At 64.5% G+C, this 110,691-nt stretch carries 111 protein-coding genes, 2 pseudogenes and 1 riboswitch (1 of these 114 cut by a window edge); of the genes and pseudogenes, 55 read left to right on the top strand and 58 right to left on the bottom strand.

Going from position 1 to position 110,691, the window contains the following annotated elements; all coding sequences use genetic code 11:
* The 10 genes from NKJ80_RS06090 to NKJ80_RS06045 all read right to left on the bottom strand — a co-directional run.
* Positions 1 to 1,603 carry the 5' portion of an amidase gene (locus tag NKJ80_RS06090; RefSeq protein WP_352497246.1) on the bottom strand. 404 nt of this gene lie to the left of the window's left edge, so the window shows 1,603 of its 2,007 coding nt (coding positions 1-1,603); its start codon is at positions 1,601 to 1,603; its stop codon lies beyond the left edge, outside the window.
* 99 nt (positions 1,604 to 1,702) lie between these two features.
* On the bottom strand, positions 1,703 to 3,733 hold the full coding sequence (locus NKJ80_RS06085) for an SEL1-like repeat protein (RefSeq protein ID WP_352497245.1): 2,031 nt from the start codon (positions 3,731 to 3,733) through the stop codon (positions 1,703 to 1,705).
* An 80-nt stretch (positions 3,734 to 3,813) separates the two neighbouring features.
* A complete protein-coding gene (locus tag NKJ80_RS06080; protein WP_352497244.1) occupies positions 3,814 to 5,421 on the bottom strand; it encodes a WD40 repeat domain-containing protein in 1,608 nt (535 codons plus the stop codon).
* 106 nt (positions 5,422 to 5,527) lie between these two features.
* Positions 5,528 to 6,298: an exodeoxyribonuclease III gene (locus tag NKJ80_RS06075; RefSeq protein WP_023703074.1), complete on the bottom strand. Its 771-nt coding sequence runs from the start codon at positions 6,296 to 6,298 to the stop codon at positions 5,528 to 5,530.
* A 7-nt stretch (positions 6,299 to 6,305) separates the two neighbouring features.
* Positions 6,306 to 6,953 carry an alpha/beta hydrolase family protein gene (locus tag NKJ80_RS06070; protein ID WP_023712537.1) on the bottom strand — a complete coding sequence of 216 codons (648 nt, stop codon included), beginning with the start codon at positions 6,951 to 6,953 and terminating at the stop codon, positions 6,306 to 6,308.
* A complete protein-coding gene (locus tag NKJ80_RS06065; protein WP_352497243.1) occupies positions 6,943 to 7,305 on the bottom strand; it encodes a hypothetical protein in 363 nt (120 codons plus the stop codon). Before NKJ80_RS06065 ends, NKJ80_RS06070 begins: the two co-directional genes overlap by 11 nt.
* 7 nt (positions 7,306 to 7,312) lie before the next feature.
* The gene (locus NKJ80_RS06060; RefSeq protein ID WP_023712535.1) at positions 7,313 to 8,440 is read right to left on the bottom strand and encodes a tetratricopeptide repeat protein; all 1,128 of its coding nucleotides are present in this window, start codon (positions 8,438 to 8,440) and stop codon (positions 7,313 to 7,315) included.
* Entirely contained in the window at positions 8,437 to 9,342 is a 906-nt protein-coding gene (ku, locus tag NKJ80_RS06055) for a non-homologous end joining protein Ku (protein ID WP_023712534.1), read from the bottom strand. Before ku ends, NKJ80_RS06060 begins: the two co-directional genes overlap by 4 nt.
* 448 nt (positions 9,343 to 9,790) lie before the next feature.
* Entirely contained in the window at positions 9,791 to 12,283 is a 2,493-nt protein-coding gene (ligD, locus tag NKJ80_RS06050; RefSeq protein ID WP_352497242.1) for a DNA ligase D, read from the bottom strand.
* Between the two features lie 113 nt (positions 12,284 to 12,396).
* The gene (locus tag NKJ80_RS06045) at positions 12,397 to 12,621 is read right to left on the bottom strand and encodes a hypothetical protein (protein ID WP_023699154.1); all 225 of its coding nucleotides are present in this window, start codon (positions 12,619 to 12,621) and stop codon (positions 12,397 to 12,399) included.
* Between the two features lie 44 nt (positions 12,622 to 12,665).
* On the opposite strand from NKJ80_RS06045, the gene NKJ80_RS06040 reads away from it, so the two are divergent.
* From NKJ80_RS06040 to NKJ80_RS06015, 6 genes and pseudogenes are all read left to right on the top strand, one after another.
* Positions 12,666 to 13,022, top strand: a complete 357-nt coding sequence (locus NKJ80_RS06040; protein ID WP_155921580.1) for a hypothetical protein — start codon at positions 12,666 to 12,668, stop codon at positions 13,020 to 13,022.
* Positions 13,019 to 14,025 (top strand): annotated as a pseudogene (locus NKJ80_RS06035) (aldo/keto reductase). The gene NKJ80_RS06040 and the pseudogene NKJ80_RS06035 overlap by 4 nt, the downstream one beginning before the upstream one ends.
* A gap of 408 nt (positions 14,026 to 14,433) precedes the next feature.
* Positions 14,434 to 15,381, top strand: coding sequence for a substrate-binding domain-containing protein (locus tag NKJ80_RS06030; protein WP_023673481.1), 948 nt, complete (start codon positions 14,434 to 14,436; stop codon positions 15,379 to 15,381).
* Positions 15,382 to 15,552: 171 nt separating this feature from the next.
* Positions 15,553 to 17,181 (top strand): sugar ABC transporter ATP-binding protein, encoded by a 1,629-nt coding sequence (locus NKJ80_RS06025; protein WP_502902185.1) that lies wholly within the window; start codon positions 15,553 to 15,555, stop codon positions 17,179 to 17,181.
* Complete coding sequence (locus NKJ80_RS06020) at positions 17,181 to 18,197, top strand: ABC transporter permease (protein ID WP_352497240.1); 1,017 nt, start codon at positions 17,181 to 17,183, stop codon at positions 18,195 to 18,197. The genes NKJ80_RS06025 and NKJ80_RS06020 overlap by 1 nt, the downstream gene beginning before the upstream one ends.
* A 10-nt stretch (positions 18,198 to 18,207) precedes the next feature.
* On the top strand, positions 18,208 to 18,705 hold the full coding sequence (locus tag NKJ80_RS06015) for a GNAT family N-acetyltransferase (protein WP_023735430.1): 498 nt from the start codon (positions 18,208 to 18,210) through the stop codon (positions 18,703 to 18,705).
* 65 nt (positions 18,706 to 18,770) lie between these two features.
* Here NKJ80_RS06015 and NKJ80_RS06010 read toward each other — a convergent pair whose 3' ends face one another.
* Both NKJ80_RS06010 and NKJ80_RS06005 read right to left on the bottom strand, forming a co-directional pair.
* Positions 18,771 to 19,004: a hypothetical protein gene (locus NKJ80_RS06010; RefSeq protein ID WP_084624981.1), complete on the bottom strand. Its 234-nt coding sequence runs from the start codon at positions 19,002 to 19,004 to the stop codon at positions 18,771 to 18,773.
* 149 nt (positions 19,005 to 19,153) lie between these two features.
* Positions 19,154 to 19,783 (bottom strand): glutathione S-transferase family protein, encoded by a 630-nt coding sequence (locus NKJ80_RS06005; RefSeq protein ID WP_352497239.1) that lies wholly within the window; start codon positions 19,781 to 19,783, stop codon positions 19,154 to 19,156.
* Between the two features lie 209 nt (positions 19,784 to 19,992).
* Between NKJ80_RS06005 and NKJ80_RS06000 the strand changes: the two genes are divergently transcribed.
* The 7 genes from NKJ80_RS06000 to NKJ80_RS05970 all read left to right on the top strand — a co-directional run bounded on the left by NKJ80_RS06000 (position 19,993) and on the right by NKJ80_RS05970 (position 27,486).
* Positions 19,993 to 20,979, top strand: a complete 987-nt coding sequence (locus tag NKJ80_RS06000; RefSeq protein WP_352497238.1) for a tagatose kinase — start codon at positions 19,993 to 19,995, stop codon at positions 20,977 to 20,979.
* Positions 20,976 to 22,253, top strand: coding sequence for a D-tagatose-bisphosphate aldolase, class II, non-catalytic subunit (locus NKJ80_RS05995; protein ID WP_352497237.1), 1,278 nt, complete (start codon positions 20,976 to 20,978; stop codon positions 22,251 to 22,253). The genes NKJ80_RS06000 and NKJ80_RS05995 overlap by 4 nt, the downstream gene beginning before the upstream one ends.
* Positions 22,254 to 22,305: 52 nt before the next feature.
* Entirely contained in the window at positions 22,306 to 22,896 is a 591-nt protein-coding gene (locus NKJ80_RS05990; protein ID WP_023673473.1) for a DUF922 domain-containing Zn-dependent protease, read from the top strand.
* Positions 22,897 to 23,090: 194 nt separating this feature from the next.
* Positions 23,091 to 24,176 carry an ABC transporter ATP-binding protein gene (locus NKJ80_RS05985; protein ID WP_352497236.1) on the top strand — a complete coding sequence of 362 codons (1,086 nt, stop codon included), beginning with the start codon at positions 23,091 to 23,093 and terminating at the stop codon, positions 24,174 to 24,176.
* Positions 24,177 to 24,215: 39 nt separating this feature from the next.
* Positions 24,216 to 25,541, top strand: coding sequence for an ABC transporter substrate-binding protein (locus NKJ80_RS05980; RefSeq protein ID WP_023693796.1), 1,326 nt, complete (start codon positions 24,216 to 24,218; stop codon positions 25,539 to 25,541).
* A gap of 141 nt (positions 25,542 to 25,682) precedes the next feature.
* Positions 25,683 to 26,582 (top strand): carbohydrate ABC transporter permease, encoded by a 900-nt coding sequence (locus NKJ80_RS05975; protein WP_444849008.1) that lies wholly within the window; start codon positions 25,683 to 25,685, stop codon positions 26,580 to 26,582.
* 1 nt (position 26,583) lies between these two features.
* On the top strand, positions 26,584 to 27,486 hold the full coding sequence (locus NKJ80_RS05970) for a carbohydrate ABC transporter permease (protein ID WP_023673469.1): 903 nt from the start codon (positions 26,584 to 26,586) through the stop codon (positions 27,484 to 27,486).
* Positions 27,487 to 27,517: 31 nt separating this feature from the next.
* On the opposite strand, the gene NKJ80_RS05965 is transcribed toward NKJ80_RS05970, so the two are convergent.
* Positions 27,518 to 28,222 (bottom strand): SDR family oxidoreductase, encoded by a 705-nt coding sequence (locus NKJ80_RS05965; RefSeq protein WP_023715144.1) that lies wholly within the window; start codon positions 28,220 to 28,222, stop codon positions 27,518 to 27,520.
* Between the two features lie 117 nt (positions 28,223 to 28,339).
* On the opposite strand from NKJ80_RS05965, the gene gcvA reads away from it, so the two are divergent.
* Positions 28,340 to 29,239, top strand: coding sequence for a transcriptional regulator GcvA (gene gcvA, locus NKJ80_RS05960; RefSeq protein ID WP_352497235.1), 900 nt, complete (start codon positions 28,340 to 28,342; stop codon positions 29,237 to 29,239).
* A 58-nt stretch (positions 29,240 to 29,297) separates the two neighbouring features.
* On the opposite strand, the gene NKJ80_RS05955 is transcribed toward gcvA, so the two are convergent.
* The gene (locus tag NKJ80_RS05955; RefSeq protein ID WP_352497234.1) at positions 29,298 to 30,401 is read right to left on the bottom strand and encodes a flavin-containing monooxygenase; all 1,104 of its coding nucleotides are present in this window, start codon (positions 30,399 to 30,401) and stop codon (positions 29,298 to 29,300) included.
* A 170-nt stretch (positions 30,402 to 30,571) separates the two neighbouring features.
* Between NKJ80_RS05955 and NKJ80_RS05950 the strand changes: the two genes are divergently transcribed.
* The gene (locus NKJ80_RS05950) at positions 30,572 to 30,820 is read left to right on the top strand and encodes an FAD-dependent oxidoreductase (protein WP_245274447.1); all 249 of its coding nucleotides are present in this window, start codon (positions 30,572 to 30,574) and stop codon (positions 30,818 to 30,820) included.
* Positions 30,821 to 30,857: 37 nt separating this feature from the next.
* Here NKJ80_RS05950 and NKJ80_RS05945 read toward each other — a convergent pair whose 3' ends face one another.
* Positions 30,858 to 31,274: a winged helix-turn-helix transcriptional regulator gene (locus NKJ80_RS05945; protein WP_023673465.1), complete on the bottom strand. Its 417-nt coding sequence runs from the start codon at positions 31,272 to 31,274 to the stop codon at positions 30,858 to 30,860.
* 137 nt (positions 31,275 to 31,411) lie between these two features.
* Between NKJ80_RS05945 and NKJ80_RS05940 the strand changes: the two genes are divergently transcribed.
* Positions 31,412 to 31,999, top strand: a complete 588-nt coding sequence (locus NKJ80_RS05940; protein WP_352497233.1) for a dihydrofolate reductase family protein — start codon at positions 31,412 to 31,414, stop codon at positions 31,997 to 31,999.
* A 95-nt stretch (positions 32,000 to 32,094) separates the two neighbouring features.
* Here the strand turns inward: NKJ80_RS05940 and NKJ80_RS05935 are convergent, their stop codons facing one another.
* Positions 32,095 to 32,523: a VOC family protein gene (locus tag NKJ80_RS05935; protein WP_155922514.1), complete on the bottom strand. Its 429-nt coding sequence runs from the start codon at positions 32,521 to 32,523 to the stop codon at positions 32,095 to 32,097.
* Between the two features lie 245 nt (positions 32,524 to 32,768).
* Here NKJ80_RS05935 and NKJ80_RS05930 point away from each other — a divergent pair, with 245 nt between their 5' ends.
* On the top strand, positions 32,769 to 33,977 hold the full coding sequence (locus NKJ80_RS05930; RefSeq protein WP_023735437.1) for an MFS transporter: 1,209 nt from the start codon (positions 32,769 to 32,771) through the stop codon (positions 33,975 to 33,977).
* 30 nt (positions 33,978 to 34,007) lie between these two features.
* Here the strand turns inward: NKJ80_RS05930 and NKJ80_RS05925 are convergent, their stop codons facing one another.
* Positions 34,008 to 36,302 carry a cation:proton antiporter domain-containing protein gene (locus NKJ80_RS05925; protein ID WP_352497232.1) on the bottom strand — a complete coding sequence of 765 codons (2,295 nt, stop codon included), beginning with the start codon at positions 36,300 to 36,302 and terminating at the stop codon, positions 34,008 to 34,010.
* 238 nt (positions 36,303 to 36,540) lie between these two features.
* On the opposite strand from NKJ80_RS05925, the gene NKJ80_RS05920 reads away from it, so the two are divergent.
* Complete coding sequence (locus tag NKJ80_RS05920) at positions 36,541 to 37,272, top strand: DUF2270 domain-containing protein (RefSeq protein WP_023673885.1); 732 nt, start codon at positions 36,541 to 36,543, stop codon at positions 37,270 to 37,272.
* A 37-nt stretch (positions 37,273 to 37,309) separates the two neighbouring features.
* Here NKJ80_RS05920 and NKJ80_RS05915 read toward each other — a convergent pair whose 3' ends face one another.
* Positions 37,310 to 37,654 (bottom strand): PQ-loop domain-containing transporter, encoded by a 345-nt coding sequence (locus tag NKJ80_RS05915; RefSeq protein WP_023673886.1) that lies wholly within the window; start codon positions 37,652 to 37,654, stop codon positions 37,310 to 37,312.
* Between the two features lie 284 nt (positions 37,655 to 37,938).
* Here NKJ80_RS05915 and NKJ80_RS05905 point away from each other — a divergent pair, with 284 nt between their 5' ends.
* Positions 37,939 to 38,244, top strand: a complete 306-nt coding sequence (locus tag NKJ80_RS05905) for a hypothetical protein (protein WP_023689804.1) — start codon at positions 37,939 to 37,941, stop codon at positions 38,242 to 38,244.
* A gap of 52 nt (positions 38,245 to 38,296) precedes the next feature.
* On the opposite strand, the gene NKJ80_RS05900 is transcribed toward NKJ80_RS05905, so the two are convergent.
* Positions 38,297 to 38,929, bottom strand: a complete 633-nt coding sequence (locus tag NKJ80_RS05900) for a Vgb family protein (RefSeq protein WP_023730380.1) — start codon at positions 38,927 to 38,929, stop codon at positions 38,297 to 38,299.
* Positions 38,930 to 38,958: 29 nt separating this feature from the next.
* Positions 38,959 to 40,179 carry a hypothetical protein gene (locus NKJ80_RS05895; protein ID WP_023685490.1) on the bottom strand — a complete coding sequence of 407 codons (1,221 nt, stop codon included), beginning with the start codon at positions 40,177 to 40,179 and terminating at the stop codon, positions 38,959 to 38,961.
* A 388-nt stretch (positions 40,180 to 40,567) separates the two neighbouring features.
* Between NKJ80_RS05895 and NKJ80_RS05890 the strand changes: the two genes are divergently transcribed.
* From NKJ80_RS05890 to NKJ80_RS05880, 3 genes are all read left to right on the top strand, one after another.
* Complete coding sequence (locus NKJ80_RS05890; RefSeq protein ID WP_023685489.1) at positions 40,568 to 41,320, top strand: DUF899 domain-containing protein; 753 nt, start codon at positions 40,568 to 40,570, stop codon at positions 41,318 to 41,320.
* Between the two features lie 86 nt (positions 41,321 to 41,406).
* Positions 41,407 to 41,679: a hypothetical protein gene (locus NKJ80_RS05885; protein ID WP_023685488.1), complete on the top strand. Its 273-nt coding sequence runs from the start codon at positions 41,407 to 41,409 to the stop codon at positions 41,677 to 41,679.
* A gap of 48 nt (positions 41,680 to 41,727) precedes the next feature.
* Positions 41,728 to 42,732: a zinc-dependent alcohol dehydrogenase family protein gene (locus NKJ80_RS05880; protein ID WP_023689800.1), complete on the top strand. Its 1,005-nt coding sequence runs from the start codon at positions 41,728 to 41,730 to the stop codon at positions 42,730 to 42,732.
* An 18-nt stretch (positions 42,733 to 42,750) separates the two neighbouring features.
* Here the strand turns inward: NKJ80_RS05880 and NKJ80_RS05875 are convergent, their stop codons facing one another.
* The 3 genes from NKJ80_RS05875 to NKJ80_RS05865 all read right to left on the bottom strand — a co-directional run bounded on the left by NKJ80_RS05875 (position 42,751) and on the right by NKJ80_RS05865 (position 46,645).
* On the bottom strand, positions 42,751 to 44,613 hold the full coding sequence (locus NKJ80_RS05875; RefSeq protein WP_352497231.1) for an ATP-binding cassette domain-containing protein: 1,863 nt from the start codon (positions 44,611 to 44,613) through the stop codon (positions 42,751 to 42,753).
* Between the two features lie 72 nt (positions 44,614 to 44,685).
* Positions 44,686 to 45,831 carry a sugar ABC transporter substrate-binding protein gene (locus NKJ80_RS05870; protein WP_032893929.1) on the bottom strand — a complete coding sequence of 382 codons (1,146 nt, stop codon included), beginning with the start codon at positions 45,829 to 45,831 and terminating at the stop codon, positions 44,686 to 44,688.
* A gap of 157 nt (positions 45,832 to 45,988) precedes the next feature.
* Positions 45,989 to 46,645: an SGNH/GDSL hydrolase family protein gene (locus NKJ80_RS05865; RefSeq protein ID WP_023828777.1), complete on the bottom strand. Its 657-nt coding sequence runs from the start codon at positions 46,643 to 46,645 to the stop codon at positions 45,989 to 45,991.
* A gap of 166 nt (positions 46,646 to 46,811) precedes the next feature.
* Between NKJ80_RS05865 and NKJ80_RS05860 the strand changes: the two genes are divergently transcribed.
* The 3 genes from NKJ80_RS05860 (at position 46,812) to NKJ80_RS05850 (ending at position 51,161) form a co-directional block, all read left to right on the top strand.
* Complete coding sequence (locus NKJ80_RS05860) at positions 46,812 to 48,047, top strand: ROK family protein (RefSeq protein WP_352497230.1); 1,236 nt, start codon at positions 46,812 to 46,814, stop codon at positions 48,045 to 48,047.
* 244 nt (positions 48,048 to 48,291) lie between these two features.
* Positions 48,292 to 50,841: a caspase family protein gene (locus NKJ80_RS05855; RefSeq protein ID WP_352497229.1), complete on the top strand. Its 2,550-nt coding sequence runs from the start codon at positions 48,292 to 48,294 to the stop codon at positions 50,839 to 50,841.
* A gap of 14 nt (positions 50,842 to 50,855) precedes the next feature.
* Positions 50,856 to 51,161, top strand: coding sequence for a hypothetical protein (locus NKJ80_RS05850; protein ID WP_023703064.1), 306 nt, complete (start codon positions 50,856 to 50,858; stop codon positions 51,159 to 51,161).
* Between the two features lie 24 nt (positions 51,162 to 51,185).
* On the opposite strand, the gene NKJ80_RS05845 is transcribed toward NKJ80_RS05850, so the two are convergent.
* Positions 51,186 to 51,548 carry a hypothetical protein gene (locus NKJ80_RS05845; protein WP_023672522.1) on the bottom strand — a complete coding sequence of 121 codons (363 nt, stop codon included), beginning with the start codon at positions 51,546 to 51,548 and terminating at the stop codon, positions 51,186 to 51,188.
* Between the two features lie 134 nt (positions 51,549 to 51,682).
* On the opposite strand from NKJ80_RS05845, the gene NKJ80_RS05840 reads away from it, so the two are divergent.
* Positions 51,683 to 53,779, top strand: a complete 2,097-nt coding sequence (locus tag NKJ80_RS05840) for an alpha/beta fold hydrolase (protein WP_031205196.1) — start codon at positions 51,683 to 51,685, stop codon at positions 53,777 to 53,779.
* 9 nt (positions 53,780 to 53,788) lie between these two features.
* Here the strand turns inward: NKJ80_RS05840 and NKJ80_RS05835 are convergent, their stop codons facing one another.
* Positions 53,789 to 54,427 carry a TetR/AcrR family transcriptional regulator gene (locus NKJ80_RS05835; RefSeq protein WP_352497228.1) on the bottom strand — a complete coding sequence of 213 codons (639 nt, stop codon included), beginning with the start codon at positions 54,425 to 54,427 and terminating at the stop codon, positions 53,789 to 53,791.
* 437 nt (positions 54,428 to 54,864) lie between these two features.
* Here NKJ80_RS05835 and NKJ80_RS05830 point away from each other — a divergent pair, with 437 nt between their 5' ends.
* The 3 genes from NKJ80_RS05830 to NKJ80_RS05820 are packed head-to-tail and all read left to right on the top strand — an operon-like array spanning position 54,865 to position 58,636.
* On the top strand, positions 54,865 to 55,359 hold the full coding sequence (locus tag NKJ80_RS05830) for a (2Fe-2S)-binding protein (RefSeq protein ID WP_023712507.1): 495 nt from the start codon (positions 54,865 to 54,867) through the stop codon (positions 55,357 to 55,359).
* Positions 55,356 to 56,339 carry an FAD binding domain-containing protein gene (locus NKJ80_RS05825; RefSeq protein ID WP_352497227.1) on the top strand — a complete coding sequence of 328 codons (984 nt, stop codon included), beginning with the start codon at positions 55,356 to 55,358 and terminating at the stop codon, positions 56,337 to 56,339. The genes NKJ80_RS05830 and NKJ80_RS05825 overlap by 4 nt, the downstream gene beginning before the upstream one ends.
* Positions 56,336 to 58,636, top strand: a complete 2,301-nt coding sequence (locus NKJ80_RS05820) for a xanthine dehydrogenase family protein molybdopterin-binding subunit (RefSeq protein ID WP_352497226.1) — start codon at positions 56,336 to 56,338, stop codon at positions 58,634 to 58,636. Before NKJ80_RS05825 ends, NKJ80_RS05820 begins: the two co-directional genes overlap by 4 nt.
* 184 nt (positions 58,637 to 58,820) lie before the next feature.
* Here the strand turns inward: NKJ80_RS05820 and NKJ80_RS05815 are convergent, their stop codons facing one another.
* On the bottom strand, positions 58,821 to 59,831 hold the full coding sequence (locus NKJ80_RS05815; protein ID WP_352497225.1) for a zinc-dependent alcohol dehydrogenase family protein: 1,011 nt from the start codon (positions 59,829 to 59,831) through the stop codon (positions 58,821 to 58,823).
* Positions 59,832 to 59,937: 106 nt separating this feature from the next.
* Between NKJ80_RS05815 and NKJ80_RS05810 the strand changes: the two genes are divergently transcribed.
* Both NKJ80_RS05810 and NKJ80_RS05805 read left to right on the top strand, forming a co-directional pair.
* Positions 59,938 to 60,885 (top strand): LysR family transcriptional regulator, encoded by a 948-nt coding sequence (locus tag NKJ80_RS05810; RefSeq protein ID WP_023688979.1) that lies wholly within the window; start codon positions 59,938 to 59,940, stop codon positions 60,883 to 60,885.
* A gap of 95 nt (positions 60,886 to 60,980) precedes the next feature.
* Positions 60,981 to 61,481: a hypothetical protein gene (locus NKJ80_RS05805; protein WP_023713519.1), complete on the top strand. Its 501-nt coding sequence runs from the start codon at positions 60,981 to 60,983 to the stop codon at positions 61,479 to 61,481.
* Between the two features lie 140 nt (positions 61,482 to 61,621).
* Here NKJ80_RS05805 and NKJ80_RS05800 read toward each other — a convergent pair whose 3' ends face one another.
* The 3 genes from NKJ80_RS05800 to NKJ80_RS05790 are packed head-to-tail and all read right to left on the bottom strand — an operon-like array spanning position 61,622 to position 64,382.
* Positions 61,622 to 62,512, bottom strand: a complete 891-nt coding sequence (locus tag NKJ80_RS05800) for a ribokinase (RefSeq protein ID WP_023824452.1) — start codon at positions 62,510 to 62,512, stop codon at positions 61,622 to 61,624.
* Complete coding sequence (locus tag NKJ80_RS05795) at positions 62,509 to 63,384, bottom strand: MurR/RpiR family transcriptional regulator (RefSeq protein ID WP_352497224.1); 876 nt, start codon at positions 63,382 to 63,384, stop codon at positions 62,509 to 62,511. The genes NKJ80_RS05800 and NKJ80_RS05795 overlap by 4 nt, the downstream gene beginning before the upstream one ends.
* The gene (locus tag NKJ80_RS05790) at positions 63,381 to 64,382 is read right to left on the bottom strand and encodes a sugar phosphate isomerase/epimerase family protein (protein WP_023805590.1); all 1,002 of its coding nucleotides are present in this window, start codon (positions 64,380 to 64,382) and stop codon (positions 63,381 to 63,383) included. The genes NKJ80_RS05795 and NKJ80_RS05790 overlap by 4 nt, the downstream gene beginning before the upstream one ends.
* Before the next feature lie 238 nt (positions 64,383 to 64,620).
* On the opposite strand from NKJ80_RS05790, the gene NKJ80_RS05785 reads away from it, so the two are divergent.
* Genes NKJ80_RS05785 through NKJ80_RS05760 form a run of 6 tightly spaced genes read left to right on the top strand, consistent with a single transcriptional unit; the run spans position 64,621 to position 70,507 of the window.
* Positions 64,621 to 65,223 carry a CDP-alcohol phosphatidyltransferase family protein gene (locus tag NKJ80_RS05785; protein WP_352497223.1) on the top strand — a complete coding sequence of 201 codons (603 nt, stop codon included), beginning with the start codon at positions 64,621 to 64,623 and terminating at the stop codon, positions 65,221 to 65,223.
* A gap of 41 nt (positions 65,224 to 65,264) precedes the next feature.
* Positions 65,265 to 67,046: a bifunctional alpha/beta hydrolase/class I SAM-dependent methyltransferase gene (locus NKJ80_RS05780; RefSeq protein WP_488505401.1), complete on the top strand. Its 1,782-nt coding sequence runs from the start codon at positions 65,265 to 65,267 to the stop codon at positions 67,044 to 67,046.
* Positions 67,047 to 67,050: 4 nt separating this feature from the next.
* Positions 67,051 to 68,421, top strand: coding sequence for a phosphatase PAP2/dual specificity phosphatase family protein (locus tag NKJ80_RS05775; RefSeq protein WP_352497221.1), 1,371 nt, complete (start codon positions 67,051 to 67,053; stop codon positions 68,419 to 68,421).
* Positions 68,422 to 68,431: 10 nt separating this feature from the next.
* Positions 68,432 to 68,866, top strand: a complete 435-nt coding sequence (locus tag NKJ80_RS05770) for a hypothetical protein (RefSeq protein WP_023693832.1) — start codon at positions 68,432 to 68,434, stop codon at positions 68,864 to 68,866.
* 3 nt (positions 68,867 to 68,869) lie between these two features.
* Entirely contained in the window at positions 68,870 to 69,538 is a 669-nt protein-coding gene (locus NKJ80_RS05765; protein WP_023672504.1) for a lysophospholipid acyltransferase family protein, read from the top strand.
* Positions 69,539 to 69,577: 39 nt separating this feature from the next.
* The gene (locus NKJ80_RS05760; protein ID WP_352497343.1) at positions 69,578 to 70,507 is read left to right on the top strand and encodes a phosphatidate cytidylyltransferase; all 930 of its coding nucleotides are present in this window, start codon (positions 69,578 to 69,580) and stop codon (positions 70,505 to 70,507) included.
* Between the two features lie 10 nt (positions 70,508 to 70,517).
* Here the strand turns inward: NKJ80_RS05760 and NKJ80_RS05755 are convergent, their stop codons facing one another.
* The 6 genes from NKJ80_RS05755 to NKJ80_RS05730 form a co-directional block, all read right to left on the bottom strand.
* The gene (locus NKJ80_RS05755; protein ID WP_352497220.1) at positions 70,518 to 72,125 is read right to left on the bottom strand and encodes an FGGY-family carbohydrate kinase; all 1,608 of its coding nucleotides are present in this window, start codon (positions 72,123 to 72,125) and stop codon (positions 70,518 to 70,520) included.
* A 112-nt stretch (positions 72,126 to 72,237) separates the two neighbouring features.
* Positions 72,238 to 72,966 (bottom strand): SDR family oxidoreductase, encoded by a 729-nt coding sequence (locus tag NKJ80_RS05750; protein ID WP_023672501.1) that lies wholly within the window; start codon positions 72,964 to 72,966, stop codon positions 72,238 to 72,240.
* A gap of 28 nt (positions 72,967 to 72,994) precedes the next feature.
* On the bottom strand, positions 72,995 to 74,254 hold the full coding sequence (locus NKJ80_RS05745; protein WP_023672500.1) for a sugar ABC transporter permease: 1,260 nt from the start codon (positions 74,252 to 74,254) through the stop codon (positions 72,995 to 72,997).
* Positions 74,251 to 75,075, bottom strand: coding sequence for an ATP-binding cassette domain-containing protein (locus NKJ80_RS05740; protein WP_023715131.1), 825 nt, complete (start codon positions 75,073 to 75,075; stop codon positions 74,251 to 74,253). Before NKJ80_RS05740 ends, NKJ80_RS05745 begins: the two co-directional genes overlap by 4 nt.
* Positions 75,076 to 75,227: 152 nt before the next feature.
* Positions 75,228 to 76,292: an ABC transporter substrate-binding protein gene (locus NKJ80_RS05735; protein WP_023672498.1), complete on the bottom strand. Its 1,065-nt coding sequence runs from the start codon at positions 76,290 to 76,292 to the stop codon at positions 75,228 to 75,230.
* Positions 76,293 to 76,520: 228 nt separating this feature from the next.
* Entirely contained in the window at positions 76,521 to 77,405 is an 885-nt protein-coding gene (locus NKJ80_RS05730; RefSeq protein ID WP_023672497.1) for an AraC family transcriptional regulator, read from the bottom strand.
* 309 nt (positions 77,406 to 77,714) lie between these two features.
* On the opposite strand from NKJ80_RS05730, the gene NKJ80_RS05725 reads away from it, so the two are divergent.
* The 4 genes from NKJ80_RS05725 (at position 77,715) to NKJ80_RS05710 (ending at position 81,590) form a co-directional block, all read left to right on the top strand.
* Positions 77,715 to 78,755 (top strand): maleylacetate reductase, encoded by a 1,041-nt coding sequence (locus tag NKJ80_RS05725; protein ID WP_352497219.1) that lies wholly within the window; start codon positions 77,715 to 77,717, stop codon positions 78,753 to 78,755.
* A 321-nt stretch (positions 78,756 to 79,076) separates the two neighbouring features.
* Entirely contained in the window at positions 79,077 to 79,958 is an 882-nt protein-coding gene (locus NKJ80_RS05720; protein WP_023712495.1) for a metal ABC transporter solute-binding protein, Zn/Mn family, read from the top strand.
* Positions 79,959 to 79,984: 26 nt separating this feature from the next.
* Complete coding sequence (locus NKJ80_RS05715; RefSeq protein WP_023685455.1) at positions 79,985 to 80,779, top strand: metal ABC transporter ATP-binding protein; 795 nt, start codon at positions 79,985 to 79,987, stop codon at positions 80,777 to 80,779.
* A complete protein-coding gene (locus tag NKJ80_RS05710; protein WP_023685454.1) occupies positions 80,763 to 81,590 on the top strand; it encodes a metal ABC transporter permease in 828 nt (275 codons plus the stop codon). The genes NKJ80_RS05715 and NKJ80_RS05710 overlap by 17 nt, the downstream gene beginning before the upstream one ends.
* Before the next feature lie 763 nt (positions 81,591 to 82,353).
* Here the strand turns inward: NKJ80_RS05710 and NKJ80_RS05705 are convergent.
* Positions 82,354 to 82,707 (bottom strand): cupin domain-containing protein, encoded by a 354-nt coding sequence (locus NKJ80_RS05705; protein ID WP_352497218.1) that lies wholly within the window; start codon positions 82,705 to 82,707, stop codon positions 82,354 to 82,356.
* Between the two features lie 461 nt (positions 82,708 to 83,168).
* Here NKJ80_RS05705 and NKJ80_RS05700 point away from each other — a divergent pair, with 461 nt between their 5' ends.
* Complete coding sequence (locus NKJ80_RS05700; RefSeq protein WP_023695501.1) at positions 83,169 to 85,127, top strand: acyltransferase family protein; 1,959 nt, start codon at positions 83,169 to 83,171, stop codon at positions 85,125 to 85,127.
* A 49-nt stretch (positions 85,128 to 85,176) separates the two neighbouring features.
* Here the strand turns inward: NKJ80_RS05700 and NKJ80_RS05695 are convergent, their stop codons facing one another.
* Positions 85,177 to 86,169: an HNH endonuclease gene (locus NKJ80_RS05695; protein ID WP_023685451.1), complete on the bottom strand. Its 993-nt coding sequence runs from the start codon at positions 86,167 to 86,169 to the stop codon at positions 85,177 to 85,179.
* 244 nt (positions 86,170 to 86,413) lie between these two features.
* On the opposite strand from NKJ80_RS05695, the gene NKJ80_RS05690 reads away from it, so the two are divergent.
* Both NKJ80_RS05690 and NKJ80_RS05685 read left to right on the top strand, forming a co-directional pair.
* Positions 86,414 to 87,688, top strand: coding sequence for a DUF763 domain-containing protein (locus NKJ80_RS05690; protein ID WP_023689001.1), 1,275 nt, complete (start codon positions 86,414 to 86,416; stop codon positions 87,686 to 87,688).
* A gap of 138 nt (positions 87,689 to 87,826) precedes the next feature.
* The gene (locus NKJ80_RS05685) at positions 87,827 to 88,603 is read left to right on the top strand and encodes a COG3904 family protein (RefSeq protein WP_352497217.1); all 777 of its coding nucleotides are present in this window, start codon (positions 87,827 to 87,829) and stop codon (positions 88,601 to 88,603) included.
* Positions 88,604 to 88,660: 57 nt separating this feature from the next.
* Here the strand turns inward: NKJ80_RS05685 and NKJ80_RS05680 are convergent, their stop codons facing one another.
* Positions 88,661 to 89,545, bottom strand: coding sequence for an NmrA family NAD(P)-binding protein (locus NKJ80_RS05680; protein WP_023689003.1), 885 nt, complete (start codon positions 89,543 to 89,545; stop codon positions 88,661 to 88,663).
* A gap of 203 nt (positions 89,546 to 89,748) precedes the next feature.
* Here NKJ80_RS05680 and NKJ80_RS05675 point away from each other — a divergent pair, with 203 nt between their 5' ends.
* The gene (locus NKJ80_RS05675) at positions 89,749 to 90,057 is read left to right on the top strand and encodes a hypothetical protein (RefSeq protein WP_023672486.1); all 309 of its coding nucleotides are present in this window, start codon (positions 89,749 to 89,751) and stop codon (positions 90,055 to 90,057) included.
* 67 nt (positions 90,058 to 90,124) lie between these two features.
* Here the strand turns inward: NKJ80_RS05675 and NKJ80_RS05670 are convergent, their stop codons facing one another.
* From NKJ80_RS05670 to NKJ80_RS05660, 3 genes are all read right to left on the bottom strand, one after another.
* Positions 90,125 to 90,721: a DUF6456 domain-containing protein gene (locus tag NKJ80_RS05670; RefSeq protein WP_352497216.1), complete on the bottom strand. Its 597-nt coding sequence runs from the start codon at positions 90,719 to 90,721 to the stop codon at positions 90,125 to 90,127.
* Positions 90,722 to 91,047: 326 nt separating this feature from the next.
* Positions 91,048 to 91,740 carry a GcrA cell cycle regulator gene (locus NKJ80_RS05665; protein ID WP_023689006.1) on the bottom strand — a complete coding sequence of 231 codons (693 nt, stop codon included), beginning with the start codon at positions 91,738 to 91,740 and terminating at the stop codon, positions 91,048 to 91,050.
* A gap of 86 nt (positions 91,741 to 91,826) precedes the next feature.
* Entirely contained in the window at positions 91,827 to 92,201 is a 375-nt protein-coding gene (locus tag NKJ80_RS05660) for a hypothetical protein (protein WP_023689007.1), read from the bottom strand.
* An 80-nt stretch (positions 92,202 to 92,281) separates the two neighbouring features.
* On the opposite strand from NKJ80_RS05660, the gene NKJ80_RS05655 reads away from it, so the two are divergent.
* Entirely contained in the window at positions 92,282 to 92,944 is a 663-nt protein-coding gene (locus NKJ80_RS05655) for a LexA family transcriptional regulator (RefSeq protein WP_023727016.1), read from the top strand.
* Positions 92,945 to 93,116: 172 nt separating this feature from the next.
* On the opposite strand, the gene NKJ80_RS05650 is transcribed toward NKJ80_RS05655, so the two are convergent.
* The 4 genes from NKJ80_RS05650 to NKJ80_RS05635 all read right to left on the bottom strand — a co-directional run bounded on the left by NKJ80_RS05650 (position 93,117) and on the right by NKJ80_RS05635 (position 96,606).
* The gene (locus tag NKJ80_RS05650; RefSeq protein ID WP_352497215.1) at positions 93,117 to 94,124 is read right to left on the bottom strand and encodes an ABC transporter substrate-binding protein; all 1,008 of its coding nucleotides are present in this window, start codon (positions 94,122 to 94,124) and stop codon (positions 93,117 to 93,119) included.
* Positions 94,121 to 94,903 carry an ABC transporter ATP-binding protein gene (locus NKJ80_RS05645; protein WP_352497214.1) on the bottom strand — a complete coding sequence of 261 codons (783 nt, stop codon included), beginning with the start codon at positions 94,901 to 94,903 and terminating at the stop codon, positions 94,121 to 94,123. Before NKJ80_RS05645 ends, NKJ80_RS05650 begins: the two co-directional genes overlap by 4 nt.
* Complete coding sequence (locus tag NKJ80_RS05640) at positions 94,900 to 95,742, bottom strand: ABC transporter permease (protein WP_502902189.1); 843 nt, start codon at positions 95,740 to 95,742, stop codon at positions 94,900 to 94,902. The genes NKJ80_RS05645 and NKJ80_RS05640 overlap by 4 nt, the downstream gene beginning before the upstream one ends.
* 255 nt (positions 95,743 to 95,997) lie before the next feature.
* Positions 95,998 to 96,606 (bottom strand): YkoF family thiamine/hydroxymethylpyrimidine-binding protein, encoded by a 609-nt coding sequence (locus tag NKJ80_RS05635; RefSeq protein ID WP_352497213.1) that lies wholly within the window; start codon positions 96,604 to 96,606, stop codon positions 95,998 to 96,000.
* Positions 96,597 to 96,709: riboswitch (TPP riboswitch) on the bottom strand. Its footprint overlaps the gene before it by 10 nt.
* A gap of 210 nt (positions 96,710 to 96,919) precedes the next feature.
* On the opposite strand from NKJ80_RS05635, the pseudogene NKJ80_RS05630 reads away from it, so the two are divergent.
* Positions 96,920 to 97,309: pseudogene (locus NKJ80_RS05630) on the top strand (GSU2403 family nucleotidyltransferase fold protein); the annotation flags it as partial.
* A 265-nt stretch (positions 97,310 to 97,574) separates the two neighbouring features.
* On the top strand, positions 97,575 to 97,826 hold the full coding sequence (locus tag NKJ80_RS05625; protein WP_023684826.1) for a hypothetical protein: 252 nt from the start codon (positions 97,575 to 97,577) through the stop codon (positions 97,824 to 97,826).
* Positions 97,827 to 97,985: 159 nt separating this feature from the next.
* Here the strand turns inward: NKJ80_RS05625 and NKJ80_RS05620 are convergent, their stop codons facing one another.
* The 4 genes from NKJ80_RS05620 to NKJ80_RS05605 all read right to left on the bottom strand — a co-directional run bounded on the left by NKJ80_RS05620 (position 97,986) and on the right by NKJ80_RS05605 (position 99,605).
* Entirely contained in the window at positions 97,986 to 98,225 is a 240-nt protein-coding gene (locus NKJ80_RS05620; RefSeq protein WP_023684825.1) for a DUF2934 domain-containing protein, read from the bottom strand.
* Between the two features lie 92 nt (positions 98,226 to 98,317).
* The gene (locus tag NKJ80_RS05615) at positions 98,318 to 98,533 is read right to left on the bottom strand and encodes a hypothetical protein (protein ID WP_023670360.1); all 216 of its coding nucleotides are present in this window, start codon (positions 98,531 to 98,533) and stop codon (positions 98,318 to 98,320) included.
* 98 nt (positions 98,534 to 98,631) lie between these two features.
* Positions 98,632 to 98,961, bottom strand: a complete 330-nt coding sequence (locus NKJ80_RS05610) for a DUF1236 domain-containing protein (RefSeq protein ID WP_023670359.1) — start codon at positions 98,959 to 98,961, stop codon at positions 98,632 to 98,634.
* Positions 98,962 to 99,302: 341 nt separating this feature from the next.
* Positions 99,303 to 99,605 (bottom strand): hypothetical protein, encoded by a 303-nt coding sequence (locus NKJ80_RS05605; RefSeq protein ID WP_352497212.1) that lies wholly within the window; start codon positions 99,603 to 99,605, stop codon positions 99,303 to 99,305.
* A 160-nt stretch (positions 99,606 to 99,765) separates the two neighbouring features.
* On the opposite strand from NKJ80_RS05605, the gene NKJ80_RS05600 reads away from it, so the two are divergent.
* Positions 99,766 to 100,095, top strand: a complete 330-nt coding sequence (locus NKJ80_RS05600) for a hypothetical protein (RefSeq protein ID WP_352497211.1) — start codon at positions 99,766 to 99,768, stop codon at positions 100,093 to 100,095.
* A gap of 397 nt (positions 100,096 to 100,492) precedes the next feature.
* Here the strand turns inward: NKJ80_RS05600 and NKJ80_RS05595 are convergent, their stop codons facing one another.
* From NKJ80_RS05595 to NKJ80_RS05585, 3 genes are all read right to left on the bottom strand, one after another.
* Positions 100,493 to 100,714, bottom strand: a complete 222-nt coding sequence (locus NKJ80_RS05595) for a hypothetical protein (RefSeq protein WP_023670355.1) — start codon at positions 100,712 to 100,714, stop codon at positions 100,493 to 100,495.
* Positions 100,715 to 100,980: 266 nt separating this feature from the next.
* Complete coding sequence (locus tag NKJ80_RS05590; protein ID WP_023743867.1) at positions 100,981 to 101,388, bottom strand: heme-copper oxidase family protein; 408 nt, start codon at positions 101,386 to 101,388, stop codon at positions 100,981 to 100,983.
* Between the two features lie 152 nt (positions 101,389 to 101,540).
* A complete protein-coding gene (locus tag NKJ80_RS05585) occupies positions 101,541 to 101,777 on the bottom strand; it encodes a hypothetical protein (RefSeq protein WP_023689015.1) in 237 nt (78 codons plus the stop codon).
* 233 nt (positions 101,778 to 102,010) lie between these two features.
* On the opposite strand from NKJ80_RS05585, the gene dinB reads away from it, so the two are divergent.
* Positions 102,011 to 103,252 (top strand): DNA polymerase IV, encoded by a 1,242-nt coding sequence (gene dinB, locus NKJ80_RS05580; protein ID WP_352497210.1) that lies wholly within the window; start codon positions 102,011 to 102,013, stop codon positions 103,250 to 103,252.
* A gap of 26 nt (positions 103,253 to 103,278) precedes the next feature.
* Here dinB and NKJ80_RS05575 read toward each other — a convergent pair whose 3' ends face one another.
* Entirely contained in the window at positions 103,279 to 104,241 is a 963-nt protein-coding gene (locus NKJ80_RS05575) for a LysR family transcriptional regulator (RefSeq protein ID WP_352497209.1), read from the bottom strand.
* A gap of 111 nt (positions 104,242 to 104,352) precedes the next feature.
* Between NKJ80_RS05575 and NKJ80_RS05570 the strand changes: the two genes are divergently transcribed.
* The 5 genes from NKJ80_RS05570 to NKJ80_RS05550 all read left to right on the top strand — a co-directional run bounded on the left by NKJ80_RS05570 (position 104,353) and on the right by NKJ80_RS05550 (position 106,480).
* Positions 104,353 to 105,264 carry an SDR family oxidoreductase gene (locus tag NKJ80_RS05570; RefSeq protein WP_352497208.1) on the top strand — a complete coding sequence of 304 codons (912 nt, stop codon included), beginning with the start codon at positions 104,353 to 104,355 and terminating at the stop codon, positions 105,262 to 105,264.
* 2 nt (positions 105,265 to 105,266) lie between these two features.
* Entirely contained in the window at positions 105,267 to 105,857 is a 591-nt protein-coding gene (locus NKJ80_RS05565) for a DUF924 family protein (protein ID WP_245271482.1), read from the top strand.
* Positions 105,858 to 106,057: 200 nt separating this feature from the next.
* A complete protein-coding gene (locus NKJ80_RS05560; protein ID WP_023670351.1) occupies positions 106,058 to 106,156 on the top strand; it encodes a hypothetical protein in 99 nt (32 codons plus the stop codon).
* 59 nt (positions 106,157 to 106,215) lie between these two features.
* Positions 106,216 to 106,314: a hypothetical protein gene (locus NKJ80_RS05555; protein ID WP_023684816.1), complete on the top strand. Its 99-nt coding sequence runs from the start codon at positions 106,216 to 106,218 to the stop codon at positions 106,312 to 106,314.
* Positions 106,315 to 106,387: 73 nt separating this feature from the next.
* Positions 106,388 to 106,480, top strand: a complete 93-nt coding sequence (locus NKJ80_RS05550) for a hypothetical protein (protein WP_023689018.1) — start codon at positions 106,388 to 106,390, stop codon at positions 106,478 to 106,480.
* 90 nt (positions 106,481 to 106,570) lie between these two features.
* On the opposite strand, the gene NKJ80_RS05545 is transcribed toward NKJ80_RS05550, so the two are convergent.
* The 5 genes from NKJ80_RS05545 to NKJ80_RS05525 form a co-directional block, all read right to left on the bottom strand.
* Positions 106,571 to 107,746, bottom strand: coding sequence for a hypothetical protein (locus tag NKJ80_RS05545; RefSeq protein ID WP_352497207.1), 1,176 nt, complete (start codon positions 107,744 to 107,746; stop codon positions 106,571 to 106,573).
* Between the two features lie 145 nt (positions 107,747 to 107,891).
* Entirely contained in the window at positions 107,892 to 108,773 is an 882-nt protein-coding gene (locus tag NKJ80_RS05540) for an EamA family transporter (RefSeq protein WP_352497206.1), read from the bottom strand.
* 164 nt (positions 108,774 to 108,937) lie between these two features.
* The gene (locus NKJ80_RS05535) at positions 108,938 to 109,519 is read right to left on the bottom strand and encodes a dihydrofolate reductase family protein (protein WP_352497205.1); all 582 of its coding nucleotides are present in this window, start codon (positions 109,517 to 109,519) and stop codon (positions 108,938 to 108,940) included.
* A gap of 165 nt (positions 109,520 to 109,684) precedes the next feature.
* A complete protein-coding gene (locus NKJ80_RS05530) occupies positions 109,685 to 110,221 on the bottom strand; it encodes an SRPBCC family protein (protein ID WP_023684811.1) in 537 nt (178 codons plus the stop codon).
* A complete protein-coding gene (locus NKJ80_RS05525) occupies positions 110,218 to 110,664 on the bottom strand; it encodes an ArsR/SmtB family transcription factor (protein ID WP_023834732.1) in 447 nt (148 codons plus the stop codon). The genes NKJ80_RS05530 and NKJ80_RS05525 overlap by 4 nt, the downstream gene beginning before the upstream one ends.
* Between the last annotated feature and the right edge of the window lie 27 nt (positions 110,665 to 110,691).

Below are 110,691 nucleotides of genomic sequence, written 5' to 3'. Positions count from 1 at the left end.
CGCCGGCGAGCCGCAGCAACTCCGCATCATCATAGGCCTTGCCCGCAAAGGTCAGCCCGACCGGCATGCCGATATCGGCCATCGTTCCCATAGGCACGGTGACGGTCGGAATGCCGAGATGACGCCACACCAGATTGCCATTGGCGACCCAGGTGCCGTTGCGCCAGGCGATTTCTGCAGAGGTCTGGTTGACGTCGGCGCTGGCCGGCCCGACATCGGCGACCGCCGGCAGCACGACGGCGTCGAGCCTGTGCTCGTCCAGCCAGTCCTCGAAGTCGATGCGCCGCGTCGCCTCCAATCCCTTCAGACCTTCCGCCAGCGTTGGGATATCCAGCAATGGCATCACGCCCTGCTTGACGCTCGTGACGTAGTCGGCCAGATCGAAACCGTCGTCGCCATAGCGGTCCGGCAGCGCGCCCGGCGGCTGCGGGAAAATCTTTGGGCCGTCGACCGCAGCCAGATCGGGGATCGCCGGATCGGCATTTGCGCGCAGGAAATCGTCCCAGCCCCAGATGCAGAGATCCCAGATTTCGCGCTCTGCGAATGCTTCCGGCACCAGCCCGCGTTCGACCATGGTTTTTGTGCCCGGACGGTCGCGCTCATAGTTCGAGACGACGGGGAAATCGACCTCGACCACCTCCGCGCCGAGCTTTTCCAGATCACGCGCCGCCTGCCGCCAGAGGTCGAGCACCGAGGCGCGGGTCTCGATGGGTTTGGGCGCGCCGCCGTCGCGGCAAATATACATTTTCGGCACGCCGAGGCGTTTGCCTTGTAATGAGCCTTGCAGTTGGAGCGCAGTGTAGCTTGGCGGCCTGAGAGCAGCGCTTTTCGCGATCGACACCCAGGGCTGCACACGCCAGAAATCGCCGCGCGTCTCCGCATCGTCGGCGACGATCACATCCAGCAACTCCAGCATGTCGGCAATGCCGCGCGTGTGCGGCACCACCACATCCATGGTCGGCACCAGCGGCCAGTTGCCCCTGACCGAAATGACGCCGCGCGACGGCGTGTAGGCGACAAGTGCATTGTTGGACGCCGGCGCGCGGCCGGAAGACCATGTCTCCTCGCCCAGCCCGAAGGCGGCGAAGCTGGCGGCGGTGGCCGTGCCCGAGCCGTTGGACGAGCCGGAAGCGAAGGCGGCGGTCAAATAGTCGGCATTGTAGGGGCTCTCGGCGCGGCCATAGACGCCACGCTGCATGCCGCCATTGGCCATAGGCGGCATGTTGGTCAGCCCGATCAGCACAGCACCACCGGCCCTCAGCCTGGCAATGGTGAAAGCGTCCTCGTTGGCGACGAGATGCTCGAAGGCGGGCGAGCCGGCGGCCACCGTCAGGCCCTTCACCTTATAGCTGTCCTTGGCGGTGTAGGGGATGCCGTCGAGCGGCCCGAGGGAAGCGCCTTTGCGGCGGCGCAGGTCGGAGGCCGCCGCCTCCTCGAACATTGCCGGGTTAAGCACCGGCACGGCATTGAGCGCGATGCCATGGCGGTCGTAGTGCGCGATGCGCCTGAGATACGCACCGACCAGCTCGACGCTGGTGACGGTGCCGGCCTCCAGCGCCCGGCGCAGGTCGGCGATCGAGGCTTCGACGATGTGGAGGGGCATGGGATTCTCGAGATGCAGCGGCAAATGAGTCTTCGCATCGTGCGATACGAGTGTCACGCCTCAAACGGAAGGCGTGACGGCGACGCTTATGCACTCGGCTCACAGCATCTTGCTGTCGAGCTGGCCGTTTTCCTTCATCAGGTCGAGATAGGTCTTGGCGCCGGAACTGCCGTGGCCTGCCGCCTTGAAGAACCATTTGGCGGCTTCCTTGTAGTTTGGTTTCCCATCGACGCCGCGGTAGTAGAGCGAGCCCAGACTGAACTCGGCATCGACGCTGCCGGCCTTTGCGGCTTCCAGCCACCAGGACTCGGCAGCCTTGTCGTCTCTGGCAATGCCCACGCCGTTGGCCGAGGCATACGCTAAGGCTAGCTGGGCATCGACATTTCCCTGCCGCGCCGCCTTGAGCCACCAGCCCGCCGCATCCGCACTGCTTTGCGCAACGCCAACACCCTCGGAATAGGCTGTGCCGAGCGCTTTCTGCGCGAATGCATTGCTTTGGTCGGCGGCTTTGCGCCAGAGCCTTGCCGCCTGAACGGGGTCCTTCGTTACTCCTAGACCATCCCAATACAGTCCACCGAGAGCGAACTGCGCAAGGTCATTGTCCTTGTCGGCAGCCTTGCTCAGCCACTCGAATGCCTGCCTTTCATCCTTCCCGACGCCCTGCCCGTCCCGATACACGACCCCGACATTATACTGCGCTACCACATGGCCTTGGACAGCAGCCTTCATCCACCATCGGAAGGCCAGATCATTGTCTTGCGCAACGCCGCGGCCCTGGCTGTAGAGGACACCAAGCATATATTGAGCGTCGGCGTTTCGCCCGTCGGACGCCTTTTGCGCCCAAGTCGCGGCCAACGCATCGTCCCGTCCCACGCCTTCGCCCAGCGAATACGCCCGGGCCAGATTGGCACCGGCTTCGGCGTTCCCCGCTTCCGCGGCCTTGCGCCACCAATAGACCGCCTGCCCGGCGCTCTTCTCGACGCCTTGGCCCATCGAATAATATCCGCCCAGATTCGACTGGGCGAACACAAAGCCCTGATTGGCGGCTTTGCTCATCCACGCAAACGCCTGGCCGTCGTCCCTAGGGGTACCTTTTCCCTGGCCATAAGCGGCCGCCACCGCGTATTGCGCTTCTGTCAGACCGGTGGTTGCGGCCTTCATCCACCACCCGAACGCAAGGCGGTCATCCTGCTCAACGCCGTGGCCCCGCGAGTACAAAGTGCCCAGCAAAGCCTGGGCATTCGGCTCACCCAGATCGGCTGCCTTTTTCACCCACACTATGGCGGCCTGATCATCCTTCTTGACGCCTTGGTGAAGATAGTAGGCGCGTCCGAGACAGAAAGCGGCCTCCAGGCTTCCTTGGTCAGCCGCCTTGCGCCACCATGAGGCAGCCTGCTCGAAGCTTTGCGCAACACCCCGACCCTGCGCATACAGGACGCCGAGGGCGTACTGAGCGTTCGCATTGCCCTTGTCGGCTGACTGCCTGGAAAACTTCAACGCCAGTTGATCGTTTCTTTCGACCCCTTGGCCATTTAAATAGACTTGGCCGAGAGAATATTCAGCCTCCCCGCTCCCCTGATCGGCCGCCTTGCGCCACCAATAGAGCGCCTGCTCATAACTTTGCGCGACCCCTTGGCCCTGCCAGTACAACACGCCGAGCTGGTACTGCCCATTCATGTTGTCTTTATCGGCGGCCTTTCGTGAGAAACTCTCGGCAAGCCGACTGTCCTTTTCAACGCCCCTGCCCATAAGGTAGGCCTGACCCAGTGCTGCTATGGCTTCCGCATTGCCGCCATCGGCGGATTTCTTCCACCAATACACCGCCTGGCTGTCGTTCTGAGCCACGCGCTCCCCGCGCCAGTACAGCGCACCAAGCTGGCCTTTTGCGTCAACATTGCCAGCGTCCGCCATGATCTTCATTTGACGGAATACCTCGGCATAATCCTTTGCCTGGAGAGCCGCTGCACCCTTTTGTGCCGCTGACCACTGCACATAGTAATTTCGGCCAGGACCGAGCAGCACAAAAGCCGCCAGCAACACCAGAACGACGGTAAGGACCCCTCGGCGACGCGACGTGGGCGGGCTGTAGACAGGTGTATCCACTTTGGGCGCCCAGTCGTTGTTGCTCACCGTCCCCAATCCATTTGCAGCCACCAGTAATCCATAGCGCAAGCCAGGCTGTTCTGGAATATCCAAAGCATTTGATGCCGCTACTGCGGTGCGCCGGCGAACAGGATTTCGCCATCGCCGCCAGCCGCCGGCCAATCCCTGATGGTCCGATCGTCGCCGCCGGTGACCAGTGTGCCGTCGGTGGCGAAGGCAACGGCGTAGATCGGGCCGGTGCGGCTGTCGAACATGGCGATCTGGTCTCCAGTGCCGAGATCCCACAGCCGCGCCGTGCCGTCGAGCGAGCCGGAGGCCAGGCGCTTGCCGTCGGCCGACAGCGCCAGCGTATAGACGGTGCCTTCGTGGCCCTCGAAGCGGCGCAATTCCCTAAACGTGTCGAGGTCCCAGAGCTTGATCGTGTAGTCGCCGCTGCCGGTGACGACATGATGGCCGTCGGCGGTGAAGACGGCGCCGTAGGTGCCCTGCTCGTGGCCGTGCCAGCTTCGCAATTGCTTGCCGCTTTCGACGTCCCAGAATTTCAGCGTGCCGTCGATGGAGCCGCTCAGCGCGCGCGTGCCGTCGGGCGAGATTGCGACCGTGCTGATCGGCCAGTCATGTCCGGTCATCACATGCAGCACCGATTTGTTGACGAGATCCCAGACGATGACGTTGCCGGTGTCGTGGCCACTGACGGCGCGCTTGCCGTCCGGGCTGATCGCCAGCTTACGCACGCCGCCATTCGCGCCCGACGAGAAGACATGCAGCACCGCGCCGTCGGCAAGCTTTCGCAGCACGATCTCGCCATCGTCGCCGGCGGTCAGCGCGGTTGCGCCGTCGGGCATGAACAGCGCCGTGCGCGCCATGTCCTTGTGTTCACCAAGGTTGCGGATCAGCCGCTTGCCGGCGATGTCCCAGAGCTTGATCATATGGTCGGTGCTGGCGCTCATGACGTCGCGGCCATCGGCCGAGACGGCGAGCCAGACGACGGCGTCGCGGTGGCCGTCGGGCTCGGTCGGCAGCGCCGGCGGAGGCGGCGGCAACGGCGCGACGGTTTGCGGTGGCGTGGCCGGAGCCGGCGGTGGAGCAGTCTCCGGTGGCGGTGTCGCCGGAGCGAGTGCGACTTGTGGCGGCTGAGGGGGAGCAGCCGGAGGCGTAGGCTGCGCCGGCTCGGGCGGTTTGGCTGCCTGCACCGGCGGAGTTGGCTCGGGCGGCATGGTGACCTGCGGCGAACTCGGCGGGGCCGGTGGCGTCGCCAGGTCCGGCGGGACACCGTCGATGCCCTGGTCCTTCGGCTCGGCTTTGGGTTCGTTCGGGGCGGCCACCTCAGCGCCCGGGCCGGCGTCACGCGCCCAAGGGAAGTGGTCGGCCAGCAGCGCCAACACGGCGAGCACCGGCAACATGAGGAAGGCGCGCCGCAGACCGGGGCGGCCCTTTGGGTCGATCTCGGCGTCGCGGCCAAAAAGCGGCGTTCCAGCAGGCTGGCTTCGCCGACCCGGCAGCAGTCCGGCCCAGAACAACAGGGCGCCAAGCAGGCAAAGCCCGCCGACGGTCAGGAACACCACCGGTCGCAGCGTGGCTGGGCCGTGCAGCATGTGATCGATCCCGCTCCAGCTGAAATCTCTGTCGCCGAGCAGCAGATACGCCCGCACCAGACAAGCCAAAGCGGCCGCCAGCAGCGGAAGCGCAAACAGCCTTTCGGCCAACCTGTCCATCGGACTCCCCCTCCGGTGCCGCACCTTGCTCATCATGCGGCCGCCGCAGCGAAACAAATAGCGCAAAACTGCGCCCACGAAAGTGGGCGCGATCACGCAGCCAAATTCACTTCAATTCGACCCATACCGGCGCGTGGTCGCTGGCGCCGTCCTCACCTCTGACATCGCGGTCGATGCCGGCAGCGGTGAGGCGGCGCGCCAGTTTCTTCGACAGCAAGATGTGGTCGAGCCGCAGCCCGGCATCGCGCGGCCAGCGGTTGCGGCGATAATCCCAGAATGTGTAGAGCGTTTCCTTCGGATGCTTCTTGCGGAGCGCATCGGTCCAGCCCTGCTCGAGCAGACGCTGGAACGACGCCCGGCTTTCCGGCTGCACCAGCGCGTTGTCGTCATAGGAGCGGGTGGCGTAGATGTCGCGCGGCTCGGGCACGATGTTGTAGTCGCCGACCAGCGCCACCGGCAGGCCGGTGTCGAACAGTTCTGCGGCATGCGCCTCCAGCCGCGCGTGCCACGCCAGCTTGTACTGGAATTTCGGCCCCGGCTGCGGGTTGCCGTTGGGCGCGTAGAGACAAGCGATGACGATGCCGTTCACGGCCGCCTCGATGTAGCGGCTCTGCTTGTCGGCGGTATCGCCGGGCAGGACGTCACGGGTCAGCACCGGCTTGGACCCGCGCGCGAGTATGGCGACGCCATTCCAGGTCGGTTCGCCCTTCCACACCGCGCCGTAGCCGGCCGCCGCAAGCGCCGTGCGCGGAAACTGCGTGTCGCGGGCCTTCAGCTCCTGCAGGCAGACGACATCGGGCTTGGCTGCCGCCAGCCACGCCAGCAGGTTTTGCAGCCGGCTGTTGATGTTGTTGATATTGAAGGTGGCGATTTGCATTTGGCGATCAGGAAACGATCCGCCCTGTCCACGCCTTCACCGTCCCGGCCAGCGTCTTCAAATGATCGGCGGTCGAAAAACCCGACACGCTCTTGCGCGGCTTGAGGTCGTGGTCGCCATCCTCCAGCCAGATCACCTCGATGGCTTTGGAAAGGCCGTAGGTCGCGACCTCTTCTTTCGTGCCGAACTCGTCGCGGGTGCCCTGGAAGATCAGCGTCGGCGTCTTGAGGTCGGCGAGATGTTTTGTCCTGAGCTGCTCTGGCTTGGCCGGCGGATGAAAGGGATAGCCGAGGCAGACGAGGCCCGAAATCTCGCCCTTGGCGAACATCTCGTCGGCAACCATCGAGGCGACGCGCCCGCCCATCGACTTGCCGCCGATGATGAGCGGCCCGGTGACGCCCATGGCTCTCAGATCGGCGATGGCCTTTATGTATTCCGGGTTGACCGTCTCGGCGCGCGGCGGCGGCTTGCGCTGGCCATAGCGGCGGGCCGCCATATAGTGGAATTCAAAGCGCGCGACCTGGAAGCCGGCGGTGGCGAGCGCCTTGGCGGTGGCGGTCATCGAAGGCGAATCCATCGATGCGCCGGCGCCGTGGGCCAGCACGATGGTGACCGGGGCTGTGTCAAAGCCGTCGAAGAGGAAGCTAGTGGGCATCAGGCTGCGGGACCCCGATATAGTGGTAGGTGGTTTTGGAACCGTGAACTTCCTTACGCCACTGCTCCGGATGCAGGGTAACATGGGTGAAAATGGCTGCAAGAAACCCCACGAGCACGATGAAGAATGGCCGGCCGAAGCAAACGCGCTGCTTGTTCGACATACGGTCCTCGGGGCGCTGGGGAAATGGCCAAGTTCTGCGGTTGTAATATGTGGCCCAATTGATTTTGCTGTCTTCGAAAAAATTCCAGCCATTGCTCCAGTAGAAGAGCAGCTCGCGGGCCTCCCGCACCGCCAAAACGATGAAGCACGCGGTTAATCCCATACTCGAAATCTGAACAAGATTATCCACGGCAGCCTCACCCCGCCGTCCGCGCCAGCTGCAGATCGACGAACTGTATCCCCTTTTGCGCAGTGCGCGCCCATTCGCTGTCAGCATCGTGTTCGAGATAGCGCACCCAGTGGCGGCGGGCTTCGGTCAGATTGCCGGCGTCGAACTCCAGCCGGGCAAGGTTGAACACCGGATCGGCGTAGCTCTTGTCGAGCGCGATTGCCTTGACCAGATGCCGGCGCGCCGAGGCGATCTTGCCTTCGTCGCTCATCAGCCCGGCGAGGTTGAACCAGGCCTCGACGAACGCCGGATCGAGCTTGATCGCTCTTGCATAGTCATGCGCCGCGTCGGCCACGCGACCGGCGCCACGCAAGCAATTGGCGCGGTTGAACGCGGCGATGGCGTCGCTCGGATCGATGCTGAGGCAGCGTTGGTAGAGCGCCGCGGCATCGTCGTGCCGGCCCTCCTCTTCCGCGCTTTCAGCCTCGGCGAACAATTCTTCCAGCGTGTCGTCGCCGGCTGCGCTTGCGCTACCGAGATCGAACAGCAGCTGGCCGTCGAGTTCGCTCTGGCCATCCTCGAGATAGATCTGATCGGGCCGGCCATGCTGCGAGCCGACATTGAGCGATTTGGCGGTGAGCGAAGCGACCGGACCGGAGCGATGCACGGAGCGCGCGATCGCGCCCCAGGATGCACCGCCGGCAACCAGCCCGGCATATTTGCGGGCAAGGATCAGATCGCGGAACGAGTAGGGTTCACAATCGTGCTCGAAGGCGTCGAACAGGCTGAGCAGGTCGAGGTCGGCACCGGACAGTCTGGACTGGTCGACGAGAGACTGCCTGGACAGCGAAGACGCCTCCGGCGCCTTCATCAGACCAAGCAGGCGCAGGAAGCCATTTTCGCTAAGGAGCGTTCGGCCGGCGGCACGCTCGGCGGCAACACGGCGTTCAATCTCGGCATCGCCGCCCTTCGCCGTGCCGGCCTTGGCGATCAGCGTTCGGCCGAACACAACATGGCTGGTGCGCCTGGTGACGCCGCGCCGCAACTGGCCGTGCTGACGCTCCACCTCACGGGCCGCGAGCCGCAGCGGAAATGCCGCCAGCGCGCCGATGGCGCCGAAGACGGCGCCCGGGATTATACCGGTCGGCGCCGTCACCCCTTGCTCTTGCCGACGGCCTTGAGCAGATTGGCCTTCAACGGGTTTTCCTTGGCCGCACCCGCCTTAGCCTTGGCGGCAGGTTTTTCAGCGTCGTCGGCCTTGCTCTTCGACTTGGCCGGCGGCTTGGCTGATTGCGACAGGCTCGCCTTCAACGCGTCCATGAGGTTGATGACATTGCCACGCTCGGGCGCCGCCGCAATGATCGGCTTATGGCCCTTCAGTTTCTCGCGGATCATCGTCATCAGCGCGATCTCGTAGCGGTCCTCATAGTTCTTCGGATCGAAGGTGGTTTCCTTCTGCTTGATCAGCGCTTCGGCCAATTGCAGCATTTCGGGATCCGGCTTGCCAGCCGGGATGTTGCCGAAATATTCAGCCGTGCCGCGCACTTCGTTCGGGTTCCTCAACGTACACACGAACATGCCGTTCTCGCGCGCGCCGATCGTCACCACGCGCTCGCGGCTGGACAGGACAAGGCGGGCAATGGCCAGCTTGCCGGATTTGCGCATTGCCTCGCGCAGCACGGCGAAGGTTTCCTCCGCCATGGCGCCATCCGGCGCCATGTAGTACGGCGCATCCTGATAAATGACGTCGACCTCGTCTTCGTCGACGAAGGCCTCGATGTTCATCGTGTGATTGGATTCGATGCGCACTGCTTCGAGGTCGGCCTCATCGATGATGATGTACTGCTTGTCCTCGTATTCGTAACCCTTGACCAGGTCCGCGCGCTCGACGAGGCCGAGTTCAGGGTCGACCGGCTTCATGTTGATGCGGTTGTGGGTCTTCTTGTGCAATTGGTTGAACGATATGCGCTCGCTGGTCGTCGTTGCCGGATAGAGCCGGACCGGACAGCTGACGAGGCTGAGCTTGAGGTAACCTTTCCAACTTGCCCTGGGCGCCATGATACTCTCCTACGCGGCCATGCACTGACATTTCAGACTGAGCATGATCTTAACCGAAAACCGGTTCCCACGTTTCGGGATCATGCTTACTGCAGCGCTTCGTTCCGAGGACGATTGGCACTGCGCAAATCCTACACCGGCCCCAAACATACCGGCAAATTCCTGACGAAATCTTCCAGGTGAGCTGGAGGGCACCGACGGAGGATAATTCAAATTGTCCGCATGGTCGATGGACTTGGGGAAGTAAGTCATGCCGGAGGGACAGCACCCCCCTCTGTCCTGCCGGACATCTCCCCCGCAAGTGGGGAGATTGGCAGCTTCAACCTTATCGCTCCTCTTGCAAGGTTTGCGATTGGCGAAAGCAGAGGCGACATCCGATCTCCCCCCCTTGCGGGGGAGATGTCCGGCAGGACAGAGGGGGTGTGCCGGATCGCCAACACCTCCCGATCTACTTCCCCGAAAACAACGGCAAATCCCTCGCGAAATGCTCCATGTCCGCCCAGGGGTCGCCCGAGGTCGCCAACAACCCCGGCAGCGAGGAATAGTTCAGATCCTGCGGCGCATCGATCGTCTCAAGGTCGCTCCAGCTCACCGGCGTCGACGCCGGCAGGTTGGTGCGGGCGCGCAGCGAATAAGGCGCCGCGGAGGTGTGGCCGCGCGCGTTGCGGTGGTAGTCGATGAAGATGCGGCGCTTCCGGTTTTCCTTGCCCATTGTGGTGGTGAAAGTGTCGGGCGCCGTGGCCGCCAGATGCGTGGAGATGGCGCTGGTAGCCTGGTGCAGCTTCTTCCAGTTCTGCTTTTGCGTCACCGGCACGGTTATGTGGATGCCGCCGCCGCCGGATGTCTTGGCGAACGGCACCAGGCCGAGCCGTTCCAATTCGCCCTTGATGTGGACGGCGGCCTCGACCACCTCGCGCCAGGCGATGCCCTCACCCGGATCGAGATCGAAAACGATCTGGTCGGGCTTGTCGAGGCTCAAGCGATGCGTGCCCCAGGTGTGGAACTCGACGACGCCGAACTGCGCCAGCGCCAGATAGCCTTTTGCTCCCTCGACCGACAGATAGGATTTGGTTTCACCTTCGGAGTTGGTGGCGTCAAAAGTGACCACAGAGGGCGGCATGCCGGTGAAGGCGTGGCGCTGGAAGAAACAGTCCTTCGGCAGGCCCGTCGGGCAGCGCACCAGCGACACCGGGCGGCCCATAATGTGCGGCAGCATGAAATCGCCGACCAGCGCGTAATAGACGGCGATGTCGAGTTTGGTCGGCCCGGTCTTGCCGAACAGCCGCCGCTCCGGATTGGTCACCCATATGGTGGCGAGATCGGCTTCGGCGATCAGCCGCTTGCGCTTCGGCGACACCGGCGTCGACAGGCCGACATCCCTGAGGCCGCGAAACACACCGTGGCGCAGCGAATTGTCGGCCGTGCGGTTGGCGTAGTGGATGCGGGCCGACAGCATCGGCCGCACCCATTTCATCTCGCCCATGATCTCGCGCGGCACACCCTCGGGGGCTGTCGCGCCGTCGCGCAGCGGCTGCAGCCGGGCCAGCAAGTCGCCCGCCGTCGCGGCATCGAAGCCGGTGCCAACCTTGCCGCGATAGTGCAGTTCGCCATCCGCGAATTCCGCCATGCCGAGTGCGGCCAGTCCTTCGGCGGCGTCGGAGACGGTATAGCCGGCGATGATGAAATCGCCGGTCTCCAGCGCCTTGACCTTGGTCCAGCTCTTGGTGCGGCCGCTCTGGTAGATGGCGTTGGCGCGCTTGGAGACGACGCCTTCCAGCCCAAGAATCGAGGCCTGATCGTAAAGCCCCTGTCCGTCGCCTTCGACATGGTCGCTCAGCTGGATGGCGGAGTTGGCGCCCTGCCCGGCTAGCAGTTCGGCGAGCAGGGCCTTGCGGTTTGCGAGCGGCGCCTTGCGGAGGTCCCAGCCGTCGAGATGCAGCAGGTCGAAGGCATAGAAATGGAGCTTGCTGCCCGCACCCGCCGACAGCGCATCCTGCAGCAGCGCGAAACGCGAGATGCCCTTCTCGTCCAGCACCATGATCTCGCCGTCGATGATCGCCTGGCTGAGGGGCAGCCGGGCGAATGCCTGCGGCAGGTCGCCGTAACGCCTCGTCCAGTCGATGCCGCCGCGGGTGATCAGCCTGACCTCGCCATCGGCGATATGCGCCATGGTACGGTAGCCGTCGAATTTTATTTCGTGCAACCAGAGTTCACCTGTGTCTTCCACTGGCCCACCCGGTGGCTTCGGCACCTGCGTGGCGAGCTGCGGCTCGATGCGCGACGGCGGATCGCCCCTGATCGCGCCGGGCAGTGCACCGGGTTTCAGCGCGCCGGGTTTTGGCGGCAGCCGCGCCGGCTTTTTCGGCGGCGCCACCAGCTCCTCGATGCGCTTGCCGGTCTTCACGCTTTCCGGCCGCGCTTCCAGAATGTCGAGGCTGGTGTCGGAGGCGAGGTCGCGCTCCTTGAACAGCAGCCAGTTTTTCTTCTCGCTGTCTTCGCCGGGCTTGGGCTTCAGACGGGTCAGCATCCAGCCGCCATTCAACTTGTCGCCGGCCAGCCGGAACTTGAAGGCGCCGGTGCGCAGGCTCTTGTCGACATCGTCCATCGGCGCCCAGGTGCCGGTGTCCCAGACGATCATCGGCCCGCCGCCATATTCGCCTTCGGGAATGACGCCCTCGAAGTCAATATATTCGAGCGGATGGTCCTCGGTCTCGACCGCCAGCCTTTTGTCGGCAGGGTTGAGCGAGGGGCCGCGCGGCACCGCCCAGCTTTTCAGCACGCCGCCGACCTGCAGGCGCAAATCGTAATGGTCGGCGGTGGCGTGATGCTTGTGGACGACGAAGCGGTTGCCGTCGCCTGAAATGAGCCCGCCCGCCGGTTCCGGCGTCTTCGTAAATTCGCGCTTGGCGCGATAGGCCTTGAGTGTTGGCGGGGTTGGCATGGGTCAGGCGGGAGCGGCGGCGGACGAAGCTTCCCTGCGCCGTGTTCCTGCACAGTGCTGTCCCGCCAACATTTCAAATTTCCCAGCGCGGTGCGAAGGAACGGCGTTCACACTCAATCGTCGGTGGCCGGCGTCAGGTCTAGCTCGGCCGGGGACAGCCCTTGCTGGAGCTGGCTCAGCCGGAACTCGTCGACCCAGTAGGCCTCGCCGTCGACCAGCACGCGGGCCGAGTAGACGCCGCCGGAAAAGCTTTGCGCGGTGACGTAGACCTTGTGGCGGTCGAGCGCCTTGCGCACCGCGGCGCGCTTGGAATTCTGGCTGGTGACGGAACTGGCCATGGCTCACTCATACACAAGCCGCCCGGCATGGCGGCGGCATAAGGATGCTGGAGATCGGCCGCTCTGTCAATTTTGACCGCCTGCTTCTGGCAGCGCTACGATCCGACGGCAGCAAAAAACCGCTGCGCCTCGGCAGCGGACTTTGCAATGGCGACGACAATATTCGGTTAGTGGTCCGAAGGAATTATGAGCGCGGTGACGCGCGAGAGCTGCTGACGCCGGTTCAGCGTCGGCTTCTCGTAGATCTTCTTCATTGGTATCCCATGGCCCCCAATGGCCGCCGGCAAAGGCGCTTGCGGCTGGGTTTTGTCAAGGGAAGCGCTGTTCTTCCGCCGAACAGCTATGGAAACTGGAGGAGCGGCCGCTATAGTTTTCCTCAGCCCCAAGGAGAACGGCAATGACCCTCAGCACCCGCAAACTCGGCAGCCAGGGGCTGCAGGTCTCGGTGATCGGCCTCGGCTGCATGGGCATGAGCCAGTCCTACGGCCCTGCCGACGAGGCGGAATCGATCGCCACCCTGCACCGAGCCATCGAACTCGGCTGTACCTTCCTCGACACGGCGGAAGTCTACGGCGCCTATGCCAATGAAGAACTGCTCGGGCGGGCGCTGAAGGGCCGGCGCGATGAGGTGACCCTTGCCACCAAATTCGGCTTCCGCATCGAAAACGGCAGACAGGTCGGCACGGAGCGTGACAGCCGGCCCGACCATATCCGCGAGGCGCTGGAGGGCTCGCTGAAGCGGCTCGGCACCGACCATATCGACCTTTACTACCAGCATCGCGTCGATCCGGCGGTGCCGATGGAAGACGTCGCCGGCACGGTCGGCCGGCTGGTTGCCGATGGCAAGGTGCGCTTCTTCGGCCTGTCGGAAGCGGGCGCGGCGAATATCGGCCGTGCGCATGCCGTGCACCCTGTCTCGGCGCTGCAGAGCGAGTATTCGCTTTGGGAGCGCAATCTGGAGCCGGAGATCATCCCGCTGCTCAAAAAGCTCGGCATCGGCCTGGTGCCGTTCGCGCCGCTCGGCCGCGGTTTCCTCGCCGGCGACGTCAAGCGCGCCGAGGATTATCCGGAAGGCGATTTCCGCCGCGGCGACCCCCGCTACCAGGGCGCCAACTACGACGCTAATGTCGCGGCTGCGGCTGCGGTGCAGGAGGTGGCCGCGGCCAAAGGGGCAAAGCCCGCACAGATCGCGCTGGCCTGGGTGCTCGGCAAGGGCGACGGTTTCGGCATTGACATCGTGCCGATCCCGGGGACAAAGCGGCGCAAGTATCTGGAGGAAAATGTTGCTGCGGCCGCGATCACGCTCGAGCGGCCGAGATAGCTGCGCTCGATGCAGCCCTTGCGCCGGGCAAGGTCTCAGGGCCGCGCTACAATGAGCGGGTGATGACGACGATCGATCGGTAGAGGCGTCTAAGCTGCCAATCTCCCCCCTCGTGGGGAGATGCCTGGCAAGGCAGAGGGGGGGGCGCGAAGGATCGCCCGCATCAAGTATTCTGCGTAGAGGTTAGCTCAAAGATGTAAGTGAAATTGGCCAATGTCGGCGGGACAGCGCCCCCCTCTGTCCTGCCGGACATCTCCCCCACAAGGGGGGAGATTAGCAGTTTCAGCCCCTCGCCTCACCTTGCGTAATCGATTTTCCTTGGCTAGCATCCTCGGGTCGGCGCCGTGCGGAGGAGAACGTTGCGGCGGACCGGCTGGAGCGCCTCGCGTCCCCTCGGGGCGTTCACAGGACACTCCATTTTTGAATTGACGCAAGGACCGTCCCGAGCCGCTCCCGGTTTCGGGCTCCTGCGTTCATGTGGAGGATATCTGATGAACAGACGCGAATTCCTGTTGTCGACCGTGGCGACCGGCGCCATGGCGCTGGCCGCGCCCATGGCCTTTGCCGCCGACAAATTGACCATATTGGGCTCGGTGCCCAATCTCGGCTTTCCGTTCTTTGTGCACATGCTGAACGAGATCAAGGCGGAGGCGCAGGCGCAAGGCGTCAATCTGACCGAGAGCGACGGCCAGAACTCGGCGCCGAAGCAGACCGCCGACATCGAGGCCGCACTTGTGCAGAAGGTCAACGCCATCGTGATTTCGCCGCTTGACGTCAACGCGCTGGCGCCGGCGATCGAGGAAGCGGTCAAGGCCGGGGTTCCCGTGGTCACTATCGACCGCCGCGTTGACGGCGTCGAGGGCATTCTGGCCCATGTCGGCGCCGACAATGTCAAGGGCGGCGAGGCCGAGGCGCAGGCCATGGTGGCGGCGTTCCCCAACGGCGCCAAGCTGTTCCATTTGCAGGGCCAGCCGGGTGCCGGGCCCGCGATCGACCGCAACAAAGGCGTCCACAATGTGCTCGATCCGCTCAAGGACAAGTACCAGATCATCTTCGAGCAGACCGCTAATTTCGCCCGCGCCGAAGCGCTGTCGGTGACCGAGGCCGGGCTTGCCGCCAACGGCAAGCCGGACGCCATCATCTGCGCCAATGACGACATGGCGCTCGGCGCGCTCGAAGCCTGTGCCGCGCGCAACTTCACCGACGTCAAGATCTACGGCTTCGACGCGCTGCCGGAAGCGCTGGTCGCCGTGCGCGACGGCAAGCTCGCCGGCACTGTCGAACAGTTCCCCGGCGAACAGTCGCGCAAGGCGGTGCAGATCGCGGTCGCCTTCGCCAGGGACAAGACCGAGCCGAAGGAGAAGCTGGTGCTGTTGACGCCGATCGTCATCGGCAAGGACAATCTCGACAAGGCGGAGAGGTTGAACGAGACGAAGTGAGAGTAGGGCCCATGACGGGTGGAGGTCGCGCTCTGTCGCGCCCCCCTCTGTCCTGCCGGACATCTCCCCCACTTGGGGGGAGATCGGCCGTCACGTCTGCTTTCGCCAATCGCCAACGTTATAGAAATAGTGCTGCCGGCAAAACTGCTGATCTCCCCCCGTGTGGGGGAGATGTCCGGCAGGACAGAGGGGGGCGCTGTCCCGCTGCCTATCGCAATCCGGGAGCAATGCTTGTCCGCCGTTGAACCCACCGCATCATCGCCCCCGCTCCTTTCCGTCGAAGGCGTGACCAAGCATTTTTCCGGCGTCACCGCGCTCATCGACGTTTCGCTCGAGGTGCGGCCCAGTGAGATCCTTGGCCTGCTCGGCGAGAACGGCGCCGGCAAGTCGACGCTGTTGAAAATCCTGTCCGGCGTGATGCCGCCGTCAAGCGGCCGCATCGTCTTCGACGGCGCCGACTACGCGCCGTCCAGTCCGCAGGATGCGAAGCGGCATGGCATCGTCACCATCTATCAGGAACTGAGCCTGATCCCGACGCTGACGGTTGCGGAAAACATTTTCATCGGCCGCGCGCCGCTCGGGCCGCTCGGGCTGGTCAGCTGGCGCAGGATGGAGGACGCCTCGCGCGCGATCATCGCCCGCGTCGGTCTCGACATCGATCCGGCGACGCCGGTGTCCTCGCTGTCGGTAGCCGAACAGCAGCTGGTCGAAATCGCCCGCGCTCTGTCGCTGGAAAGCCGCCTGATCATCATGGACGAGCCGACCTCGGCGCTGACCGAGACCGAGGTGCAGAAACTGATGTCGATCATGGACAGGCTGCGCAAGGACGGTGTCGCCATCATGTTCGTCACCCACCGGCTGGAGGAAGCGTCCGCCATTTGCGACCGCATGACCGTGCTGCGGGATGGCAGGCTGGCCGGTCATCTCGACCGTGACGGCCAGCCGATCCAGATTCCGAAGATCATCGAGAAGATGGTCGGCCGCGCCGCCTCCGAGCTCTACGCGCGGCCGACGCAGCGCGATGTCGCCGGCGAGGTCAGGCTCTCGGTGCGCGGGCTGCGGACGGTACGCGACCCGTTGGCGCCGCATGCCATCGTACTCGAAGGCGTCAACCTCGATCTGAAGGCCGGCGAAATCCTCGGCGTTGCCGGCCTCGTCGGTTCCGGCCGCACCGAGCTTGCCCGCGCCATTTTCGGCGCCGACCGCATCGCCGCCGGCACGATTGCGCTCGACGGTAAGCCGATCGCCCCGGCCTCCCCCGCAGACGCCATCAAACTCGGCATCGGGCTGGTGCCGGAAGACCGCAAGCACCAGGCGATCTTTGCAGCACTGGGCATTCTCAACAATTTCTCGATCGCCTCGCTCGGCCGCTACAGCAATGGGGCCGGCTTCATGGCCGAACGGCGCGAGCGCGAGGCGCTGGCCGGCTATCGCAAGGCACTGTCGATCCGCATGGCCTCGCCCGAGCAGGCGATCGAGGGCCTGTCCGGCGGCAACCAGCAAAAAGTCATCCTGGCCCGCTGGCTGGCGCGCGACCCGAAAGTACTGATCGTCGACGAGCCGACGCGCGGCGTCGATGTCGGCGCCAAGGCCGAAGTGCACCAGATCCTGGTCCAGTTGGCTGCGCGCGGCATCGCCATCATGATGATCTCGTCGGAACTGCCGGAAGTGCTGGCGGTGTCGGATCGCATCGTCACCATGCGGCGCGGCCGTATCACCGGCGAAATGCCGGGCATCGAAGCGACCGAGGAAAAACTGATGGAACTGATGGCGCTCGACCGCAAGCAGGACGCAATGTAATGACCAGCACCACCGAACAGACCCAGCGCAGCGGCATCAACATCGCGCGGCTTCTGATGAGTTTTGGGCCGCTGATGTTCCTGGCGGTGTTGATCGTCATCTTCACCGTGCTGAAGCCGAGCTTCATCGATCCAATCAACCTGTTCAACATTTTGAGGCAGATCTCGATCACCGGGCTGATCGCGCTCGGCATGACTTTCGTCATCCTCACTGCCGGCATCGACCTGTCGGTCGGCTCACTGCTCGCCTTCTGCGGCATGGTGGCGGCGGTGGTGGCCAAGGGCGGCACCGCCAACACGCTGTCGCTGTCGACCACGGGCACGCAAGGATATGGCTGGTTCGCCGCCTTGCTTGCCGCCGTCATCGTCGGGGCGCTGGCCGGCGGCGTCCAGGGCTTTGCCATCACCAGGCTGAAAGTGCCGCCCTTCGTCGTCACGCTGGGTGGTCTCACAGTGTTTCGCGGCCTGACGCTGACCATCTCCAATGGTGGACCGATCTCCGGTTTCGACGCCTCGATGCGCTGGTTCGGCACCGGGCTCATCGGACCGGTGCCGGTGCCGGCGATCATCTTCGCGGTGGCGGCCATCCTGTGCCACATCGTGCTGCGCTATACGCGCTACGGCCGCGCCGTCTATGCCGTCGGCGGCAATGCCGAGGCCGCGCGCCTTTCGGGCCTGCGCGTCGACCGCATTCTGATCTCGGTCTATGTCATCGTCGGCTTCTTCGCCGGGATGGCGGCCTTCGTTTTGTCAGCACGGCTCAACTCCTCCGAAGCCGTAGCCGGCATCGGCTACGAACTTACGGTGATTTCCGCCGTGGTCATCGGCGGTACCTCGCTATTCGGCGGCATCGGCTCGGTCGGCGGCACGGTGGTGGGCGCAGCGCTGATCGGCGTGCTGCAAAACGGGCTGCAGTTCAACAATGTCTCGTCCTACACACAAAGCATCGTCATCGGCCTGATCCTGATCCTGGCCGTGGCCTTCGATCGTTGGCTGAAGTCGCGGGTAAGGCGGTAAGGGATCGGCCATGGTTCAGATCAGGGCGATGACAGAGAACGATGTAGCGTCGGTATCGCGGCTGCTGGGAGAGTCTTGGCGGCGCACCTATTCGTCGATCCTGGGACCTGAAAATACCGCGCGGCTCTCGGACGACAAGCATGCGCCCGAGCGGCTGGCAGAGGAACTTGGGGACGACAACAAGATGTCGTTCGTGGCCGAACGGCCGGACGGTTCGATCGCCGGCTACGCGATGGCGGCGATGGACGATCGTGGCGATGTCCTGCTCGACCGGCTGCACATCGACAAGACAGAGTTCGGCAGCGGGCTCGCCACCGACCTGCTGCACGCGGTGCTTGTCGCGCATGCCGGCATCCCCAGCATTGCGCTGGAAGTGATCGAGGGCAACGACCGGGCGATCGCCTTCTATCGCAAGCACGGTTTCGAAGTGGTCGAGCGCCACACGGCCGCGCACGGCGTTGGCGGCCACGCCTCGCTGATCATGCGCCGGCTGCTGTCGAGGGCGTAAGGAAGGGAACAGGCAGTGTGGAATAGGGAATAAGGTGGCGCGGATCGATACCCTACGCCTACAGCCTACTGCGCCGCCGCTTGCCGGCCGTCCTCGTCGTCCGGCATATCGAGAATTTCGATCAGCCGCGCCACCTTCGTTCCCGGCAAGGGGCGGCCCTCGTTGACCAGCGCCTCGTCGGCACCGAGCCAGGCGAACGCCTCGCGCAGTTCTTCAAGGGTGGCGCCGGTCAGCGCGATGTCGGCTATGACTGCCTCGTCTACCGGCCCCAACACCGAAATGATGTCGTCGCGTGTCATGGTCACCTCCATTCTAAGTGCCGGCCGGTCGTCGAGATGACGCCGAGACCCGGCCATCCAGCCAACGGATTGCGAGTAAAAACCGCCGACAAAGCAGAATCTGGGTCTTCTTTTCGACTAAGCAAGATGAACGCGCGCGCCTTTTGCCGTCAAGCAGCCGAGTGCGGATTGATGCTGTAGAGATGCACGGGATAGCCGGGACCGATGGCGTCGCGCACCCGGTCCGTCCAGGCGAGGACCGCCGGATAAGCCGCCAGCGCAAAGCCGCAATCTTCGGCACGGTGGCCGTAGGCATAGACAGCAATGTCGGCGATGGTGAGCGTGTCGCCGACAAGGAAGGGCTTGTCGTTGAGGCTGCGCTCCAGCGCTGCCAGCGTGCGGGCGCCGGATTCGCGCTTGGCAGGAACCATGGCCTGGTTGCGCTCCAGCCTTCCGGCCAGCGTCCAGAAGCGCAGGGAGCCGATGACCGGCTCGACATGGTACTGTTCGAAGAACAGCCATTGCATAATTTTCGCGCTGACATAGCGATCCGCCGGCAGCAAGGGCGTGCCTTCGGCGAGATAAATGAGGATCGCATTCGATTCGGCGATCGCACGGCCATCCTCGAGTTCGAGCACAGGAACGGCGCCGGCCGGGTTGAGCTTCAGGAAAGCGTCGGTGTGGCTCTCGCCCTCGAAAATCGACACCAGGCGGCTTTCATAGGGGATATTGAGCAGGCCGAGCACGACCCTCGCCTTCCAACCGTTTTGCGACGGCAAATAATCATGAAGCGTGAGCATGGCTGTCCTTTCGCTGCGGTCGACGCTTGATTTGCACGGTGCCACGATCCCAGCCACCCGAATCCTGCAATGTGTACGCGCAGAATGAGTAAACTATACGCATGTAAAGTTTTATTGACTTCGCCCTATGTGCGATTTACCCGATAAACATTTGTGCCGAACAACTGCGCGAGCAAGCAATCAGTCTGTGACAAGGAGGAATCGCAAGCATGAGCCTTTCGCGCCGCAGCGAAATCGCCGCCGAGGCCGCGGGGCCAACTATTGCCGCCGGCGAGATCCTGGTCGAGATCATGGCGACGGAACTGGGTTTCGGCTTCCTCGAGCCGCAAACGCTCGTCGGGCCATTCCCCAGCGGTGCGCCGGCGATCTTCATCGATCAGGTTGCGCGGCTGGGGGGCGGCGCCGGCATTATCGGCTGCGTCGGCCGCGACGATTTCGGCACGCTCAACCTGGACAGGCTGAAGCGCGACGGGGTCGACGTCTCCGCCGTCGATATCAGCGACCGCTTCCCGACGGGATGCGCCTTCGTGCGCTATCGGCCCGATGGTATCAGGGACTTCGTCTACAACATCGCCGAATCCGCCGCCGGGCAGATCCACCTGACCACTGCTGCGCGCCTGCTGGCGGACAGGGCCGGCCATCTGCATATCATGGGATCGACGCTGTCGGTGGCAGGGCTGAAGGAGATCGTCAGCTACGCAGTGCAGGCGGTTCGTGCCCGCGGCGGCTCGACCTCATTCGACCCGAATGTGCGCAAGGAGCTGATCGACGGCTCCGACGGCGCACTGTTTTCCGCACTCATCGACGATGCCGACCTGCTGCTGCCGTCCGGCGACGAATTGCTCGCTACGGCGGGCGTCGATGACGAGCACCGGGCGGTGGCGGCGCTGTTTGCCAGGGGCGTCGGCGAGATCGTGCTGAAGCGCGGTGCTGACGGCTCTTCCTGGTTCGGCGCCGACGGCGCCAGGATCGACTGCGCCGGTTTTCAGGTCGAGGAAGTCGACCCCACGGGCGCCGGCGATTGTTTCGGCGCCACTTACCTGACCTGCCGCCGCCAGGGGATGGAGCCCGGCAAGGCGCTGCTTTATGCCAATGCCGCCGGCGCCCGCAACATCACCCGGCGCGGCCCGATGGAAGGCACCGCCGGCTTCGATGCGCTTGACCAATTCATCAAGGGAACAGCGAGACGGACATGAGCGCCAACCCGCTTGCAGGCCTCGCCAGCGCGCGCAAAAACGGCTCGCCCTACGGCATCACCTCGATCTGCTCCGCGCATCCGCTGGTGATCCAGACGGCGATCAGGCGCGCCGTTGCCGACAGGGAGAAAAACCTGCTGATTGAGGCAACCTGCAATCAGGTCAACCAGTTCGGCGGCTATACCGGAATGACCCCGGCGCTGTTCGTCGCCTTCGTGCTGGAGATCGCCTGCCGCGAGGGGCTGGAAGCCTCGCGCATCATCTTCGGCGGCGACCATCTGGGACCGAACCCGTGGCGCGCAGAGCCGGCGGCGCAGGCGATGGACAAGGCCGAGGCCATGGTCGGCGCCTATATCGCGGCCGGCTTCACCAAGATCCATCTCGACGCATCGATGGGCTGCGCCGGCGAGCCGGCGGCGCTCGACGACGAGACCATCGCCACCCGGGCGGCGCGGCTGGCAAAGGCGGCCGAAACGGGCGCGCACGCCGCAGGCAGCACCTTGCCGGTCTACATCATCGGCACCGAAGTTCCCGCCCCCGGCGGCGTCGACCATGCGATCAGCGAGTTGAAGCCGACCGAGACGGCGGCGGCGCGGCGCACGATCGAGGTTCACCGGGAGATCTTTGCCCGCGAAAGCCTGACCGAGGCGTTCGGCCGCGTCATGGCCGTGGTGGTGCAGCCGGGCGTGGAATTCGGCAGCCAGAATGTCGTCGCCTACGCGCCCGAAAAATCCAAGGGCCTGACCGGCTTGCTCGATGAGCAGCCGTCGCTCGTCTACGAGGCGCATTCGACCGACTACCAGACCCGTGCGGCTTTGACCGCGCTGGTCGCAAACGGCTTTCCTATCCTCAAGGTCGGCCCCGGCCTGACCTTCGCCTTGCGCGAGGCGCTTTACGGGCTCGACCTGATCGCCTCCGAAATGGCCAGGGACTATGGCGACCGGTCGCTCGCCCGGACCATGGAAAGCGCGATGCTGGCAGCCCCCGGCCATTGGCACAGCCACTATCATGGCAATGAAGCAGAGCTCTATGTGCAGCGGCATTACAGCTACAGCGACCGCATCCGCTATTATTGGAGCAACCCCACCGCTGTCGCGGCCGTCGAGCGCCTGCGCAAGGCGCTGGACGACGTTGCCATTCCCGAAACGCTGATGCGGCAATTCCTGCCGGCGCTGCCGGCCGAACTCGGGCCGGCGGGCAATCCCGAGGCTATCCTTCTCCAAGCTGTCGATCAGGTGCTGGCCGACTATGACGCGGCCTGCCGTGGGACCTGAGTGCATTGCGCCGGGTTGATCTTTGCCTCAGCCCAGTGTCTCTGACGTTTCCATGAAACCAGCCATGTTCTTTCTCCTGTTCGCGGCCTCCCTGCTGGCGTCGCCGGCACGCGCCGACTGGAAGCCGGTCGAAAAGGTCGAGACCTACGCCATCGCAGGGCGGACCGGCCCGGAACTCTATGCCGCGATCGGCGAAGCCGGCCCCTTGCTCGGCAAGGGTCGGGTCATTGCGCACACCAATTTCAAGCTGACCTGGACCAGGGACTACAGGCCGCAAGGCGACGCCTGCGTGCTCAAATCGGCGCGCCCGAAACTGATCATCACCTACACCTTGCCGAAGCCGGCCGAACCGTTGCCGGCTTCCGTCCAGAAGAACTGGACGGTGTTCATCGCCGGGCTCGCCGCCCACGAGAGAGTGCATGGCGCAGCCATCGCCGAGATGGTGCGCAAGATCGAGGCGGTGAGCGTCGGCCTGACCGTTACTGATGACCCCGCCTGCAGCAAGATCAGAACCGAGCTGACGAGGCAACTCGCCCAGATCTCGCTGGCTCAGCGGCAGGCGAGCCGCGACTTCGACCGGGTCGAATTCGGCCCCGGCGGAAACCTGCAGAAGCTGGTGCTGGCTTTTGTGAATGGGGGGTAGTTTGCCGGCGAACCGGTCATTGCGCCGGTGTTCCGAACGACAAGAGCACCGGCCGCATGGCCGCTTTACAGGCAGGCTTGGTAGCGCTACCGTCTGATCGTCACGCCACCTGTTGGGGGAATGGGAGACGGTCGCGAGGCGGGAGAGGAGCGGTTTCCTTCGGGGCGTCGCAAGAAGCATTCGGGAGGAGATCGATGGCGTCTGTCGCGATCGGCGATGTTTACAAATCGTTCGGGACCGTCGAGGTCCTGCATGGCGTCAGTGTGGATATCGACGACGGCGAATTCGTCACGCTGGTCGGCCCGTCGGGTTGCGGAAAATCGACCCTTCTCAGGATGATCGCCGGCCTGGAAAAGATTTCTCGGGGCGAGATCGCGATCGGGGATCGGGTCGTCAACAACGTTGCCCCGAAAGAGCGCGACGTTGCCATGGTGTTCCAGAACTACGCGCTCTACCCGCACATGACGGTCGCCGAGAACATGGCGTTCTCGCTCATGCTCAAAGGTGTTTCGAAGGCCGATTGCGCTACCAGCATTCAGCGCGCCGCCGAAATCCTCGGGCTGGTGCCATTGCTGACGCGATATCCGCGCCAGCTTTCCGGCGGCCAGCGCCAGCGCGTCGCCATGGGCCGGGCGATCGTGCGCGATCCACAGGTTTTCCTGTTCGACGAACCGCTCTCCAATCTCGACGCCAAGCTCAGGGTGCAGATGCGCGCCGAGATCAAGGAACTGCACCAGCGGCTCAAGACGACCACAGTCTATGTCACCCACGACCAGATCGAGGCCATGACCATGGCCGACAAGATCGTCGTCATGCATGACGGCATCGTCGAACAGATCGGACCGCCGCTGGAGCTCTACGACAGGCCAAACAATCTCTTCGTCGCCAGTTTCATCGGCTCGCCCGCCATGAACCTGATCAAGGGCGAGATCGTCACCGACGGGTCTCCGTCCTTTCGCGGCGCCGGGGGAATTTCCGTGCCGCTGGCCGGCGCGCCGGCCGTTGGCAACGGTCATCCGGTGGTGCTGGGAATACGGCCCGAGCATTTGCGGCTATCGTCAGACCATGGCATTCCAGTCACCGTAGCGGTGGTCGAGCCGACCGGGTCGGAAGTGCAGATCATCGGCCGCACCGCCGGCGGCGACGAGATCGTCGCCAATTTCCGCGAACGCCATGCCTTAACACCGGGCGAATCCATACGGCTCTCTGCCGCGCCTGGCCTGATTCATCTCTTTGACGGCAAGACCGGAACACGATTTGAAACGCGTAACGGATGGTAAGGACCGCATAGCAAGGAAGATAAACCGGAGGAGACGACCATGAAATTCACGAGACGCGATGTAATCCGCACGACCGCAGGTGCCGCGGCGGGAGCTCTGGGAAGCCGGTTCGTCGGCTCGCCGGCTTTTGCCCAGGAGGGCTTGAAATACAAGCCCGAGGAAGGCGCAAAGCTGCGGCTGCTGCGCTGGTCGCCCTTCGTCAAGGGCGATGAGGATCAATGGCTGGCCAACACCAAGCGCTTCACCGAGGCGACAGGTGTCGAGGTTCGTGTCGACAAGGAAAGCTGGGAGGACATTCGCCCCAAGGCAGCGGTCGCGGCCAATGTCGGTTCCGGCCCGGACCTGATGTTCGTCTGGTTCGACGACCCGCATCAATATCCCGACAAGCTGCACGACGTGACCGAGCTCGGCGAGTATCTGGGCTCGAAATATGGCGGATGGCACGACGGACCGAAGCAATATGCGACGCGGGACGGCAAGTTCGTCGGCCTGCCGCTGGCCACGATCGGCAATGCCATCGTCTATCGCGAAAGCTGGGTGAAGGAGGCCGGCTTCTCCGAATTTCCGAAGGACACGGCAGGCTTCCTCGAGCTTTGCAAGGCGTTGCAGGCGAAGGGACATCCGGCCGGCTTCACGCACGGCCACGGCGTCGGCGACGGCAACAATTACGCGCACTGGCTGCTGTGGAGCCATGGCGGCCAGATGGTCGACGAGAGCGGCAAGGTGGCGATCAACAGCCCCGAGACGCTAAAGGCGATCGGATACGCGCAGGAACTCTACAAGACCTTCATTCCCGGGACCGAAAGCTGGCTCGACGTCAACAACAACCGCGCCTTCCTGGCCGGCGAACTCGGCGTCATCGCCAACGGCATTTCCGCCTACAATACGGCCAAGATCAACAAGGACAACGATCCGAAGCTGGCTGAGATCGCCAAGGACATCCGCACCACCAACCTGCCGATCGGTCCCGTCGGGAAATCGGTCGAACTGTTCCAGGTGACCACCGCCGTCATCTTCAACTACACGCCCTACCCCAATGCGGCCAAGGCCTATCTGCAGTTCATGTTCGAGGATCCGCAGATGACCGACTGGATCACCTCCTCGGCGGGCTATTGCTGCCAGACGCTGAAGGCCTTCGACAACAATCCGGTGTGGACGGCCGACCCGAACAATGCCGCCTATGCCAAGGCCTCGGCGACGCTGCGCCCCAACGGCTATGCCGGGCCGCTCGGCTATGCCTCGGCGGCGACCATGGCCGACTATGTCCTGGTCGACATGTTTGCCAAGGCGGTGACCGGCCAGGCGACGCCGCAGGAGGCGATGGAGGAGGCGGAGAAGCGCGCCAACCGCTACTACCGCGTTTGATCACGGCACCGCCGGGCAGCGTCTAGTGCGCTGCCCGGCCCGTCGCACAATCCCATGGCGGCCGTTGACGCCGTGACCTGATTCCCCGATGAGGAGCCCTCCATGGCCGTGCCGTCCGTTGCCGCCCAGCCGCGTCCGTCGATGCTTTCGCGGATCTCCGAAAGCCGCAACGCGCTGGGCTTCGGCTTCATGCTGCCGGCGGCGGCGCTGCTGCTGGTCTTCCTGACCTATCCGCTCGGGCTGGGCGTCTGGCTCGGCTTCACCGATGCCCGTATCGGCCGCCCCGGCATCTTCATTGGCACCGAGAACTATCAGTATCTGTGGAGTGACGCCGTCTTCTGGCTGTCCGTCTTCAACACCTTGCTCTACACGGTCAGCGCCTCGATCCTGAAGTTCGTGCTCGGCCTGTGGCTGGCGCTCATTCTCAATGAAAACCTGCCGTTCAAATCGTTCTTCCGCGCGATAGTCCTGCTGCCTTGGGTGGTGCCCACCGTACTGTCAGCCATCGCCTTCTGGTGGATCTACGATTCGCAGTTCTCCATCCTGTCCTGGGCGCTGCAGCAAATGGGCCTGATCGACCACCGCATCAATTTCCTCGGCGATCCGGAGAATGCGCGCGCTTCGGTTATCGCCGCCAACGTCTGGCGCGGCATTCCTTTCGTCGCCATCACGCTGCTCGCCGGCCTGCAGACCATTCCGCAGTCGCTCTACGAGGCGGCCACGCTCGACGGCGCCAGTCGCTGGCAGTTGTTTCGTTATGTGACTCTGCCGCTGCTGACGCCGATCATCGCCATCACCATGACCTTCTCGGTGCTGTTCACTTTCACCGATTTCCAGCTGATCTACGTGCTGACCCGGGGCGGACCGGTGAATGCCACGCATCTGATGGCGACATTGTCTTTCCAGCGCGGCATTTCCGGCGGCCAGCTTGGAGAGGGCGCGGCCATCGCGGTGGCCATGATCCCGTTCCTGCTGGCGGCGATCCTGTTCAGCTATTTCGGCCTGCAACGCCGCAAATGGCAACAAGGCGGCGGAGACTGACATGGTCAAGACGGCCGCGACAAGGAAGGCGAAACGTGGGGATATCGACGAAGGCGGCATGGGCTACCTGCAGAGCCTGCCGCGCCGCGTGGTGACGGTCTATCTGCCGCTGCTGGTGTTCGTCTTCGTGCTGTTGTTTCCGTTTTACTGGATGACGATCACGGCGGTTAAGCCCAATCTCGAGATGACCGACTATGCGCAGTTCAATCCGTTCTGGGTGGTGCATCCGACATTGGAGCACATCCGCTATCTCCTGTTCGAGACCTCCTATCCGGGCTGGCTGCTCAACACGATCATCATCTCGACCGCCGCCACGTTCCTGTCGCTGCTGGCGTCGGTGTTCGCCGCCTATGCGATCGAGCGGTTGCGCTTCTCCGGGGCGCGGCAGGTCGGCCTCGGCATCTTCCTCGCCTATCTGGTGCCGCCCTCGATCCTGTTCATTCCGCTGTCGGTGATGGTGTTCAACCTCGGGCTCTACGACACGCCCTTCGCGCTCATCCTTACCTATCCGACCTTCCTGGTGCCGTTCTGCACGTGGCTGTTGATGGGTTACTTCCGCTCCATCCCGTTCGAACTGGAAGAATGCGCGCTGATAGACGGAGCGAGCCGGTGGCAGATCCTCACCAAGATCGTGCTGCCGCTGTCGGTGCCCGGCCTGATCTCCGCCGGCATATTCGCCTTCACCCTGTCATGGAACGAGTTCATCTATGCGCTGACATTCATCCAGTCCTCGGAAAACAAGACCGTGCCGGTGGGTGTGCTGACCGAGTTGGTGCGCTCCGACGTCTACGAATGGGGGGCGCTGATGGCGGGAGCGCTGATCGGCTCGCTGCCGGTGGTGGTGCTCTATTCGTTCTTCGTCGAGCACTATGTCTCGTCGATGACCGGCGCGGTGAAGGAGTGACGCGCCGGCTCACGCGAGGCGACCGGCGCGGTCAGATCGCGCCGATGATGCCGCCGTCGACGCGGATGTTCTGGCCGGTAATGTAGCCCGCACCTTCGGAAGCGAGGAAGGCGATGGTCGCGGCAATTTCCTCCGAGGTGCCGTAGCGCTGCATCGGCACGCTGTCGCGGCGCTCCTCGGTGGCCGGCAGGCTGTCGATCCAGCCGGGCAGCACATTGTTCATGCGTACATTGTCGGCGGCGTAGGTGTTGGCGAAGATCTTGGTGTAGGCGGCAAGACCGGCGCGGAACACGGCGGATGTCGGGAACATCGGGCTCGGCTCGACCACCCAGGCGGTCGAGATGTTGATGATGGCGCCGGCCTTCTGCTTGACCATCTGCGGCGCCACGATGCGCACCGGCCGGATGACGTTCATCAGATAGACGTCGAGACCGGTGTGCCACTGCTCGTCGGTGATTTCGAGGATCGGCGCGCGTGGCCCGTGGCCGCCGCTGTTGACCAGCACGTCGATGCGGCCGAAGCGCTCGAGCGTCAGGTCGGCGAGCCGCTGCAGATCGTCATTCGACTGGTTGGAGCCGGTGACGCCGAGGCCGCCAATCTCCTTGGCCAGAGCCTCGCCCTTACCGGAGGACGACAGGATCGCGACCTTGAACCCGTCCGCCGCCAGCCGCTTGGCCGCCGCCGCGCCCATACCGCTGCCACCCGCGACGACGACTGCCACTTTTTCTACACTCATTTTTCTCTCCTTGGGGTTTTGCGGCGTGTGTCTCGCGACTTCAAAGGATGATATAGCCGGTCTTGCCATCTGGTTCGAACCAGAAAGCCTGAAATCAAGCTGTAGAAAAACTCCTGCATGCCCGAAGCCTTCCTGAGCCTGCCGCCGTTGAATGCGCTGCGTGCCTTCGAAGCCGCCGCGCGTCATCTCAACTTCCGCATCGCCGCGCAGGAGCTGAACGTGACGCAAGGGGCGGTGGCGCAGCATATACGCGGGCTGGAGGCGGATCTCGGCGCAAAGCTGTTCGACCGGCTGCCGCGCGGCCTGGCGCTGACCGATGAGGGACGTGCCTATGCGCCGAACATTCGCCGCGCCTTCGAGCTGATCTCCGAGGCAACGCTGCTGTTGCGGCCCGAGCCGGCGCGGCTGACGATCAGCGTCACGCCGAGCTTTGCCACCAAATGGCTGATCCCCAAACTGCCGGAGTTCGTCGCCCACAACCCGCTCGTCGATTTGCGCATCCTGGCCAGCCAAAGCCTGTCGAGTTTTCAGGCCGACGGCGTCGACATTGCGGTCAGGCAAGGCCGCCCGCCCTTCGGCGCCGGCCTGATGGTCGACCTGTTGTTCCCACAGCAGATCGTCGCCATCTGCAGCCCTGCCCTGCTGCCAACCGAGGCGAACGAGATCGCGACGGCCGATATCCAGCATCATGTCCTGTTGCACGACGCGCACAATCTGTGGCCGGAATTCATGGAGAGAGCGCTCGGGCTGAAGATGGCCACCGAGGCCAAACGCATGCGCTTCAACCAGACAGGCCTCGCGATCGACGCCGCCATTGCCGGCCAGGGCATCGCGCTGGCCAGCCGGTTTCTCGTCGCTGCCGACATTGCCGCCGGCCGGCTGGTGCAGCCGATCAACGCAGAGATGCGTGGGACGCACGATTTCTATGTCGTGATGCCGCGCAAGCAACGGCACCCAGAACCGACGCAAGCCGTGCGGCAATGGCTGCTCGATGAGGGCTACGCGGCGGGGCTGTGATGGATAGCCGATCTCCCCGCAAGGCGGGAGATCCGCAGCTTGGCCGACGCCGCCCCTTTCAGCCTCGCCGAGCAATGTCGGCCGCCACTGCCTTCGCCTCGCGTCCAATTTCCCTGAGCAGACCGGTGACCGGATTGTAGAAGCCGACGAGGTAGAGGCCGAGTTGCGAGGCGCGGGCGTTGACGCCACTGCGCTCCGGCTGCAATTCCACGGGCAGAAACTTTTCGTAGCCCGGGCGATAGCCGGTGGCGAGGATGACGGCGTCGAAATTTTCCTGCCTGCCGTCGGTGAACGCAGCGCCGCGCTCGGTGAAGCCCGCTATGTCGGGCGCGATCTTGATGGCGCCTTTGGTGATGGCGTCGACCGTGCCGACGTCGATGACCGGGATGCGGCCGACTTCGTCGATCTGTTGCAGGATGCCCTGTTTCGGCCTGACGATGCCGTATTTCTCGAGCTTGCCCAGCGCGAAATCGAGGATGATCGGAAACATCCAGTCGTTCAGCGCCTGCGGCATTGGCCGGCTGGCGATGCCGACCATCTGGATCGGCACGCCAAACAGCTGGCGCGGCACGATGTGGACGCCCTTGCGCACCGAAATGGTCGGACGCGCGCCACTTTCCGCCAAGTCGAGCGCGATCTCGGCGCCGGTGTTGCCCATGCCGACGATCAGCACCGAGCGGCTGGCAAAGGGCGCCGCTTGCGTATAGTTGGCGCTGTGCAGCACCTCGCCCTTGAAAGCCTCGATGGCAGGGAGCCGGGGGACGATCGGCTCGGCATTGTTACCGCTGGCGATGACGACATGGCGCGCCTTCAGGTTGTCCGAACCTGTCTCGACCAGAAAACCGCTGTCGGTACGGCGAATGGCTTTCACCGTTACGCCGAAGCGCGGGCGCAGATCGAATTTTTGCGCGTAGTCGTCGAGATAGCGGACCACCAGTTCGCGCGGCACGTAGCGCGGATAATTTTTGGGAAAGGGCTGGAACGGCAGCGACGAGAACGACTTGACCGTATGCAGATGCAGCCGCCGATAGTGCCGCCGCCAGGCGGGGGCGATCTCCTGCGATCTTTCGAGCAGGATGAAATCCACTCCTGCCCGCTTCAGGCAGGCACCGACCGCAAGGCCGGCAGGCCCGGCGCCGACAATAACGACAGTGGTGTCCAAGCGATTCTCCTCCCGCTAGTTCCTTAGGCTACGCGTAGAAGCGCAGGCGGGACAAGGCGCGCCTCACCTTCTGCCCTTGTTGGAGAAGGTGGATCGGCGCGCTAGCGCCGAGACGCCTTCGCATCGCGGCGCGCACGCTGCGCATCCTGTCCGGTCTCGGCTCACCCAGGGTGACGAATGTCTATCCCGGCAATCGCCCCATGCTGTCGGACGGGCTGCCTGTCGACGGCCGCACCGCGGTCGAAGAGCTCTACGTGCATGGCGGCATGGGCCCAATCGGCATGCATGCCGCCCCCGCCACCGCGCGCTGGCTGGAAGAGGCCGTGTTCGGGCGATGGCAATCCGAAGCAGACATGGCTCTGGCCACAGCGATTTGCAGGATGGGAAGGGTGAGGCTGCGCGACGTCGTGTCGATGTAGCCCGCCATCGGCCCGAAGGGAGGGCTGGCGTTGCTCCTTAGCCGATATGCTCGGCGCGCAGCTTCTTCTTTATCTGCTCCAGGCCTGCCTCGCCGCCCGTCGCCAGTTCATCGGCGATCCTTGCCAGCTTGTCATCGGCGTTGCGGTATTTGCTGCCCCAGGCGCCGAGCGTCGCCAGCACCGGCAACAGGTCGATGCCCGCCTCGGTCAGCTTATAGATCGCCTTGAGCTTGTGCGTGGGGTCGTCGCTTCTGGTGACAATGCCCTCATCCTGCAAGGTCTGCAGCCGCTCGGCCAGCGTGCGCGACGAGATGCCTTCGCCTGATAGCAGAAACTCCCGGAAGTGCCTTTTTCCCGCGAAAATCATGTCGCGGATGATCAGCAGCGTCCAGCGGTCACCGAGCAATTCGAGCGACAGGCTGATGGGGCAGCCGGATCTTTCCCTGGTCGACATTCTCAATGCTTCCATTTCTAAATCACTTTACTATTGACATCATTTTTCTCTCGTGTCAATGGTTCCGAAAGTAAAGCAATCACCAACGCCGCCTGACCTGGCGCTGGTGACACCAGAGCTCAATCAGGAGAACAACGATGAGAAAACTGATCCTGCAGATGCAGATGTCGGTCGACGGTTTTGTCGGCGCGGCCGGCGATGAGCACTGGCAGCTCTGGGAATGGGGCGCCAACTGCCCGTGGGACGACGACTTGAAGCAGGATTTCAACGCGGTGTTCGCCGGCATCGATACCATTCTGCTCAGCCGCAAGATGGCCGAAGAAGGCTATCTAACCCATTGGGGCAATGCGGCAAAAAACTATCCGCGCGATCCCTTCTACACCTTTGCGCAGCGCATCGTCGAGGCGCGCAAGGTGGTGCTGAGCGACAAGCTCGCGGCATCGCGGTGGGAGCGCACGACGCTTGCCAGCGGCGACCTGCCGCGCGAGGTCAAGGCGCTGAAAGCTGAAGGTGAAGGCGACATGGCGGTATTCGGCGGCGCCGGCTTTGCCTCGGCGCTGATTGCAGCGGGACTGGTCGATGAGTTCCAGCTGTTCATCAATCCGGCCGCGCTGGGCGACGGCGAGCGGATTTTCGACTGTGGCGGCTTCCTGAAATTGCGCCTGCTCGGCTCTAAAGCCTATGCCTGCGGAATGGTGGTGAACCGCTACGCGCCGGCAATGTGAAGCAGTTCAGAGATTGAATCCGTGGACCGCTTCAACTCTTTGTTTTTGCGAGAACTCCGGACGGATCACCGCAACCCGCTCCTCGTGAACCTGCGCTAGAAATTGATCTCGACCGAAGCGGCACTTCGCTTTGCCGGCCCGTGAAACACCGCCTCGATGTTGTTGCCGTCGGGGTCGAGCAGGAAGGCGGCGTAGTAGCCGGGGTGGTAGGGCCGCTCACCCGGCGCGCCATTGTCGGCCCCGCCGGCATCGAGGCCAGCCTTGTAGAACGCATCGACCATGGCCTTGTCCCTGGCCTGGAAGGCCAGATGATGGCGCCCGGTCAGCTGTCCCCTCGCCGCCCGGCTGTCGAGGCTTGAGATGAACAGCTCGTCGGCCCAGAAATAGTCCTCGGCCTCGCCGCCGATCGGAATGCCGAGCACCTTGAAGACGGCTTCATAGAAGCGCCGGCTCGCCTTGAGGTCCCTGACCACCAGCTGGACGTGGTCGATGAGGCGGCCGCGATGCAGTTCCATGAGCGATATCTCCCGTCGCGAGACCACAAAGCTAGTGCCGCGGAGCGGCTCGTCAATTCGGCAGTCTATCTTGTCGGCGCGCTTGGCAGCCTTACGCCCCTGCTTTTGTCATATCCGGATGGACTTCCACGCAGACCGGATAAAATGCAATCGGATCGTCGGATTCGAAATCCCGCCAACGTCCTTCGGACGCAAGCGGCGCAACGGAGCTGGAGCGAGTGGCGCCGCATCGAAACCGATCTCGGGAGAAGAGCATGAACAGTTCCTACCGTTGGGTGATCGTCGCGTGCGGCGCGCTGATGACCTGTGTGGCGCTCGGCGCGATGTTTTCGCTGGCGATCTTTCTCGAGCCGATGGCGCTCGACACCAACTGGTCGCGAACCGGCATTTCCAGCGCCATGACGCTGAATTTCTTGGTGATGGGCGCAGGCGGTTTCGCCTGGGGCGCCATCTATGACCGTGTCGGCGCCCGCCCGGTGGTTTTTGCCGGCGCGGTGCTGCTCGGTCTGTCGCTGGTGGTGGCAAGCCGAGCCCAATCGCTGCTGGTCTTCCAGCTGAGCTATGGCGTCATCGTCGGGCTGGCGGCCAGCGCCTTCTTCGCGCCGATGATCGCGCTGACCACCGCCTGGTTCGAGACCCATCGCAGCCTGGCCGTGTCGCTGGTCTCGGCCGGCATGGGCGTGGCGCCGATGACCATTTCGCCCTTCGCACGCTGGCTGATCACGGCCTATGACTGGCGTACCGCCATGTTCGACATCGGGATCATGGCTTGGGTGCTGTTGCTGCCGGCCGTCTTCCTGGTGCTCCAGCCGTCGGCGGCGGTCGCGGCAGCGGATGGCAGCGCGCCCGCACCTGCCGCGGCCCCCGGCATGTCAGTCGGCCAGGCGTTGCGCTCGCCGCAATTCCTGGTGCTGGGCATGACCTTCTTCGCCTGTTGCGCGGCGCATTCGGGGCCGATCTTCCACATGGTGAGCTATGCCATGTCGTGCGGCGTGGCGCCGATGGCAGCCGTGTCGATCTACAGCGTCGAGGGCCTTGCCGGCCTTGGCGGGCGCGTGCTCTACGGCGTGCTCGGCGACAGGCTGGGCGCCAAGCCGGTGCTGATCGTGGGCCTCGCCATCCAGGCGGTGGTGATCGCCGCCTATCTCGCCGTCGGCAATCTCGAGCAGTTCTATCTCCTGGCGATCATCTTCGGCGCCACATATGGCGGCGTCATGCCGCTCTATGCGGTTCTGGCGCGCGACTATTTCGGGCCACGCATCATCGGCACGATACTTGGCGCCGCGACCCTGTTGTCCAGCCTCGGCATGTCGTTCGGCCCGCTCGCCGGCGGCATGATCTTCGACGCCTATGCCAGCTATTCCTGGCTGTTCATCGGCTCGGCGCTGATCGGCCTCGGTGCTGCCGGCATCGCCATCGCCTTCCCGCCGCAGCCCGGCCGAGAGAGGCTGCAGGCGGCATGAGCGAAATTTCCCCTCGAGGGGAAATACTCATCACCCTGTCCCCGTTCCCGAGCGCAGCTCTTCTCTGCCCTCGTCGTCGCGGCTGAGCCTGGCGTCCGAGATCAGCACCACCGGGCATTGGCAGCGCTGCAGCACGCCGGTGGTCGTCTCGCCGAAGAAGAGTTCCTCGCCAGGGCGCCGCGCCACGCCCATGACGATCAGCGCCGCCCCCCTGCCGGCCTGGCGGGCAATGGCATCGGCGGCGGCGGCCCGGCTGCGGATGGCCGTCTCGATCTCGACGCCATAGCGGTCGGCTAGTGCGACGGTATCCTTCAGCACCGCCTCCCTGCGGCGATGCGAGACAGTGTCGCGCGGTTCGTCGCGGCCGACGCGCGCGACATAAAGTATCTTGACCCGCGCACCCGTGACCGCTGCAATCGCCAGCGCCATTTCGGCACCCCGGCGGGCGATCGCGGTGCCGTTGACCGGAACCAGAATCTTCCCGCCTTCAGGTCCTAGCCTTGGCATCTGGCGGCCGGCGCCGGTCGCCTTCAGCACCAGGCATAGCGGGCCCTCGAAGGCGCCGGCGATCTCGTTGATGCGGCGGGCAAACCCACCTTTCGACGTGACCGCGCGGCCGAGCCCGATCAGCAGCAGCCCATAGCCTTTGCGCGCCTCCTTGGCAACCGTTTCGGCCGAAAGCTCGGCCTCGTGGCGCCGCGTGACAGGCGCCGCGCGGGCCAGCTCCTCGTCCGAACTCCTGGCGGCCTCGCGGCTGTCCTCGGCACCCTTTTCGATCGGCTCGAGCTTCGCATCCGTGCCGGGCTCGGCCTCCTCCCCCTCGCCTCGGGCATGCAGCACCGTCGTCGGCCTGCCGGCGCCCACGACTCCTGCGAGGTAAGCAGCAAAGCGGCCGACAACGCCCTCATCGGTCACCACCAGCAGTCGTTCCAGATTGGCGATGAAGCCGCGTTGGTCGATCTCCTCGCGCTCCAGACGCTTCTTCTCGGTCTCGCCCATCGGCAAGCGGCCGAGTGCCCAACGCAAGGTCGGCGGCATGGCGAGCGTGGTGATGACGGCCATGGTCACGATCATGGTGAAAAGATCGTGCGACAGAACGCCGATCGACAGGCCAATCGAGGCGACGATGACTTCGGTCGAGCCGCGCGCGTTCATGCCGCAACCGACGGCGATGCCTTCCTTGCGGCTCATGCCGGCAAGCTCGGCGCCGATGAAGGCGCCGGCGAATTTGCCGAAGCTGGCGATCAGCACCAAAGCGGCCGTGAGTAGCGCAAGCTCGTGGTCGACAAGCACGGTGAGATCCGCCGAAAGGCCGGCGACGCCGAAGAAAACCGGCATGAACAGCGCCATGATGACGCCGCGCAATTGCCCTTCGATATGACGCGACAGGATCGGCGATTCCCCAACCAGTATGCCGGCGACGAAGGCGCCAAGCACGGTGTGGACGCCGATCAGATCGGTGATCAGCGCCATTGCGCCCATGATGGCGAGAATGACGGTGACGACGGCGTATTCGCTGCGGAACGTATCGTTGGTCCAGCGGATGGCGTCGAAGACGATGCGGCGGCCAATCGTGAAGGAAAACCCCATGAAGGCGGCAACGCCGACAATGGTGAAGGCAAGGCTGCCGAGCTCGAAGCGCCCCTTGGTGGCGATGCCGATGGTGATGGCGATGATCACCCAGCCGATCGTGTCCTCGATGATGGCCGACGAGACGATGGTCTGACCGAGATCGCGGCGCATGAAGTTCATCTCGCGCACCACCATGGCGACGATCTTGACCGAGGAGATCGACAGCGCCGTGCCGAGGAAGAGACCGGCGACAATGCGCTCGGTTCCGTCGGCCAGCAGCGAGGCCGGCATGAGCTGTGCGGCGGTGAAGCCGAGCGCGAAAGGCACGGCGACGCCCGCGGCGGAGATGGAAAAGCACGCACGGCCGACCCTGCGCACCAGCCGCAGATCCGTCTCCATCCCGGTGAGCAACAGAAGCATCAACACGCCGAGCTGTGCGATGGCGCTGATCATGCTCTTTTGGGTGGCGTCGCCTGAAAAGATCACGCGTTCTGCTTCCGGCAATAGCCAGCCGAGCAGCGATGGCCCGAGCAGGATGCCGCCGATGAGCTGACCCATCACCGCCGGCTGGCCGAGACGCTCCAGCAATTCGCCGATGCCGCGGCCGACGAGAAGCAGAAGGAGGATTTCGAGAACGAAAATGCCCTCGCTGGACATGCCGGTCTTTTCGGCTGCCAACGATGCGGCCGGCATGAATGCGAAGGCTGCCGCGGCAAGCGCGACCGACCGGCGCCGGTTGACCACGAAGGACATGCACCCCCTCATCGTGCCCGGTATAACGTTTGCGGGCGAGATCGGTTGCACGCCACGCTCCCTTGGCGCGCCGCAGGTTCCTCCTTACCTGAATCGCATAACGGGCCTATCTGACTGCGGATAAACCGCCGAGACCCGGGCCGGCGACGGAACATTTTCAACCGATTGCGCGTTGCGCGGATGGGGATGACCGGCGTCGTTTCGGCCGGCCATGGCGTTGGGAGGCGCGTGGCAAGGGATGTCCCAGGTCAAGACCGTGAAAACCGACGAAGCGGCTGCAGCGCCGCGGGCCTCTGATGCGTTCGCGCTGAAGCTCACCTCATCGGAATTCGTGGCCACCATGTCGCATTTCCACCGCGCCGAAATCGCCCGCATGGCCGGCTGGCGCGACCGGCTGGACCGTACCAGCAACTGGGCGATTACTGTCGTCGCCGCCATGCTCTCAGTCTCACTCTCGACGCCCAGCGCCCATCATGGGGTGCTGCTCTTTGCCATGCTGCTGACCACGCTGCTGCTATGGATCGAGGCGCGGCGCTATCGTTTCTTCGACGTCTACCGGGCCAGGGTGCGCCAGTTCGAGCGCTATTATTTCGCGCAGATTTTCTCGCCGCAGCCCGACTACGCCTCCAACTGGCTGGCCATCGTCGGCGAAGGCCTGCGTTCGCCGCGCTTCCTGATCTCGCAACGCGCGGCGTTGGTGCGCCGGCTGCGCCGCAACTACATTTTCATGTACACGATCCTGATGCTGGCGTGGGTGCTGAAGATCACGACGCCCAGTCTGCAGCGCGAAGGGTCGCCGATAGGCTTGGGCGCGTCATTTCTCGACGCCGCGCGCGTGGCGCAGCTCGGCCCGGTTCCAGGCATCTATGTCGTGTGCATGGTCGGGCTGTTCTATGTCGGCCTACTCGCAGCCGCTTTCCTCATCTCAAGCGACGAGGGCGAGCTTTCGCATGGCACCGTGCATGTCTGAGAGCGGCCTCGAAAAGCGCAATCTGCCGCGGTGATCTTCAGCAGACATTGTCGACCATCAGAGCGGTCGCTTCCGACCGGCTTGCGGCTTCCTCAACCGGAAGCCGTGCGCGATGGCGCTTGTAGGCGGTGAGCGCGATGACCAGCACGCAGCATACGGCGTTCAGCCAGTTGATCGCCGCCAGAGCGGGATCGTTCAGATTGATGTGGGCGTAGAGTCCCGTCGTGGCGTTGGCGCCTGTCCACAACAGCCAGGTCGCGTAGGAAATCGCCGACGCCCCGTGCCTGTCCCGGGCCACCCGCACGATCTGCGGCAGGTAGGACACCACCCGCAAGCCATTGAAAATAGTGAAAAGATAAAAAGACAGATCAGCAAGTGTCATCCGAAACCCCTGTCATGGCCGGACGTCCCATAGCGTTCCTTGCAGTGGCGGCATGTGAGCCCGTTCACATGCCGGTTTCGATTTTCCTGTTGCGGCCCGGCATCCGGATTCTTTCGCCATGGGGGCGTTCGCCGTGAGCCAGCCCGACGAGGTCGACATGAACCAGATCTTGTTTCGGCCGACGGCGCGGGAGTGCTAAACAGATCTCGTGCTTGGGCAAAGTTCGGGTTGACCGCTGCCAAGCGCGCGGCGACTATCCCTGCAACGTGCAGGAGGACATGAGAATGGACGAACCCGATCGCTGGCGGCACATGGCGAGCGCCCCCAAGGACGGCAGCCGCATCCTGGTCACGGTCAGGCCATCGGAACAGGGGCCGGCCGAGGTCGACCTCGCTTACTGGTCGCGCGCCGACCAGTTCGGCACGGAGGGCTGGCGCTCTTCCGATTCGTCGCCAGGACGGGTGATCGAATACCCCGAACCGGAGTTGAAATGCTGGATGCCGCTGCCGACGGCCAATCTGAGCCGGGCTTCAATGCCAAGTCCGTGGCAAGGCGAAGACGTCCCGCTGCTCGACGGCTCCGGGATATGATCTCGGCGGGATGACCGTAGGAAATACGCTGCCGGCCCAATACTTGACGGCCTTACTTCGGCCGACGCACCGATCGCACCATGCCGCCAGGGCCGCTGCCGCAAAAGAAGCGGTCGCCGCCGTCGGATTCGAGCCCGGAAACGCCCACCCCCGCCGGCATGTCGAGCCGTTCCAGCACCTTGCCAGTTTGCGGATCGACGCGCCGGACATCGCTCTGGTCGCCTTCCCAGGTGCCGTGCCAGAGCTCGCCATCGACCCAGGTCACTCCGGTGACGAAGCGGTTTGAGTCGATGGTGCGCAGGATTTTCCCGGTCTCGGGATCGATCTGGTGGATCTTGCGCTCCCGGTTCTGCCCCACCCAGAGCGTGCCCTCGGCCCAGGTCATGCCGGAATCGCGGCCGCCGCCGGGCGCCGGGATGGTGGAGAGCACCTTGCCGGTATCGGGGTCGATCTTCTGGATGCGGTCCCCGGCGAGCTGGAACAGATGCCGGCCGTCATAGGCGGTGCCGGCATGTGCCGCGACATCGATCGAGCGCAGCGTCTCGCCGCTTGCCGGATCGAAGGCGGTCAGCCGCTCGCCCGTCGCAAACCAGACATTCTGTCCGTCGAAGCTCACGCCGTGCACGGTGTCGACATCAGGAAAGGGCCCGTATTCGCGCAGGATTTCCGCTGCTGAATGTTTCATGTCCTGGTCCTCGATCATGGTCACCTTTCCTAGCCGTTCGGCAGCGGCGACGGGAGTAACAAGGTGGTCGTGAAACCAGCGACCGGTGGCGTCATCCAGCGCCGCGCCCGGCCGTGGCCGAAGGACTGCACTTTGCCGGTCTCGGCCAACTGCTCGAGCGCCCGCTGTACGCTGCGCTGTCCGGCGCCCAGCGCCAGCGCCAACGCCGAGCTGGCCCAGGATTCACCATCGGCCAGGAAGGCCAGCACCGCGGCGTGCCGCTCCTCGATCGGCCGCGCCAGCACCGCCACGGAGCCTGCTTCGCGCGGCTTTAGCGCAAAGCCCTGGCTGGTCGCGCCGATGCCCGCCAGCGGCCGCAATTCGGCGCGCAGCCGGCCGATCTCGACCCGCAGCCTGGCGCGATGCGATTCATCGGCATGCCGGCCGCCAAAGGCGCGGGCAATCAGCGTCGCCCTCGGCACATCCGCCGGCCAGGCTTCGGCAAGCGCGCGCGCCAGCGCAAACAGCACCGGCCGCGTTGCCAGCGAGATCGTTGTTTCCTGCTTGTGCACGATATAGCGGAACGTATCGACGACCAGCGCGCGCGACGCCTGCAGCGCCTCGACTTCTTCGAGCAACAGCGGATGCTCCTCGCCGCCTGCGATCAGCCGCGCCGCCGGCGTCTCCAGCGCCAGGAAGGCGCTGTCGACCTCCGCCATGAGACCCGGAATGCCGGCCCGGCGGGCGGCATGGCGCGCCCACTCAAGGGCTGCGCGCGCGGCCTTCGTCTTCAGGCGCCGCATGGCGATGCCGGCAACCGCGAGTTCATGCGCGGCGCGTGAGGCCGGCGGAAGCGGCGACGGATCGAGCCCAGCCAGCACGTCTTCAGCCTCGTCGAGGCGGCCGATCAGCAGCAGGCGGCGCACTTTGAGATGCCCGGCATGCGCCGCGTTCAGCCGGTCGCCATGCTTTTCCAATGTCGACCGCGCCGCGTCGAGCGCCTTGGACGGCCAGCCGAGATCACGCGAAACAAGTGCGATCTCGGCTTCGGCGACAACGCACCTGGCGCGCGCCACCGCCTCCTTTGGACCGAAGGCACGGCCGGCCCTACGCAACAGTACTTTGGCGCGATCGAAATCGCCGAGCTGCGCCATGGCAATGCCGCGCAACGCCAGCGCCGGGGCATCCTCGCGCAAGGCGACGCGGTCGAGTGCCGCCAGCGGATTGCCCGCCGCCAGCGCCAGCCCTGCCGCGGTGATCAGCGAGTCCATGCAAATCCCGTCACATTTGTAACTCCCACCGCTCCCCTTATCGGCCCTAACTTAAGTCACCACCGCCAAGCAGCAAGCCGCGGACGGCGACCTAGCCATCTGGACTGGTTGAAGACGCCCAGGCCTGCGTTGACGGCAATATCGCATTCGCTAGCCTGAGCATCTCAGACAGTCGTGTTAAGCTTCTCAATAAGGAAAAACCGACCATGCCTGCTTCCGAGGACTTCGAGCCCACCGTGCGGCCTCGCCACCCCTGCTGCGGTGGCCCGCCTGCAAATGCCGTCACATTTGTAACTCCGCCCTCGCCGCCTCGCGGCCCTAGCCTGCCTCACGATCAACAGGCAACGACAAGCCACAACGGCTCAACAACTGGCAAAGGAAACAAGCAATGACCAAGCACGTGGCAATGAAGACCCCACCGGTCGTTTCAAGGCAGGAATGGGAAGCCGAGCGCGAAAAGATGCTGGTGAAGGAAAAGGCAACGATGCGCGCCAGGGACGCGCTGTCGGCCGAGCGCCGGCGCATGCCATGGATGGAAGTAGACAAGCCCTATGTGTTTGAAGGTCCCAACGGCAAAGCGAGCCTGCTCGATTTGTTCGAGGGCCGGCGCCAGTTGATCGTCTACCGCGCCTTCTACGAACCCGGCGTCCACGGCTGGCCCGAACATGCCTGCCGCGGCTGTTCGCTCGGCGCCGACCAGGTCGGCCATCTCGCCCATCTCAACGCCCGCAACACCACGCTTGCCTATGCCTCCCGCGCGCCGCAGGCCGACATTGCCAGCTTGAAGCAGCGGATGGGTTGGGAGATGCCCTGGTACACAATCACCGACAGTTTCGACAAGGATTTCGGCGTCGACGAATGGCACGGCCACAACGTGTTCATCCAGGACGGCAAGAAAGTCTATCGCACCTACTTCATCAACAACCGCGGCGACGAGCAGATGGGCACGGTCTGGAGCTACCTCGACGCAACGCCGCTCGGCCGCCAGGAAATCTGGGAGGATTCGCCCGAAGGCTATCCGCAGACCGAGCTCTACAGCTGGTGGAACTGGCACGACAATTACGACGCCGCACCCGACAAGACGTGGGAGGAAGTGTCGGCGGCCGGCGAAGCCGCGTTCCGCAACAAGGACGGCAAGTAAGGACCTGGAGCGGCGCCCATCCAGCTTGGTTTCCTGTGCCTCACGGGACAGGAAACCCGGGCATTGATCATCAAGGGATTACGACCATGAGCGATATCGGCACAGGCACCGGCAGTGAGGTCCCTCAACGCTCCGATGCAGTTTCTCTCCGCACCGCCGACTGGCTGTGCCTCGCCGCGGCCCCTGTTTTCGCCGTGATGGCGCTGCTTACCTGCATTCACGCTGGCGACGGCGTCATGTCGTGCCTGGGGGCCGATGCCTCCCCGCTCACCGGCATGCCGCTGATGTATCTCTTGATGAGCGCCGTCCATCTGGCGCCTTGGCTGCGCGTGATTTCCGGCCGGCCGGTCCGGCGATAGGCTGGACCGCCGCCGCCATGCTAACGCTCTTTACGTCGGAGAGAGACTATGAAGCTGGTCAGGCTGAGAGCGCCGGGCGGGTTGGACAAGCTAGACCTGGTCGAGGAGGATCAGCCCCGGCCTGGGCCGGGAGAAATGCTGGTCAGGATTCGCGCCTGCGCGCTGAACATGCGCGACGATTTCGCCGTACAAGGCAAGGTGCCGCTCGCCGACGGCCGCGTGCCGCTGTCGGATGGCGCCGGCGAGGTGATCGCGATCGGTGACGGCGTCGACACGTTCAAGCCGGGCGACAGCGTCGTCAGTGTTTTCTACCCCTGGTGGCTGGCCGGCGACATGAGATCCGATACAAGCCGCGACATTCCCGGAGACAGTTTCGACGGCTTCGCCAGCGAGTATGTGTGCATGCCGGCGCACGCCTTCACCAGGGCGCCGGCGGGCTATACGCATCTCGAGGCGGCAACGCTGACCTGTACGGGCGTCACCGCCTGGCGCGGGCTGGTGACATGCGGCAAGGTAAAGCCCGGCGACACCGTGCTGATCCTTGGCACCGGCAGCGTGTCATTGTTTGCGCTGCAATTTGCCAAGGCCGCCGGCGCAAGGGTCATCGCCACGTCGTCCGACGAAGAGAAGCTGGAGAAGCTCAGACGACTCGGGGCCGACAGCGTCGTCAACTACAAGGCGGTGCCGGAGTGGGGCGGCAGGGCCAGGGAACTGACGGACGGACGCGGCGTCGATCATGTGATCGAGGTCGGCGGACCGGCGACGCTGGCGCAGTCGATAGCGGCCTGCCGGACAGGCGGGCATATCGCACTCATCGGCGTCCTGACCGGCTTTGCAGCAGAAGTTTCGATCCCGGCGCTGTTTTCAAACCAGATCCGCATCAGCGGAATTTCCATCGGCAGCAAAGCCGACCAGCAGGACATGATCCGTGCGATAGAGGTCAACCGCCTGAAGCCTGTCATCGACAGCAGCTTTCCACTGCAGGATATCGCCGCCGCCTTCAGGCACTACGAAGCGCAAAGGCATTTCGGCAAGGTCTGCCTCGAGCTTTAGATCCTGCGATCGGCATTCCTACCCAGCGGCCGGCGCCAGCGTCCCGCTTGCCATCAGGCCCCAGAGCTGATCGGCGGTCAGCTGTTTGGCCGAGCCGTCGTAAGCCACCCTGCCGAGGCTGAGCACGACGATCCTGTCGGCCAGCGCCCTGACCGTCGACAGGTCGTGCGTGACCAGGATGACGCCGGTGCCGCTGGCGGCGATCGAACGGATCAGCTTGACGACCTGCGCGGTCTGCTTGACGCCGAGCGCGGCGGTGGGCTCGTCGAGGCAGATAAGCTTGACGTGATCGGCAAGCGCGCGGGCAATGGCGATGGACTGCCGCTGGCCGCCCGACAGCGAGCGCACCAGAACGTTTTCGTCGCGAAGCGTGACGCCCAGCGCGGCAAGCCGGGCACGACACTGCTCGGCGGCCTTTCGGTCGTCGCGAACCGGGAAGACACCGAGCCAACGCCGCGTTTCCTCACGCCCGAGGATCATATTGTGGGCGACGCTGAGGTTCGGGCAGAGCGCCAAATCCTGATAGACGGTCTCCAGGCCGGCGCCGCGTGCATCCTGCGGGCTCCTGAAGGAAATCGGCTGGCCCTCGAGGGTCATCGCGCCGGCATCGGGCCGGATGGCGCCCGAAATAATCTTCACCAGCGTCGACTTGCCGGCGCCATTGTCGCCGAGCAGACAGACGATCTCGCCTTTGCCGACCGTGAAACTCGCCTCTTCCAATGCCGTCAGCGCGCCGTAGGATTTGCGGGCGCCGGCAATCGAGAATGCCGGACCTTGCGGGGCTTCTCCATTGCCCTCCGTCACGGCAGGGCCGGCCGAGGCGACGGCACCATTGTCCGCCACCGTGAAGTTGGTCGCGGCGGCCCGAGCGCGCCGGCCGCGAAAACCGATCGCAGCCTGGTCGGCCACCAGCGCCAGCAACAGCATGCTTCCCACCGAAATGGATTGCCACCATGATTGCAGGCCGACGAAGATCAGTCCTGCATTGAGGATGCCGATGGTGGCAACGCCGATGGCGATGCCGAGCGGCCGGCCGGAGCCGCCGGAAAAAGCGACGCCGCCAAGGATCGCGGCGGTGAGCACGTCGAGCTCGAAGCGAACGCCGATGGTCGGCGTGATGCTGCCGAGGCGGCCGGCGATCAGCACCGATACCAGACCGATCAGCAAGCCATTGGCGGCGTAGAGGCCGACCACCGTGCGCCCCACCGGAATGCCGCAGAGTTCGGCCGCGCGCGGGTCGCCGCCTATGGCGTAGAGCCTCAAGCCGGTGACCGTGCTGGTCAGGACAAAGGCTCCGGCGACAAAGACCAGCGCGGCGATGATCACGGTGTACTGGATGCCGAAGATCTTGCCCCGCCCCAATTCGAGCAGAGCCTCGGGAAAACCATAGACCGCGGTGCTGGAGACGACGAAGGCAAGGCCGCCATAGAGCGCCAGCATCGCCAGCGTGACGATCAACGGCGAGATGCTCAGCCTGCGCACCAGCAGACCGTTGAGCAGACCGAGCAAAAGGCCCAGACCCAGGCCGACGCAGATTGCCAGCAGCGCGCTCTGCGTCGCCACCGCGACCTTGGCAGTGATGATGCCGATCAGGGCGACCATGCTGCCGATGGAGAGGTCGACATAGCCGGCGATCAGCAGCGCGGAGGTGCCGAGCACGGCGATCAGGATCGAGGTCGAGTTGACGCCGATGACGACGAAATTGTCGAGGCTGAAGAACGATTTGTTCAACAGCGAGAAGGCGACGATCAAGCCGAGCGCGACCAGCGCCAGCCCGATGCGGCCAGACGCTTCGCCCGGTGCCTTGACGCCCGGCAGCAAGGATGAAAACCGGCCCGTTTGCAGCGTTGTCGTCCCCGTTCGAAGGCTGTCTGTGCTCATGCTTGCCTCTCACTGAAGCGGGCGGTTTCAGGTCAGGCTGAACCCGCCCGTATCGCGCGGGAAAAACAGGCGCTACTTTGCCTCGGATGACCAGGGGAAATTCACATACTGGTCGCGCGTATCGTAACAGATGTTGCCGTACATCCTGAGATAGATGTCGCGGCGCTTCGGGTCCTTGTAAACCGCGGCCGGGTCGGCGACATCGGCCTCGTATTGGGCCATGTAGTCGCTGGTCAGCGCCACGGGGAGGATATCCATCGCCTGCGGGATGCTCTTGCCCTCCAGCCAGTCGGCGGCGTGCTGGCCCATGGCATAAGCGAAGACCGGCGACGCCAGGCTGATGCTTGCCTTGTAGGGACCGCCGCCTTTCTTGATCGCGGCGACCGCCTCCGGCTCGCCGTCGATGCCGCCAAGGAACTGGTCCGGCCGCGCCTTGCCCGCCGCTTCCAGCGCAGCCAGCGCGCCGAGCACGACCGTGTCGGCGCCGAGCACGACATCGACGTCGGGATGGGCCTGGAGAATAGTGCTCATCGTGGCAAAGCCGCCTTCCTTGTTGACGGGATTGGGCGAGATGTCGGCGACGATGGTGACGCCTGGCATAGCCTTGAAGATGTCGCGCATGGCGGCAAAGCGCGGCGCCAGGAATTCCATGCTGTCATGCGACAGGATGACGACATTGGCCTTGCCGCCGAGCTTGTCCTTTATGTAGGCCGCGGCCGCTTCGGCCAGCACCTTGCCGGTCTCGTATTGCGGCGCGTTGAGCAGCGACGTCGCCGGCGGCGGCACGATGGTGCCGACATAGGCGCCCGACCAGATAAGCTCCTGCAGGCTGCGGCTCATCGAGGCCGGGTCCACTGGGGCTGCGACCAGACCGCCGATCTTGGAGGCGAGAAACAATTGCACCTGCTCGACCCCCTTGGCGGCGTCATTGTTGGCAAGCGCGCGGCGATATTCCAGGCCGCGATCCTTGGCGGCGGCGGCCAGGCCGCGGTCGACGCCCTGCATGAATTCACGCTCGTTGTCCTGCGCGAAGGCCAGCACCTTGCTCAGGCCGGGCGGTGGGCTGCAGGCCGGCGCCTTCGGGTCGAACGGCGCAAATACCGCCGGCTTGGTGAGCCCGGCCGGGCCGTCCTGCGCGCTTGCCAGGATGGTACCGCCCGCGAGCACAGCGGCAACGCCGAGCAGCGTCGCCAGCATCATGTTCCTGTCAGATCGCATTTTACTTCCTCCCTGTCGTTGATTGTTGCCGCGCTTCGTAAGCCTCGCGGTCGCTACTCTTCCCAGTCTCCCAGATACCCACCTTCCCGCTTGCAAGTCAAAAGTTTTTCCAGTGGAATTAATTAATCAGAGATAGTCGGGTGACTCGCCCACGCGATCACGCCTTGGCGATCAGCGACTGGACGGCTTTGGCCAATTCCGTGCCGAGCACGCGATGCGCGTCGCTGTCGAGGTGAATGCCGTCTACCGCGCTCGATTCGACGACGTCGCCGGCGTTGAAGAAGGCGGCGCCGGCGCGCCGGGCCGCATCGCGGAACAGGCCGGCAAAGTGCATCGACTTTGAAGCGCCGCCCAGAAACATCTGGCCGAACCAGTCGACCTCCAGCATCGGCGGCGGCGCAACAATCAGGACCGCGGGCGCCACGCCTGCGGGGCCAGCTTCGCTGCGCAGCACAATTCTGGCCAAGATCTCGATAGAATCAGCGACATCATTCGGCGTTACCGAGAACCTATGCTTGAGATCGTTGGTGCCGAGCATAAGGATAACGAGGTCGAGCGGCATATGCGTTTCCAGGCACACCGGGAGCGATTTGAGCCCGTTCTTGTGGAGACCTTCGATCGGATCGTCGTGCACGGTGGTGCGCCCGCCCTGCCCTTCTTCGATCACATCCCATCCGCTGCCGAGCTGGCGGCGCATGATGCCCGGCCAGCGCCGGTCGGGCGTGAAGCGGTGCCGTCCGACCCGGGCCAGGGTGGGAATGGCGCCATAGGTATTGGAATCGCCAAAGCACATGATGGTCCGGGTCTGCGTCACGGCATTGCTCCTCCAGGCCTGCATACTTTGAACGACAGCAGGCCGGCCGGCGTCAACTACATTTTTCCATCGGGTGGATTTAAGTGTTGCCTTGCCATGCCCGCATTGCTACGTCAGCGCTTTGATCGGCTCGCCTTGCGGCCAAACTCCTTGCGCAGGGGAAAGCGTGACCGGAACCAGCTTCTTCAGTCTCGAAAAGATCGCCGAGGGCCGCAGCGGCGGAACCACGCAGGCCGAGAGCCGCATCTACAACGAACGCCTGATCGTCTCGCTCATCCGCCGGCACGGGCAGCTGGCCAAGACCGATTTGACGCGGCTGACCGGGCTGGCCGCGCAAACCATCACCACCATCGTCAACCGCGCCGCCGACAACAAGCTGCTGCTGCGCCTGGAGCCTTTGCGCGGACGGCTGGGGCAACCCTCGGTTCCCTATGCGTTGAACCCGAAAGCCGCGTACGCCTTCGGCCTCAAGGTCGACCATCGCAGCGCCGATGTCGCCCTGGTCAATTTCGTCGGCAACGTGATGGCGTTCGAACGCACACTGTTCGACTATCCGACGCCCGTCGAGGTGATGAAATTCGCCAAGGGCGCCATCGCGCGCATGTGCCGCAAGCACAAATCGATAGAAAAAGACCGCATCGCCGGTCTTGGCATCGCCTCGCCATTCCATCAGTGGAACCTGAGCGAAGAGGGCGCGGTGCCGGCGGGCAGGCTGGATGCCTGGAAGGAAATCGACATTCGCGCCGAACTGGACCGGGCGTTCGACTGGCCGGTGTTCCTCTACAACGACGCCACGGTGTCGGCCGCGGCCGAACTGATGTTTGGCGCCGGCGGATCCCGCGCCGACTTTCTCTATGCCTATGTCGGGCACTTCATCGGCGGCGGCCTGGTGCTCGATCATCACTTGTTCCCCGGCCGCAACAAGCTGGCCGGGGCGCTGGGCGACATGCCGGTGCCCGCGCCGGGGCGCAAGGGCGACCGGATGACGCCGCTGCTGCGCGTCGCTTCGCTGCATTCGCTCGCCGGCAAGCTCAACGACCAGGACAATGGGGAGAAGGACGCCGGCCGCATCTGGTCGTCGCCCGACGACTGGGGCGACCTTGGAGAGCCGCTCACCGCGTGGATCGATGAGGTTTCGGACGGGCTTGCCTATGCCGCCCGCAGTGCCGTTGCCTTGCTCGACATCGACAATGTGGTGATCGATGGCGCCATACCGAATGGCGTGCGCAAGGAGATCGCCAAGGCCATGCGCAGAAAGCTGGCACGGATCCTTGTCGATCGCCCCGAGCCGTTCTCCGTCATCGAGGGGACGTTTGGCCATCTCGGCCCCGTTATCGGCGGCGCCAGCATTCCGTTGCTGGTGAAATATTCGAACGACAAGGAATTGCTCTTCAAGGAATAGGCGCGCAGCCGCCGGCACCAGGCATTCCCCCAAAACAGCGAACTGTGAGACTTGTCACATACCTGCTCGTGAAGCGCGTGCTACTTGCACTCTGCGGTCGGTCGACGCTGAAAGAAATCGCCTGCCATGGTCTGGCGGTGACGGGCCTTTCACTTTATGCTGTGGCAGGTTGCATACTCTCAACGGACCTTGATGCCGCAAGCGGTGTTCTCGTCGGCGTCAGGCCGCGACCAGGAGTTTTGTCATGCTCCGACTTTGCGGATTCATCGCGGCCTTCATCCTTGCCGGCCTCACAAGCTTCGAGGCCAGCGCCGATCGAAGGGTCGCTCTCGTCATCGGCAATTCCGAATACCGTGACATCCCGGCACTGAAGAACCCGGCCAAGGATGCCAAGGATGTGTCGGCCACGTTCCGGCTGGCCGGCTTCGAGGTTTTCGTCGCAGAGAACCTCACCAAGCAGCAGTTCGAAGGCCAGTTCCGGGACTATCTGGCCGCCGCCGACGGCGCCGATCTCGCCGTCGTCTACTATTCCGGGCACGGCTTTCAGATCGGCGGCGAGAATTTCCTGATACCAGTCGACGCCTCGCTGAAAAAGGCGGCCGATATCGAGGTCCAGGCCATCAAGCTCAACGACGTGCTGGAGCAGTTGCGCTCGAAGTCGAAGATCCAGGTGATCATCCTCGATGCCTGCCGCAACAACCCCTTCCCGCGCAACAATTACTGGCTGCGCGACCAGCTTGTCACCGCCGGCAATACCGGGCTGGCGCAGGTGCGAAGCTCGCTCAACACGCTGATTGCCTTCGCCACCGAACCAGGCGCGGTCGCCTATGACGGCAGCGGCGACCTGAGCCCGTTTTCATCGGCCTTTTCGCGGCGCGCGCTGGCGCCGAACCAGGAGATCCGCACGGTCATGTCGGCGGTGCGCCGCGATGTCGTGCAAGCCACCAACGGCATGCAGGTGCCCTGGGAAAATTCGTCGCTGATCGATGACGTGGTGCTGGTGCGCCGCAACAACCGGCCTTCGCTGCCGCCAGTGCTGGAGAAGGTGGTGCTGTCGGGGGTCGGTCCTGTCGCTCTTGGCCTGCCGGAGCCGGTCGATGTCGATAGCGGCGCTATCAGCGTCAGCATCGAACGGCCGCCGGCAATGGGCCGTCTGGTGCTGGACGGCAAAGACGTCGCGGTGGGCGAACCGATCGCCGGCAAGGACCTGCCGCGCCTGCAGATGGATGTCCCCAAAGGGGCCGCCACGCAGGACGAGGTGGATATGCTGGCCTATGCCACGCATGACAATTGGGGCGGCGGGAGCCAGGGCATACTCGTGTTCCGCGTCAAGAGCGGCGAAGGTGCGGCGGGTCAGCAGATCATGGCTTCGCTCGAGGCCGAGCAGAAGCAGCAGGTGCTGGAGCGCGGCATCCACATCACCGGCGCTGCCGAAGCGATCGAGAACCGCAAGCTTGATATTCCCGTCGGCGTCGGCCCCGTCGCGCTCAATCTGGATTTCCCCACCGACGATCCGGCGGTCAGCCTGAAGGTCTCGGGGTATCCGGCAACGGGAACGCTGTCGTTGCCTGATCGAACCTTGTCGCCGCAATCCAGCCTTCTGGCCGGTGAAGTCGACCATCTCCGTTACGAGCCGCAGATCGGCGCCGGCGCGCCGGTCGAGGTCGGCTTCGAAATCCGTGCCGACAGCAGCTCCGCCAAGCCGGCGACGATGAAACTGTCGCCGACGGTCGATGCTTGCGATACCGCCGCCGGCGAGCCTCTCGACCTGCAAGGTGTGGTGCCCGGCCTGCTGCCGAACGAGATCGGCGCCGGTGCGGTGGCGGTCTGCGAGGCCGCGGTGAAAACCTATCCCGATGTCGCCCGCTTCCGCTACGAGCTCGGCCGCGCCCTGCTTGCGGCCGGCAGGGTCGGCGAGGCCAGGGCAGCCATCGAGCATGCCGCCAAGAAAGGCCATGTGCGCGCCGTCTTCGAACTCGGCTATCTCAACGCAACCGGAACCGGGACGGCCATCGACCGCACCCAGGCCAACGCTCTCTACAAGGCTGCCGCAGACAAGGGCGATCCTTACGGCATGACCTCGTGGGGACGCGCGCTGTTCAATGGCTATGGCGTCAACCGCGATACGGCCAAGGGCCTCGACCTGCTGCTCAAGGCGACGGCCATGGGGCACACCTATGCCATGAACGATCTTGCCGCCATCTTCACCGAGGGCCGCAACGGCGTGCCTGCCGATCCGGCCCGCGCCGTCGCCTTCCTGCAAGCGGGGGTGCAGCGCCAGGACATGTATTCGATGAACCTGCTCGGCCGCAATTACCTCGCCGGCCAGGGCATCGACAAGGATCCGAAGACGGCGCAGGCGTTGTTCCAGCAGGCCACCGATCTTGGCCAGCCCTACGCTCCGGGCAGCCTCGCCCGCATGTACAGGGATGGCGCCGGTGTGCGCCAGGACCCGGCGGAAGCGCAAAGGCTGTTCGAACTGGCGACCACGCGCGGCGATCCGTCGAGCGCCTATGATCGCGCGGCGCTTGAAATGGCGAAAGGCTACAAGGCCGATCAGGCTGTCGCGGTGCGCTTCCTGGCATTCGCCGTCGCGCTCGATCTGCGCAAGGAGCTGCCGGACGCCAAAAAGGGCCTGGCGCAGTTCGGCACCAAGCCGAAAACGGCAGCTTTGGACGCCCTGCGTCAGGAGCTCAAGTCGAAGATCCCCGCGTCCGGTTCGCTGGACACGCAACTGGTCAATGCGGCCCGGGGGGTCTGGGAAGAAGCCAATCCGCGTCGGGATTTGTTCTGAACAATAAGGAGGCCATGGTGGGCAAGGCATTCAAGCAGACATTCGGGCAGGCATTCATCGGGATAATTCTATCCGGCGTTCTGGCCGGGCTCATGGGCTGCACCTCGGTGTCGCCGATGTTTGAGCCGGCGCCGCCGGTGAACCATCGCAAAGTGGTTCGCGTAGCACCTCAGCCAAAGGTGGTCAGATACAAGAAGGCGGCCACCGGCAAAGTGATCAAGCCGGCCGAGGAGATCCCGCAAAAGCCGCCCGTGATTCCTTCTCTCGGCGGCAGCGGAGGCGGCGGTGGGGCTGGCGGCGGCGGCGGCGGTTGGGGATGAGATCGTCGACCAAGGGCGCTGCACTCAGCGGCCCCAAAGGGTCTTGCTAAATTCCGCATGAGCCTTGGACAACGTCAAGCCGAAATCGTCCATCCCTGTCGCGGCATCGGTTGGCCAGCGGACAATTCGGCGCAGCGCTGCACGGAAAAGGCAGCGGACGAACGCTGCCAGTGCAGAGGCCACGACCGCCGCCGGATCGAGTCTGCGAGCCGCCAATGCCCGATGGGCCTGTTGTGTTTCGAGATAGCGGGCCAGCGCAATATCGTGACGCGATGGTGCGCCAAGCTCCTGCCGGTCGCGCCCGGGGTCGTCATGCCAGATGGGCCACTCGGTCGGGCCAGGGTGATGCACGGTATCCTCCTGCGAAAAGAGATCCAGTGCGAACAATCTCCTCAAGCGCCGTGAGCAACGCGTGGGAACCTGCGTGATGGAATCGTGAAAAGCGCCTCGGCGGCGGAATAAGTGTTGAAATGGACCGAGCTTGAGCGGATCGTCGTCGCGCTGTGACCGTGGCGGATCCGATGACCGGACCTTATCTTCACCTGCTGGGTGGTTTCGACTTTGGTGGCGTCGGGGCCACGGTTCCAGCCATCAGCCGCAAGGCGCGTGCGATGGTCGCCTATCTCGCGCTGCAGTCGGGGCATTCGCAGTCGCGCGAGAAGCTGGCGACCCTGCTCTGGGGCATCAACAGCGAGGCGCAGGCGCGAATGAGCCTGCGGCAAGCGGTATCGTCTGTCAGGAAGGCCATGCAGACGTGCGGCGGCGGCCGCTTCCTCACCGATGGCAACAGCGTCGCTCTGCATCTCGACGGCCTTGATTTCGACGTCGCGCGGTTCGAGGCGCTGGTCGCCAGCCCGGCACCCGAAGACCTCGAACTGGCGCTCAATGTCTACCGCGGCGACCTGCTCGACGGCTTCGGCCTGAAGGAGGAGCCATTCGAGGACTGGCTGAGGATCGAACGCGAGCGGCTGCGGGCACTGGCCGTCGCGGCGCTCGACAGGCTCGTCGCGCATTATGCCGCGACGAACGATCCTGCCGCATGCGTGCGCGCGGCGGCGCGCCTGCTGGCCATGGACCCGTTGAGGGAGGATGTCCACCGTGCCCTGATGCGCGCCTATGCGGCGCAAGGCAGGACCAATCTCGCGCTGAAGCAATATGAGCACTGCCGCACCGCGCTTCTACGCGATCTCAAGCTGCAGCCGGAGCCGGAGACGCGGCAATTGTTCGAGACGCTGCGCACACGCCGCACAATGGCGCCGGCACGGCCACCCACGACTGATGCGGATGACGCTACCGGCTTCAGCCACGAACTCGCAGCCCCCCCGACCCACTATGTCAAATCGGCCGGGATCAACATCGCGTATCAGGTGACCGGCGACGGTCCGGTCGACCTGATCCATGTGCCGGGATGGGTCTCCAACCTCGACCACGCCTGGGGCTCGCCGCGGCTTTCGCATGTGCACCGGCGGCTCGGCACTTTCTCGCGCCTAATCCGCATGGACAAGCGCGGCACCGGGCTCTCGGACCGCAATGTCGGTCTGCCGACCCTGGAAGAGCGGATGGAAGATGTGCGGGCAGTGCTGGATGCGGTTGGCTCGAAGCGCACGGTGCTTTTCGGCAGCTCCGAGGGCGGCCCGATGTGCATGCTGTTCGCGGCGACCTATCCCGAGCGCACAGCGGCACTCGTGCTCAATGGGGCCTACGCCCGCGGCAGGTGGTCACAAGACTATCCGTGGGCGAAGACAAGCGAGCAGGTGGAAGAGGATCTGGCGATCGTCGAGAAAGAATGGGGAGCGGCGGCGGATATGAGCAACGCGGCGCCCAGTCTGATGAGCGACACGTTCGAGACAGAATGGTTCGCCGCCTATCTCAGGAATTCTGCCTCGCCCGCCGACGCGATCGCCCTGTGGCGCTGGGGAGCCGAAATCGATGTTCGCGACATTCTGCCTGCTGTCCATGTTCCGACACTGATCATGCAGACGACTGGCGACGGCTGGGTGAAGCGGGAAGAAGGACGTTACCTGGCGACGCACATCGAGGGCGCCCGATACATTGAGTTCGCCGGCCGCGACCACGTCATCTGGGGCGAGAATTCCGATCGGATCGTCGACGAGATCCAGGCTTTCGTCACCGGCGCCTTGCCGGCGGCCCCAGGCGAACGGCTGCTTGTGTCGGTGCTGTCCCTCGATATGACGGGCTCGCCTTTCGGCATCGACCCGGCCGAGCGGCACGCCGAAGCGCTCCGTGGCGAACTCCTCGCGGCCGAAGGCAGAGAGATCAGCCGATCGGACGGCAAGGTGCTCGCGGTGTTCCAGCGGCCAACGCGGTCGATCCAGTGCGCGATCGCCATCCGCGATCGCTTGCGGCAATCCGGTGTCGAGGTCCGCTCGGCGGTGCATATCGGCGAGTGCGAGCAGCGGGGCCATCAATTTTCAGGCGCGGCGATCGAACTGTCATCGCGTCTGCTTGACCATGCGCGGCCGGGCGAAATCATCGCATCAAGGACGGTGCGCGATCTCGTGGTCGGCTCCGGCCTGCGGTTCGAGGAGCGTGGCGAAATGGCGGCAAGCGGGCTGCCCGGCGCGTTTCGGTTCTATGCGGTCGATGGTTCGGCTTGAGCCGCTAGGTCACCTCTTCCCTGCCCCGAACCGCAGCCCGTCCATCAGCAGCTTGACCAGCCGGCGCGAGCGGTCGCGCCAGTCCTTGGTGTCGGGGGCCGAGTAGATGCCGCCGAGTGCATGCAGCACATCGGAGGCGTCGACGTCGCTGCGGATCGAGCCTTCGGCCACTGCCGCCTCGACCAGTTGCCGCAAGGCCAGCGACACCCGGCCCGACATGTCGGAGAACACGGCGGAATTCGTGTTGAACAGGATGCGCAGGCTGGCCGCCAAGCCGCGCTTGGTGGCGATGTAGTCGACGAAGCGCTGCATCCACTGTTCCAGCGCCACATCGGCCGAATGGTGGCTGGCGAGGTCATCGGCAGCCGCGCAGAGCGCCTCGACTTCACGCCGATAGACCACTTCGACCAGATGCTCGCGGGTTGGAAAATGCCGGTAGAGCGTGCCGATACCGACGCCCGCCTGGCGCGCGATCTCCTCCAGCGAGGCATCGACGCCGTGCTCGGCAAAGGCCGCTGCCGCGACCTCGACCAGCCGGTCGCGGTTGCGCTGCGCATCGGCGCGCAGCGGCCTTGGCGCTGCGGCTTCGCGCTTCTCGTCGGCAATTGCTTGCGACTGCTCGGTCAATTTTTTCTCCACTGTCGACATATGGGGGCTTGAACCCAAAGGGGTAAGCCCCCAACTAGATAAACGGAGGCGCCTCCGTTTTAGTGGAGCAGTCTTATCATATAATCAGGGGAGCCGGTATGTCACGTGTTGAGATTGTGAAGACTGAAGCGTCCCCTGCCGGCTGGAGAGTCGGGGCGGCAGAGCTGCCAATCTTCCCCCTCGTGGGGGAGATGTCCGGCAGGACAGAGGGGGGCGCTGTCCCGCCAGCCTATCAAGGCCTGACCAACACCCGCTTGGAAAAGGTCTATTTCGACGCATGTAAATCGGGAACGTCGCATTCCTTCGCGCCCCCTCTGCCCTGCCGGGCATCTCCCCCACAAGGGGGGAGATTAGGCGCGCCGTCGCCTCTTCCCTTGTCCTCTCCCACTCGAGCCATTTCAATCCCCTAGCGTCAAGCAACTGGAGCCAGGCGCCTCATGACCGACCAAACCAAATCCACCACTATCCCAATCCGTCTCACCATCAACGGACACAGTCACGAACTGCAGGTCGAGCCGCGCGTCACGCTGCTCGATGCATTGCGTGATCGCCTCGACCTGACCGGCACCAAGAAGGGTTGCGACCAGGGCCAGTGCGGCGCCTGCACGGTGCATGTCGACGGCCAGCGCGTGCTGTCCTGCCTGACGCTTGCAGCACAGGTCGAAGGCCGCGAGATCACCACCATCGAAGGATTGGCCGGCGATGACGGCACGCTCAACGCGGTTCAGGCTGCTTTCCTCGACCAGGATGCTTTCCAGTGCGGCTACTGCACGCCGGGACAGATCATGTCGGCGGTCGCCTGCATCCGCGAGGGCCATGCCGGCTCGGATGACGAGATCCGCGAATACATGGCCGGCAATCTGTGCCGCTGCGGCGCCTATCCGCACATCGTTGCCGCCGTGCGCCAGGCGGCACTGGAGGTCGCGTCATGAGGGATTTTTCCTACGTTCGCGCCGATAGCATCGATGCGGCACGACAGGCAGCCGCCCTGCCTGGGGTCATGCTGCTTGCCGGTGGCACGACGCTGGTCGATCTCGCCAAATGCGGCGTGGCCGAACCCGACAGCCTGGTCGACATCACCCATCTCAAGGGGCTCGACGCAATCAAGGTTGACGGCAACGGCGCCATGATCGGTGCGCTGGCCAAGATGAGCCACGTTGCCGACCATGCCGAGATCAAAAGCCGCTTTCCCGCGGTCTCCGAAGCGCTGTGGCAGGCGGCTTCCGCGCAACTGCGCAACATGGCGACCATCGGCGGCAATCTGATGCAGCGCACGCGCTGCCCCTATTTCCGCGATCCCGCGAATTTTTCCGCCTGCAACAAGCGCTCGGCCGGCAGCGGCTGCTCGGCGATCGGCGGCGTCACCCGCGGCCATGCCGTGCTCGGCACCAGCGACGCCTGCATCGCCATGTATCCCGGTGACCTCGCCACCGCGCTGGTCGCCTTCGACGCCGTGGTTCATCTTGGCGAACGCCAGGTTGCCGTCGACGACTTCTTTCTCCTGCCCGGCGCCACGCCCGACAGGGAACATGCCATTCAACCGGGCGAGATGATCACGGCCATCAGCATCCCGGCTTCAGCCGCCGCCCGGCGGTCGACCTATCTCAAGGTTCGCGACCGGCAGTCCTATGAGTTCGCCGCTGCAAGCGCCGCGGTCGGCATCGACTTCGAAGCCGACGGCCGCACCATTCGCGACCTGCGCGTTGCGCTCGGTGGCGTCGCTACCAAGCCGTGGCGGGCGCGGGCCGTGGAGGCGGCGCTGAAGGGCAAGGTGCTCAGCGAAGACACGGTGCGGGCCGCCAGCCGGCTCGCCGTAGAAGGTGCCATCGACCACGGCGCCAACCACTACAAGATCGAACTGGCGCCGCGCGTCGTCGCCCGCGCCATCCTCAAGACGGGAGCCATGGCATGACCATTCACGACCCCAGGACACGGCACGGCGACGCTTCGGACGGCACTGCCGATCAGGTCGGCGGGCGGCTGTCGCGCGTCGACGGCCCGGCCAAGATCACCGGCGCGGCAAAATACGCCGTCGAACAGCAGCTCGACGGGCTTGCTTATGGCGTGCTGGTCGAAAGCACGATCGCGTCAGGCAAGGTGCGCTCGATCGACACGTCAGCCGCCGAGGCGGCGGCTGGCGTGCTCAAGGTGCTGACGCCGGACACCATCATGCCGCTGAAGACTGCATCGGACTGGTTCGGCACGCCGCCGCCGGACAAGCCGTACTGCCCGCTGGCGCGCGATATCACCTTTTCGGGCCAGCATGTCGCCGCGGTCATCGCGGAGACCTTCGAGCAGGCCGTCGCGGCAGCGGCGATGGTCAAGGTCAGCTATGACGAGACGCCGGCCATCGTCGACCTCAGCGACGCCAAGGCCGGCGACGGCATTCCGATCGCCGCCATGACCAAGGAATGGGGCGATGCGCAGGCCGCTTTCGCCGCTGCCCCGGTGCGCGTCTGCGGCGCCTACAACACGCCGCGCGAATATCAGGCGCCGATGGAGCCGCATGGCCTCATCGCCCGCTGGGAGGGCGACAAGCTCACCGTGTGGGAACCAAGCCAGTGGCTCGACGGTATGGCCCGCACCTATGCCGAATGGTTCGGCCTGCCTTTCGAGAATGTGCGGCTGGTCTCGCCCTATATTGGTGGCGGCTTCGGCTCCAAGGCGCTGGCGCTCGGCCACGGCGCGGTAGCGGCTGCCGCAGCCAAGATGCTGGGACGGCCCGTGAGGGTGGTCATGACTCGGCCACAGACTTTTACCGGCTATGGCGGCCGTGCCGCGACCCGCCAGACGGTGACGATCGGCGCCGACCGTGACGGAAAAATCCAGTCGATCGTGCATCGCGGCGTCAATGAAACGTCGATCGACGGCATGTGGGTCGAGCCGTTGGGCGTGGTCACCTCGATCATGTATGCGACGCCCAACTTCTCCTCGAAGCAGAATGTCGTGCGGGTGAATTCGGTGGTGCCCGGCGCCATGCGCGCGCCGGGCGAAAACCCTAGCGCCTTCGGCATCGAAAGCGCCATTGACGAGCTCGCCTACGAGGTCGGCATCGATCCGCTGGAGATCCGGCTGAGGAATTACGCCGAGCAGGATCCGCACGCAAAAAAGGCCTGGTCGACGCGGCAGTTGCGCGAGGCTTTCGCCGCTGGCGCCGAACGCTTCGGCTGGGCCCAGCGCACGCCCAAACCGCGTTCGATGCGCGATGGCAACCAGCTGATCGGCTGGGGCGTCGCCGCCGGCTCCTATCCGGTGCGGCGCGCTTACGGCGAGGCCATCGTGCGTATCCTTGCCAACGGCTCGGTCGAGGTCGAAAGCTCCTCGATCGACATGGGCCAGGGCACCTACACGATCCTGGCGCAGACAGCGGCCGAAACGGTAGGCGTGGCGGCCGACCATGTCGTGGTGAAGCTCGGTGATTCCCGGTATCCCCGCGCCGGCGTCGCCGGCGGGTCGCGGCTGGCCGGCGTGATGACGGGCGCGGTCTACAAGGCGGCGACATCGGCGCTCGATCAGCTTGTCGGACTGGCGATCAGCGATCCGCGCTCGCCCTTCCACGCGCTGCAGGCCAACACGCTGGTCATCGCCAATGGCCGCATCAGGTCGCCGCGCGGCGACGGTCCCGATGTCTCGATTGCCGAACTGCTGGCCAGCGTCGGCCGCGACCGCATCGAGGCCACCGGCGACACCATGCCGGCGAACTCGACCGCCGAGGATCGCTACAAGAACTACACCACCATCGCGGCGGCGCTGCCGCACACCGAGGGCGATTACTCGCGCCACTCCTGGTGCGCGCATTTCATCGAGGTGCGCGTCGACGAGGATTTCGGCACGGTGCGCGTGTCGCGCGTGGTATCGGCGCTGGATTCGGGCCGGCTCTACAACCCCAAGCTGGCCGAAAGCCAGTGGAAGGGCGGCATCATCATGGGCATCGGCCAGGCGCTGCTGGAAGAAGGCATTGTCGACCGCAGGCATGGCCGCATCGTCAACAACAATCTCGGCGACTATCTGGTGCCGACCAATGCCGACATCCCCGATATCGAGGTCATCTCGGTCGGCATTCCCGACCTGCACTCTTCGGTGCTCGGCGGCAAGGGTGTCGGCGAACTGGCCATCGTCGGCGTAGCGCCAGCGATCGCCAATGCGGTGTTCCATGCGACGGGAAAAAGAGTGCGGGATTTGCCGATCACGCTGGAGAAGTTGATCTAGGAAGCGGCGTGCGTAATCTCCCCCCTTGAGGGGGAGATGTCGCCGAAGGCGACAGAGGGGGTCGCCTCTCGTAGAGCGCCAACCTCCTTCCGCCGCAGTAGGTCGAGCCCGGTCGGACCGACCCCCTCTGCCCTGCCGGGCATCTCCCCCTCAAGGGGGGAGATTGGCAGCTCGCGCGCCTCGGTTACCAGTCGAGCTTGAACGCAAGCTTGCCGAAATGCTGCCCGCCTGCCGCCATGTGCGCGTAGGCTTCGGCCGCCTGCTCCTGGCTGAACACCTTGTCGACGACCGGGTCGATGCGGGCGGCGGCGATGGCGCGGACGGCGGCGCGAAGGTCAGATACCGACCCGGTGTTGTTGCCGATCACCTTCAGTGCCTTGATGATGATCGGCAGCAGGTCGACCGTGGCCTCGGCGCCGGTGACGAAACCGATGGTGAACAGCGTGCCGCCAGGCGCGGTGGCGTTGACGGCGCGGGCGAAGGTGGCGGTGCCGGCGGTCTCGACGACGAGGTCGGCGCCGAGGCCGCCGGTCAGTTCCAGCACCTTGCCGTCCCAGTCGGGCGTTGCGCGGTAGTTGATGAGATGATCGGCGCCGAGTGCCTTCGCCCGCTCCAGCTTCTCGTCCGACGAAGAAGTGATGATGACGGTTGCGCCGGCGGCTTTCGCCAGCTGAAGGGTGAAGATGGAGACGCCGCCGGTGCCGAGCAGCACGACGACCGAGCCCGGCCCGACATCGGCGGCGCGGACGGCGTTCCAGGCGGTGGTCGCGGCGATCGGCAGGGTCGACGCCGCCTCGAAGGAGAGACGAGCCGGTACCGGCACGAGCGAGTTGGCCGGCAGCGCGACATATTCGGCGAGCGACCCCGGCAGCGAAATTCCGCGCATCTGCGTCATCTCGTTAGGCCGGGGCGGACCGCCGATCCAGCGCGGCTTGGCATGGGCAACGACGCGATCGCCGACGGCGAAATCCGTAACGCCCTCCCCCAGCGCGACGATCTCGCCGGCGCCGTCGGCGACGGGAATGAGCGGAAAGCCGGGCACGCGATAATTGCCGCTGGCCACCGCCACATCGACGAAATTCAGGCTCGCGGCGCGCTGGCGGATCAGCACTTCGCCGCGCTGCGGTTCAGGCGTGGCAATGGTGGTGGCGCGAAAGGCGTCCAGCTTGGCGGCGGTCAGTTCGATGGCTTTCATGGCTCACGCATTCCTGTTTAAGGGGTCAATCGTCAGGATTGAGTGAAGCTATCTGCTGCGCTACAAGCAGATAATCTGGAATTTTTACATTTGAATCCTGTGCTTTATGCAGCAATCACACGACCCCGCCAGCCTTGCCGAAATGGCCGCCTTTGCGGCCATCACGGAAGCGCGCTCCTTCACCAAGGCAGCGTTGCGCGTCGGGCGCGACTCGACGGTTCTGTCACGCCGCCTGCAATCGCTGGAGGAGCGGCTCGGCGTGCGGCTGCTGCACCGGACCACCCGAAGCGTGTCGTTGACGGAGGCCGGAGCGGAGTTCCTGGTGCGTGTCCGCGCCATCCTGGCCTCGGTAGACGAAGCTGAGGCTGCTGCTTCCGCGCATGCCAGCGGGGCTCCGCGGGGCTTGCTGCGGCTGGCGATGCCGGGAACCTTTGGCCGTATGTGGATCGGGCCGCTGCTGCCGCAATTTCTAGCGACGTTCCCGGATGTCCGCATCGAGGCCGAGTTCTCCAACCGGTTCGTCGATCTCGTTGCAGAGAACTTCGATGTCGCCGTCCGTCTCGGCGCGCTGGAGGACTCGCGCCTGGTGGCGCGCAAGATCGCGACACGGCGGCGGTTGCTGTGCGCTGCTCCCTCCTACCTCGCCCGCCGGGGCACGCCGGAAGCGCCGGAAGCGCTCACAGAACACGCCTGCCTCGGCTTCTCCGGCTTCCAGACCTTTCCAACCTGGGAGATGACCGACAGTTCGGGACGCCGCGTCAACGTCGACGTCTCGGGGCCGATGGTGTGCGACGATGCCGAGGTGCTGGTCGAAGCCGCGGTGCAAGGCCTCGGCCTGATGATGAGCACCGACTGGCTTGTCGGACGCGAACTCGCCGACGGACGGCTGGTGCCGGTGCTGGCGGACTGGACGCTGGCCGACGAAGGCGCGGTCTATGTCGTCATGCCCTCGGCCAAGGGACAAGCCGCCAAGACACGCGCCTTCGCCGAGTGGATCGGCAAGCGCTTCGCGCCGGAGCCACCCTGGACGTCGAGGCCGGTCTCAAAGGCTTGATCAATGGGGCGCGCCGGGGGCTAAGACGGCATATGCCGCTGTCACCAGGCCTTTTGTCCTGTATGATCTCGTTGAATGTAGCTTGGGAGGGGATCATGCAAAGTGCATTGGCGAAGTTCATGATGGCAGGTTCCGTTCTGGCCGCGCTGCAAGCCGCGCAGCCGGCTTTTGCCGCGTCCTGCAACTGGAGCGCCAAGATGGAAGAAGACGAAGGCGGCAGCGTGCTGACGGCTTCGGTGTGCGGCGGACCGAAGGCCGATGCGCATCTGATGCTCGTCTGTTTCGACAAGCCGGTGCTGAGCTACGATCTGGGTGCGGCCGGCCAGCAGCTGGAACCCGGCATCAGCGCTTCCTTCACCTTCAAGGGCGGTGACAAGAGCGTGACCAAAAAGCTCGACCTCGAGGCCATGTATAATTACTTCACGGCTGAGCTGAGCAAAGACGATCCACTGCTCGGCCTGTTGCGCGGCAAGGGCGACGTCACGGTTACGGCCGACAAATATGGCGAGAACAGCTTTCCGCTGACGGGCTCGAGCGCTGCGATCGGTAAGGTGCTGGCGCAGTGCGGCAAAAGTTCGGCCGGCGAAGCGGACTGAAGCTCCCTACTTTCGACCACGCAGCTTGGTCCCGCGCCTCCATCAGGGCAAAGCCAAGCAGGTTCTCGCCGCGCCCGGTTTGCCGTTTCGCTCATCGACGGGGGCACGGGTTTGGAGGCGGCAATATGCGGCCTGAGTTTTCAACGCGAGCTGCGCTTTCCCTCCGGTGTCGCCACCAGCGAGGCGGCGGCGGCATTGGCCGTGGCGATCGCCGCTTCCATCGGATGGCCACGGGCGAGGCCTGCCGCGAAGGCGCCGACGAATTCGTCGCCGGCGCCATGGGTGCTGACGACCTTGACCGGGACGGCCGCCAGTGCGAAGGCCGCGCCGGTCCGGTCGCAATAGGCGACACCTTCGCCGCCGGCGGTGACGATCGCCGAGGGGTAGGCATCGATCAGCCGCCGCGCGGCTTCGGTTGCGCCGGCGAGCGTATCGACAACCGGAACGCCGGCCAAAAATTCCGCTTCGATGGCGTTGACGATGACGATGTCTATCAGCGCGGTCAATTCGGCCGACAGTGTTCGCGCCGGTGCGGCGTTGAGCACGACGCGGCCGCCGGATGCCTTCACCGCGCGCGCGGCAGCGATGTTTGCGGCGTCGGGCACTTCGTTTTGCAGCAACAGCACTGCCGTCTGTACCACCACCTCCCTTGCTGCCACGACGTCATCATCGTCCAGCGTGAGATTGCTGCCGGAGACGATCACCGCACCATAGTCGCCATCGCTGTCGAAGATCGCCACGCTCATGCCGGAGCCTGCGCCTGCCGCCACGCGCACGAAGCGGCGATCGAGGCCAGCGCGATCGAGATTGGCCAGCAGCGCCGTGCCGAAATCGTCGTCGCCGACGGCGCCGATCATCGCCGCGCGCACGCCGGCGCGTGCCGCCGAGACCGCCTGGTTGCCGCCCTTGCCGCCGCATTTCGGCTGCCAGGCATGGCCGGTCACAGTCTCGCCCTTGCGCGGACGGTCGGGCGCGTCGACCATGATGTCGTAGTGCAGGCTGCCGAAGACGGTGACCAGCGGAACCGTCATGTGCCCCGGTCTTTTCGTTTCGAGGTGACCGCCGACATGGTGCGGCCGAGATTGCGCTCCGCCGCCTGGTAGTCGCGCTGCGCCACCGCCACGAACAGCGCGTCGAGGATGTTGAGCTGCGCGATGCGCGCCGCTGCGTTTTCGCCCATCAGCGGCGATCCCTGCGCCGTCGAGCACAGCACGATGTCGGCAATCCGGGCCAGCGGCGAGTTGTCGTAGTTGGTGATGGCCAGTGTGCGGGCGCCGCTCTTGCGGGCAAGATGGATGGCGTCGACGACGGCCGACGTGTTGCCGGAATGCGAGAAGCCGACGGCGATGTCGTCGGCGCCGAGCAGCGAGGCCGACATCAGCATCATGTGCGAGTCATCATAGACAGACGCGCGGATGCCGATGCGCAGGAATTTGTGCGAGACGTCGCGGGCGATCTGGGCGGAGCCGCCGACGCCATAAAAATCGCGGTTCCTGGCGCGGTAGAGCAGATCGGCGGCACGGTCGAAATCGTCCATGTCGAGGATCGCGAGCGTCTCCTCCAGCGCCTGGATCGAGGTGCGGAACACTTTCTGCACGATCTCGGCCGAGCTGTCGTCGACCGACAGTTCCTGGTGCATCTCGGCGGTCGGGAGGCGGCTGTATTCATAGACGGCGGTGCGGAAGTCGCGGTAGCCGGAGAAGCCGAGTTTCTTGGCGATCTTGACCACCATCGCCTCCGACACGCTGGCCTCCTCGGCGATCTGCTTCAGCGGAATGGTCTGGTCGAAACCGCGCCGGCCGAAGACGGTTTCCACCACCTTGGCCTCAAGCGGGGTGAGATGCGGCATCATCATGCGGATGCGCGGCCCCACGGCTTTCAGATCGAGATTGCTCAACGTCATCCACGTCCCCTCGTCTCCGGCCCGAGCATGGCTTCCTGGACGATAGCCTGCGACGTCACGGCGTCCTGACTGTCCATGGCGGCGGACAGGCGGTTATCCTTCTCCAGCCGGTCGACAACGCGCAGCAGGCGCTTGACGGTGGCGATGTTGACTTCGCATTCGCGCACCGGATCGAGCCCGGTCATGTCGGGGAAGGTGTCGAAGTAGATGGCGCCGGCGTAGCCGTCGCGGCGGATCTGGCGCAGCAGTTCGATGGTCTGCAGCGTGTGCACCGCGCCGACCATCAGGCCGTCGTCGCGCTTGGCATAGCCATCGTTGAGATGGACGCCGAGCAGCTTGCTGTGGCGAGCGATCAGCGCCGCGGCGAAGGCCGGCTGTTCGTCGGCATAGAGCACATGGGCGAAATCGAGCGTGACGCCGAGATTGGGTAGGCCGACCTCGCGGATCGCCAGCAAGGTGGTCGCCGCATCCGGCATCAGCGAGTAGGAGCGCGGTTCGTTAGGCTTGTACTCCAGGCTGATCTGGCAGCCGGGATCATGCGCGGCAACTTCACGAATCCCCTCGATTTCGTGCTGCCAGAGCGTCGCATAGTCAGTTTGAAATGCATAGTCGAAGCCATCCTGGCCCAGCCACAGCGTCATCAGACTGGCGCCGGCCGCGCGCACCGCATCGATACCGGCCTTGGTCAAGTCGATGGCTTCGCGGCGCACCGCCGGGTCCGGATTGGTGAAGGCGCCGAGCTTGAAGGCCGGATTGGAGTAGTAACGCATGGCAAAGCCATTGATGGAAAGCCCGAAATCGCCGAGCTTTCGGGCGATTTCAGCCGGCTTTTCACTGACATGATCGGGGAAATTAAGATCAAGATCGGTCAACCCGTCGACCTTGGCCGCGCGAGTGGCCATCTGCAGCATGGACGGCTTGCCGGTGAGATCAGGCCATTCGGCTTGCGGCCGCGAGGCGAAGGAATTCAGGCGGGTGGCGAAGCGACTGTTTGTCATGATCGACCTTTCAGTGATTTACTTCACATAAATACGAGTATTTGTAAAGTTATCATTTGCGAGGCGGTTTGTAGCGCGCAACATCCTGCTTGGCCGAGATCTTCGGCTGCGCCTCTGCATCCATGCCGGGAGTTTCGAGTCCCGCAACGGTGCGGATGCTGGTGCGAGCCCTTGCGCCCTGCCTGCCGATTGACCAATCTGGCCGACACTGTCATGAGCCGCGGTTGGGGGATCGCACATGCCAACGCTTTATCAACTGAAACCGGCCTTTCAGGCCAGGCTGCGGCCGTTGGCCGACCGGCTGGCCGATGCCGGCGTCACCGCCAACCAGATCACGCTTCTCGCCGCAGCACTGTCCATCGCCACAGGCCTGGTGGTCACTGCCTTTGCCTTCCATCCCCTGGTGTTCCTGTTGATGCCGGTGGTGCTGTTTGTGCGCATGGCGCTCAACGCCATTGACGGGATGCTGGCCAGGGAACATGGGCAAGCATCAAAACTCGGCATGTATCTCAACGAACTCTGCGACGTCGTCTCGGACCTGGCGCTGATCCTGGCCTTTGCCACCTTGTTCCCGGCCTGGGGTGTCGTCGCCTTCGCTATTACCGCCATGCTTGTCGAGTTCGCCGGCGTGCTTGGCGTTGCCGCAGGCAGCGGGCGCAACTATGCCGGGCCGTTCGGCAAGAGCGACCGAGCCCTGGTGCTCGGCGTCATCGCCTTCCTCATCGCCTGCGGCCTGTGGTTCCAAGCGATTGTGCCCTTTGTGTTTCCGGTCATGGCTACACTGTCAGTCGTAACCGCCATCAACCGGATACGCGGCGGCCTTAGAGCGGGCGGCGCATGATGCCAAAGCGTCAGGCACCCGACCGCCAGAGGGAAACCATGATCCACCAGACCATTGCAGCCGGAGCACCGGCAAGCCTCGAGCGCATCGCGCAGGAGCGCACGTTCAAGAGCCATGACGGCACCGAGATCTTCTACCGCTACTGGCCGGCCGCCGGGTCGACGCCAAAGGGTGCGATCCTTCTGTTCCATCGCGGCCACGAGCATGGCGGCCGCATGGCGCATCTGGTCGACGAACTCGCCATGCCCGACCATGCCTTCTACGCCTGGGACGCGCGCGGCAATGGCCGCTCGGCCGGCGAGCGCGGCTATGCGCCATCCTTTGCCACCCTGGTTCGTGACATCGACTGCCTGGTGCGTGAGATCGGCCGGGATGGTTTTGGCCAGCGCGACATCGCGCTGATCGCGCAGTCCTTCGGCGCCGTGCTGGCCGCTGCCTGGGTGCATGACTATGCGCCCGACATCCGCGCGCTGGTGGTGGCTTCACCGGCCTTTTCGGTCAAGCTCTACGTGCCCTTCGCCAAAGAGGGCATTGCGCTGTGGCAGAAGCTCAAGGGCCGCTTCTTCGTCAATTCCTACGTCAAGGCGAAGTTCCTGACGCATGACGCCGAGCGCATCGCTTCCTTCGACGCCGATCCGCTGATCACGCGACCGATCGCCTCCAACATCCTGGTCGAGCTTTACGACCACGCTGCCCGCATCGTCTCGGACGCGCGCGCCATCACCGTGCCGACGCAGCTCTTGATCTCCGGCAGCGATTGGGTGGTGCGGCATGGACCGCAGCACGAATTCTTCGTCAATCTCGGCAGCAGCGCCAAGGAGCGGCATGTGCTGCCCGGCTTCTTCCACGACACGCTGGGCGAGCGCGATCGCAAGCAGGCGCTGGACTTGATCCGGCCGTTCCTCGAAAAGCAATTTGCCACGCCGGAGAAAACCATCGACTTGCTTCAGGCCGACCGCGCCGGCTACACCCGCGACGAGGCCGAGAGGCTGGCCTCGCCGCTGGCGCTGCTGTCGCCAAAGGGTATCTACTGGGCGGTAAGCCGCGCCTCGATCCGCATGGGCGCCTGGCTGTCTTCGGGCATGAAGACCGGCATCGCCACCGGCTTCGATTCCGGCTCGACGCTCGACTATGTCTACGAGAACGACGCGCGCGGCATCGGCTTCATCGGCCGCATGATAGACCGCACCTTCCTCGACGCCATCGGCTGGCGCGGCATCCGCCAGCGCAAGCTGCATCTGGAAGAGCTGATCGGCAACGCCGCCGCCAGCCTGAAGGCAGCCGGCCGTCCCGTCCACATGCTCGACATCGCCGCCGGTCACGGCCGTTATGTGCTCGATGCCGTCGCAAAATGCACTGAACCGCCGGCAAGCGTGCGGCTGCAGGATTATTCCGAGCTCAATGTCGGGTTGGGTTCGAAGCTGATCGCCGAGCGGCAGCTGCCGACCAGCGTCACCTTCCATCAGGCCGACGCCTTCGATGCCGACATGCTGGCCGGGCAAAAGCCGGCGCCGGACCTCGCCATCGTCTCCGGGCTTTACGAATTGTTCGCCGACAACACGATGATTTCCCGCTCGCTCGGCGGGCTGGCCAGCGCCATGCAACCCGGCAGCCTGCTCGTCTACACCAACCAGCCATGGCATCCGCAGCTGGAGATGATCGCGCGCAGCCTGACCTCGCATCGCGGCGGACAGGCCTGGGTGATGCGGCGGCGCACGCAAGGCGAGATGGACCAGTTGGTGACGGCTGCCGGTTTCGCAAAGATCGACCAGCGCATCGACCAATGGGGCATCTTCACCGTCTCGGTCGCACGGCGCGTCTGAGACCATGGCCCTGCCTGTCGCTGACCCTGCCCCGGCGCGGGAACCCTATTTGGGCATCGTGCTGAGGGCAGCCCTTTGGCTGGCGCTGCTGGCGCCATTCTTCTATTCGACCTATGGCTTTGCCAACTGGCTGGCGTCGCGGCGCGACCATGTCGGCAGCATCGTGTTTGCCTGGGAACACGCCATCCCGTTCGTCGCCTGGACGATCGTGCCCTATTGGTCGATCAATCTGTTCTACGGCCTATCGCTGCTGCTCAACACGACCAGGCGCGGCGTCGACCGGCTCGCCGGCCGCTATCTCTCGGCGCAGATCATTGCCGTCGCCTGCTTCATCGCGTTCCCGCTGACGGCGACATTCGTGCGGCCGGAAACCACCGGCCTGCCGGGTTTCCTGTTTGCAGTGCTCGGTGGTTTCGACAAGCCGTTCAACCAGGCGCCATCCCTGCACATCGCACTCCTGGTGATCATCTGGGACCATTGGCGTCACGTTCTGGCACGTCACCGTCTCGGCGGCATTCTCCGCCCCGTCTGGCACGTCTGGTGTTTTCTCATCGGCGCCTCGGTGCTGACGACGTGGCAGCATCATTTCATCGACATTCCGACCGGCGCGCTGCTCGGCCTGTTTGCGCTATGGCTGTTTCCGTTCAAGGGCGAATTGCCTTTCTGGGGTTTTCGTCTGACCGCCGACCCCAAGGCGCGGCGGCTTGCGGGCTACTACGCGCTGGGCGCCGCCCTTGCCTTGGCCGGCGCTGCCGGCGGAGCGTTTGTCTCCGCCGATTTTCTCATCCTGTTGTGGCCGGCATTGGCGCTGGCCATCGTCGCCTTCGCCTATGCCGGGGCCGGCGCCAAAGTGTTCCAGAAGGCGGCCGATGCCAGTGTCTCACTGGCCAGCCGCATCCTGCTCCTGCCCTACCGGCTTGGCGCCCGGATCAATGTGTGGGTATGGACCCGCCAACTGGCGCCGCAAGCGGAGATCACCGACGGTGTTTTCCTCGGCCGGTTTCCGAGTGCCGACGAGGCCAACCGCTTCGGCACAGTGATCGACCTTGCCGGCGAGATGGAACGGCCGCGCGGCGTGACCTGCCGCTGGATCAGCTACGCGATGCTCGACCTCGTGGCGCCGCCTCACGACAGGCTGGAGCGAGCGGTGGCGGCGATCGAGCTGGCGCGCCGGCGCGGCACCGTCCTGGTCTGCTGCGCGCTCGGCTTCCAGCGCAGTGCAGCCGTCGTCGCCGACTGGCTGGTGGTGACGGGGCGCTCGTACACAGCTGCACAGGCGCGCAAGAAACTCGCCGCGTCGGGCAGGCCCGTGCACCTTCAGATCGGGCTGGATGAACCGGGGCTGGAAGAACCGGGGCTGGAAGAACCGACATGAGTTGGCCGGCATGAGTGGCGACAATTTTCCCGAGAAGGCCGAAATATTCGCCGCCGGGCTGATGGTGCAGGCGGTGTGGCCGATCCTGCTGGTGGTCGCGGCTGTGATGGCAGCGCCGGTCATCGGCCTGGTGGCCGGACCGCAGACGACAGCGCTGTCCGCGGCGGCCTGGCTGGTCGCGGCGGCGAGCGCCGTGGCCACGCTGGCTCTTTCGGCCTTGCTTTTGTTCGATGCGCTGCTGTTCCGGCTGATGGCAAGCCACGCCAGCGAGGCCGCCGGGGGTGCCGCGGTCGACGATGTGCTGGCGCGCATGCGCCTGAAATCCACCACTGCCGGCGGCCGCTCGCTCGACCATCGCATGGCAGGCACGCGCCGCCTGCTGACAAGGCAGCGCATGGCGCTCGCCATGTTTGCTGCGGCATCCCTTTTCGCAGCATTTGTTTGAGCCATGACAAAACTTCACCTGCGCGCCAACACCTTCACCTTGCTGCAGACGGTGACGTCGGTCGGCCTGTCGGCGGCGGCCTGGGTGGTAACCGGCGTCAGACCAATCTGGAACGGCAGCCAGCCGTCGGAGCGGCAGCGCATCTACTTCGCCAACCATGCCAGCCATGGTGATTTCATCCTGCTGTCGGCCTGTCTGAGTGAGAAGGTGCGCGCCCGGACCCATGCGATCGCGGCGGCCGAATATTGGGGCAAGTCGCGGCTCCGCCGCTTCATCGCGCAGGACATGCTGTCGTCCGTGCTCATCCACCGGCAGTGGACCGACGAAACGCAACACCCGATCTCGATCATGCTGTCGGTGCTCGACGACGGCCACTCGCTGATCCTGTTTCCCGAAGGCACTCGCAACACGACGGAGGCGGATCTGCTGCCGTTCCGCTCCGGCCTCTACAATCTGTCGATGGCGCGGCCCGATGTCGAACTCATCCCGTGCTGGATCGAGAACATGTCGCGCGTGCTGCCCAAGGGCCAGTTCCTGCCGGTGCCGCTTCTGTGCCGCGTCGTCTTCGGTCCGCCGGTGGCGATCGCGCCCGGCGAAGAACGCCGCACCTTCCTCGAGCGCGCGCGCCAGACGCTGCTGTCGCTCAACCCGCGTCCCGATCGGGACCACTAGCATGACCAGGCAAAGAGACTTCGTATGACACTGCCGCCAATGCATGAAACCGTCATCCTGCTGGCCGGCCTGATCTGCGTGCTGACCATGGCGAGCATCGTTGCCGGTATCCTCTCATGGCGGGCGCCGAAGCCGCTGCCCTCGACGCTCGTCAACTTGAACCAGCGCATCAACGCCTGGTGGGTGATGGTGCTGGCGATCACCGTCGCCTTCTTCTTCGGCCGCACCGGCATGACCATCCTGTTTGCGCTGATCTCGTTTGCCGCGCTGCGCGAGTTCGTGACGCTGACGCACAGCCGGCGCAGCGACCACTGGGTGCTGCTCGGCATGTTCGGCATCATCATTCCCTTCCAGTACTGGCTGGTGTGGACCGCCTGGTACGGGCTCTTCACCATTTTCATCCCCGTCTACTGCTTCCTCTTGATGCCGGCGGTCACCGCGCTCAACGGCGACACCGAGCGCTTCCTCGAGCGCGTGTCCGCGCAGCAATGGGCGGTCATGATCTCGGTCTACTGCGTCAGCCATGTGCCGGCGCTGCTGACCCTCAACGTGCCCGGTTTCGAGGGCCGCAACCTCCTGCTCATCGCCTTCCTGATCATCACCGTGCAAGGCAGCGACGTGCTGCAATACATTTTCGGCAAGCTGTTCGGCCGGCATTTTTTGTCGCCGTCCGTTTCGCCATCAAAGACTTGGGAAGGGCTGATCGGCGGGCTGGTGTCATCGAGCCTGCTCGGCGCGCTGCTGTCGTTCCTGACGCCGTTCTCGCCGCTCGCGGCGGCAGGCGTCGCCTTCATCGCCTGCCTGATGGGGTTCCTCGGCGGGCTGGTGGCGTCGGCGATCAAGCGCGACCAGGGCGTCAAGGACTGGGGTCACCTGATCGAGGGTCACGGCGGCATGATGGACCGCGCCGACAGCCTGGTCTTCGCCGCACCGGTGTTCTTCCACATCGTCCGCTATTTCTGGACGTGAGCTAAGCCGTTCAATCGCGGATGGCGCGGCCTGCCTGCTGCAGCAATTCGAAGGCGGCGAAGCGCTTGTCGTGCCAGGGCACGAGGTCGCCACCGGCCGGGCGATAGATGTCGCCGATGCGCGACATGCCGGTCATCGCCGCGATCACATCGGGAAATTTTTGCGCCGCCACCGCAGCCAATATGGCTGAGCCGAGCAGCACCGGTTCGGGCGAGGTCGAACCGGCGATGGTCAGGCCTGTGGTGTCGGCCAAAAGCTGACGTACCAGCTCGCTTTGCGCCGCACCGCCGCTGACGACGATAGTGTCGATGGCAATGCCTTTTTTGGCCATCGCCGCCAGGATCTGGCGAACGCCGTAGCCGATGCCCAGCAGGCCGGCGACATAGAGCGCGACCAGACTGTCGAGGGACGTGTCCATGCCAAGCCCGGCGATCAGGGCCTTGGACTCGGGATCGGCGAAGGGCGAGCGGTTGCCGAGGAATTCCGGCACGACATGCAGTCCATCGGCTAGGTGCGCTACTGCGGACAGGTCGGCGGACTGTTTCGCCGCCTGCTGACCAAGCCAAGCGGTCAGGCCGAGACCTTCCGCCTTGGCTTTTGCGGATGCCTCAGCCGTGGCCGGATGGAAAGCGACGAGGTGGTCGATTGCAGCACCCGCCGCCGATTGCCCGCCTTCATTGAGCCAAAGCCCCGGCACCATCGAGGAAAAATACGGACCCCAGACGCCGGGCACGAAGGCCGGCTCGCTGGTGCTGGCCATGGTGCAGGCCGACGTGCCGAACACATAGGCCATGCGCGACTGCAAGGTGCCGACCGAGCCCTGCCCGCCAACCGTGCCGACTCCCCCGGCATGGGCATCGATCAGGCCGGCCGCAACCGGCGTTCCCGGCAACAGGCCGAGATCGGCCGCGGCGGCCTCAGTCAGGCCTTGGGCAAGCGCGGTGCCGCCCTCGACGATCTGGGTGCCGATGCGGGCAAAGCCTTCATCGGCGAGCGCGCCGAGGCCGATGGCGCGGAAATAGGCTTCGTCCCAGCGCCGCTCGTGGCCGAGATAGGTCCATTTGCAGGTCAGCGTGCAGATCGAACGCCCCAGGCTGCCGGTCGAGCGCCAGGTCAGATAGTCGGTGAGGTCGAAGAAATGCTCGGCGGCATCGAAGGTGGCGGGCAGGTTTTCGCACAGCCACAACAGCTTCGGCGTTTCCATCTCCGGCGATATGGTGCCGCCGACATAATCGAGCACGGCGTGCTTGCCGGCATTGACGCGCTGCGCCTGGTCGAGCGCACGATGGTCCATCCAGACGATGATGTTGCGCTGGGCATCGCCGGAATGGCCGACCGGCAACGGCGCGCCATCCTGGCCGACCACGACCAGCGAACAGGTGGCGTCGAAGCCGATGCCGGCAATGTCGCGCCCAGCGAGCCCCGACTTGGTCACCGCCTCGCGCACGCTGGCGCAAACCGCACGCCAGATGTCCTCGCTCGACTGTTCGGCGATTTCGCCGGGCTCGATGAATAGAGCGATGTCGCGCTTCGCCGAGGCAAGCATGGTGCCCTTGCTGTCGAACACCCCCGCCCTGGCACTGCCAGTGCCGACGTCGATGCCGAGGAAGTGGGACATGGGGAACCTCAGAAGTTAGGCAGTAGGCAGTAGGCAGTAGGCAGTAGGCGAGATGGTCAGCAGTGAACCGTCAGTTGCAAGAGCCTCTCCCCATTTCCTACCGCCTAACGCCTCACAAATCATTGCTCTGCGGCAGGATAACCAGATCCCGGATAGTGACATTTCTCGGCCGCGTCAGCATGAACAGCACGGCTTCGGCGACCTCGACCGGTTGTATCAGGCCGCCCTTGGCCAGTTCATCCTCAAGCTTGTCCTTCGGCCAGTCGCTGATCAGCGCTGTCACCACCGGCCCCGGCTGCACCGCGCCGACGCGCAGGCCGTGCGGGGCGACCTGCCGGCGCACCGTGTGGACGAAGGCCTGCACGGCATGCTTGGATGCCGTATAGATCGGCTCCCAGACCACCGGCACCAGTCCGGCGATCGAGGACGTGACGATGATGTCGCCGGTCTTTCGTTCGACCATATGCGGCAGCACGGCGTGGATGGAACGGAACACCGCGTTGATGTTGAGGTTCAGCATGCGGTCCCACACATCGGGGTCGCCTTCGAGCACCGGGCCTCCGACATAGGCGCCGGCATTGGCGTGGAAGATATCGAGCTGGCCGGCCTTGTCCAGGATTTGCGGCATCATCGTCGCGACGCTGGCCGGCTCCATCAGATCGATCACCAGCGGGATCGCGTTGGGACCGAGTTCGGTGCAGACGCTTTTCAGCGCGTCGGCGGCGCGGTCGACGAGCACAACGCGAACGCCGGCGGCAATCAGCGCTCTCGCGCATTCCAGGCCTATGCCCGACGCGGCGCCGGTGATCGCCGCGACCTTTCCACTCAAATCCTGAGCCATTCTATCCTCGTATCGATTGCGGTTGCGTTCAGGCGCGGCCGTGGGAAACCCGCGAGCGGCGTGCCAGGGAGTCGACGATGACCGCAATTGCCAGAACGGCGCCGGTGATCATGTAGCGAAGCGACGATGACAGATCGAGCAAGGTCAGCCCGCTGGCGATCGACTGGATGACGATGATCCCGAGCAGCGCGGAATAGGCGCTGCCACGGCCGCCAAACAGGCTGGTGCCGCCTATGACCGCCGCCGCAATGGCGTTGAGGTTGACGTCGCCGGTGCCGGCCTGCTGGCTGGCAGAGGCCAGCCGCGCCGCCGACAGCACGCCGCCAAGGGCGGCGAACATCGAGCACATGACGAAGGCGCTGAGGTAGATCGAGCGCACCTTGATGCCGGCGCGGCGCGCCGCTTCGCGGTTGCCGCCGACGGCGGTCATCGAGCGGCCCCATTGGGTGCGGGTCAGCGCATAGTTCATCGCCACCACCAGGCCGACGAACAGGCCGAACATCCACGGTATGCCGCGCGCCTGGTTGAGATAGCCGACGATCAGTTCGAGCAGGATGGTCAGGGCGGCGACGCGCACGATGAGGCCGCCGACAGACGGCGCCGACAAATTGACGGCCCGGCGGCGGCTGACGGTGCGCAGGCCGCTGATCAGCATGACGATGCCGGGCAATGCCGCCAGTGCATAGGACAGCCAGTCCGGCATGACCAGCAACTGGCCGAAATTCACCAGGTTCGAGCCATAGGGCAGATTGATCGAGCCGGTGGAGCCCAGAATATACAGCTGCAGGCCGAGCACGGCGAGCAGGCCGGCGAGCGTCGAGACGAAGCTTGGCATGCCGAGCCGGTTGAACAGCAAGGCATAGAGCGCGCCGATGAAACCGCCGACGGCAATTGCGGCGAGGATGGCGAGCGCCACCGGCCAGCCCTGGTTGACCCACAGCGTGCCTACCATGGCCGAGGCAAAGCCGCTGATCGAGCCGACCGACAGGTCGATCTCACCGACCATCAGCACACAGACGATGCCGAGCGCGATGACGCCGACGGTCGAGCAGTCGAACAGGAGATTGACCAGATTGCTCGACGAGACGAAGACCGGATTGAGGGCGGTGAACACGCTCCAGATGATGACCAGGCCGACGATGACCGGCAACGAGCCGAGGTCGCCGGAGCGGACGCGGTCGAAGAAGGCGCTGATGGCGCCACCAACGCCGGCCTGGTGCTTGACGCGCACGTCGCTGCGGTCGAGGGCCGTCGACGAGGAGGTGTCCTGCTTGGGCTCCGCGCTCATGGCCGCTGCTCCTGATTGTTCGCTTGTTCGGCGGCCTTGCGCCGTTCGGCGCGGCGCGACACTGCATTGTTGGCGGCGCCGGTGATGGCGCTGACCAGTTCCTGGTTCGAGGCGTCGGGTTCGAAGACGCCGTTGTTGCGGCCGAGCCTGAGCACGACTATGCGGTCGGCGACGGCGCGCACGTCCTCCATATTGTGACTAATCATCAGCACGCCGAGCCCACGCTCGCGCACCCGGTCGATGAGGTTCAGCACTTCCGCCGTCTGGGCGACGCCAAGAGCGGCGGTCGGCTCGTCGAGCAGGATGACCTTGGGGTCGAGCAGCAGCGAGCGGGCGATCGCCACGGTCTGGCGCTGGCCGCCGGACAGCGAGGCGACCGCCTCGCGGACGCTTGGAATACGCGCCGACAATTCGTTGAGCAGCGTCCAGGCGCGAATTTCCATCGCCACCTCGTCCAGCCGCAGCGGGTTGATCTCCTTGCCGAGAAAGATGTTGGCGACGACGTCGAGGTTTTCGCACAGTGCGAGATCCTGGAAGACGGTGGCGATGCCGAGCGTCAGCGCGGCGCTCGGGTCGGGCATCGTCACTTGCCTGCCGCGGAAATTGATGGTGCCCGAGCTCGGCTGGTGGACGCCGGCCAGAATCTTGACCAGCGTCGACTTGCCGGCGCCATTGTCGCCGACCAGCGCCACCACCTCGCCGGCATGGACATCGAGATCGATATCGGTGAGCGCCGAAACGGCGCCGAAATTCTTCGAGATGCCGCGCAGGCTGAGCACCAGCTCGCCTGCCGAAACCGGTCCGTCAGAGATGTCAGACATGGTGGCAAACCTTTCCGGATGGGCGGTCAAGAGTGACTGCGAACTTCCGGCCACCGCAAGGGCGGCCGGAAAGCAGGATCAGGATTCTAGGTCATCCTTTTATGCATGTCGTTATCCCAAAACCGCTGCGCACTTTTGGGCGACCTGCATTGTCACTTTGTAATGCCGAGCTTCTTGCAACCTTCGGCGTAGCGGTCGACGCAAAGCTCTTCGGCGGTGTTGATCTTCTTGTCGATGATCTCGGCCTTTAGGTTTTCCTGCGTCACCACCGCCGGCGTGAACAGCTGCGAAGGAGTGTCGTAGAGGGTCATTTCGGCCTTCGGCGTCTCGCCCGACAGAAGCTGGACGGCGACGTTGGCGGCAGCCGCCGCAACGATCTCGCTCGGCTTGGAGATGGTGTTGTACTGATCGCCGGCGATGATCAGCTGCAGTGCGGCGATCGTCGCGTCGTTGCCGGTCACCGGCGGCACCGGATCGACACCGGCGGCCTTGAAAGCGGCGATGGCGCCACCACCGGTGCCGTCATTGGCCGCAACGACGCCGACGATCTGCGTGGAGAAGCGGGTGATCTGGCCGCTTGCCCATTGCTGCGCCTTCGGCGGCGCCCATTCCGGCGTGTCGTATTCGGCAAGGATCTTGTAGCCGCTGTTGTCGAGGCTGGAATGGATGCCCTTCTTGATCAGCCCTGCGGCCGCGTCGGTCGGCGATCCGTTGATCTGCAGCAGGCCGCCGCTGGCCGGGTCGACCTTCAGCGCCTTGAGGTGTTCGACTAGCGAGTCGGCAATGGCCTTGCCGATGCCTTCATTGTTGAACGAGACGTAGAAGTCGGCAGGTGCAGTCGGGATCGGGCGATCATAGGCGATGACCTTGACGCCCTGGCTCTGCGCCAGCTTGACCAGCGAGGCGGCGGCGGTCGAGTCGACAGGGTCAAGCACGATCGCCTTGGCGCCCTGCGAGATTACCGAGTTGAACTGCTGCTGCTGGCGCGAGGCGTCGGCATCGGCGTTCTGGTAGATCACCTTGCAGCCGGGGCAGAGTTTTTTCATCTCGGCGACGAAGCCGGGATAGTCGTGCTGCTCGTAGCGCGTCGAGGCCTGGTCGGGCATCAAGAAGGCGACCGTGGCGTCGGTAACCGGGGCGGCAAAGGCAGCGGTGCCGCCAAGAAGAGACAGAGTGAGCGCAATGGCTCCCGTCGATTTCCAGGCAAATCTGGTCATTTTGATAGCTCCGTTTCAAGGAATGGTTTCATGAAGCCCTGGACACCACATGGCGCCGGGCCTTGACTGCAGTCGGCTGTTGCGAGGAACAACGGAGCACTTGATCCGTGCTGCGCATCCCCTTGATATCCCTGGATTTCGGGACAAGCGATCTCCAGCACGGGGCGCCTCCAACGCACCCCGCGTTCTTACCTCAGTAAACGTCTAGGCTCCTCCCGGTCCTCCCTGTTAGGCGGCAATCTCCGCGCTGATGTTTTCCGCCAGCAGGGCCCTGAAGCGCGAAGGCGACATGCCTTTCTGGGTCAGGAACTGGCGGTTGAAATTCGAGATGTTGTTGTAGCCGGCGGCATAGCAGATCTCGGTGATCGGCATGTCGGCCTCGCTCATCAGCAGTTGGCAGGCGAGGTTGATGCGCAACCGGTTGACATACTGCACCAGCGCCATGCCGGTATGGCGGCGGAAGCTGCGCGAAAACGCGCTCGGGCTGCGGCCGGCGATCGCCGCCAGATCGCTTTCGCTGAACGGCTCGGTCAGGTTGGCGTTGATATAGGCAAGCGCCTTGTTGACGCCGGCCGACATGAAGCCTGAGGGATCCGGCAGATAGCTGGCGCTGGTGAGCGTCCGCACATCGGCGGCGCGGCTCAGAATATCGATCAGTTCCATGAACAAAGCGATGCGGCGAACGCCTTGCGCTTCGACCAGTTCGGCCAGCACAGGTGCGGCGAGCTTGGCGGTAGCGGTGGAGAACAGCGCGCCGCGGCGGCTGAGCTCGAGAATGTTTTCACAACCGGCAAGTTCCGGCAACGCGGCGGTGGCGTCGGCAATGAACTCTTGCGAGAACTGCACGACGCGGCCGCGCAGCGGCACGCTGGCGCCTGCCGGCACGTCGCTGACCCAGTTGTGCGGCAGGTTCGGGCCGGTGAGCACGAGGTTGCCGGGCTCGAACTCGCCGATGAAGTCACCGACGAAATAATGGCCCGTGGTGGCGACGACGTGATGGATTTCGTATTCGGGGTGGAAGTGCCAGCGCACCGTGTGGAAGGGGTAGCCGTGGGCCCAGGCCTTGAACGACTCGCCGCGTCTGATCTGGACGACTTCCAAGTCCGGATTCATGTCAGTTCCTCCCGGCGCCGGTCCGGTCATGCGACCAGTTGCAGTGCCATCTCCCGCAGGCCGCGTTTGCCGCTCTCTGCAGTGATCGAAGCTTAGGCGGCAATTCATGCAGCCGCCACCACGGTGTGTCCACCTCACTGATACTTTTTTGACGTTTTTGTGGTCAAGGCGATACGTTTGCGAGTACGCGGGAGAGATCAGGCCCCGCTTGCGAGACGGTGACGACGCAAACGATGTCGCCGGCGGCGAGAGCTGGTCGCTCGATTTCGGCTCCGTCACAGTGACAATATGCAAAGGGAGCGGATCGGCATGACAAGGACGTTCACCTACTCCGGCAGCCCTGCGCATATTGTCTTCGGCAATGGCGCGTCGTCCGAGGTGGGCACCTGGATCGAAAAACTCGGCTGCAAGCGCGCGCTGGTGCTGTCGACGCCGCATCGGGCTGCCGACGGCGAGGCGCTTGCCAAGTCCCTCGGCGCGCTGGCGGCCGGCATCTTTTCGGGCGCCGCCATGCACACGCCGGTCGAGGTAACCCAAACGGCAATGGCCAAGGCAACCGAGGTCAAGGCTGACTGCGTTGTCGCGCTTGGCGGCGGCTCGACCACCGGTCTCGGCAAGGCGATCGCCTGGCGCACCGACCTGCCGCAGATCGTCATCCCGACCACCTATGCCGGCTCGGAGGTGACGCCGATCCTCGGTCAGACCGAGAACGGCGAAAAAACCACAATGCGTGACGCAAGGATCCTGCCGGAAGTGGTGATCTACGATCCAGAGCTGACCGTCGGCCTGCCGATAGCGATGAGCGTCGCGTCAGGACTCAACGCCATGGCGCACGCGGCCGAAGCGCTTTACGCGCAGGATCGCAATCCGATTTCCACCCTGATGGCGAAAGAAGGATTGCACGCCATGACGGCGGCGCTGCCGGTGTTGACCAAGGAGCCTGGAAACATCGATGCACGCGGCGATGCGCTTTACGGCGCCTGGCTGTGCGGTACGGTGCTCGGCGCCGTCGGCATGGCGCTGCATCACAAGATCTGTCATACGCTCGGCGGCTCTTTCGACATGCCGCATGCCGAGACGCATGCGGTGATGTTGCCGCACACGATCGGCTTCAACGCCGTCGCGGTGCCCGACTTGTTGAAGCCGGTCGCCGACTTGTTTGGCGGCAGCGCGGGCGGCGGTCTCCACGATTTCGCCAAGGCGGTCGGCGCGCCCCTTACATTGAAAGAACTCGGCCTCATGCAGGCCGATCTCGACCGCGCCGCTGAGATCGCGACCAGGAACCCATACTGGAATCCGCGGCCTTTCGACCGCGCCGCAATCCGCGCCCTGTTGCAGGACGCGTGGTAGGGAAGGCGTCCGCAAAACTGACGGCAACAAGCAAGGAACTTACCCGCCGCGAATTCATCAGGATACCGCCACGACGGTGTGCTCGCGGCGGCCTCGCGGTGCCGGCGATCGCCTGCCCTTTCGCATATAGCCGACACGCATGAGTGGCTCCGCCTGATCGGCGCAGGCCGCTCACGGTTTGTGCGCGTGAAAAACTGCGCGGCTCGAAAAGCCCATTGACATCAGCCGTATTTTCGACGCAAACGTTATATTGTTACTGTTATACAGTTACACAGCCCGCCTCTCCGGCGACATACATTTCAGACTGCAAGGAGACCACGGATGCGTCGCATTCCCTTTCTCGCCGCGCTGCTCGTCGCGGTGCCGCTTTTGACCGGCACGGCTGCCCGCGCCGAAGACAAGCTGACCATCGTGGCGGCCGAGAATTTCTATGGCGACCTTGCCCGCCAGATCGGCGGCAGCAACGTCACCGTCACCAGCATCCTGGCCAATCCCGATGACGATCCGCATCTGTTCGAGACCAGCCCGTCGACGGCGCGCACCATCGCCGACGCCAAGATCGTCATCTATAACGGCGCCGACTACGATCCGTGGATGGACAAGCTGCTGTCGGCCTCGACAGCCAAGGATCGCACGACCATCGTCGCCGCCGACCTGATCGGCAAGAAGTCGGGCGACAACCCGCATCTGTGGTACGACCCGGCGACGCTGCCGGCCATCGCCAAGGCGCTGAGCGCCGACCTTGCCAAGCGCGATCCGGCCAATGCCGTGTATTATGAGACGAACCTGAAGGCATTCCAGACCTCGCTCGAGGCCATTGACAAGGAAATCACCGACGTCAAGAACACCTATGCCGGCACCGAGGTGACGGCTACCGAGCCGGTCTTCGGCTACATGGCGGAAGCGCTCGGTCTCAAGATGCTGAACTACGATTTCCAGGTGGCCTTGATGAACGATGCGGAGCCGAGCGCCACGCAGGTGGCGGCGTTCGAAAACAGCCTGAAGGACGGCTCGGCCAAGATCCTGTTCTACAATTCGCAGGTGACCGACGAGGCAACGACAAGGCTGCTCGACATCGCCAAGCAGAACAAGGTCACGGTCATCGGCGTCACCGAGACGGAACCGGCGGGCCAGACGATCCAGACCTGGTTCGGCGGCCAGATCGACGCGGTCCAGAAGGCGCTCGCCGCCCGCACACAATGAATGTGACTGCGAATGAATGTGACTAAATGAACGCAATCGAATTCGACAAGGTCACGCTGACCTATGGGGGACGCCGGGTTTTATCCGACGTCTCCTTTTCTCTACCGCAAGGCGCCTTTGTCGGCCTGCTCGGCGCCAATGGCGCCGGCAAGACGACGATGCTGCGCGCCATTCTCGGCCTGATCAAACCGGCCGGCGGCGCCATTTCGGTGCTTGGCAAATCGCCGACGCGCGGCAACGCCGACATCGGCTATATGCCGCAGGCGCGGCGCGCGCTTGGCGATGTCGGCGTCAGCGGCCTCGACTTCGTGCTGAGTGCCGCCGGCGGGCATCGCTGGGGCTGGCCCGTCGCATCGGCTGCCGAGAAGGAGGCGGCGTGGAAGGCTCTTGAAGAGGTGGGCGCCGGCGACCTTGCGCGGCGGCCGCTGGGCGAGCTTTCCGGAGGCGAGCGCCAGCGCATCCTGATCGCGCAATCCTTGATCGGCAATCCGCAACTGCTGCTGCTCGACGAGCCGCTGATCAGCCTCGATGCAGGCCATCAGCGCGCGATCATCGACCTGGTGCATCAGATCGGCGAGCGGCTCGGCATTGCCGTGCTGTTCTGCTCGCACGAGATCAACCCGCTGCTGCGCGCCGTCGACCGCGTGCTCTATCTCGGCAACCGCAAGGCGGCGATCGGTTCCGTCGACGAGGTCATCAGCGGTCCGGTGCTGTCGAAACTCTATGGCACGCATATCAATGTGGTGCGGGTTGCCGGCCGCATCTTCGTCATGGCCGACGATGTCGAACTGGAGAGCGGGGCGCATGTCCACGATCTTTGACTATGAATTCATGCGCAACGCCTTCTATGCCTGCACCATCGTCGGCATCGTTTCGGGCGCGGTCGGCTATTTCCTCGTGCTCCGGGGCCAGACCTTCGCCGGTCATGCGCTCTCCCATGTCGGCTTTCCCGGCGCCACCGGCGCCGGCCTGATCGGGCTGTCGCCGTTTCTCGGCCTCACCGTGTTTACCGTCGCCGCCGGCATCGGCATCGGCCTGCTCGGCGAACGCGCGCATCGCGACGTCGCCATCGGCATCGTTTTGACGCTGTCGCTCGGCTTGGGCTTGCTGTTTCTGCATTTCTACACCGCCTTCGCCTCGCAGGCGACCAACGTGCTGTTCGGCAATGTGCTGGGCATCAGCCTGCGCACCGTTATCGTGCTTGCGGTGCTGGCGGTGGCGATCCTTGTCGCGCTTTTGCTGATCGCGCGGCCGCTGCTGTTCGCCAGCCTGCAGCCGGAACTCGCCGAAGCGCGCGGCGTGCCGCTCACTCTTGTCTCGACCCTGTTCATGGTGCTGGTCGCCGTCGCCACGTCCGAGGCGGTGCAGATCGTCGGCGTGCTGCTCGTCTTCGCGCTGATGGTGGCGCCTGCAGCCACCGCGCTCAGGCTTACTAGCGGCGTCGGAGCCGGCGTGCTGACGTCCATCGCGCTTGCCGTGATCATCGCCTGGATCAGCCTGACGCTCGCCTTCCTGACCGACTGGCCGACGAGCTTCTGGATCACGGCGCTGGGCGCGGCGGCCTATGTCGTCAGCGGCATGGTCCGGCGCCCGTCGGTCCGAGAGACTCAGAGCGCCGACGCCGGCCCCTGAGGCTTGCCCTCCGGCGGGTCGATCGGGCCGGCTGGAGTGCAAAACTGACGTGAGGGAAATACACCCAAAAAAAGTCAGGTCTACAATCCGGCTCCTGAAACGTTTCAGCCGCGAAAGACAAATTCATCCAATCGCCTAGATCGCGACCTCTGTCGCGCCAAAGGTCCGCTCCGGAGCGGCCGGAACACCCGGAAAACCGCCATTTCAAGCGCATTTTGTAGCGGCGAATGGCGTCCGCGCGGCCGGTTGGAAGCTGGCCGGGAGGTGCAAAGGCGACCCCCCGCGGCCATCGCGGGCGGCGTTGACAGACCGCGGTGCTGCATGCGTATAGCAAGCCATGGGTCACGCCATGGCCGTGGCGGTTGAGACGGGGCTGGGGGGTTTCGTAACAACAGCATTGACGGCCCGGCGCCGGACGGGCGGCATGCACTCTCGAAGTGCGCCGCTCGCTCTTGGCTGACGCGCCGGCGACCCGGCAGCAGTCCTGGCCTGCGTTATCTCGACCAGGCTCCGCAGAACGCCATCGTCTCAGCTTTTCGATCCGCATCGGTTCGAAGCGAACGAGGTGACGCCCTCTTAACCGATATTCGCTTCGCTACGTCCCCCTCCCCCTGCTGGGCGAGGGGGACGCTGGCGATGAACCGCGCCGGCCGACGTGTATCGGCACCGATCAGGCACTCCTGACGACGCGATCAAGCAAGCCTGACGACGAGCCGATCAGGCGACCCTGGCGACGTCGATCAAGCAAGCTTGACTACGTCGATCAAGCAAGCTTGACGACGAAGTGCTTGGTTACCGGCTCGAGGATCTGCCAGGTGCCCTTGAAATCGGCTTCGACCACGAACGCATCGCCCGGACCGACCTCGACAGGCGTGCCGCCATCGGGCGTGGTGATGATGCGGCCGGCGATCATGTGCACGAACTCATAGTCGGTGTAGGTGGCGTGATAAGTGCCGGGCGAGGCCCGCCAGGTGCCCGACAGCACCTTGCCGTCGGCGGTGGTGTGCTGCACGGCGGTCTGCATGGTCGGCCGGCCCGCGACAACGATCCAGCCCGGCAAGTCGCCGCCCTCGGCATGCTCGACAGCGCCGAATTTGAAAATGGTGGTGTTGGTCATGGGAGGCTCCGTTTGAATTGCATGGCTGCCGGTTGGATAGCCGATGCGTGTGACGGGGGCAACGCAAGGGCCGACCCCGGATGTCGGAGATTTGGCGAAGGAGGCGGGGACCTAATCTCCCCCATCGAGGGGGAGATGTCGCCGAAGGCGACAGAGGGGGTCGCCGCGCGTGGAGCGCCTGCCTTCACTTGCAGGATTGGGCCGAGTCCGGTCGAACCGACCCCCTCTGGCCTGCCGGCCATCTCCCCCTCAAGGGGGGAGATCAGCGGCGTCGCCTCCTCCAATGTTGCACTGCGTTAGATTTGTTGCATTGCGATATCGACCCATAGGGCGGAGTCTTGGTCCGACTGTGAACGGTTGCAGCGCCGTGTCCCGTTGGGCGCAAAGCTGCCGCACGTATGATCCCGGCGCGATCGTTACTCGCCGAGGCGGGGTCATGCACCAGCACGAGGTGGCAAATCGTGTCAGCATCGTTCCGGCCCGATATCGAAGGACTGCGTGCCTTGGCGGTGGCAGGCGTGATCGCCTTTCATTTCGGCTTCACCGGCCTGCCCGGCGGCTTTACCGGCGTCGACATCTTCTTCGTCATCTCGGGCTATCTGATCACAAAACACCTGCTTGCCGAAATCACCGAGACCAGGCGGCTCAACCTGTGGCGCTTCTACGCGAGGCGCGCGCGGCGGCTGTTGCCGGCGTCGCTGTTCGTCATTCTCGCCACGCTGGTGGCCGGCGCCTTCATCCTGTCGCCGGAGGAACAATCGCTCTATTCCAGGGGCGCCATGTTCGCCTCGGCCTACATGATCAATCTGTGGCTGATCCGCTGGTCGTTCGACTATTTCGCCGCAGATGCGGCCAGCAACCCGTTTGTCCATTTCTGGTCGCTGTCGGTGGAGGAGCAGTTCTATCTCGCCTGGCCGGCGCTGCTTGCACTGGCGGCATGGCTGCGCCCCGGCAAGCGCGGCGCGATCCTGGTGATCGGCATTGCCGGTCTCGTCTCGTTCGCCGTCTGCGCCTGGCTCACCACGGTCTCACAGCCCTGGGCCTTCTACTTCTCGCCGCTGCGCGTCTGGGAGTTCGCCGCCGGCGGGCTGGCCAGCATGGTGCCGCAACAAGTCTGGCAAAACCGCCCGCGGCTCGCCGCGCCGCTGGCGTGGCTCGGCCTGGCGCTGATCGCCGGCGCCTATCTCTCCTTCAGCGAGGAAGCCCCCTTCCCCGGCTTCCTCGCCCTGGTGCCGGTGGCCGGCACAGTGCTGTTGCTGCTCGCCGGTTCAGCGCATGCGCAGCAAGGGCAGAGCGCTGAGAAAAGCCCGAGCGCGGCACTGGCGCTGCCGCCCCTGCAATGGGTCGGCAAACTCTCCTACTCGCTCTATCTCTGGCACTGGCCGGTGATCGTCTATGCCACGATGGTGGTGCCCGAGCTGTCGCCGCTCGGACGCCTCGCCTGCCTGGCGCTCACTTTGGCGCTGTCGGTCTTCACCTATCATGTCATCGAGAACCCGATCCGTCGCAATGGCTGGCTGATGGCCAGTGCGGCGCGGGCGCTGGTGCCGGCCGTCCTCCTGACCGGCACCAGCGTCGCAGCCGCATATGCCAATGCCAGGCTGGCCGTCCACGATCTGGACCCTGAGCAGCGCAGCATTGCCGCCAGCGCCGCGCAGCCTTCCACGGCGCGCGCGGCCGGCTGTATTCTTTCCTTCGAGACGGTGACGCCGAAGGCCTGCGTGTTCGGCAACAAGGACGCCCCGCGCTCGATTGCGCTGTTCGGCGATTCGCATGCCGACCACTGGTCGACGCCGCTGATCGAGGCGGCGGCCAAGAACAACTATCGCCTCGTCACCTATCTCAAATCGTCCTGCCGTGCCTCGCGGGTGACGACCTGGAACTGGCGGCTGAAGCGCGACTACACCGAATGCGACCAGTGGCGGGAGCAATCGGTCAAGGACATTATCGCGTTGCACCCGCACATGGTGGTGATCTCGGAATTTTCGATCGGCAATGTGATGAAGGAATCGCCCGAGGAACTGAAGCACGCCGATGGGAACGAGGAGTGGAAGACCGGCCTGCGCTGGACGCTGGCGGCATTCAGCCGGGCCGGGATCAAGGTCGCGGTAATCCGGGACGTTCCCTACAATGGAAGCTATGCCGACAAATGCGTGGCGCGGGCGCTGTGGCGCGGGCAGGTGCCTGAAGTCTGCGACACGCCGAGGGACGCGGCGGCGAACGACGACATCGCCGCGGCCGAGCGCGACGTCGTGCGCAGCGTGCCCGGCGCCACCTATGTCGACCTGACCAGCCAGTTCTGCGACGCCCAAACCTGCCACGTGTTCATCAACGGCCAACTCGCCTTCCGCGACCGGCACCACCTGGCGACGCCATTTGCTGAATCACTGGAGCCGCTCTTGGAGAAGGCGGTGTTTTAGGGGGCGGCGAGGTAGGGGGACCTGACGGCTGACGCTCAGTTGATGCGAGCTATGCCACAAACACATCCTCTCGATGGTGAGCGAGGTAAGCCTGCTGCGGCGGGGTGAAGGTGCTAGTGCGCCAGACGGCGGGGGCTTCGGCAAAGCCGAAACTCTGCATCACCAATTGCTCGAATCCGAGCCGCCGCAAATCAGTCTTGTCGACGCGCTGGGATATGAGGACCTGCCCGCTATCTTCAAAACTGATGAAGCCACGGTCAAAGAGGTGGTCGGCATCAGGCGTGAGGAGCAGCCCGTTCATGCCGTCCAAGCGCTCCTGCGCGGAAGCGCATAGGCGCCAAGGCTTGATGTGGCTTGCAATCAGCAACGAGGGATTGGTGACCCCTGTGAGTCGGCACGAGCGCTCCATGGCTTCGACATTGGAACGAAATTTACCTTGGCCGCGACGAGCTTGAATGACGCTCGTCTTTACAGTGTCCTCGAGTTGGAGGTCGTCTCGGATACGGCGCTCAACGACGTCCTCTAAAATTTCATTGACGACTTCGAAAGTGAGACTGTTTGCGCCACCACGCCTCAAAGCTTCGCGGTCGAAAGCTGTACCCGCGACAATTGTGTGAAACACCTCTTGCGATACGCTCGCGAGATAGGCGTTTTGACGGCCTGATCCGGAGTTTGGGTCGATGGGCGAGTATCGGGCAGGCAGAAGCGGACCCAATTCGCCAATTATGTCCGACGGGCGCACCGTCGGCAGGAGCGGCGCCCAATACACCGGGAGAAGCCAACCTTCCTCGTTCCAATTGGCTCCAGTGTTCTTGAACTCCGGTGGTTTCGGTGCTGTGAATGCAAACTCCGCTACCCGACCAATATAGCGCACGGCTTGACCGAAAAAAGACAACACGAGGTCACCAGGTGTCGCCCGACGCATATTTTTGTAGAACTCGCTGCGTGCCCCATTCTTCTGAGTTTTGGGCGACCAGAGATATTGCCCGTCGATCTCTTGGCAGGCGGTCTGACTGTGATTTACCCACCAGAATTGCGACATCGTTTTTGATTTTAATAGTTGCCGTCGGCTGGGTAAGCTCTATTCGAGACCTGTCTCGCCTACAAGCATGGAGCCGACCTTATTGCCAGGTGCGACAGGCGGCGTAACTGCATCTTTCGGCGAGACGCCAAGAAGAGCGTAGGGCGACGATAGTCGCCGCCCCCACCCCACTTGCAAATCGCCCCCCAAATGCCATCTAGATCACAGGCGCACCGCCGGTGCGCCTTAGCCACGGAGCTTTCACTTGACGCAGCGAAGCGGCAGTGCGGATTTGCCGCTGCATGGCGGGCGGGTTCCGAAATGGCTGGGCGATCGCATGACGCGGCTGGGCGCTGTGCTGTGCGAGGCGATCATCCATCACTATGGCCGCGACGAGCTGTTGCGGCGGCTGGCGCATCCGTTCTGGTTCCAGTCTTTCGGCGCCGTCATGGGCATGGACTGGCACTCCTCGGGCATCACCACCTCGGTCGTCGGCGCGCTGAAGCGCGGGCTGAACCCGATGTCGCGCGAGCTCGGCATCCATGTCTGCGGCGGGCGCGGCGCGCATTCGCGCAAGACGCCGCAGGAGCTGACCGCGATCGGCGAACGCGTCGGCATCGATGGCGCGGCACTCGCCACCGCCAGCCGCCTGGTCGCCAAAGTGGACAGTGCGGCCGTGCAGGACGGCTTCGACCTCTATCTGCACGGCTTCATCGTCACCGACGACAGCCGCTGGGTGGTGGTGCAGCAAGGCATGAACGGCGACAGCCGCCAGGCGCGGCGCTATCACTGGCTGTCGGAAGGGCTGACAAGCTTCGTCGACCAGCCGCATGCGGCGATCGAGGGCGAGCGGCAGGGCGAGATCGTCAACCTGACCGACCATCGCGCCGCGCCGTCACGTAGCGGCCAGATCGACCTGTTGAAGACCATGAGCCCGGAACGGATCCTCGACGAGCTTGCCGTGCTGGAGCCGCCGCCGAAAGCAGCGCCTGCGAAACCGGCGGCGCAGCCGATGCTGCCCAATCTGGTGATGCCGGCGCATCACGACGTGCGCGAGAGCGACATCGTCATGCACCGGCTGCACGGCAACATTTCCGCCGCCATCGAAAGCGGGCCGGCCGACTTTCCCGAGCTGCTGCTGGTGCCCGGCGTCGGCGCGCGCACGGTGCGGGCGCTGGCCATGGTGGCGGAAGTGGTGCATGGCGCGCCCTGCCGCTTCTCCGATCCGGCGCGCTTCTCGCTCGCCCATGGCGGCAAGGACCGCCACCCCTTCCCGGTGCCGCTGAAAGTCTATGACGAGACGATCGCGGTGCTGAAATCGGCCGTCGGCAAGGCCAAGCTCGGCCGCGAGGAAGAGCTCGGCGCGCTGCAGCGGCTGGATGGCGAAGCGCGGCGGCTGGAGCGCTACGTCACCGGGCCAAGCCTTAAGGAGATCGTCGCCGGCGAGTTCGACCAGTCGCATCTGCTTGGAGGGCGCAGTGTGTTCGGGTGGGAGGGGGCGGCGGAAAGCGACGACGGTTCAGACAGGGGCCGCCAGTAGCTGCCTGTCCATCATGCAGAGATAGTGCGCGGCCCATAGAAACACGTGCTCGGCTTGTTTTGATAATGCTTGCAAAGACCCATTTCTCAAGTGATGCTCTGCCAGGCGAGGCTCGGCATGAAGACATTCGCATGGACGTTGGTTTTCGTGCTGCTGGCGATTGGCGGCGCGATCGCCCAAACGACGCCTGAGCCTGCCATACTGGCATATACACCGCCGATGCACTTCGTCGTTGTACGCAACAGCACGCCAGGATGCGAGCCGACATGCCCGGAATGGATTTCGGCGGAAGGTCACATCGTGGCCGGCACGCCAGCTTTGCTGAAGGCTTTGCTGAAAAAACTCGGCCCCCGCAAATTGCCTTTGGCGTTGAATTCCCCGGGCGGCGAGACCGATGCGGCGATGGCGCTTGGCCATATGATCCGCGCCAGCGGGCTCGACACGATGGTTGGCAAGACGGAGTTCTCCGAATGCGCGCCAGACACAAAAGCCTGCGGGCCGGGCGACCTCCGCTTCGGCGTCGCCAACCCCGTCGGCGCAGTCTGTTCGTCAGCTTGTACGATGGTTCTTGCGGGCGGCGTACGGCGCCTGGCAGACAGCCGCGCCTTTGTCGGCATTCACCGGATCATGCTGCCGGCCGCCAAGAAAATCCACGGCAAGAAGACCATCGTCCTCGTTCCGATACCCAAATGGTATGAACGCAAGGTCGACAGCTATTTCACCGAGATGAAAGCAGGTTCGTGGATCGTATCGGCCATGCAAAAAATACCCGACGACAGCATACGATACCTCGTGACATACGAACTTTTGGACCTGAATCTGATAACCGAAACCGGTCACGGCGACACGCGCACCTCCATCGATATCTGCAAGACCACGCCGCCGGCGGGCAACTGCCGAACGGTCAGGCAATAGGAATAGCGGGCCACGTAGGTCGTCGAAGCGCCTGTTTCTCAACAGCAACCCTTCACTTTACGCTGCGCCCTTCAACAGGTCTTCCGGCCGGCCCTCGACGAGCGCAGCAATATAGCTTTCCAGGCTGGTCGTGCCGCGCTCCGGGTTTTCCGGCTGCATCGGCTTGTCCAGCGTGGCCCCGGTCATGCGGGCATAGGACTCGGCCGCCGCTTTGGAGAAGCCTAGTTTTTCGTAGGTTTCTGTCCAGCGCTCCCGCGGCACCGTGACCACGCGCACGTTTTTGCGCAACGCCGCACTGAAGGCTGCGGCGACATCGGCGGCGGAGTAGCGCCGAGGACCCTCGATATAGTGCGTGCCGGTCTTGTCCGCCGGCTCCAGCAGACGTCTCGCCGCAGCCTCGCCGAGATCCTGCGGCGCCACCATCGGCAGCTCGAAATCCGCCGGGAAGAAGGAGGTGATGACGCCGTCGCGCCGCGCCGTCTCCAGGGCCTGATCCCAGTTGCTCATGTAATAGGCGGCGCGGTTGATGCTTGCCGGAATGGCCTGGGCCTTCAGCTTCTGCTCGAGGCCGTAAAGGACGGTGAGATCGCCGACACCCTCGCCGGCCTGCGCGCCATAGGTCGATTCCGCTACCACTTTTTCGAGGCCGGACCCCTCCAGTGCCGTCGCAATGGCGCCAACCGTCTTGCGCTCCTCGGCGTCGGTGTCGGTCGATGGATCGGCCGGCGGGTTGAGCAGAAACGCCCGCTTGCCGCGCCGCAAGACTTCACGCAGCGCCTCGACATCGAGCACATCGGCAACCGCGGCCTCCGCGCCCTGTTCAACCAACCATGCGGCCTTCGACTCGTCGCGCGTCACCACCGTGACATCCTCGCCCTGCCGCAACAGCGCCATTGCCGCCGCCGAGCCGACATGGCCGGTACCTCCAAGAATGACATGCATGGTCTCGTCCTTCCCTTGCTGATTCATGCCGGATTAATGGCTGGGGCGGCGAAGGGTTCAAAAATCGGGGGATGATGCTGACAGGAGGTGACGCTGACTTTCCTCGCAATGCACGGCGCAGGGGTCGTTCGCATCTTGCAAAATTTTGGAACGAGGTCGTGTCCAGCGAGTTATATTAGCGCAACCTTGAATAGGAGGCAGCTATGAGAAAGCTCCTGCTTGCTTCGGCTATCGCTATCACTGCGGCGGCGGCGATGATCGCTCCGGCGAATGCCGGCGGGCGCGTCGTGATCGGCATCGGCAACGGCTACTATGACGATGACTACAATGACAGCTATGGCGACTATTACGATCGCTACGCTCCTCGCCCTTACTACCAGTATAATGCCTACGATAACGGCTTCAGGTACCACAGGTATCACAGGCACCATCGCCATTGCCGCATAGAGTTGGTCAAGCATTGGCGCCATCATCACAGGATCGTCGAGGAAATTCGCGTTTGCGAACGGTGATCCGATAGGGTGAAACCGGTTCGGCCGGCATCTGCCGGCCGGCCGCTTCACTACGCGGCTGCCGGCCTTATCGCGGCTTCCGCATCATCATCCCGTAATCAACGGCCAAAAGGTCGAGCCCGACCTTCAACAGCTTCACCACCACATCTCGTCCCTCGCCGGTGCGTTCGGCGAGCGCCTTCACCGACTGGCCTTCGAGGCAGATTTTGCGAACCACCTCCGCCACTTCCCAGTGGGCCATGGCGGCGATGGCATGGGTGTGAGCGCGGCCGGCGTTGAGCACGCGGTCGGGGATGCCGCCATTGATGCGGCCGCCGTCAATGCGCTCTTCCCACGGCATCGGCCGCAGCCCGTCACGCGAGGCGCGCTCGAAATCGTCGCGAAACCGCTGGCCGGCCTCACGCTGCTGGCGGGTCAGTGAGGTGATGCCGACCAGCGGATCGACATTGCGCACCCGCACGATGCCGCCGGTCGCGGTGTAGCCGTCATTGGAGACCTCGTAGACGCGCCGCGCCTCTTCGGTGCCGACGCTCAACCGCTTGCGGCCGAAGCGATCGTCCTTCAGCGCGAAATCATGGCCGATCTCGCGGCGGATGCGCACCTGCTCGGCTTCGCCTGTGGGGAGTTTTGGTGGCTGCCGTTTCTGCGCGGTTTTTTTGCTCATCGGAGGATCCTTGTGGGATTGGGTTGTTGAGCCGGAAGGTTGGCGTTCCTTCGCGCCCCCCTCTGCCCTGCCGGGCATCTCCCCCACGAGGGGGAGATTGGCAGTTTCGGCGGCTGCGCCTCTGCAACGTTGGCAATTGGCGAAATCGGCGGCGATATCCGATCGCCCCCCTCGTGGGGGTTGAGGAGTGGTCCGCGAAGCGGACGGAAAGCCAATTGCTTGGCTTTCCGAGCGACGAACGTCCGGCAGGACAGAGGGGGGCGCTGTCCCGCCGGCTTTCGATCATTGGTGGGGTCGTCCGGAGGCGAGGAACGGAGCCCAGCCGCTCACACCACCTCCGCCACAGGTCGGTGGAAACGCGTCTGATGATATTCGCAGTAGCTTTTCAGCGCCCTTGTGCGCAGGCCGCAGCACAGCATCTCGAGCCCCGGCCGACTGCCGGGAGCATCGTTGTCGGGGTCTTCCTCCAGCGTCAGGTCGAGCGGCGCGCGGCAGCGGTCGAACAGGCAGTCGATGAAGCGCATGGCGGCGACATGCGGCTGACGCCCGAGCGAGGCAGGGCGCGGCGCCGGCACATTGAAGCGGTAGATTTCGCCGTCCACCACCAGCCGTCCTTCGCCCGGGATCGAGGGCGCCGGACGGGCTGGCAACAGAGGCCTGGCCGATGGCTGACGGCTCGGTTTGGCGGCCGGTTTGACCGGCGCGGCCTGCTTCGAAACTCCTACTTCCGTTACGGGCTTGCTTGGCTGCGCCGGCGGATTCCTCTTGGCGGTATTCTCGTTTGCCGCAGTCTTCCCCGTCGCATTCTTCCTCGGTCGGCCGCCGGACCTGCCGCCTCTGGGGTTGGCGAAGCCGATGGTCTTCAACGCGCTGTTGCGGTGGACGATGCCGATGATGGCATTGCGCGAGACCGGACTGCCGCGCAGCGCCGTGAAGCGGACGGCGATCCCTGTGGCCGACAGGCCATCCCTCAGCCAGACGGCGATCTCCTGCAATTCGGTGTCGGTATAGGCAGTCATGTCGGTATCCATTGATTGCGCGCGCAAAGGCCGAGCGCCGGCCCCGGGGGCCCACGGGAAAAAATCAGAGCGGATGGTCGGTGCGGTCAGCCGATACTGGCGGCCGGCAGCGAGCCGGCGAGATGCCGCAAGGCGGCTTCGGCGGCCGCTTTGGTGAGGGCGGAAACCGCCCTGCCCGTCAGCCGGTCGAACAGGATGACGGTGCCATCTTCCGTGCGGATGCAGGAAATACCCTGCCCGCCGGAGACAGCCCTTGGCGCACCGGCGGCGCCATGGGCTGAAGAGGTGGCCGGAGCCGGGAGAGGAGCGGCTCCGGCCGTTCCGGTCGATCGGGGGGACGACGGTTCGACCGGATCCGGGGCAGAAGCCCCGGTTTGCGTCCGGACCGGGGAGGAGGACAGCCCGGACGATGGGAGAAAGCTGAGGATGTCTGCGGAAACGCTTGCGATTTGTTCGATCATGCGCTAAGCGTACGATATGTACGAAACGTACGCAAGCGAAATCGTACATATTGGACGATAAATTTCAGGCAATTTGTACGATGCAGGAACCGAGGCACAGATTGCAGCAGGCGCGGGCGGAGGCGGGCTATGCCTCGCCGAGCGACGCTGCGCGGGCATTGCGCGACATCAACAAGAACACGCTGATCAGTCACGAGAACGGTAACCGGCCGCTGTCGCGCAAGGCGGCGGAGAAATACGGCCGCCTGTTCGGCGTCGATCCCGGCTGGCTCTTGTTCAACGGTGACGGCGGCAGCCTTGCGGGGGGCCATTTCGGCTTTGACGAGTCGGGCCGGCAGATCCCGATGCCGTCGCTGGCCACCGTCGATGTGCCCATCGTCTCGTGGATCAGCGCCGGCGAACTCGGCAGCCAGGATACGGTGGTCAATCTCAGCGACTATCCGACCATCCCCACCACCGATCTGGAGCAGGGCCAATGGATTGCGCTGCGCGTCGACGGCCCGTCGATGAACAAGATCTCGCCACCGGATTCGATCATCTTCGTCAACCTCAGGGACAAGCGGCTGGTGACCAATGGCTGCTATGTCATTTCGGACGAAAGCGGCCAGGCCACCTACAAGCGCTATCGCCCCAACGAGAACCCGCCCTTCCAGCCGGCCTCCTACATGGACATCCCGCCGCCGGCGCTCGAAGGCGCCATCACCATCATCGGCCGGGTGAAGCGCTCGATGATCGATATGTGAGGGAGAAGGCGGTGAGGCGCAATCTCCCCCCTCGAGGGGGAGATGGCCGGCAGGCCAGAGGGGGTCGCCGCGCGTAAGGCGCTGACGTCCTCTGTCCGCGATAGGAAGTCGCGTCAGGACGTACCGACCCCCTCTGTCGCCTTCGGCGACATCTCCCCCTCGAGGGGGGAGATTACGCTCCCAAAAACTCGTTCGTAAAATACCCCCCGAAATCCGGCTTCTCCTTCAGAGCCTTGCCATCGCCATCGAGCAATATGCCGGCCCTGAAGAGGTAGGTACCGATCGCCTCGATCTTGGCCCTGTCGATGGTGCCGATGACGCCGTCCTGGCTGCGCAAGAAATGCCCGTCGACGAGCATCTTCAGCGAAGCGTGGATCAGCGCCGGGTCGGTCAGCGCATCCTTGTTGGAAGCCATCAGCAGATCGCCGGCTTCCTGCGGGTGATCGCAGGCAATTTGGTAGCCGCGCCGCGTTGCCTCGACGAAGGCCGATGCGGCCTTCGGGTTTGCCTGGAGATAGGCATTGCTGGAGGCGATCAAGGTAGTGTGCTCGTCGGGCACGCCGTAGTCGGCGTAGCGGAAGCCGCGCTGCCTGACGCCTTTCAGCTCGGCAGCGACGCCTTCCCAGGTCGAGACCTCCAGCGTGAAGTCGACCGAGCCGTTGGCCAGCGCCTCATAGGCCGAGGTGCCTAATGTCACCGTCTCGAAAACGCCCTTGCCGCCATCGTGGCGGATGATGGTCGAGATCAGCGTGTTTTCCCAGGCGCTGCCGAAGCCGCCATAGGTCAGACCGTCGAGATTCCTGGGACTCTTGATCTCGCCGCGATCCGCGTTGAAGACCAACCGGCCGGTCTCCTGCTGGACCACGGCGTAGACCGCCTTGAGATCGGCGCCGGCAGCCCGCTGGGTAAACAGGCCGACGCCGGCAATGCCGAAATCGGCGATGCGGTTGGCGACCAGCGTGCCGGCGCCAGTATCGCCATAGGGCAGGATCTCAACATCGAGCCCGGCCTCGTTGTAGAATCCTTTGTCGCGGGCAACGAACAGGCCGACATGGTTGGTGTTGACCGTCCAGTCGAGCGCAACGGTGATTTTTTGCGCAGCCGCATGAGCGCGCGAGGCCAGCGGCAATCCGGCGGCCAGCGTCAGCAGCAAAGCCTGCCGGCGTGTGAATTCGGTCATGAAAAACTCCTTTGAGCGGTCTGCGGAAACAAGCCCCGGTCAGTCCCGGGATTGAGCAGCGTGTCGAGGATGTCGGCTTCGAGCGCGGCGGCCTGGCGCGCGGCATCGCTGCCGGTGGTGCGCGGGCGCGGCAGCGGCACGGCAATCTCGCCGATGATGCGGGCCGGCCGCGCCGACATCAGATAGATTCGATCGGAGAGGTAGGCGGCTTCGCGCACGTCATGGGTGATCAGCAGCGCGGTCCAGCGGTGGCGCTGCCACATGCCTTCCAGCCAGCGCTGCATACCCGCGCGGGTCAGTGCATCCAGCGCGCCAAAGGGCTCGTCGAGCAGCAGCATGTCGCGCTGCTGCACCACGGTGCGCAAAAGGGCGGCGCGCTGGCGCATGCCGCCGGAAAGTTCCGCCGGCCAGGCGCGCTCGAAGCCGGCAAGGCCGAACTCGGCAAACAACGGCGCGACGCGTTCGCGCGCCGCCTTGCGGCCAAGACCCTGCACTTCCAGCCCCAGCGTCACATTGTCGATGACGCGCCGCCACGGCATCAGCGAGTCGCGCTGCGGCATGAAGGCGAAGGGGTTGCCCTGCATTGGCGCGCCGTCGAAGCGCATGTCGCCCTCACCTTTCAGCGCGCCGGTCAGCAGCTGGAACAGCGTCGACTTGCCGGCGCCGGAAGGGCCGAGGATGGAAACGAACTCGCCGGCCGCGACATGAAGCGAAATTCCGGCGAGCACCTCAAGCGCGCCGAAGTTCTTCCTGATGTCCCGGAGTTCGAGCCGCGTCATTGGCGGTTCTCTTCTGCAGCTTCAACCTTGACGTCGCGGCTCTCGCTCCCCGCATTTTCCCAAGGCATGGCGAGACGCTGGACGAGCACGGCAATGCCGAACAGGATCAGCGTGAGCGCGGCGCTGACGGCGACTGCGGCGAGCACCAGATCGGGCCGAAAGTTGTTCTTGGCATTGAGCATGTAGATGCCCAGCCCCTTCGCCGCCCCCGCATATTCGGCGAAGATAGCGCCGACCACGGCGTAGGTGATGGAGATGCGCAGCCCAGCGAAGAAATAGGGCAGCGCCGAAGGCAGGCGCGCCAGCCAGAAGATACGCCAGCGCCCTGCCCCCATGGCGGCGAGCATCTGCGAAATCTCCTTGCTGGTCGCAGCAAAACCTTCGACCAGCGCGACCATCATCGGGAAGAAGGTGACGAGCGCCACAAGCAGGATCTTTGGCATCAGCCCGAAGCCGAACCACAGCACGATGAGCGGCGCGATCGCGACCAGCGGCAAGGTCTGGCTGACGATCAGCAGCGGGAACAGCGCGCGGCGCAGCGGGGTCAAAAAATCGACCAGCGCCGAAAGCACGAAGGCAGCGACCAACGAGCAGGCGAAGCCGGCTGATGTGGCGCGGATGGTGGGCAGCGTGTTGTCGGCCAGGGCGGCGCGATGCTCCCAGGCCTGCTGCAGCACGCGCGACGGCGCCGGCAGCACGGTGGGGGCGACACCGCCATAGCGGGCGTAGAGCTCCCAGGCCGCGAGGAGCAGGGCGAAGGCGAAGGCGGCGGGGATGGTCTTGGCGATGCCGGCGGCTAATCTCCCCCCTCGAGGGGGAGATGTCGCCGAAGGCGACAGAGGGGGTCGTCTCGCATAGGGCGCCCACGCCTTGCCGATGCGAAAAGGACGTCGGCGCTCCACGCGCTGGGACCCCCTCTGGCCTGCCGGCCATCTCCCGCTCGAGGGGGGAGATTGGTGAGCATCGCGGTCTTCGCCAATCGCCAATGGCTCCCCTCCTCTTTGTGCTGAGGGGTCAGGGGCATCTCCTCCACGCAATGGGTCAGATAAACCAGCCACGGCAATATCCTCAAGGAACGACGCTTGAGCCGCGGCTCAGACGGCGCTCGGGCTGTTCGCCGAGATCGTGATGTCGAGGGTGACGTGGCCGGCGCCGGGGCCGAAGCGGCAGAAGGCCTCGTTGAGCGTGGCAAACACCGCACCGGCATCGCCACGCAATTTGGTGCAGAAGTTCTTTGAGCGCTCAAAGACGCCGGACTGTTTCAGGAAATCGATGCAGCCGTAGATCTCGTCCATATGGTCGCCCGTGCCCATAACGTAGAGCGAGAACTGCGCCGCCACCGGCTGGCCGGTCGACGGCGTGGCCTGGACAGCGCGGATCGCGGCGATCTTGCGCTCGTCCAGCGGAATGGCGGGGCCGCCGGTCTCGTCGGAGCGGCAGATCGGATCGTCGGGCTCGCCCGGACAGCCGCGCGAGACCGCCGCCGAAAGCACGCAGTGCTTGCCGCTTTTGGCCGCCGCGACGAACAGGTCGCGCATGGCGGGAAACAGCACCTCGGGCGGCCCGACCATAAGGGTCGAGATGTCATCGGTTTCCATCCGCAGCCGGTCGCGCCAGGGATCGAGCGCGCCGAGCGCGCCGAGGATGACGCCGACGAAATCGTCGGTCATGGGATAAAGGGAAATCTGTGCGCCTGAAAACATCGCCCGCCTCGCTCCGCTGGTATTATCCAGATCAGCTTTAGGGTCCGAAGGCTTGCCGCCCTCATCTCAGCCCCGACGATACGGAGCACCCCTGTGGATGGGCGGGTTAAAGCACCGTTCGCGGCATTGGGGAAGCCGTTTGTTGAGGCACTGCGGGAAAGTGTTTTGGGCCAGACGTGCCGGGCGCCCGGGCGTTAACAGACGACTCGTCAGTTCGTTGCGTTATAACGTTTCCACGAACTTCTTATAACTGCGTTGAAATTCAAGCTGATAAACGTAATTATAAGAAAACGGCAGAGACTCCGCGCAGCCCTTACGGTTTCTGGATTTCCTTATCCGCGACCCCATCCGGACTGTGCTCCTGCATCGCTCGGGCTTGCCTGTGCTGGTCCCCTCGCCCCAGCGCTACGCCATCCACAAGCTGATCGTCGCCTCGCGACGCGGGCCGAGCGCTGGCGCCAAGCGGGAGAAGGATCTCCATCAAGCGCGCCTGCTGACCCAAGCGCTCGAAGCCACGCGTCGCCAGGACGACCTTGCCTTCGCCTTCATGGAAGCGTGGGACAAGGGCGAAAACTGGCGCGAGACGATCCGGGGCGGCTTGAACCTGTTCGACGCCGCCACGAGGGAAAACAGTCACACCATCCTGGGGAAATCCCTCCGCGAAATTGGTGCGACTCCTGAAGGATTCACGATGCGGGATTAGCTGAAGCGACCGCTGCTATATTCATTTCCATCGTCCCAACCGTACGAAATTGGCTTGACGCTTATTCGTACATAAAGTACGATATCTCTTTTCGCAGAGAGGAATGTCCTTGAGCACAGCGAACCATGTTGCCTTCGCCGATCTCTCTCGGCCTTTGCTGTCACCCCCGTCGTTGCCGCCGCCTTTGTTGCCGCCGCCTTTATTGCCGCCCCCTTTGTTGCCCTTGTCATTCGATCAGTGCCAACGCCTCGCCGGGGCCTGGCGAATGGCCAGCCAGGACATCGCCGACGACATCCGCTTCATCCGCCAATATCTGAAAGTCGTTGCCGAGAAGGACGAGAGGCTGTCGACCGGCACCCTTGTTCACAGCCGCGCCTATGTAGAGGCCTGCGCCGGCTGGCTGCCACAGACCGTGACGCGCTATCTGCGCCACCTGCGCCAGATCACCGAATGCGAACTGGCCATGACAGCTGCCGGCATTCGCTTTGCGCTGTCGAGTTATGCCTGGGAGGCATGAGGGCGCCTGTCGCCAAACACAAGGAATTGCGCTGCCCGTCGCAGGCGCAATTCGTCAGGTTGAGAGGCTCGGGCGCGCCTGAACGGCGGGCGCCAAGGATGGCCCGGCCAGCGAATTCCGGCCTTGCTTTATTTCGACTGGTCTTATTTCGACTTGGCCTTATTTCGATTTGGCTTTGCCGGACTTTGCGGCGGCAGGCTTCGCTGCCTTTGGCTTGGCGGCTGCCTTGGCGGGCTTGGCGTCAGCTTTCTTCGCCGCCTTTTTTGGCTTGGCGACCGCGCCATCGACTTCAGCCGTGGCCTGCTCCCAGTGTTCCTGATGCGCGCCTTCAGGCCGGCCGGCCTTTTCCCAGATCTCGTGCGCGCGCTGGCGAATGCGGTCCTGTTTGTCGTCCGTCACTTAAGCCTCCGTGGTTGGGTCCGGTCGGTTGGTCCAGATTCCACGAAAACATTAGCCGAAAATTCGGCCGGCGTCTTGAGTGACGAGACATCTCAGCGCGGGTCGGAAATCACCGCAACGCCGAGCAGCGCCGCTTTCTTGACGATCAGCCCCGCGAGGTCGGCATCCGAACGATCGGTGCCGGTGCGCTCCCGCAGGAGCGCGATCGCTTCCTTCATCGATAACAGCGCCGTGTTGCGCTCGGCCAGCAACTTGTCGCAACACGCCGCAACATTGGCGGAGTTCGGGGTCTCGACATGCGGCAACATGGCAATTCTCCTTTCATCATGTTCGTCATTCGGCCCTGCCGCCCTTTTGGGAAGAACGACAGGGCCGTATCACCGATGAATGGTTAGGTTGTCGAGCGTTACTCGACCACCTCGACAATCCTGCGCGTGCTGGGGTCGACCAACACGGTATGGTTGTCGACGACGGCGTATCTGTACTGAACGTCGGGAACCTCCTGCAGCTCGACAGTGTCAGGCAAGGCAGTGCCGACATTCAATTCGACGCCGAGCAGATTGACAGAGGCAAGCGGATGTTTCTTTACGTACTGGTGCACGACCGTGCGCTGTTCCGGGGTGATGATCACCTGCTGCTGTGCCGGCTGCGTGACGATCACCTCGTCGGCGGCGGCAATGCCGATACCAGCGATCATGGCGAGCCCGGCGACGGCGGGAATAAGGATGGTTTTCATCTTCGTCTCCTGTCGTTGTTGGCGAGCTCCGCCGTGTTCCCGCATGAGGCGAAAACAGCGCAGATCGAGGTGGCGGGCTCCTGGAGGCAAACGCAGCCGGTACGGTCTTGTTCCGCAAGCGGAGACTAAATTGATCGGCTTCCCGGTCATGCCCGCAGAACCCGCACCCGCAAGATTCGCATTGAAGCACAATCCCTCAGGAGACCTTCGACATGGATGATGCACGGCTCCAATTCCGGTGGCGATTGCGGCCGGCGCCGGCATTGATCCGGTGACCGCGTCGCCCGGCCAAGATCGGAACCGACCGCCTTCGTGCCACGCCGTGAAGTTTCAAGCAAAGGTCATTGCTTCGGCGGCTGCCCAGGCACCTCGCAAGGCTTGATCACCGGCGTCTTGCCCTGATCCGGCGGCGGCTGCGTCATACCCTGGTCACCACTGGGCGGCGGCTGCAGCACGCCGCCGCAGGGACCGAGCGTGCTGGTCGATTCGCCGCCGCCATTGGCGACCGGCGGCTTCTGACCATCGTCCTGAGGCTGCGCTTGGCAAGGCGCGGCAGGGCCGTTCTGGTCGCTATTGTCCTGCGCGGCCGCCGGGTCGACCAGCGCCAAGAGCAGCACGCATGGGATGAGGGGGAAAGTCTTCATGGTCCAGCTCCTCTGGATTCATCTCCTTGGCAAAGCAGACTAGTCCTTGGCAAAGCAGACTGGCGGCAATTGGTTCCACGGAGATGGAGTGGTTGCCGGAACCTGACAGCCGGAAGTGAGTTCCACCTTCTCGACGCAAAGCCGCCCGGAGGAGGCAATCATGGAAGAACGAAACAGAAAACCCAATGACGAGGTCGAGGCGCGACCGAGCAAAAACGATGCCCGCGACAAGATCGCCAATGACGAAGTGGAAGCGCCGACGCCGCGTCGGCAGGATTGGGATGCGCTGCGTGGCGCAACGGTCCTGCCCGACGGAGCAGATGAGGAAAGCCTGCCGGACACCACCGGTGTCGAGAAGGAAGGCGAACTGCCCGAGGAGGATGACGACAACCCCTACCAGGACAGTGACGATGCCTTGCCCGACGACGCCGAGGAAGCCGCCATTGGTCACGACCTGGCGAGGCGCGGCGGCCCGTTCGACGAGGTGTAAGGGCAGCGGCCGCGGACTTTCGAGAGGTTTCCCGGCACGTCCACGCCGTCACCAGTTGGACCAAGTATGAGCTGAAGGCGATGCCGGAGCATCGCGATTGATATTTCGAAGGATCCGGCTGGCCGGATCGTTCGTTTAAGGCGCCTTGGCGATTTTGGCTTAGCCCTTGTGGTCAAGGGCTGGACGGCGACGCAATCTCGGCACGTTCGACAGCCGCGAGGCAGCCGAGAAGCACAACGCGAAGCCCAACATTCAAGCGTCGTCGAGGCCGCTCGCCTGAAATCTTCAAAGTGCGCAAGAAATCCCCGCCGCGGGCGGTGCAGACACGCTCCGGCATCGCGGCGCTGCGAACCGGGCCATCGACCGCCGGCACTTGAGTGCCGACGGGCTCTGACCTTCAGTTCGACCCGGGATCGCCGAGCGCCTCGGTGACGAAGGACGCCGCGATCAGGTCGTCGGCGTCGAGGCGTAGGGAGCCTTCGACACCCCCCATGATGGCCGCGACCTTCTGGAAGGTCTGCATCTCGTGTTCAGTAACGCTGGCGTCTCGCATCCTGGCTTTCAGATCGGCGATGCGTCGGCCCAGTGAGGCCGACGTTCCGATTTCTCTGTTCGACATGGTGGCCTGCTCCTCCCCCAACCCATGCTGTGGACGTACTCAAGTCTGCCTATATATAAGGCAGCGCGAATACAGTCGCCGCAACGCGCGATATCTGGGAAGGTTCCGGCGCCAAATAGTCACGAAATAATACGTGGTGGGACTCGGGTATGTTAAGCGCCGACGCGGCGATAGACACCGCAGCCAGCGGCTGCGGCCATCGGCCTGGCCAACCCGTGTCGCGGGTCGCGAACGCGGGTCGGACTTTGATCGCCGCGCGCGAACGGTCAGCGAGAGGCCGGAACCACGCCGGACACCGAGCGCGCCGTTTCGGGCGAAAACACCACGAAAGCAAAAACCAGAACGGCAGCGGCGACAATGAGCGAGCCGCCGGCGACGATCGGTTCAAGCGCCGGGTTTCCCTGCAGCATCACATACAGCGCCGGCAGCATGATCACCAGGCCGAGAGTGTAGAGCCCGTAGTGGATCATGGCGACGCGACGCGCCGCCTTTTGCGGATTGAGCGCGTAGTAGCCGCCGAAGATGGCGCTCGTCACCCAACCGAGCAGATTGATATGCGCGTGCGCCGGAAAAGCGGCGTGGTCACCCGAGATCGCCATCTGCAGGCCGGCCGCAATCCCCAACATCAGGAACAAGATGGCAGTTTTGAAAAAGAGTTCCGAAACCCTCGGCATGTCATTTCTCCCCTATGCGGTCTGCGACCGCTTGCGTCCTGGAGAATACACCCACGCGCAGAAATTTTCCACGCCCCGCTTATGGGGCCATGCCTGCACAGCTTTTTGCACGCTGTTCGACTTTTCTGGCTGCCACAACCCGGCGCCGCCCGCTACGGCGTCAGCAAGATGTCGGCGCCCGCTCGCTCATCGAACACCACCGCGCAGCCGCGCCCCAGCGCCACTGCCGACAGCGCGTTGGCCACCGTCTCGTCCGGCGATACGAAATCACCGGTCAGCACTCGCAACTCCTCCACCGCCCTGGCCATTGACACGCAGTGCCCGGCAACGCGATCGCTCGTGCAGGCGTCAACGACGCTGACGAGGTCGATCATCTCGAACTGGCCCATACCGGCCTCCACAAAAACAGCGTCCCGTCGCGGATATGAACGCTGAGGCGAGAGACAATGTTCCGCAGGTCCGATGCCCAGGCGGAGCACTCGACGGCCCGACCTGGAACGGACCGGCCGGCGGCAACCGCTTCGCTTGACAATAGGCCCTGTTTGTTCTCTATTTGTTCGGCAAAAACGCCTATCACAACAGACGCGGCTAATGCTGCAACGCCGCAAAGGGAACGGTCGGGATGGAGCCCACCATCCTGCATGCGGATCTCGACGCCTTCTACGCCTCGGTCGAGCAGCTGCTCGACCCGGCGCTCAGGGGCAAGCCGATCGCCGTCGGCGGCGGCGTCGTGCTTGCCGCCTCCTACGAAGCCAGGGTTTTCGGCGTGCGCGGCGGCATGCCCGGACAACGCGCGCGCGAGCTTTGCCCCGGACTGATCTTCGTCGGCGGCCATTTCGCCGACTATCAGCGGCTGGGCGACGCCGCCATTAAGGTGCTCGACGATTTCACGCCGCTGGTCGAGCGGATTTCCATCGATGAAGCCTTTGCCGATGTGGCCGGCTGCACGCATCTGTTCGGGCCGCCGGCCGAGATCGCCGCCACGGTGCGTCGGCGCGTCCGGGCAGAGCTCGGCCTGCCGATCTCGATCGGCGTGGCGCGCACCAAGCATCTGGCCAAGATCGCCTCGCAGGTGGCCAAGCCCGACGGCCTGGTGGTGGTCTATCCGGACACCGAACTTGCCTTCCTGCATGATCTGCCGGTCGGCCTGATGTGGGGCGTCGGCCCGGCGACCAAGGCGCGGCTGGCCGAGATCGGCATCGAGACCATCGGCCAGTTGGCAAAGACGCATAGTGGGGCGCTGCGAAGGTTGCTCGGGCCCGCCACCGGCGAAAAGCTGGCGTCGCTGGCATGGAACCGCGACCCGCGAAAGCTCGAAACCCACAGGCGGTCGCATTCCGCCGGCGCGCAGTCGGCGCTTGGCAGACGGCCGGCCGAGGCGCGTATCTTCGGACCCGTCCTGCTGCATCTGGCAGACCGGGTCGCCAGCCGGCTCAGGGCGAAATCACGGCCCGGGCGCACGGTGACGGTGCGCGTGCGTTTCGCCGATCTGCACGCTGTCACACGCTCGCTGACGCTCGATCAGCCGATTTCGGCAACCGCGATGCTGGCCGAAATCGCCGGGGAGCTGGTGCGCGGCGTGCTGGCCGCCAACCCTCGGGAGAAGACCATCTCGCTGCTGGCGATCTCGGTGTCGCAGCTGGAAGAAAGTGCCGAGCTGCAGCTGGAGCTGCCGCTCGGGCTTGCCGATGAAAAGCAGCGGCCCGGCAGCAGGCAAGGCCTGGCGCGCTTTGGCGCCGACCGCGCCATCGACAAGATCCGCCAGCGCTTTGGCAGAGAGGCTGTCGGCTATGGCGCCGTGGCGCTGGAAGCCCGGCGCTCGGTTCCCGATGCCTTCCGCGAACTGGCGGAGAAGGAACTGTGAGTGCGGCGCGACGGCAAGGCCAATGTTTAGGCTGGGCCAGTCCGCGCTGCATTGCCGCTCTGTTTGAGCAGGCCGACCAACCAGGCCAGACCCGCATCCATCAGCGCAACCTTCGGCACGATGCTGTTGATGTTGAAGTGGCCGAGCCGGATGGGCGCATCGACGCCGACGACACCGAAACGGCCGCCATACATGGCGAGGAACCGGCGCGGATAGGCCGATATCAGATCAGTCTGCGCAAGCACGGCCAGTCCGAACATGAAGTTGGGGACAGTCAGCGCGACGCGACGCGACAGGCCGCGTTCAGCCAGCACCCTGTCGACAAACCCGTTCGGATCGCCATTGTTCGAGACGACCATATGCTGCACGCTGCAATAGGCGTCGAGGCACGGATCGCCGGCGAAGCGGTGGCCGGCGCGCGTGGCGACGACGAAATCCTCCTCATAGAGCTTGTCGACGGTGAAGCGTGCCGGCAGGCCGTCGAACGGAATCACCGCGACATCCATGGCGCGCGCTTCGAGTTCGGCGACACAGTCGCTCCAGGCAGTAGTGGGCGACGGTTCACCTTGGCGTGGCAGCAGTTGCCGGATGCCGATGTCGATGCCGGGGGCCAAAAGGCGGATCTGGTCGAGCAGCGGCGGCAGGAGCACGGACGATACCGCATCCGGCGCACCGATGGTGAAGCGGCGCGTCGAGCGGGCGGGATCGAACGGCTCGGCGCTGGCGATCACCCGGCGCACCCGCGCCAGGATCTCAGCCACCGGTTCGGCAAGCTCCGTTGCCCGGTCGGTGGGCACGACGCCGCGCGGCGTCTTCAGGAACAACGGATCGCCAAGCAGCTTGCGCAGCCGGCCAAGGCCATGGCTGACCGCCGAGGCCGACAGGTTTAGCCGCTCCGCCGAGCGACCGACATGCCGCTCCTCCATGATGGCTTGGAACAAGACCAGCAAATTGAGATCGGCGCGCGCCAGGTCAATTTTGTTCAGCATATTCCTGAAATCATATCACTGGATTCAGCAGAGTAAAGTTGCGAATGCCTTCTTCGACGCGAAGACGGTGGTGCCGGTTTCGTCGGCACTCATTCAGAGAGGAGCAAATCCATGCCAAACTTTCCCAATTCGGTTCTGGTCACCGGCGCCTCCGGCGCCCAAGGGTCGGCCATTGTCAGCGCTTGCCGCGCCGCCGGCGCCACGGTGCGTGTCCTGTTACGCAAGGGCTCGCCCGATCCGTTCGGCGATGGGGTCAACATCGTGCGCGGTGATCTCGCCGACCCCGGCCGACTGGCCCTCGCCTGCCTCGGCGTCGATGCGGTGGCGCTGACCTTGCCGGTCGGTGCAAGCCCTGAAGAGATCCTGCGCTACGGCCGCAACATTGCGGATGCGGCGCAGCAAGGCGGCGTCAAGCTTCTGGTGTTCAACACCAGCGGCCATGTGTCGGGCCATTCCGGCACGGCGGGGATGGACGCCAAGGCCGAACTCATCGACTACATCAAGACGTTCGGCCCGCCATCCATCGTCCTCAAGCCGACGCTGGCCATGAGCAATATCGCGGCGCCCTGGAGCGCGCCGGCGATCATGCATCAGGGCGTCCTCGCCTATCCGCTGCCGGCCAACTTCCAGACCTCCTGGATCTCCTGGCAGGATATGGCGGCCTACGTGGTCGAAGCGCTGCGGCATCCGGAGCTTGCCGGTGCCAGCTTCGACATTGGCGGGCCGCAGGCGCTGACCGGACCGGAGATGGCCGTCATCCTGTCAGGCATTGTCGGCCGCGAAGTCAGCTATTATCCGGTGCCGCTGGCGGACTTCGCCGCCGCGCTCGAAACCATGCTCGGCAAGGACGCCGCCGAACAGACTGCCGCCAGCTATGCCTGGATCCGCAGCCAGAAGCAGACCGTGCTTGCCGTCGATCTCGGCCAGACGACCCGTCTGCTGCCGGTGAAGCCGACCTCATTCGCCGAATGGGCAAGAGCGCTGGACTGGGCGGCACTGGCCGGCGATGCGAAGGCGGCCTGACAATGGACGCCATCGCAACCGTCGAACCGGGCGGCCTCGCCGCCCGGAAGAATGTGCCGGATGCCGCTGCCGCCGTGGTCGGCTTCTGGTGGCAGGCAGGACCTGCCGCGTGGTTCGCCAAGGATGCGGCCTTCGACCGCGAGTTTCGCGATCGCTTCCTGCGGCTGCATGAGGCCGCAGCGCGCGGCGACTGCGATGGCTGGATGGCGACGCCCTACGGGGCTCTGGCGCTGATCCTGCTGCTCGACCAGTTCCCGCGCAACGCCTTTCGCGACACGCCGCGCATGTATGCCAGCGACGCGAAGGCGCGCGCGATCGCTACTGAGGCGATCGATGCCGGGTTCCAGCGGATGGTCGATCCCTCGCTGCGGCTGTTCTTCGGGCTGCCCTTCGCGCATTCCGAAGCGATTGCCGACCAGGACCGCTCGGTGGCGCTGTCGCGCGACATCGGCCCGTCCGACCTGAAGCGGGCCGAACATCACCGCGACATCATCCGCCGTTTCGGACGTTTTCCGCACCGCAACCCGATCCTCGGCCGCGCCATGCACGCCCAAGAACAACGCTTTCTCGATGAAGGTGGATTTGCGGGTTAGAGCATGATTCCAAAAAGCGGGTCCGGTTTTTGGAAAAGATCATGCTGCAACAAAGGGTTAGATCATGATGAGATTGCAACCAAATCTCATCATGATCTAGTGCATCGGGACCAAGAAAACCCGGGGCGGGACGACGGCGCCGCGAAGGTTGACAGTGTCGATCCGTCTGGCATTATCGCGTAACCTTGGAGGATTATACCATGAAGAAAACCTATTCGAAGCCTGTTCTGGTCAAAAAAGGCAAGCTTTCGCAGGTTACGGCGCTCGCCAATGGAGCGGGTTCCGGCCCGATCGAGTGAGGTCGTTGAGTCGGACTGTCGCCTGATCTGGCGGCCTCGCCTGACACTGGAGATGCGGCATGAAGAAGACCTATTCGAAGCCGGTGCTGGTCAAGAAGGGCAAGCTCTCGCAGGTTACAGCCGACAATGGTAACGGCTCCGGGCCGGTCGCAGTCTAGCAGCCGATTATCCGACGCCTCGTGCCGTCTGGCCGGGAACAGGGCTTTGGGTGCCCGACGTGGAGAGTGGAAAATGAGGAAGACCTATTCCAAGCCAGTGCTGGTAAAAAAGGGCAAGCTCTCGCAGATCACCGCGAACGGCGCTTCTGCTCCTATTCCGGGCTAAACTCGTTCCCCGGTAGATCGAGATCCTCCTGGCAGAGTCGGGCGGCTTGATCGTTTCCGGAGCATGATCTCCCGCAGGCGGCGGGACCGTTCAGCGCACAACCACCAGATCGTCGAGCACTAGCTGCCAATAGTGGCTCGTGGAGAGGCGTACGCGCGTCACCGCCGCCAGCATCGGCGCATAGTGGACGGGCGCCAGTGCCGACAGGACGATCGTGTCGCTGGCGATCAGCCGGTCGCCAAGCCAGCTCTCGACCAGTGCGGTTTCGCCTTCGGACTTCAACCATGCCGCTGTCAGCATCACGGAATGGAACCCGAACGGTTTGTCGCTCGAGAATTCGGCCGGGTGTCCGCTGCTCGTATAGCAGACATGGTCTCCCGAGATATTGCCGTTGACGTAGCCTTCGCTGCCTTCGGTATGATCGCGCGCCAGTGCGTTCAGGTTGAACCAGGTCAACCCGGCATAACCGGACGGCACCTTGCGCAGGCCGCGCGTCGTGACATCGTCGAAACCGATGGCCTGCAAGGACGCGGCGCTGTCGACAGCCGCGTTCTCGGGCGACAGCAGGCTGAGCTCGGTCGGGTAGGCGGACAAGGCCAGTCGTCGTTCCATGCCATCGCCGGTGACTTCGATCGCGTCGGCGTCATCGGGCAGATCGAGACGGAAGCCAGCCCCAGCACTTAGCGGATGCACTGCCACCTCTTGCCCTTTCGCCATCACCGAGATGCTCGCCGAAGCACCGTCCGCTACGCGGCCGCTGAGCCGGCGTATCGCAAACAGGCCGACCGGCTGCAGCATTGCTTCCGATACCAGCCCGGTGGGCGAGCCCGGCAGCGGCCGGAGGTGCTGCGACTGGACCTCGTTGGCGCTGCTGGAGCGCCAGCCGGGCGGAACCGACACGGTGAAGCGGTAGCTGCCCGGCACATGGATGGGCGCGGCCCGACGTTTCGCCGACGCCAGGAAATTGGCAAAGCCGCCGCGGTTGCTCCGCGCCGCGGCGACGAAGCGGCCGTCGCCATCATGCAGTCTGACCATGATGCCGGCCATCGGGCGGTCGCCGAGCCCGTAGCGGCCGTCACGATCGGCGTCGAAGTAGACAAAGGTCGAATGATTGAGCTTGCCGTGGTTGCCCGACCAGTCCCGGCGCACGGCGTAGTCGTTGGCCGGATCTTCACGAAGCCGGGCTCTGCGACGCGACCGCGCCAGCCGCCAGGCCAAAGCCGCAACGACAGCGGCGAGCCCGACAAGGAGTATTGCCTTGATCACGGACGGCTCAAGCAATGCTGTCAGCCCTGCTCATCTGGATCTCCTGCGCATACATCGATCCATATATCGATGCTGCAGGCGCTTGAGCAACCGGACACGGGACCGGCGGACCACGGCATCGGCGTCACATACCCATTTCAGGCACCTATTCCGGCGATGGCACCGGCGGCTTGGTGGTCAGCGCGGCGCCGAAGGCGGCGACGACCACGGCGGCGATGCCCGCGCATTGCAGCGGGCTCAGGGTCTCGTGCAGGAACAGGAAGCCGGCCAGCGCGCCCAGCGCCGGCTCCAGACAAGTCAGCGTGCCGTAGAGCCTGGCCGGCATCCGGGTCAGCGCCACCATCTCCAGCCAGAACGGCAAGGCGCTGGAGAACAGCCCGACCAGCAGCGCGCTGACCAGGATCGCGGGTGCGATCAGGCCGGTACCCGCCTCGGCGAGGCCGAACGGCAGGGCGAGAGCAGCGGCAATGACCAGCCCGTAAGCCGTGGTCTGGCTGCCAAGCTCGGCGCCCGCCTTTTGCGCAAAGACGATGTAGAGCGCCCAGCAGCCGCCGGCGGCCAGCGCCAGCATCACGCCGAGCGGGTCGAGTGCACTGCCGGAGTGGATGAAGGGCGACAACAGCAATATGCCGGCAACGGCCAGCACCACCCAGACGAAGTCGGTGGCGCGCCGCGACGACAGCGTCGCCACGAGCAGCGGGCCGGAGAATTCGAGCGCCACCGCGACGCCGAGCGGAATTCTGGCGAGCGCTGCGTAAAACAAAAGGTTCAGCGCCGCGAGGTTGACGCCATAGGCGATGAGCCAGGGCAGCACGGCCCGCGACGGCCGCACCCGCCACGGCCTCAGCACCGCCGCCAGCATCAGCGCGCCCACGACCAGCCGCAGCGCCGTGGTGCCATTGGCGCCGATCAGCGGAAACAGGCCCTTGGCGAAGGTGGCGCCGATCTGGATCGACACCATGGCGCCAAGCAACGCGCCGATCGGCAAGGCCTTCGCTTCAGCTACGGCAATCGGCGTCGACGTCAATTCCAGTCCCTCCGCGCACGACCAGCAGGCCGTAGCGCAGGCTGGAGATAGGGATAAAGGGCCTGGCTGTCGTGTGGCACGAGCGGGCTGTTGATAGGGCAAGGGTGGGAGGCGAACGCCGACGCATTTCCTCTCCCCCGTCGATCGGGGGAGAGGAAAAGAAGCTAGCTCGCCAGCCCATACACCAGGCTCACACGTCCATCCGAAAGCGCCTCGGCCTTGCGCAGTTCCAGTCCGTGCCGGGCGTGCACCGTGCCGAACAGCGCCTTGCCGTCGCCGGCGAGCAGCGGATAGACAATGAGCCGCATTTCATCCACTAGCCCCGCCTCGATCAGGCTGGCGGTGAGGCGGGCGCCGCCCATGAGGTAGATGTCCTTGCCGGGCTCGCGCTTCAGCGCCGCGATGTCGTCGAGGCTGCGCAGCAAGCGCGTGGAGGCCCAGGCTGCCGTCGTCATGGTGTTCGACAACACATAGTGCGGGGTTTTCGCGGCAAAGCGCGCCCATTCGAGTTCGGCCGGGTCGACCAGTCTGCCGGTCATCGGCAATGGCTGGTCCGGCTCGTTCTGTTGGATCGCGCTCCAGTAGCGCTCATAACCGGCATACATGACGCCGCCGAGCAGGCAGGCGTCGATCTCAGGCATCAGGCCGTATTCCTCCGACCAGTTGTCGACCCAGTCGGCGAAGCCTTCGGGGCCTTCGATCTTGCCGTCGATGGAGATCTTCATTCCGGTGATCAATTTACGCATGACTTCCTCCTTCGGGCTTGCGGGATGCAAGCACGTTGCCTGGTTTCACTTCCGCTGACGCGCCGCGGTGTCTGGCGAAGGCGCGTGTTTCGCCGGCCCTTGCGCCGGCATCCGGCGCAAGGGATCGATGGTGCCCGGTTGGACCGGGCGATGCGTTAGGTCAGGTCAGGCCGGCAGGCGCCGGTCGTATTCCGCCACGATACGGCTAAAGCTGTCCCAGAACGGTTCGGGCTTCTCGGCCGCCACGCGGGCAACCAGGAGGTCGAGATGCACGTGCCAGCCGGCGGCATGCATCATCAGGCTCGAGCGGTCCGGCAGGCGGCGGTGGACCAGGGTGAGCAGGACGTCGTCGCCGCGCTGCGCCAATTCGAAGGTGACATTGCCGCTGCCGTTCCAGGTGATGGTGAGCTTGCGCGGCGGGTCGCACTCGACGATCTGGTTGTGCATCCGCTGCTCGCCGCCACTGAAACTGGCCGGCCTGTCGCCGGGCGGGTCGGTCAGTTCGTCGTTGCGCCAGACCAGCTCGAAGGAAGAGCCTTCCTCCATCTCCATGTCGCCGGCCGCCAGCCATTGGCGGCGCAGGTCGCTCTGCGTCAGATATTCCCAGACGCGCTCCCTGGTTCCGGGCAAAAGCCGTTCGATCCTCAAAGTGGCCGGCTGGATCAGCTGGGCGTAGCCGTCGAAGCTGTTCATCTGGTTCATCGGTCGTCTCCCTCGGATGATGTTGGCCTGGATGTGTCTGGCTTGGGTGATTCCGGCTTGGATGGTTCTGGATTTGCCGGTGCCGGCGTTGACGGCGTCGTCGACGTTTTGCGCCCCGCCTCCTCGCGCATAAGCTGTTCGAGGACATCGAGGCGGCTGTTCCAGAAACGCGCGTATTGGCCGAGCCACTGATAGGCGGTCGCCAGCGGGCGGGCCTCGAGGCGGCAGACATGGGTGCGCCCGCGCACTTCGCGCCGGATCAGCCCGGCATGCTCCAGCGCCTTGATGTGCTTGGAGGCGGCGGCCAGCGACATGGCGAAGGGCTGCGCCAACTCGCTCACCGTACGCTCGCCGCCGGCGAGGTGGTTAAGCATGTTCCGGCGCGTGGCGTCGCCGAGGGCGTGAAAAACCTGGTCCATCTGGGGCGTCTCTAATTCAACCATGTAGTTGAATATAGAGGCGAGATTTTA

The sequence above is a fragment of the Mesorhizobium sp. M0030 genome, from assembly GCF_040323695.1.
Lineage (GTDB): Bacteria > Pseudomonadota > Alphaproteobacteria > Rhizobiales > Rhizobiaceae > Mesorhizobium.
The sequence above is the reverse complement of the archived record's forward strand: the minus strand, read 5'-3'. Positions and strand labels throughout refer to the sequence as shown.

Coding starts and splice junctions, on each gene's coding strand:
- NKJ80_RS05635 (WP_352497213.1), bottom strand. CDS start 96,606: ATGTTTTCAGGCGCACAGATTTCCCTTTATCCCATGACCGACGATTTC.
- NKJ80_RS05805 (WP_023713519.1), top strand. CDS start 60,981: ATGCAAAGTGCATTGGCGAAGTTCATGATGGCAGGTTCCGTTCTGGCC.
- NKJ80_RS05680 (WP_023689003.1), bottom strand. CDS start 89,545: ATGCATGTCATTCTTGGAGGTACCGGCCATGTCGGCTCGGCGGCGGCA.
- NKJ80_RS06030 (WP_023673481.1), top strand. CDS start 14,434: ATGAACAGACGCGAATTCCTGTTGTCGACCGTGGCGACCGGCGCCATG.
- NKJ80_RS05755 (WP_352497220.1), bottom strand. CDS start 72,125: ATGTCCCACTTCCTCGGCATCGACGTCGGCACTGGCAGTGCCAGGGCG.
- NKJ80_RS05850 (WP_023703064.1), top strand. CDS start 50,856: ATGGTGGGCAAGGCATTCAAGCAGACATTCGGGCAGGCATTCATCGGG.
- NKJ80_RS05610 (WP_023670359.1), bottom strand. CDS start 98,961: ATGAAAACCATCCTTATTCCCGCCGTCGCCGGGCTCGCCATGATCGCT.
- NKJ80_RS05710 (WP_023685454.1), top strand. CDS start 80,763: ATGTCCACGATCTTTGACTATGAATTCATGCGCAACGCCTTCTATGCC.
- NKJ80_RS05815 (WP_352497225.1), bottom strand. CDS start 59,831: ATGAAAGCCATCGAACTGACCGCCGCCAAGCTGGACGCCTTTCGCGCC.
- NKJ80_RS05655 (WP_023727016.1), top strand. CDS start 92,282: ATGCAGGAACCGAGGCACAGATTGCAGCAGGCGCGGGCGGAGGCGGGC.
- NKJ80_RS05720 (WP_023712495.1), top strand. CDS start 79,077: ATGCGTCGCATTCCCTTTCTCGCCGCGCTGCTCGTCGCGGTGCCGCTT.
- NKJ80_RS05650 (WP_352497215.1), bottom strand. CDS start 94,124: ATGACCGAATTCACACGCCGGCAGGCTTTGCTGCTGACGCTGGCCGCC.
- NKJ80_RS05930 (WP_023735437.1), top strand. CDS start 32,769: ATGAACAGTTCCTACCGTTGGGTGATCGTCGCGTGCGGCGCGCTGATG.
- NKJ80_RS05885 (WP_023685488.1), top strand. CDS start 41,407: ATGAGCGATATCGGCACAGGCACCGGCAGTGAGGTCCCTCAACGCTCC.
- NKJ80_RS05675 (WP_023672486.1), top strand. CDS start 89,749: ATGAGAAAGCTCCTGCTTGCTTCGGCTATCGCTATCACTGCGGCGGCG.
- NKJ80_RS05825 (WP_352497227.1), top strand. CDS start 55,356: ATGAGGGATTTTTCCTACGTTCGCGCCGATAGCATCGATGCGGCACGA.
- NKJ80_RS05745 (WP_023672500.1), bottom strand. CDS start 74,254: ATGAGCGCGGAGCCCAAGCAGGACACCTCCTCGTCGACGGCCCTCGAC.
- dinB (WP_352497210.1), top strand. CDS start 102,011: ATGGAGCCCACCATCCTGCATGCGGATCTCGACGCCTTCTACGCCTCG.
- NKJ80_RS05905 (WP_023689804.1), top strand. CDS start 37,939: ATGGACGAACCCGATCGCTGGCGGCACATGGCGAGCGCCCCCAAGGAC.
- NKJ80_RS06020 (WP_352497240.1), top strand. CDS start 17,181: ATGACCAGCACCACCGAACAGACCCAGCGCAGCGGCATCAACATCGCG.
- NKJ80_RS06040 (WP_155921580.1), top strand. CDS start 12,666: ATGCTGGAGATCGGCCGCTCTGTCAATTTTGACCGCCTGCTTCTGGCA.
- NKJ80_RS05595 (WP_023670355.1), bottom strand. CDS start 100,714: ATGTCGAACAGAGAAATCGGAACGTCGGCCTCACTGGGCCGACGCATC.
- NKJ80_RS05770 (WP_023693832.1), top strand. CDS start 68,432: ATGAGTGGCGACAATTTTCCCGAGAAGGCCGAAATATTCGCCGCCGGG.
- NKJ80_RS05765 (WP_023672504.1), top strand. CDS start 68,870: ATGACAAAACTTCACCTGCGCGCCAACACCTTCACCTTGCTGCAGACG.
- NKJ80_RS05900 (WP_023730380.1), bottom strand. CDS start 38,929: ATGAAACATTCAGCAGCGGAAATCCTGCGCGAATACGGGCCCTTTCCT.
- NKJ80_RS05605 (WP_352497212.1), bottom strand. CDS start 99,605: ATGAAGACTTTCCCCCTCATCCCATGCGTGCTGCTCTTGGCGCTGGTC.
- NKJ80_RS05600 (WP_352497211.1), top strand. CDS start 99,766: ATGGAAGAACGAAACAGAAAACCCAATGACGAGGTCGAGGCGCGACCG.
- NKJ80_RS05995 (WP_352497237.1), top strand. CDS start 20,976: ATGAGCGCCAACCCGCTTGCAGGCCTCGCCAGCGCGCGCAAAAACGGC.
- NKJ80_RS05855 (WP_352497229.1), top strand. CDS start 48,292: ATGCTCCGACTTTGCGGATTCATCGCGGCCTTCATCCTTGCCGGCCTC.
- NKJ80_RS05880 (WP_023689800.1), top strand. CDS start 41,728: ATGAAGCTGGTCAGGCTGAGAGCGCCGGGCGGGTTGGACAAGCTAGAC.
- NKJ80_RS05725 (WP_352497219.1), top strand. CDS start 77,715: ATGACAAGGACGTTCACCTACTCCGGCAGCCCTGCGCATATTGTCTTC.
- NKJ80_RS05810 (WP_023688979.1), top strand. CDS start 59,938: ATGCAGCAATCACACGACCCCGCCAGCCTTGCCGAAATGGCCGCCTTT.
- NKJ80_RS05925 (WP_352497232.1), bottom strand. CDS start 36,302: ATGTCCTTCGTGGTCAACCGGCGCCGGTCGGTCGCGCTTGCCGCGGCA.
- NKJ80_RS05575 (WP_352497209.1), bottom strand. CDS start 104,241: ATGCTGAACAAAATTGACCTGGCGCGCGCCGATCTCAATTTGCTGGTC.
- NKJ80_RS05660 (WP_023689007.1), bottom strand. CDS start 92,201: ATGATCGAACAAATCGCAAGCGTTTCCGCAGACATCCTCAGCTTTCTC.
- NKJ80_RS05920 (WP_023673885.1), top strand. CDS start 36,541: ATGTCCCAGGTCAAGACCGTGAAAACCGACGAAGCGGCTGCAGCGCCG.
- NKJ80_RS05625 (WP_023684826.1), top strand. CDS start 97,575: ATGGCCAGCCAGGACATCGCCGACGACATCCGCTTCATCCGCCAATAT.
- NKJ80_RS05555 (WP_023684816.1), top strand. CDS start 106,216: ATGAAGAAGACCTATTCGAAGCCGGTGCTGGTCAAGAAGGGCAAGCTC.
- NKJ80_RS05645 (WP_352497214.1), bottom strand. CDS start 94,903: ATGACGCGGCTCGAACTCCGGGACATCAGGAAGAACTTCGGCGCGCTT.
- NKJ80_RS05695 (WP_023685451.1), bottom strand. CDS start 86,169: ATGTCGCAATTCTGGTGGGTAAATCACAGTCAGACCGCCTGCCAAGAG.
- NKJ80_RS05550 (WP_023689018.1), top strand. CDS start 106,388: ATGAGGAAGACCTATTCCAAGCCAGTGCTGGTAAAAAAGGGCAAGCTC.
- NKJ80_RS05835 (WP_352497228.1), bottom strand. CDS start 54,427: ATGTCGACAGTGGAGAAAAAATTGACCGAGCAGTCGCAAGCAATTGCC.
- NKJ80_RS05840 (WP_031205196.1), top strand. CDS start 51,683: ATGACCGGACCTTATCTTCACCTGCTGGGTGGTTTCGACTTTGGTGGC.
- NKJ80_RS05730 (WP_023672497.1), bottom strand. CDS start 77,405: ATGAATCCGGACTTGGAAGTCGTCCAGATCAGACGCGGCGAGTCGTTC.
- NKJ80_RS05785 (WP_352497223.1), top strand. CDS start 64,621: ATGCCAACGCTTTATCAACTGAAACCGGCCTTTCAGGCCAGGCTGCGG.
- NKJ80_RS05665 (WP_023689006.1), bottom strand. CDS start 91,740: ATGACTGCCTATACCGACACCGAATTGCAGGAGATCGCCGTCTGGCTG.
- NKJ80_RS05705 (WP_352497218.1), bottom strand. CDS start 82,707: ATGACCAACACCACCATTTTCAAATTCGGCGCTGTCGAGCATGCCGAG.
- NKJ80_RS05990 (WP_023673473.1), top strand. CDS start 22,306: ATGAAACCAGCCATGTTCTTTCTCCTGTTCGCGGCCTCCCTGCTGGCG.
- NKJ80_RS05750 (WP_023672501.1), bottom strand. CDS start 72,966: ATGGCTCAGGATTTGAGTGGAAAGGTCGCGGCGATCACCGGCGCCGCG.
- NKJ80_RS05530 (WP_023684811.1), bottom strand. CDS start 110,221: ATGAACCAGATGAACAGCTTCGACGGCTACGCCCAGCTGATCCAGCCG.
- NKJ80_RS06015 (WP_023735430.1), top strand. CDS start 18,208: ATGGTTCAGATCAGGGCGATGACAGAGAACGATGTAGCGTCGGTATCG.
- NKJ80_RS06000 (WP_352497238.1), top strand. CDS start 19,993: ATGAGCCTTTCGCGCCGCAGCGAAATCGCCGCCGAGGCCGCGGGGCCA.
- NKJ80_RS05980 (WP_023693796.1), top strand. CDS start 24,216: ATGAAATTCACGAGACGCGATGTAATCCGCACGACCGCAGGTGCCGCG.
- NKJ80_RS05590 (WP_023743867.1), bottom strand. CDS start 101,388: ATGCCGAGGGTTTCGGAACTCTTTTTCAAAACTGCCATCTTGTTCCTG.
- NKJ80_RS05940 (WP_352497233.1), top strand. CDS start 31,412: ATGAGAAAACTGATCCTGCAGATGCAGATGTCGGTCGACGGTTTTGTC.
- NKJ80_RS05890 (WP_023685489.1), top strand. CDS start 40,568: ATGACCAAGCACGTGGCAATGAAGACCCCACCGGTCGTTTCAAGGCAG.
- NKJ80_RS05795 (WP_352497224.1), bottom strand. CDS start 63,384: ATGACGTTGAGCAATCTCGATCTGAAAGCCGTGGGGCCGCGCATCCGC.
- NKJ80_RS05615 (WP_023670360.1), bottom strand. CDS start 98,533: ATGTTGCCGCATGTCGAGACCCCGAACTCCGCCAATGTTGCGGCGTGT.
- NKJ80_RS05985 (WP_352497236.1), top strand. CDS start 23,091: ATGGCGTCTGTCGCGATCGGCGATGTTTACAAATCGTTCGGGACCGTC.
- NKJ80_RS05870 (WP_032893929.1), bottom strand. CDS start 45,831: ATGCGATCTGACAGGAACATGATGCTGGCGACGCTGCTCGGCGTTGCC.
- NKJ80_RS05915 (WP_023673886.1), bottom strand. CDS start 37,654: ATGACACTTGCTGATCTGTCTTTTTATCTTTTCACTATTTTCAATGGC.
- NKJ80_RS05565 (WP_245271482.1), top strand. CDS start 105,267: ATGGACGCCATCGCAACCGTCGAACCGGGCGGCCTCGCCGCCCGGAAG.
- NKJ80_RS05830 (WP_023712507.1), top strand. CDS start 54,865: ATGACCGACCAAACCAAATCCACCACTATCCCAATCCGTCTCACCATC.
- NKJ80_RS05975 (WP_444849008.1), top strand. CDS start 25,683: ATGCTTTCGCGGATCTCCGAAAGCCGCAACGCGCTGGGCTTCGGCTTC.
- NKJ80_RS05670 (WP_352497216.1), bottom strand. CDS start 90,721: ATGAGCAAAAAAACCGCGCAGAAACGGCAGCCACCAAAACTCCCCACA.
- NKJ80_RS06070 (WP_023712537.1), bottom strand. CDS start 6,953: ATGCCCACTAGCTTCCTCTTCGACGGCTTTGACACAGCCCCGGTCACC.
- NKJ80_RS05965 (WP_023715144.1), bottom strand. CDS start 28,222: ATGAGTGTAGAAAAAGTGGCAGTCGTCGTCGCGGGTGGCAGCGGTATG.
- NKJ80_RS05570 (WP_352497208.1), top strand. CDS start 104,353: ATGCCAAACTTTCCCAATTCGGTTCTGGTCACCGGCGCCTCCGGCGCC.
- ku (WP_023712534.1), bottom strand. CDS start 9,342: ATGGCGCCCAGGGCAAGTTGGAAAGGTTACCTCAAGCTCAGCCTCGTC.
- NKJ80_RS05760 (WP_352497343.1), top strand. CDS start 69,578: ATGCATGAAACCGTCATCCTGCTGGCCGGCCTGATCTGCGTGCTGACC.
- NKJ80_RS06075 (WP_023703074.1), bottom strand. CDS start 6,298: ATGCAAATCGCCACCTTCAATATCAACAACATCAACAGCCGGCTGCAA.
- NKJ80_RS06005 (WP_352497239.1), bottom strand. CDS start 19,783: ATGCTCACGCTTCATGATTATTTGCCGTCGCAAAACGGTTGGAAGGCG.
- NKJ80_RS05740 (WP_023715131.1), bottom strand. CDS start 75,075: ATGTCTGACATCTCTGACGGACCGGTTTCGGCAGGCGAGCTGGTGCTC.
- NKJ80_RS05945 (WP_023673465.1), bottom strand. CDS start 31,274: ATGTCGACCAGGGAAAGATCCGGCTGCCCCATCAGCCTGTCGCTCGAA.
- NKJ80_RS05560 (WP_023670351.1), top strand. CDS start 106,058: ATGAAGAAAACCTATTCGAAGCCTGTTCTGGTCAAAAAAGGCAAGCTT.
- NKJ80_RS05970 (WP_023673469.1), top strand. CDS start 26,584: ATGGTCAAGACGGCCGCGACAAGGAAGGCGAAACGTGGGGATATCGAC.
- NKJ80_RS06025 (WP_502902185.1), top strand. CDS start 15,553: ATGTCCGGCAGGACAGAGGGGGGCGCTGTCCCGCTGCCTATCGCAATC.
- NKJ80_RS06010 (WP_084624981.1), bottom strand. CDS start 19,004: ATGACACGCGACGACATCATTTCGGTGTTGGGGCCGGTAGACGAGGCA.
- NKJ80_RS05715 (WP_023685455.1), top strand. CDS start 79,985: ATGAACGCAATCGAATTCGACAAGGTCACGCTGACCTATGGGGGACGC.
- NKJ80_RS06080 (WP_352497244.1), bottom strand. CDS start 5,421: ATGGACAGGTTGGCCGAAAGGCTGTTTGCGCTTCCGCTGCTGGCGGCC.
- NKJ80_RS05535 (WP_352497205.1), bottom strand. CDS start 109,519: ATGCGTAAATTGATCACCGGAATGAAGATCTCCATCGACGGCAAGATC.
- NKJ80_RS06045 (WP_023699154.1), bottom strand. CDS start 12,621: ATGGCCAGTTCCGTCACCAGCCAGAATTCCAAGCGCGCCGCGGTGCGC.
- ligD (WP_352497242.1), bottom strand. CDS start 12,283: ATGCCAACCCCGCCAACACTCAAGGCCTATCGCGCCAAGCGCGAATTT.
- NKJ80_RS05585 (WP_023689015.1), bottom strand. CDS start 101,777: ATGGGCCAGTTCGAGATGATCGACCTCGTCAGCGTCGTTGACGCCTGC.
- NKJ80_RS05800 (WP_023824452.1), bottom strand. CDS start 62,512: ATGACGGTTCCGCTGGTCACCGTCTTCGGCAGCCTGCACTACGACATC.
- NKJ80_RS05525 (WP_023834732.1), bottom strand. CDS start 110,664: ATGGTTGAATTAGAGACGCCCCAGATGGACCAGGTTTTTCACGCCCTC.
- NKJ80_RS05895 (WP_023685490.1), bottom strand. CDS start 40,179: ATGGACTCGCTGATCACCGCGGCAGGGCTGGCGCTGGCGGCGGGCAAT.
- NKJ80_RS05820 (WP_352497226.1), top strand. CDS start 56,336: ATGACCATTCACGACCCCAGGACACGGCACGGCGACGCTTCGGACGGC.
- NKJ80_RS05875 (WP_352497231.1), bottom strand. CDS start 44,613: ATGAGCACAGACAGCCTTCGAACGGGGACGACAACGCTGCAAACGGGC.
- NKJ80_RS05735 (WP_023672498.1), bottom strand. CDS start 76,292: ATGACCAGATTTGCCTGGAAATCGACGGGAGCCATTGCGCTCACTCTG.
- gcvA (WP_352497235.1), top strand. CDS start 28,340: ATGCCCGAAGCCTTCCTGAGCCTGCCGCCGTTGAATGCGCTGCGTGCC.
- NKJ80_RS05790 (WP_023805590.1), bottom strand. CDS start 64,382: ATGACAAACAGTCGCTTCGCCACCCGCCTGAATTCCTTCGCCTCGCGG.
- NKJ80_RS05775 (WP_352497221.1), top strand. CDS start 67,051: ATGGCCCTGCCTGTCGCTGACCCTGCCCCGGCGCGGGAACCCTATTTG.